Origin of the sequence: Sedimentitalea sediminis, assembly GCF_042687825.1 — a bacterium.
Lineage (GTDB): Bacteria > Pseudomonadota > Alphaproteobacteria > Rhodobacterales > Rhodobacteraceae > Sedimentitalea.
Genome location: NZ_JBHUQE010000009.1, coordinates 1 through 111,625 on the forward strand (window position 1 = coordinate 1; position 111,625 = coordinate 111,625).

Consider the following 111,625-nt stretch of genomic DNA (forward strand, 5'->3'; position numbering starts at 1 on the left):
GTCGTGAGCAAAATCATCGAGTAAAGCGAACCTTCGGGTTAGACGAGGGCCAGCGGATGAGCCGCTGGTCCTCCTATCAACTCCAAAGCCTTGAAAGGCTGACGAAATGCAAAGCCAAAACATTCGCATTCGGCTGAAAGCTTTCGATTACCGCGTGCTGGACGCCAGCACCCAGGAAATCGTCAACACAGCCAAGCGGACGGGCGCCAATGTACGTGGCCCGATCCCGCTGCCCAACAAGATCGAGAAGTTCACCGTTCTGCGGGGACCTCACGTTGACAAGAAATCCCGCGATCAGTTCGAAATCCGCACCCATAAGCGGCTTTTGGATATCGTCGATCCGACCCCCCAGACCGTGGACGCGCTGATGAAGCTCGACCTGGCTGCTGGTGTGGATGTCGAGATCAAGCTGCAGTCCTGATCGGAGGGTATGAACAGATGCGCTCTGGTATTATCGCAAAGAAAGTCGGCATGACCCGGCTGTTTTTGGAAGACGGCAAGCAGGTCCCGGTGACGGTTCTGCAGCTGGACAATCTGCAGGTCGTTTCGCAACGCACCGCCGAAAAGGATGGCTATACCGCCGTTCAGCTGGGTGCCGGTTCGGCCAAGGTCAAACGCACCAGCCAGGCCATGCGCGGACATTTCGCCGCCGCCAAGGTCGAGCCCAAACGCAAGGTCGCCGAGTTCCGCGTGAGCGAGGACAACCTGATCAGCGTTGGCGAGGAGATCTCGGCCGAACATTTCCTGGAAGGCCAGAAAGTCGACGTGTCGGGCACCTCGATCGGTAAGGGCTTTGCCGGTGCCATGAAACGGCACAACTTTGGCGGTCTGCGGGCCAGCCACGGTGTGTCGATCAGCCACCGTTCGCATGGCTCGACCGGCCAGTGTCAGGACCCGGGTAAGGTGTTCAAGGGCAAGAAGATGGCCGGCCACATGGGCGCCGCCCGCGTGACCACGCAGAACCTGGAAGTCGTCAAGACCGATGCCGATCGCGGCCTGGTGTTCATCAAGGGTGCCGTTCCAGGCTCCAAGGGTGGCTGGGTCACGGTCAAGGACGCGGTAAAGAAAAAGCTGCCCGACGGCGTGCCGTTCCCGGCCGGTCTGAAAACGGCGGCCAAAACCGAAGCACCTGCGGAAGAAGCTCCCGCGGAAGGTGGTGAAGCATGAAACTTGATGTGATCAAACTGGACGGCGCCAAGGCTGGCGACATCGAGCTGGATGCCGATCTGTTCGGGCTGGAGCCGCGCGCGGACATCCTGCACCGTGTGGTCCGCTGGCAGCGCAACAACGCGCAGGCCGGTACCCACAAGGTCAAGACCCGGTCCGAGGTCAGCTATTCGACCAAGAAGATCTATCGCCAGAAGGGCACCGGCGGCGCACGCCACGGCGCGCGCTCGGCACCGATCTTTCGGGGTGGCGGCGTCTACAAGGGGCCTGTTGTGCGCAGCCACGGCCACGAGCTGACCAAGAAGTTCCGCAAGCTGGGCCTGCGCCACGCGCTGTCGGCCAAGGCCAAGGCGGGGGAACTGGTCATCATCGACGAGGCCGCCGCTGAGGGCAAGACCGGCGCTCTGGCCAAGCAGGTCGCGAGCCTGGGCTGGAAACGCGCGCTGATCATCGATGGCGCCGCCGTCAACGAAGGCTTTGCCAAGGCCGCCCGCAACATCGAAGGTCTGGACATCCTGCCGACGATGGGCGCAAACGTATACGACATCCTCAAGCGTGACACCCTGGTGATCACCAAGGCGGGCGTCGAAGCACTGGAGGCTCGGTTGAAATGAGCGCGAAGGCAGAACATTACGACGTGATCCGCAAGCCGATCATCACCGAAAAGGCCACCATGGCGTCCGAGAACGGCGCGGTGGTGTTCGAAGTGGCGATGGACAGCAACAAGCCGCAGATCAAGGAAGCCGTCGAATCCCTGTTCGGCGTCAAGGTCAAGGCGGTCAACACCACGATCACCAAGGGCAAGGCGAAACGTTTCCGCGGCCAGCTGGGCAAGCGCAAAGACGTCAAAAAGGCCTATGTGACCCTGGAAGAGGGCAACACGATCGACGTGACCACCGGACTCTGATCCGCGTTAGGTACCGACATCAGGGAAACCCCGGCCTGGCAACAGACCGGGGTTTTTCATTTGCTCAAGCTGCGAATGCCGTTCAAAGCGGAATGTCGTCGTAATCCCGGGCGGTGCCCGCCGTTTTGGACATGATCCGGAACATGCGGTTCGCTTCCTCGGTATATTGCGCGATGGCCGTTTGGTAGAATTCCGTTTGCACCTGCAGCAATTCCATCGGGGTCTTGCAAGCCATCATGGCCTGCTGTGTTTCCAGGTCCTTCTGCAGCCGTTCCTTCACAAAACGGGCGCTTTCCGTCATGATGTCCTGCCATGTCTCGGCAGCCATAGGATTGACCGCCAACATCGCGCCGGTGAGTGCCGCTGTATCGGCGTCAGCCTTGTCGCGGCGTTGCTTGGATCGTGCCATAGGGTTGTGCCTTCCTGATTTTCTGTGGTCTGATGTCGGGATCGCGCATGCGACCCCCAAAGGAATCGTACCATCCGCATGACAGCCCGGCATTGATTTGGATCGTACCGAGTCGAAATTCGTCGTCCGCTGAGTCACGGCGGGCTGCCCGGAGGAAGATGGGACGGGCCGTCAGGGCGCGGTTGCGTGCCTGGATCAGGGGTGTGCCGCGCCTGCCGGGAACAGCGACGATGACACCGGCGCTTTCAACCTCTTCGCGGCGCCGTAAGCGGTCGGTCAACGGGTCCCCTTTTGGCAGGCTGCACGCGATGCTTTGGCAAGGGGCTGAATTATTGCACCCAGAACCGAGTTCTGCCCCGTCTGCCCGACAGTCGGAGGGAGTGGCGTCCAGTGGAGAGCCGTTGCGTAAATTTCGAAAAACATGTGTGAAAATGCCGATGGCTTGATGCCGGCCTCTGACGGCTTGTTCTGCCAGCCCGATGGCAGGCGCGGTCAGGAACTGGCTGTCGCTGGTCGTTATGTTAACCTGTCGCGAGGTCGTCTGCTATGGCAGGACGGTGGCATTGGTTCAGGTATGCTGGCCCACTTGACCCCATCTTTGCCTTCCCCTATCAACCCCTTCAACAAGGCCCCGGATTCGTCCGGGGCTTTGCTGTTGTTCGCAAGAACTCTCGAGTCGGGGACCTTCGGGGCCCTTTACCACTGGCACCTCATGCAGGTTTCACCGAAACCAGCGGCAGGGCCGCAAACATAGCGGGGCGCAAAGTCCCGCACTGCTAAACGGAAGACAGAAAGCATGGCACTCAAGTCGTACAAGCCGACGACGCCGGGCCAGCGTGGGCTGGTTCTGATCGACCGTTCGGAGCTTTGGAAAGGACGTCCGGTCAAATCTCTCACAGAGGGTTTGACCAAGCATGGCGGCCGGAACAACACCGGACGGATCACGATGCGCCGCAAGGGCGGCGGGGCGAAACGCCTCTATCGGATCGTCGATTTCAAACGGAACAAGATGGACGTGGCGGCGACGGTCGAACGGATCGAATACGACCCGAACCGGACCGCCTTTATTGCCCTGGTCAAATATGCCGATGGCGAGCAGGCCTATATCCTGGCGCCGCAGCGTCTGGCCGTCGGCGATCAGGTGATCGCCAGCGCCAAGGCCGACATCAAGCCCGGTAACGCGATGCCGTTCTCGGGCATGCCGATCGGTACCATCGTGCACAATATCGAGATGAAGCCCGGCAAGGGCGGCCAGATCGCGCGCGCGGCGGGCACCTATGCCCAGTTCGTCGGTCGCGATGGCGGCTATGCCCAGATCCGCCTGTCCTCGGGCGAACTGCGCCTGGTGCGTCAGGAATGCCTGGCGACTGTCGGTGCCGTGTCCAACCCGGACAACAGCAACCAGAATTTCGGCAAGGCCGGCCGCATGCGCCACAAGGGTGTTCGCCCCTCGGTGCGTGGTGTCGTGATGAACCCGATCGACCACCCGCATGGCGGTGGCGAAGGCCGCACCTCGGGTGGCCGTCACCCGGTGACCCCCTGGGGCAAGCCGACAAAGGGTGCCCGCACCCGGAACAAGAACAAAGCGTCCAGCAAGCTGATCGTCCGCTCGCGGCACGCCAAGAAGAAGGGACGCTGATAGATGTCTCGCTCTGTTTGGAAAGGTCCTTTTGTCGACGCCTATGTGTTGAAAAAGGCCGAGGCGGCCCGCGAAAGCGGTCGCAACGAAGTCATCAAGATCTGGTCGCGCCGCTCGACGATCCTGCCCCAGTTCGTGGGCCTGACGTTTGGCGTCTACAACGGCAAGAAACATATCCCCGTCAACGTCTCTGAGGACATGATCGGTCAGAAGTTCGGCGAATACAGCCCGACCCGCACCTATTATGGCCATGCCGCAGACAAAAAAGCGAAGCGGAAATAAGTCATGGGCAAGGAAAAGAACCCCCGCCGCGTGGCCGACAACGAAGCGATGGCAAAGCTGCGCATGCTTCGCACGTCCCCGCAGAAACTGAACCTGGTCGCGGCGATGATCCGCGGCAAGAAGGTCGAACGGGCGCTGACCGATCTGACCTTCAGCAACAAGCGGATCGCCGAGGACGTGAAGAAATGCCTTCAGTCCGCGATTGCCAATGCCGAAAACAACCACAACCTGGACGTCGATGAACTGATCGTCGCCGAGGCCTATGTCGGCAAGAACATGACGCTGAAGCGCGGACGCCCCCGGGCGCGCGGCCGGTTCGGCAAGATCATGAAGCCGTTCTCGGAACTGACCATCAAAGTGCGCCAAGTTGAGGAGCAAGCCTAATGGGTAACAAAGTCAATCCGATTGGCATGCGCCTGCAGGTGAACCGCACCTGGGACAGCCGCTGGTACGCCGACACCAAGGACTACGGGAACCTTCTGCTGGAAGACCTGAAAATCCGCGATTTCGTCAAGGACGAGTGCAAGCAGGCCGGCATCAGCCGGGTGATCATCGAACGCCCGCACAAAAAGTGCCGGGTGACGATCCACACGGCGCGGCCGGGGGTCATCATTGGCAAGAAAGGCGCGGATATCGAAACCCTGCGCAAGAAGATCGCCAACATGACCGACAGCGAGCTGCACCTGAACATCGTCGAGGTCCGCAAGCCGGAACTGGACGCGGCTCTGGTCGGCGAGTCCATCGCACAGCAGCTGGAACGCCGGGTGTCCTTCCGTCGCGCCATGAAGCGGGCGGTTCAGAATGCCATGCGCATGGGGGCCCTGGGTATCCGGGTCAACCTGGCGGGTCGTCTGGGCGGTGCCGAGATCGCTCGGACCGAATGGTATCGCGAAGGTCGGGTGCCGCTGCATACGCTGCGCGCCGACATCGATTACGCACACGTAGAAGCCAAGACGGCTTATGGCATCATCGGGATCAAGACCTGGATCTTCAAAGGTGAGATCATGGAGCATGACCCGGCCGCGCGTGACCGTAAAGCACAGGAACTCCAGGACGGTCCGGCACCTCGCGGTGCAGGCGGTCGTCGCTAAGGAGACGAAACAATGCTTCAACCAAAGCGTACAAAATTCCGCAAACAGCACAAGGGCCGCATCAAGGGCCTGGCTAAGGGCGGTTCCGATCTGAACTTTGGCACCTACGGTCTCAAGGCTCTGCAGCCCGAGCGCGTCACGGCCCGCCAGATCGAAGCGGCGCGTCGTGCGATGACCCGCCATATGAAACGTCAGGGCCGCGTCTGGATCCGGATCTTTCCGGACCTGCCGGTCACGTCCAAACCCACCGAAGTGCGGATGGGCAAGGGTAAGGGCTCGGTCGATTTCTGGGCCGCCAAGGTCAAGCCGGGCCGGGTGATGTTCGAGATCGACGGCGTCAATGACGACGTCGCCCGCGAGGCTCTGCGCCTGGCGGCGATGAAGCTGCCCATCAAGACCCGCATCGTGGTCCGCGAGGACTGGTGACACCGGTCTGTGACACCGACAATGCATTGCAAAGCCCTGCCGGAAACGGCGGGGCTTTTTCGTTTCAGGCATCCCTTGTTGCTGCAATAGGGGCGATCGTACTAGGCTGGATCGGGCAACGCCCGTGAATATGGATGGCCACAGGCAGGCAAAACCTCAACCCGGCGCAGACCAAACAACCGGCCCGCGCTCTGCAGTTCGGAGTCCAGACATGACATATCGCTTTCGCCTCGCTGCCCTTGTACTTTTTGCCTCTACACTGGCCGTTTCCGCCGAGGAAACCGGCCCTGTCACCGCCGTGATTTCACACCCGGTGGCGGATTATGAGACCTGGCGAAAAACCTATGACGCATGGGCGCCCATGCGCGAAGCGGCCGGCATGACCAGCGCGCGGGTGCTGCACGGGCCGGATGACCCCAACATGATCGTGCTGGTGCACGAATTCGCGTCGCTGGACCAGGCAAGGGCTTTGTTTGAGTCTGCCGAGTTGAAGGTGGCCATGAAGGATGCGGGCGTGTTGGCGCCCCCGACGATCACATTTGGTATTCCCGCAGACTGAAAGGCCGGAACAGCAGCTTGATTGGCGGGAAAAATGAAATGCCATCGCCATGTGTCCAAGGCTGTTGTATGTCCGCCCCATGTCTCAGATCGAATCCCTATTCGTCACCCGTCTTTACCGTGCGGCCCTGTCTGAACACGCACCGGCCATCGATGCGGCGGAGCTTGAAACCTCGTGTTATTCGATCGCCGAGGATGACGAGGCCGGGCAGGACTGGTGCGAGGAGAACGGCTATCCCGGCTATACCAGCTATGCTTCGCTGACCGATCTGCCCTGGCGGTTTCCGATCTTTACCGATCTGGTCAAGGTGCTGGACCAGCACGTCGCCGCCTTTGCCGCAGATCTGCAGTTCGATCTGGATGGCCGGGAATTGAAGCTCGAGGATATCTGGATCAACATCCTGCCCGAGGGCGGCATGCACGCCAGCCACATCCACCCGCATTCGGTGATCAGCGGCACGACCTATGTCTCGATGCCAGGCGGCGCCAGTGCGCTGAAGCTGGAGGACCCGCGTTCGGCCCGGATGATGGCGGCACCCACGCGGATCAAGGATGCCCGGCGCGAGTTGCAGCCATTCATCTATGTCAAGCCGGTGGTGGGCGAAGTTATGCTATGGGAAAGCTGGCTGCGCCACGAAGTGCCGATGAACATGGCCGAGGAGGAGCGGATTTCGGTGAGTTTTAACTACAAGTGGGAGTGAGGTCGCGATTCCTTTTGATCGAAAAGGTCGTCCATTCCCTCAGGGCGTTTCTTAGAGAGGTTTCGTCCCAACGTGAAGCAAGGATGTAACGTGCCCAGATAGGAAAGGCCGGCTTCGAAGTGAGCCCATCCGCCGTTCTTGTTACGTATAGTGTCGATACGTGCCCCACAGTGAGGGCATTTATTGCCGCTACCCGATTTTTTTCCAACTTCGTTGGGGCGCCAGTAGTGGCCTGCTGGAACATATACCAACTTGCCATTTCGGTAGTATGAGTAGCTTTTTCGTCTTTTCCACATCGCTTTCTACGTTTCAGAAGGGAAGGTTTTCAATCGCTTTATTACTAACAGCTTGCAACTACACCTTCAACGGAACCGATGGTCGGGTGTGAGAGAGGCGAACTTTCCCTTGCTCCCATCCTGAACCTCCCCTATAGAGCGGCATCCTGCGATGTCCTGCCTGTGGCGGGGGATTCGCATGTCTATCATTCATCCACCAGGTCAAGGGTGACCCTGCAGGGGGCCTTCTGGTGTTTTGAGAAAAGGAAAAAGGCGATGAACGCCCAGGAACTGCGCGACAAGACTCCGGACCAGCTCCGCGAGGAACTGGCCAATCTCAAGAAAGAGAGCTTTAACCTGCGTTTCCAGCAGGCCACCAGCCAGCTCGAGAACACCGCCGGCATCAAGGCAGCACGCCGCAATGCCGCCCGCGTCAAGACCATTTTGAACGAAAAGGCCGCTGCTGCGGCATCGGAGGAGTAATCCTATGCCCAAGCGTATCCTGCAAGGCACCGTGACCAGCGACGCCAACGAACAGACCGTGACCGTATCGGTGGAACGCCGTTTCACGCATCCGGTTCTGAAAAAGACCATCCGCAAGTCCAAGAAATACCGGGCTCACGATGAAAAGAACGCTTTCAAGGTCGGCGACTCTGTCCGCATCATCGAATGCGCGCCGAAATCGAAAACGAAACGCTGGGAGGTTCTGGAGGCCTAGGCCTGCAGACCTGACAGTCTAATCGAAACCCTGGGGCAGAATAGCAGTCCCCAAAGGTCGGGAGAAACCACATGATCCAGATGCAGACCAATCTGGATGTTGCTGACAACAGCGGCGCCCGCCGCGTTCAGTGCATCAAGGTCCTGGGTGGTTCCAAGCGTAAATACGCATCCGTGGGCGACATCATCGTCGTCTCGGTCAAGGAAGCCATTCCGCGCGGCCGCGTGAAAAAAGGCGACGTGCGCAAGGCCGTCGTCGTGCGCACCGCAAAAGAAGTTCGTCGCGAAGACGGCACCGCGATCCGGTTCGATCGCAACGCCGCCGTCATCCTGAACAACAACAACGAGCCGATCGGCACCCGTATCTTTGGGCCGGTCGTGCGCGAGTTGCGTGCCAAGAACTTCATGAAAATCATCTCGCTCGCTCCGGAGGTGCTGTAACCATGGCTGCCAAACTCCGCAAAGGCGACAAGGTCGTCGTATTGGCCGGCAAGGACAAGGGCAAGGAAGGCACGATCTCTTCCGTTGATCCCAAGGCCGGCAAGGCCGTTGTCGACGGCGTCAACATCGCCATCCGCGCCACCCGCCAGAGCCAGAACAGCCAGGGCGGCCGCATTCCCAAGGCGATGCCGATTCAGTTGAGCAACCTGGCCCTGCTGGACGCCAACGGCAAACCCACCCGCGTGGGTTTCAAGACCGAAGGCGACAAGAAAGTGCGCTTTGCCAAAACCACGGGGGACGTAATCGATGCTTGATACCGCGACCTATACCCCGCGCCTGAAAGCTGACTTTGCCGACCGCATCCGTGCGGCGATGAAGGAAGAATTCGGCTACAAAAACGACATGCAGATCCCGCGTCTGGACAAGATCGTCCTGAACATCGGCTGCGGTGCCGAAGCTGTCCGCGACAGCAAAAAGGCCAAGTCGGCGCAGGAAGACCTGACCACCATCGCCGGCCAGAAGGCCCTGACCACCCGTGCCAAGAAGTCGATCGCCGGCTTTCGGGTGCGCGAGGACATGCCGCTGGGCGCCAAGGTCACGCTGCGCGGCGACCGGATGTATGAATTCCTCGATCGTCTGATCACCATTGCCATGCCCCGCATCCGCGACTTTCGCGGCGTGTCGGGCAAATCGTTCGACGGCCGCGGCAACTATGCCATGGGCCTGAAGGAGCACATCGTGTTCCCCGAGATCGATTTCGACAAGGTCGACGAAACCTGGGGGATGGACATCATCATCGCCACCACAGCGAACACCGACGCTGAAGCCAAGGCGCTGTTGAAGCATTTCAACATGCCCTTCAATTCATAAGCGCGGGAAGGATTAGACATGGCTAAAAAAGCAATGATCGAACGCGAAAAGAAGCGGGAAGCGCTGGTGAAGAAATACGCCGCCAAGCGGGCCGCTCTGAAAGAAATCGCGAATGACGAAAGCAAGCCGATGGAAGAGCGTTTCAAGGCGCGCCTGAAGCTGGCGAAACTGCCGCGCAACAGTTCGGCCACCCGGTTGCACAACCGCTGCCAACTGACCGGCCGTCCGCACGCCTATTATCGCAAACTGAAAATTTCGCGGATCGCGCTGCGGGATCTCGGCTCTGCCGGCCAGATCCCCGGCATGGTGAAGTCGAGCTGGTAAGGGAGAGACAGATATGAACGATCCTATCGCAGACATGCTCACCCGGATCCGCAACTCGTCGCTGCGCGGCAAATCCACGGTCATGACCCCGGCTTCCAAGCTGCGGGCCTGGGTTCTGGATGTGCTGGCCGACGAAGGCTATATCCGCGGATACGAGAAAACCACCGGTGCCGACGGCCATCCGGCCATCGAGATCAGCCTGAAATACTTCGAAGGCGAACCCGTCATTCGCGAGCTCAAGCGGGTCTCCAAACCCGGTCGCCGCGTCTACATGGGCGTCAAGGATATTCCTTCGGTCCGTCAGGGCCTGGGCGTGTCGATTGTCTCCACCCCCAAGGGTGTGATGTCGGATGCAAGCGCACGCGCAGCCAATGTTGGCGGCGAAGTGCTTTGCACCGTATTCTAAGGAGGTCCTTCGATGTCTCGTATTGGTAAGAAACCGGTCGAACTGCCCAGCGGTGTCACAGCCACCGTGTCGGGCCAGACGATCGAAGTGAAGGGTCCCAAGGGCACCCGCAGCTTTGCGGCCACGGATGACGTGAACCTGAAAGTCGAGGACAATGTCGTCAGCATCACCCCGCGCGGCAGCTCCAAGCGGGCGCGCCAGCAATGGGGCATGTCCCGCACCATGGTCGCCAATCTGGTGACCGGTGTGACCCAGGGCTTCAAGAAAGAGCTTGAAATCCAGGGTGTCGGGTATCGTGCCACGATGCAGGGCAACACGCTGAAACTGAACCTGGGTCTGTCCCACGACGTCGATTACACCGCCCCCGAAGGGGTCACCGTAACCGCGCCGAAACAGACCGAAATCGTTGTGGAAGGCATTGACGAACAGCTGGTTGGTCAGGTTGCCGCGAACATCCGCGCATGGCGCAGGCCCGAGCCCTACAAGGGCAAAGGCATCCGCTATAAGGGCGAGTTCATCTTCCGCAAGGAAGGCAAGAAGAAGTAAGGACGAGAGATATGGCAAACAGCAAAAGAACCCTGTTTCTGAAGCGCCGCCTGCGCGTCCGGAACAAGCTGCGCAAGGTCAATGCCGGGCGTCCGCGCCTGTCTGTGCACCGCAGCAACAAGAATATCAGCGTGCAGCTGATCGACGATGTCAACGGCATCACCCTGGCCTCGGCTTCGACGCTGGAAAAGGATCTGGGTGTTGTCGGCAAGAACAACATCGACGCCGCCAGCAAGGTGGGTTCGGCTATCGCCGAACGCGCCAAGAAAGCCGGGATCGAAGAGGCTTACTTCGACCGGGGCGGGTTCCTGTATCACGGCAAGGTCAAGGCTCTGGCCGATGCAGCCCGCGAAGGCGGACTGAAAATCTAGGAACGTGCAGGCGGCTCTTTGGAGCCGCCTCGATGATCCGGGGGCGCCTGTGCGCTCACCAGGATTGTGACAATGGTGCATCGCACCGCAAGACAGGAGGCCTGCATGGCCAGAGACCAAAATCAAAGGGGCGGTCGCCGCAACCAGCGCGACGAGACCCCGGAATTCGCAGATCGCCTGGTTGCGATCAACCGCGTGTCCAAGACCGTCAAGGGCGGCAAGCGGTTCGGCTTTGCCGCGCTGGTCGTCGTCGGCGATCAAAAGGGTCGTGTCGGCTTTGGCAAGGGCAAGGCCAAGGAGGTCCCCGAGGCCATCCGCAAGGCCACCGAGCAAGCCAAGCGTCAGATGATCCGCGTGCAGCTGCGCGAAGGCCGCACCCTGCATCACGACATGGAAGGTCGTCATGGCGCTGGCAAGGTCGTTATGCGCACCGCGCCTGAAGGGACCGGGATCATCGCCGGTGGTCCGATGCGCGCCGTGTTCGAGATGCTGGGCGTCAAGGACGTGGTGTCCAAGTCGATCGGCAGCCAGAACCCCTATAACATGATCCGGGCCACCATGGACGGTCTGCGCAAAGAGCAGTCGCCCCGTTCGGTCGCGCAGCGTCGCGGCAAGAAAGTGGCCGACATCCTGCCCAAGCGTGACGAGGCCCCCGGGGCGTCGGCGCAAGTGGCCGAGGAGGCGTAAACAATGGCAAAAACCATCGTCGTCAAGCAGATCGGCAGCCCGATCCGCCGCCCCGCCAAGCAGCGTGCCACGCTGATCGGCCTGGGCCTGAACAAGATGCACAAGACCCGCGAGCTGGAGGATACCCCCAGCGTGCGCGGCATGGTCAACAGCATCCCGCATATGGTCGAGATCATCGAAGAGCGCGACTGAGCCTCAGTTTTTCGGACCAAAGTGACAGGCGCTCCGGAGAGATCCGGGGCGTTTTTCCGTTTCCTGCCGTCTCAATGAACTTTCGCGGACCGCCGTGGGCCTGCAGCGCTGGGTTGTCGCTGGCGCGTCCTCCCTGCTGCGCTTGCCCCTTTGGTCCGCCACAGTCTCAGCGATCCAGGCTTTCGAACCAATCGAGCACCATGGGGGACCAGCCTTTCGGCAGTCCGTGTTTGCCCCTGTGCAGGACCAGTTCAAGGCTGCCGTCCTCGCATTTCCATCGTTTGCGCCAGAGGTCGTCGGAAACCTCGTGCTTTGCCGGGTTGCTGGGACAGCCGTTTTCCCGTCGCCACAGCTGCAATCCCTGCCAGATATCGGCTTGTCTGATCGTGATCTGATACGCGGTGTTGTGTATCGCGCGGCCCTCCAGGGGCACCGTCGCATCGGCAAAGCCATGCACGTGCAAGATATGCGCGGGTCCGGTGCAATCCATGGGCATCGGCAGCCAGAACCCGCCAGCCGCCGGTGCATAGGCCCGGGCAAAATCGGGGGCGTGGCATGCCATGTCCCAAACCATCGACCCGCCCCGCGAAAAACCGGTCAGCAGCAAGCGTTCGGGATCGACATCAAAACGCGCGACGGCATCCGCCAGTACCGCGCGCAGGAAAATCTGGTCGCGCCGAGGGTATGTCAGCCATCCGTCGCGCACCGACCAGTCCCGGGGTTTGCCTTCGTCCCAGGGCATCCCGGTGGGGGCGATCAGGGCGTAGCCGCGCGTGGTGAACCGCTGGACGAATTCCTGCCGGCCGATGACCTTGGCGCCGCTGCCCCCATAACCATGCAGATGCATGACCACGGGTCCGCCTTGCCATCCATCCGGCACGGCAATGTGGTACTGCCCGTTCGCGACAATGCAGGGCTGCGTCTTGCCGCCACACTCCAGCGACAACGCCCGATCCGCCGGAACGAGCAGCGCCAGAAACAGCAAGAACCGCTGAAACATCGAGAGTGTCCCCTGGTTTTTTGCTTCGTCGCAAAGGTCGTGCGTACCGCTATCCTAGCATAGCTGCGATCCGGGCGGTGAATTTCTTTGCCGCAGGTCGGCATGCACGTGGGATCGGATCTGAACGGCCGGCCAAGGCTGTCGCAAGATCGCAACCTCTGCACAGTGGGGGAACGGGACCGCTGGATGTTCACTTTGCAGGACAGGATGGCGCCGACGTCACGCCTCGGCCAGCAGGGCCTCGACGTCCAGGGGCGCGTTCATCATCTGCAGGTTGCCCTCGGCGTCGCGGGGCCAGTCCTGAGGCGCGCGGTCGCGATAGAGTTCGACGCCGTTGCCATCGGGGTCACGCAGATAGACCGCCTCGCTGACGCCATGATCGGCGGCGCCGTCCAAGGCGAGGCCCGCCGTCAGCACGCGCTTGATTGCGGCGCCCAGGGCGGCACGGTCGGGAAACAGAAAGGCGGAATGGTACAGCCCCGTATGTCCGGGTGGCGGCGGCGTGCCGCCGGCGCTTTCCCAGGTGTTCAGCCCGATATGGTGGTGATATCCGCCGGCTCCCAGAAAGGCGGCGCCCTTACCATAGCGCTGGGTCACCTCGAACCCCAGAACACCGCTGTAAAAGGCGATGGCGCGGTCCAGATCAGAAACTTTCAGATGCACATGTCCGACACGGGTTCCACTTGGCAGAGCGGTGTCGGCAGAGGGGGCAGTGGTCATATCAGGGTCCTTTTCCTTTTGCCTGCACTATGGCGCTGAACCTCGTGCAGGCCAAGTTCCCCATGCGCGCAACATCTCTGCAGCGCCGCACAGACCGCACGCCCCCGTTCACGGCGATCGGATCAGGCGACCGGCGGCACCATGCCGATGATGTCATAGGTCTGCCGCAGGATCGGCGCGGTGATCGCGCGGGCGCGCTCGGCGCCCTGGGTCAGGATGCGGTCAATCTCGGTCGTATCGTCCATCAGCCGGGCCATCTCGGTGGTGATCGGTTCCATATGCGCCACCGCAAGATCGGCCAGGGCCGGTTTGAACGCGCCGAACTGCCGCCCGGCATATTCGGCGATAACCTGTTCGTCGGTCATGTTCGCCAGGGCAGCATAGATATTGACCAGATTGCGCGCCTCGGGGCGGTCGGCCAGTCCCTCGACACTGTCGGGCAACGGTTCGGGGTCGGTCTTGGCCTTGCGAATCTTCTTGGCGATGGTGTCGGCATCGTCGCTCATGTTGATCCGGCTCATGTCCGACGGGTCCGATTTGGACATCTTCTTGGACCCGTCGCGCAGGCTCATGACCCGCGTCGCCGTGCCCTCGATCACCGGCTCGGTGATCGGAAAGAAATCGACGCCATAATCGTGGTTGAACTTGGTGGCGATGTCGCGGGTCAGTTCCAGATGCTGTTTCTGATCCTCGCCCACCGGTACATGCGTGGCATGATAGATCAGGATATCCGCCGCCATCAGCGACGGATAGGCATACAGGCCCAGGCTGGCCTTTTCGGCGTTCTTGCCGGCCTTGTCCTTGAACTGGGTCATGCGGTTCATCCAGCCGACCCGGGCGACACAGTTCAACACCCAGGCAAGCTGCGCGTGCTCGGGCACCTGGCTCTGGTTGATCAGAATGGATTTTTCCGGGTCGATGCCGCTGGCGATGAACCCGGCGCACAATTCGCGGGTGCTGTGGCGCAGCGCCGCCGGGTCCTGCCAGACGGTGATCGCGTGCAGGTCGACCATGCAATAAACGGTTTCGCTGGTGCCCGTGTCCTGCATCTCGGCAAAGCGTTTCAGCGCGCCAAGATAGTTGCCCAGATGCAGGTCGCCCGATGGCTGGATGCCGGAGAACACCCGCGGTGTGAATGTGGTGTCGGACATCAAGGCAACTCCCGTCTGGAAAATTCGGTCCGCTTCGCTTACCCATGGGGCCAAGTGCCGTCAACAGGCGCCGACAACGAACCGCAAGGAGACCGGGCAGATGAGCGATCAAGGCAGCATTCCCGCGGTCAATCCGCTGCCGCCGGTGGTGGCGGCGCTGTTTCTGGTCATTCTGGCGATCGAAGTGATCTTTCAGCTGGGCACCCGTGGTCTGGCCGGCGGTCCGGCGGCGGTGGGCTGGCGACTGGACGCGATGCAGACCTATGCGTTTTCCGGCGAGATCTTTGACTGGATGCGCGAAAATCACCGCTGGCCCTTCGAACAGCTGTTCCGGTTCGTCAGCTATCCCTTTGTGCATGGCTCATTCACCCATGCCCTGTTCGTCGGGGTGTTTCTTCTGGCCATGGGCAAGATGGTGGCCGAAGTGTTCGGCAGCCTGGCCTTTCTCTTGATCTTTGTGCTGTCCGGTATCGGCGGCGCGCTGGCCTATGCCCTGCTGCTGGATGACCCAGCGCCCCTGATCGGCGGTTTTCCCCCGGTCTATGGGCTGATTGGGGCGTTTACCTATATGCTGTGGCGGTCGCTGTCGCGGGTCGGTGCAAACCAGGCCCGGGCGTTCACGCTGATCAGTTTCCTGATGGGGGCGCAGCTGGTTTTCGGCCTGCTGTTTGGCGTAAACAATGACTGGGTGGCCGATCTGGCCGGGTTCGCCAGCGGGTTCGGCCTGTCGTTCTTTGTCTCACCCGGCGGCTGGGCACGGCTGCGGCGGCGAATCCGTCACGACTGAACCGCCGCGCCGCGGCGTTGCTGCCGGGATCAGCCTTTCTTGATCGGGCAGGTGTTCAGCCCGAGCAGCTTGTAGGCCGGGCAGAAACCGGTCAGTCCGGTCGCCAGCGGGATCAGGCCCACCAGCCCCCACAGGGTTTTCGGTCCGACAAAGACCAGAGACAGCAGGACCAGTCCGGCGATGATGCGCAGGGCGCGATCCAGATTTCCTTCGTTGCGGGTCATGTGATTCTCACTCTCAAACATTCGTTTTTATTTATATTACGATAGCGGAATGCGAATGGAAAAGAGAAACAGCGTCGCAGATGCGGCATTCTGTTGCAACCCGCTGGTGTCCTGTGAACGTGGCGGCTTGGGTTTAGCGGCGCAGGGCGCCGCGAAACTCGGCAATGCGGAACGCGCCAATCAGGTGCCCGGCGCCGAAATAGGTCACGATGCCCAGGGTGACCAGCCCGGCCAGGGCCAGATACCGCCAGCCCGCCATCATCAGCGCGGGCGCCAGCAGTCCGGCCATCAGCCAGAGCACGCCGCCCATCACTGCGGCCGCGGCGCAGATGCGTCCCAGGCGGTGGTTAAATCGTGCGTCAAACTGCGCCACGCTGCCCATCGACCGTGTGCCGGCCCATAGCTGCGCCACCATCGCCCAGGCCGCGACCGTGGTGCCGATGGCGGCGCCGATATAGCCCAGCAGCCAGGCCATCGACACCGCCACCGCGATGTTGACCAGCATCGAGACGACCGCATAGCGGAACGGCGTGCGCGTGTCCTCGCGGGCAAAGTACAGTGGTTGCAGCACTTTTTGCAGCACAAAGGCCGGCAGACCCAGCCCATAGATCGCCACGGCGGCGGCGGTGGCGGCGCTGTCTGTGGCGTCAAAGGCGCCGCGCTGGAACAGCACCGAAATCAGCGGCAGCGGAATCACCATCAAAGCCACTGCCGACGGGATGGTCAGCGCCAGCGACACTTCGCCGGCGCGGCTGAGCGCATGGCGCGCGCCCGCGTCGTCCTGCGCTGCCAGGCGCCGGGACAGGTCGGGCAGCAGCACCACACCGACGGCTATGCCGACCACCCCCAGCGGCAGCTGGTAGAGGCGGTCGGCATAGCTGAGCCAGGCAATGGCACCATCAAAGAAACTGGCCACCTGACGACCGACCAGCAGATTGACCTGCACCACGCCCCCGGCCAGCATGGCGGGCAGGGCGATGATGGCCAGCCGTTTCAAATCCGGGGTCAGGTGCGGCCAATGGGGGCGGATCGCGAAACCGGCCCGCGCCGCTGCGCGCCACAGCAGCGCCAGCTGCGCCATCCCGGCGATCAGAACGCCCCAGACCAGCATCGTGCCGTGATGCAGCCCGTCAGGCGCAGCACCCGCGCCGGATGTGATGCCGACCCGGTCCTGCAGCAGCCCGCTTTCGGCCAGCATAAGAGTACCAATCAGAATGATGTTCAGCAGAACCGGCGCGGCGGCGGCGGCCGCGAACCGGCCGGTGGCGTTCAGCACGCCCGACAACAGCGCCGCCAGCGAGATGAACAGGATATAGGCAAAGGCGATGCGCCCGTATGAGACCGCCAGATCGAACCGCTGATCCCCGGCAAAGCCGCTGGCCATCGCCAGAACCAGCCAGGGCATGCAGACCAGGGCCAGCAGGGTAAATCCGATCAGCAGCGTCCCGAGCGCCGAGAACGCATCATTGGCGAAACCTTCGGCGTCATCGCCGTTTTGCAGCTTTTTCGAGAAAAGCGGGATGAATGCAGTGTTAAAGGCCCCCTCGGCAAAGAACCGGCGGAACATGTTGGGCAGGCTGAAGGCGATCAAAAATGCCTCGGCAACCGGGCCGGTGCCCAGCCATCCGGCGATCAGGATATCGCGGACAAAACCGAGAATCCGGCTGAGCAGGGTCCAGACTCCGACCGTCAGAAAGCCGGACATCAGTCGGATCGGCTTCATGATGGTGCCGAATGGGTTGGAACGGTCACGTGGGGCAGGGCCTTGTACTCGGGGATTTTCCCGAGCCTTAGCCGGTTCGCGGCGCCGGGAAAAGCCGCTTGCCAAACCCGGTCGCCCAGTGTGGCCCCGGGGCGATAGCCCGCCCGGGGCCGCAGCGCGTCAGGGCTTGCCGTCTTTGGCGCGCCGGGCGCCTGCGGTGATCGCCATGCGCAGCCGGGTTTCCAGAAACCGCTGCTTGGATTCGGCATAGTATTTCAGGCCGAACATGTCCTTGACGTAAAAGGTATCGACCACCTGTTCGCCATAGGTCGCGATCACCGCGTTGGCGATATAGACATTGGCCGAGGCCAGCGCATGCGCCAGATCATACAGCAGGCCGGGCCGGTCGCGGGTGTCGACCTCGATAATGGTGTAGATTTCCGAGCCGTCATTATCAAAGCTGATATGGGTCGGCACGTTGAACGCCATTTCCCGCTTCTTGATCTTGTCGCGCGATTTCAGGGCGTCGCGGGTAATGACCTCTCCCTTGAGGGTCTTGTGGATCATCTGCGTGAGGCGCGGCAGGCGGTCTGCCTCGTAAGGGTGGCCGTCGCTGTCCTGAATCCAGAACGCATCGGTGACATAGCCGTCCTTGGTGGTATAGCTGCGGGCATCCACCACATTGGCCCCGACCAGCGCCAGCGCCCCGGCCAGCCGGGCAAAGATGCCCGGGTGATCGGCCATCACGAAACAGGCGCGGGTGGCGTCGCGGTCCTCGTCCGGGTGCAGGTGAATCATCACCTCGCCGGGGTCATGCGCCTCTTCCAGAGCGCGCAGCATGCGGGCAAAATCGACATGTGCTGTCAGGTGCAGCCCCTGCCAATAGGGCGGGTAATGCCGCGCCGTCTCGGCCTTGAGAACCGCTTTGGGCCAGTCGGGCAGGGCCTCTCGCAGCGCCTTTTTCGCCTCGGTGCCGCGATTCTCGCGGTTCAGCACCTCCATGCCGTCATCCAGCGCGCGCCGGGTCTGGCGGTACAGCCCGCGCAACAGCGCGGCCTTCCAGTTGTTCCAGACATTCGGCCCGACGCCGCGAATGTCGCAGACCGTCAGCACCGTCAGCAGGTCCAGCCGCTTGACCGTCTGCACCGCCTTGGCGAAATCGCGCACTGTGCGCGGATCGGCGATGTCGCGTTTCTGTGCCATGTCCGACATCAGCAGGTGATAGCGCACCAGCCATTCGACGGTTTCGCTGTCGCTTTTGTTCAGGCCCAGCCGCGGCGCGACCCGGCGGGCGATCTGCGCCCCCAGAATCGAGTGATCCTCGGGCCGGCCCTTGCCGATGTCATGCAGCAACAGCGCGACATACAGAACCTTGCGGTTCACACCGCGTTCCAGGATGCCCGACGCGATCGGCAGTTCCTCGACCAGTTCGGCCTTTTCGATCTGGGCCAGGTTGGCGATGCACTGGATCGTGTGCTCGTCCACCGTATAGCTGTGATACATGTTGAACTGCATCATCGCCACGATGGGTTCGAATTCCGGTACAAAGGCCGCCAGAACCCCCAGTTCGTTCATGCGCCGCAGGGCGCGTTCCGGGTTGCCGTGTTTCAGCAGCAGGCCCAGAAAGATGCGCTGGGCCTCGCGGTCGTTGCGCATGCCGTCGTCGATCAGGTCCAGGTTGGCCGTGACCAGCCGCATTGCGTCCGGATGGATCAGCATGCCGGTGCGCAGACCTTCGTCAAACAGCCGCAGCAAGTTCAGCTTGTCGGCCAGAAAACTGTCGGGGTCCTTGACCCCGATGCGGTTATTGATGACGACAAATCCGGGTTTGACCTTGCGGCGGCGGCGAAAGATGCGCTCCAGCAGAGGTTCCGACTTCAGGTGATCCGCTTCCAGTTTGGTCAGAAAAATGCGGGTCAGATCGCCGACCGCGGTGGCTTGCCGGAAATAGTCCTGCATGAAGAACTCGACGCCGCGCCGGCCAGCCAGGTCCTTGTATCCCATGCGCTCGGCAATCTGGACCTGAGTATCAAAGGTCAGTTGTTCGGTGGCCCGGCCGGCAAGCAGGTGCAGATGCGCGCGCACCGCCCACAGAAAATCCTCGGCGGTGACGAAAGTGGCGAATTCCTCGGGTTGGAACACGCCCAGCGGCACCAGCTCGGCGGATTCATGCACCCCGTGGATATATTTGGCGATCCAGTACAGCGATTGCAGGTCGCGCAGCCCGCCCTTGCCCTCTTTGACATTGGGTTCGACCATATAGCGCTCACCCTGCTTGCGGTGGCGGTTTTCGCGCTCTTCCAGTTTGGCCTCGATGAAATCGTGCCCGGTGCCGGAAAACAGATCGCTTTTCAGACGCTGGTCCAGCTTTTCGGCCAATGGCGCATGACCGGCCAGAAACCGGTGTTCCAGCATCGCGGTGCGGATGGTGAAATCCTCTTGGCCCAGGCGGATGCAATCCTTGATGGTGCGGCTGGAATGGCCGACCTTCAGCTTGAGATCCCAGAGGATGTAGAGCATCGATTCGATGACGCTCTCGGCCCAGGCCGTGATCTTGTAGGGGGACAGGAACAACAGATCGACATCCGAATAGGGTGCCATCTCGCCGCGGCCATAGCCGCCCACGCCGATCACTGCGATATGTTCCGCCGCCGTCGGATTCGGGCGCGGATGCAGCGTGGTGCTGGCGACCTTGAGCGCCGCCATCACCAGTCCGTCTGTCAGAAAGGTATACGAGCGCGTCAGCGGGCGGGCGTCAAATGGCTGTTCAGCAAAAGCCGCGGCGATTGCCGCGCGCCCGGCCTTTTGTTGCGCCTGCAGGATCTGCACCAACGCACCGCGCAGCGCGGCGTTGTCGGGGGCGTTGTCGGCGGCCGCGGCGATTTGGGCATCTACCGCAGCGGCGTCAAAGATTTCGGTGTCCGCGCAGATCAGCGGACCGGAGGCGACGGGATGGAACCGGTCCGGCCGGTCTCGATCAGAATCCGGCGCCGGAGAAGCTTGTTGGTGCAGGGTCAATCACAACCACCTGTCTGTTCTGGATCGTGGCCACCGCCAACCCCCGTTCATTGGTACCATCGGCGCGCAGTCTGAAGATGCCGCCGACGCCCTGAAAACCGGCGCCCTGGGTCAGAGCCCCGCCGGTCAGCGCATCGGCCTTGCCCGCGCCGACCAGAGCGCCGATCGCGGCGATGCCGTCATAGGCCAGCCCTCCGATCGGATGCGGCGTTGCGCCATAGGCGGCGGAATAGCGGCTGTTGAACTGCTGCGTCTTGCCCGGGTCGGGCAAGGCGAACCAACCGCCCTGCACGCCCGGCAGTGCCAGCGTCTGGGACGGGATGTCCCAACGGGTCAGGCCGATATACTGCACGCTGGCCGGCGGCATGCCGGCCTCGGGCAGCAACTGGCTGAACAGCGGCAAAGCGCCGGCGGTGGTCGAGGTCAGAAAGATCGCATCGGCACCGGCGCCTTCGACCGTGCTGCGGACCTGGGGCACCGTGTCGATGACCGATTGCTGGGACAGGTCATAGGCAACCGTTCCGGCCACACGGGCACCGCTGCCGCGCACGGCCGCCTGAATCGCGTCGCGACCCAGCTGGCCGGCCAGATCGGTGCCATGCACGACCACGATACTGCTCTTGCCCTGGCGCGCGGCGTACTGCGCCAGCCGCTGCGCGGTATTGGCAAAGGTTGGCCCCAGCACAAAGACGTTGCCCCCGGCGATCGCGGTGTTGTTGGAAAAGGACAGCACGTTGATGTTCTGGCCGCGCACCGCCAGCCCGACCGCATTGGCGCTTTCGGCATAGACTGGTCCCAGGATGATTTGGGCGCCATCTTTGACCGCCTGGCTGGCCTGAGCCGCCGCCGTCGCGGCGTTGCCGCCGGTGTCATAGACTCGCAGGTCGATCTGCACGCCGCTGAGATCGCCGATCGCCAGGCGGGCGGCATTCTCCAGGTTCTGTGCCAGCAGCGCATCGCCGGATTGGGCCGAGCTGCGGGGCACCAGCAGCGCCACGGGAACCGGTTTGTCTGTGTTGATCGTTGGCCCGCCGCCGGGCAGAGTGTCGCAAGCCGTCAGGACCGCAGCGGTCAGCAGCGCGAGACAGAACAGGGCCACCTTGCGGGGCGGGTCGAAAACAGCAAACATGATACGGCAACTCCCTCTTTTCGGCGGCCTCGCAGTGCAGCCTTGTCGATCCGGGATAATAAACGTCAACAGGGGCGGGTCCAGCGTTGAATCACCAAAAGCTCAGATTGGCCCCCGGGCTGTATTTCGTCGCGACGCCGATCGGCACGGCCCGCGACATCACCCTGCGGGCGCTCGACGTGCTGGCCTCGGCGGACGTGATCGCCGCCGAGGACACCCGCAGCCTGCGCCACCTGATGGACATCCATGGGGTACCTCTGGCCGGTCGGCATGTGCTGGCCTATCACGATCACAGCGGTGGCAATGTGCGCGAACGCCTGCTGCAGGCGCTGGCGCAGGGCCAGTCGGTGGCCTATGCCTCGGAGGCAGGCATGCCGCTGATCGCCGATCCGGGATATGACCTGAGTCGCGCGGCCAGTGCGGCGGGGCATCTGGTCACCGCCGCGCCCGGCGCCTCGGCGGTGCTGACGGCGCTGACCCTGGGCGGGTTGCCAACGGATGCGTTCTTTTTCGCAGGCTTCCTGCCAAATGCCACGGCGGCGCGCCGGGCCCGGCTGGAGACACTGCGCGACGTGCCCGGCACGCTGGTCTTTTACGAATCGCCGAAACGGGTGGCGGCCAGCCTGGCGGACATGGCGGCGGTGCTGGGGGGCGACCGGCCGGCCGCCCTGTGCCGGGAACTGACCAAGAAATTCGAGGAGGTCCGGCGCAGCACGCTGGCGGAGCTGGCCGCGGACCTGCAGGCATCCGCAGTCAAGGGCGAGATCGTTCTGCTGGTGGATCGCGGCCATTCGCCTGCGGTTAACGAGTCCGACATAGACTCCGATCTCAGGACAGCGCTGCAGACGCATTCGGTGCGCGATGCCGCCGACCTGGTGTCGGGGATGCACGGCATCGCGCGGCGTAAGGTGTACCAGAGAGCTCTGAAACTGGCCAAGGGCTGACGCGGAGAGAGGGCAAGGATCATGGCAACCACCAGTGGCGGGCAGATGGCGCATCATTCCGGCGACGCCGCCGAACAGCGCATTGCCGAGGAGTATCTGCGGCGCGGCTATGTGGTAGACCGCCGGCGCTGGCGCGGCCCGGGCGGCGAAATCGACCTGATCGTGCGCCGGGCCGATCAGGTGGTCTTTGTCGAGGTCAAGAAAAGCCGCAGCATCGCCGGCGCCGCCGCCCGTGTCAGCCGCCGCCAGATGCAGCGCATCTGCGTTTCGGCGCAGCATTTTCTGGATGACGAACCCCGCGGCCAGTTGACCGAGGCTCGTTTCGACGTGGCGCTGATGGATGCCGCCGGAGGTTACGAAATCGTCGAAAACGCCTTTGGTCACGACTGATCGGCATTGATCCCGGCCCGGGCCTGCGCCATGTACGGGGGGCCGTGACAGGGGAAAACGCCATGAAGATCGCCTTTCAGATGGACCCGATCGGGGCCGTGGACATCAACGCGGACAGCTCGTTCCGCCTGGCCGAAGAGGCACAGGCGCGCGGCCATTCGCTGTTTTTCTACGGGCCGGATCAACTGGCCTATCAAGAGGGGCGGATCACGGCCCGCGGACATGACATGACAGTGCAGCGGGTGGCAGGGGACCCGGCAGTGCTGGGCGAGATGCGCGAGGTCGATCTGGGCGATTTCGATGTGGTCTGGCTGCGTCAGGACCCGCCTTTTGACATGCATTACATCACCTCGACCCATCTGCTGGACCGGCTGGCGCCGACAACCCTGGTGGTGAACGATCCGTTCTGGGTGCGCAACTATCCGGAAAAGCTGCTGGTGCTGGATTTTCCGGATCTGACGCCGCCGACCACGGTGGCGCGCGACCTGCAGACCATCAAGGCGTTCAAGGCGCGGCACGGCGACATCATATTGAAACCGCTCTATGGCAATGGCGGTGCCGGGGTGTTCCGGCTGGACGGCAATGACCGCAACCTGACCTCGCTGCACGAACTGTTCACCGGCTTTTCCCGCGAGCCGCTGATCGTGCAGAAATTCCTGCCCGATGTCAGCAATGGCGACAAGCGCATCATCCTGGTCGACGGCGAACCGGCGGGGGCGATCAACCGGGTGCCCGCCGAGGGCGAGACGCGATCCAACATGCATGTGGGCGGGCGGCCGGAAAAGATCGGTCTCAGCGACCGCGACCGCGAGATCTGCGCCCGTATCGGCCCGCTTTTGCGCGAAAAGGGCCAGGTCTTTGTCGGCATCGACGTGATCGGCGACTATCTGACCGAAATCAACGTGACCTCTCCGACCGGCATTCAGGAACTGGAACGCTTTGACGGCGTCAACATCGCCGAGCGCATCTGGCAGGCGATCGAGGCCCGGCGGGCCTGAAGGTCACGCTGCCGCGGTCAGGCGGAAACTCAGCGCCTCTGCCACATGCGGGCGGCGCACATCGTCACTGTGATCAAGATCGGCAATCGTGCGCGCCACCCGCAGCACCCGGTGATAGCCGCGCGCCGACAGCCCGAACCGCTCGGCGGCGCGGATCAGCAGGTCGCGGCCCTCGGCATCCGGCGTTGCGATCTCTTCCAGTTGCGCGCCTTCGGCATCGGCGTTCTGGCGCAGGCCGGGGGCGCCGCCGAACCGGTCGGACTGGACCTGTCGCGCCGTCGCGACGCGCCGGGCAACGGTGTCCGACGAATCGCCCGAGGCTGGCAGGTCGAGATCGGTAAAGGCCACCGGCGGCACCTCCAGACGCAGGTCGAACCGGTCCATCAGCGGGCCCGATATCCGCCCCATGTAATCCTCGCCACAGGCCGGCACCCGGGCGCAGGCGCGCGCCGGGTCGGTCAGATAGCCGCATTTGCACGGGTTGGCGGCGGCCACCAGCATGAACCGGCAGGGGTATTTCACATGCGCATTGGCGCGCGCGACCATCACTTCGCCGGTCTCGACCGGCTGGCGCAGGGTTTCCAAAACGGCGCGGCTGAATTCGGGGAACTCGTCCATGAACAGCACGCCGTTATGCGCCAGGCTGATTTCGCCGGGCCGGGCGTTGCGTCCGCCACCGACAATGGCGGCCATCGAGGCCGTATGATGCGGTTCTCGAAACGGGCGGCTGCGGTTGATCCCGCCTTCGTCCAGCAGACCGCACAGCGACTGGATCATCGAGGTTTCCAGCGCCTCGGGCGCCGTAAGGGGCGGCAGGATGCCGGGAATGCGCGCCGCCAGCATGGATTTCCCCGACCCCGGCGCGCCCACCAGCATCAGGTGGTGCCGCCCGGCGGCGGCGATCTCCAGCGCCCGTTTTGCGCGTTCCTGCCCCTTGACGTCGCGCAGGTCGCGATCGGGCGGCGGCGATTTCACCTCGCCGGGTTCGGCCGCCGCGATCGGGGCCTGTCCGGTGAAATGGCGCACCACCTCGGCCAGGCCGGGGGCGCCGATCACCTGCGCCGCCCCGACCCAGGCCGCTTCGGCGCCCGACGCCTGCGGGCAGAGCAGGCCGCGATCCTCCTGCGCGGCGGTCATCGCCGCGGGCAGGGCGCCCAGCACCGGCACCAGCGAGCCGTCCAGCGACAATTCGCCCAACGCGACGGTCCCTTCGGCGGCATCGGCGGGCACGATGTCCAGTGCCGCCAGCAGCGCCAGGGCGATGGGCAGGTCGAAATGGCTGCCTTCCTTGGGCAGATCGGCGGGCGAAAGGTTGATGGTGATGCGTTTGCTGGGCAGGGCGATGGCCATGGAACTGAGCGCGCTGCGGACCCGGTCGCGGGCCTCGGACACCGCCTTGTCGGGCAGCCCGACGATGGAAAAGGCCGGCAATCCGGGGGTAACCGCGCATTGCACCTCGACCAGGCGGGCATCGACCCCCTGAAACGCAACCGTATAGGACCGTGCAACCATCTGCCACCCCAACCCCGTAAACGACAGGTTAACCGCTATCGGATCCGTGGTTTAGAAACCGTTAACGCCCGGCATGCCCCACCGGGATCGCGTATGACCCGGCCGAGGGCATCTCAGGAACTGCCGGGCCAGGGCGCGGCCGGCAGGTCCAGGGCATAGGGTTCTGGATCATACGCGACAGCATGCGCGGCGCGGCTCCAGTCCTGCATGGCGGGATCGTTTACGAGGGCAGTGCAATATTGCCAGGCTTCGGCGCTGACCGGCAGGCCATAGCCGATGATCCGCGCCGCGACCGGCGTGAAAAACACCTCGGTCAGCGAATAGGCGCCAAAAAGCCAGGGTGTCGTGCTGCCCGACGTCCGGCGGGCATGCGCCCACAGGGTTTCAAGGCGCGCAAGATCGTCGCGCACGGCCGGTGATGGTGTAAAGCCTTTGTAGCATCGCTGCAGCTGCATCGGGCAATCGGTGCGCAGCGCGCCAAAGCCCGACGCCATCTCGGCGCAGAGGAAGCGCGCGGTGGCGCGCCGGGCGGCATCACCAGGCCAGAGGCCGGCCGTGGGATGACGTTCGGCCAGGGTCTCGGCGATGGCCAGGCTTTCGCCGATCACCGTGCCGTCGGGCAGCCGCACGGCCGGTACCAGCCGGGCCGGGGCCAGTGGGGCCATGTCGGCGGCCATCGTGCCGGTATACAGCCCGATCATATGCGTGCGGCAGGGGATTCCGAATTTTTCGAACATCAGCCAGCCACGCAGCGACCAGCTGGAATACATGCGGTCGCCGATAAAAAGATCATAGGTCATGCGCCAGACTAGGCAGGCCACGCGGTCCGGGTAAATCGACCATTTGTGCGGCCCCGCATCACGGTCGGTGATTGATGCGCGCCACCTGCCAGCCATGCGCATGATGGTGCAGTTCGGTCACCGACAGGTTGTCGATGCGATGGGCAAAGGCCTGGTTCGCACCCACACGCAGCGCCCGCTGCACCTGGCTGAGGATCACCCCGAAATGGGCAACGACGATCAGATCCCGCCCGGCATGGTCCGCGATCAGCGTATCTATGGCGCCGTCGACCCGGGCGCAGACCTGATGCCAGCTTTCGCCATTGGGCGGACGCACGTCGCCGGGATGCTCCCAATAGGCGCGGATGCGCTCGGGGTCTTCGGCCTCGATCTCGGCATGGTTGCGCAATTCCCAATCCCCGAAATGGATTTCACGCAGGGTCGCAAGATGCGGCAGGCGCCGGCGATCGCCTTGGATCGCGTCGGCGGTGGCAGAGGCGCGCGACAGGTCGGAAGACACGACCGTGGCCGGGCGCGGCAGATGTGCCGACAACCGCGCCAGCGCTTCCGTGTCGCTCAGATCCGCCGGCAGGTCGGACCAGCCGACCATGGTCTTGGCATGGGTGGGGCCATGGCGCACCAGATGCAGCCGGGTCACGGCAATTGCCCTTTCAGCGCCCGGGGCAGGCCGGCGACGACCTGCACGACCAGATCGGCCCGTGCCGCCAGCGCGATGTTCAGCCGGCCCTGGGCCTCGCGGAAATCGCGCGCGACGGCATTGTCGGGCACGATGCCCTGGCCGACCTCGTTGCTGACCACGATCACCTGTGCCGGGCAGTCGCGCAATGCCTGCAGCAGGGCCGCCTGTGCGCGGTCCAGATCGGCCTCGGCCAGCATCTGGTTGCTCAGCCACATGGTGGCGCAGTCCAGCAGGCAGACCTGATGCGCCGCAAGCGTCGCCAGCGCGGCGGGCAGGTTCAGCGGTGCCTCAAGCGTCATCCAGTCAGTGCCGCGCCGGCCGATGTGGCGGTCGATCTTGCGGCGCATCTCGGCATCAAGCGCCTGCGCCGTGGCCAGGTAGACGCGCGGCTTGCCGCAGTCGACGGCCAGGGCCTCGGCATAGTCCGACTTGCCCGAGGCGGCGCCACCGAGAACCAAGGTGATTCCAGGATGCACGTTTATGTTACCCTTGATTGATCCGATTTCCGATATCCTGCGTAACCGTCATGAAAGCGCAAGACAAGCGACGCATACCGGGCTGGATTATGGGGGAAACGGATGGCACTGGACGCACTCAACGACATGTCTCTGACACGCCGCGCGATGCGCGCCGAAATGCTGGATGCCGAAACCGAATTACGGCTGGCCTATGCCTGGCGCGATCAGCGTGACGAGGCGGCGCTGCACCGGCTGATCACGGCCTATATGCGGCTGGCGATCTCGATGGCTGCCAAGTTCCGGCGCTATGGTGCGCCGATGAACGATCTGATCCAAGAGGCCGGATTGGGACTGATGAAGGCGGCGGACAAGTTCGACCCGGACCGGGGCGTGCGGTTTTCAACCTATGCGGTCTGGTGGATCAAGGCGTCGATCCAGGAATATGTCATGCGCAACTGGTCGATGGTGCGAACCGGTTCGACCTCGGCCCAGAAATCGCTGTTCTTCAACATGCGCCGGGTCCAGGCGCGGCTCGAGCGCGAGGCCGCGGCGTCAGGCGAGCCGCTGGACGGCGAGCAACTGCGCCAACTGATCTCGACCGAGATCGGTGTGCCCTTGCGCGATGTCGAAATGATGGAAGGACGGCTGTCGGGCTCGGATTTCTCGTTGAACGCCAAGCAATCGACCGAGGACGAGGGGCGCGAATGGATCGACGCACTGGAGGATGACGGGCAGCAGGCCGCCGAACTGGTCGAACAGCGCCACGATACCCGTCAGTTGCGCGATTGGCTGCTGGCGGCGATGCAGGCGCTTAGCGAGCGGGAACGGTTCATCGTGCGCGAGCGGAAACTACGCGACCGGCCGCGCACGCTGGAAAGCCTGGGGGCCGAGCTGGGTCTGTCCAAAGAACGCGTCCGGCAACTGGAGGCGGCCGCCTTTCAGAAAATGCGCAAGCACCTTGAAACCCAGTCGCGCGAGGTGCAACACTTTCTTGCATGAATAGATTGATTGCTCTTGTTTGTGCCGGCTGCGCGCTTGTGGCCGCCCCCTTGCGGGCGACCGATCTGTCACCCGACCTTTTGGCACGCATGGCCGCAGCCGATGTGGTCATTCTGGGTGAGGTGCATGACAACCCCGACCACCACCGGATACAGGGCGACATTCTGACGAGCCTGCAGCCCAGGGCGGTGGTCTGGGAGATGCTGACCAGCGTCGAGGCGAGGCGGATCAAGGCAAAGCTGGTGCATGACCCGGAAAAGCTGGAACAGGTTCTGGAATGGGCGAAATCCGGCTGGCCGGCCTTTTCCATGTATCACCAGATTTTCGCCGCCGCCCCCGACGCCCGGATCTATGGCGGCGAAGTGCCCCGCGAGGCCGCCTTCACGGTGATCGAGGCCGGACCCGCGGTCGCCTTTGGCGCGGATGCGGCCCGCTATGGGCTGACCGTGCCTCTGCCCGAGGCTGAACAGGCCGACCGCGAGGCCTTGCAGCTTGCCGCGCATTGCGACGCCATTCCGGCCGACCGGCTGGCTGCCATGGTCGGCATCCAGCGTTTGCGGGACGCGGTGATGGCGCGCGAAGTCATTGCGGCCATGGCGGACACAGGGGGGCCGGTGGCGGTCATCACCGGCAATGGTCACGCCCGGCGCGATGGCGGCATTCCGGTCTATCTGGATCGGGTGCAGCCGGGTTTGCGGGTCTTCGTGCTGGGCCAATCCGAAGCGGGCGGGATCTCGGGCGTGTTCGATGCGGTTCTGGACAGTCCGGCCGTTCCGCGCGACGACCCCTGTGCCGCCTTCGCGGGCACGAACTGACAGGAAGCCGGCAATGCTGCGATAAGCTCTGGCAGATCGCCGCCGGTCCGCTTATGGTCGGGGCGGTCTGGATGAAGGATGTGCTAAATGCTGGCCTGCAAACGCATATTGCTGATCATTGGCGGCGGCATCGCGGCTTATAAATGCCTGGAACTGATCCGCAGGCTGCAGGATCGCGGCGCCACGGTGACTCCGGTTCTGACCGCCGCGGGGGCCGAGTTCGTGACACCGCTGGCGGTGTCCGGGTTGGCCGGGCAAAAGGTGTTTTGCGATCTTTTCGATCTGGGGGACGAGGCCGAGATGGGCCATATCCAGTTGTCGCGCAGCGCCGACCTGGTGGTTGTGGCGCCGGCCACGGCCGACCTGATGGCCAAGATGGCGGGCGGGCTGGCCAATGATCTGGCCTCGACGCTGCTGATGGCGACCGATACGCCGGTGCTGATCGCCCCGGCGATGAATGTGCGCATGTGGCAGCACGCGGCGACACAGCGCAATCTGGCGCAGTTGCGGGCGGATGGGATCAGGGTTGTCGGCCCCAACGAGGGCAGCATGGCCTGCGGCGAATTCGGACCCGGGCGCATGGCCGAACCGATGGAAATCCTGGCTGCGATCGAAACCGCGCTGTCGGATGGGCCGTTGCGCGGCCGGCGCGTGCTGGTCACTTCGGGGCCGACTCATGAACCGATCGATCCGGTGCGCTATATCGCCAACCGCTCGTCCGGTGCGCAGGGCACGGCCCTGGCACGCGCCCTGGCGGCGCTGGGCGCCGAGGTGGTGTTCGTCACCGGGCCTGCGGATGTGCCGCCGCCAGCGGGTGTACAGGTGGTCAGGGTCGAGACCGCGCAGCAGATGGCAGAGGCGGTGGACGCGGCCTTGCCGGTGGATGCCGGTGTCTTTGCCGCGGCGGTGGCCGATTGGCGGGTGGCCAGCGCCAGCGACCGCAAGCTGAAAAAGACAAAGGACGGTCTGCCGGCTTTGCAGTTCGCCGAAAACCCCGACATCCTGGCCGGCGTGGCGCAGCGCAAACAGGGCCGTCCGGAACTGGTGGTCGGGTTCGCCGCGGAAACCAACGACGTGCTGGAAAACGCCACCGCCAAACGGGCGCGCAAGGGCTGTGACTGGATCGTGGCCAACGATGTCAGCCCGGCGACCGGGATCATGGGCGGCAGCGAAAACGCCGTGGTGCTGATCACCGCCGAGGGGGCGGAAACCTGGCCACGCATGGACAAATCGGCGGTGGCGCAGCAGTTGGCGGCGCGCATTGCGGCGGCGTTGGCGCCCTGATTTTTATGCCTCCGGCGGGGATATTTGGAGCAAGAGGAAACAGCCGTGCAACAGGTCTCGATCAGGGTGACTTACGAGGAGGGGGCGGATCGCGCGGTGGCGCTGCCGGCCTATGAGACCGCCGGGGCGGCGGGGGCGGATCTGCGGGCCAACCTGCCGGATCGCGGCGTGATGATGCTGGCGCCGGGTTCGCGGGCGCTGGTGCCCACCGGGCTGCGCATTGCGATCCCTGATGGCTTTGAGGCGCAGATCCGGCCGCGCTCGGGGCTGGCACTGAAACATGGGATTACCCTGCCCAATGCGCCGGGGACCATCGACAGCGATTATCGTGGACCGCTGGGTGTCATCGTGATGAATGCCGGCGACGCGGATTTTGCCATTCGTCATGGCGACCGTATCGCGCAATTGGTGGTGGCCCCCGTGCTGCAGGCGCGGTTCGATCCGGTCGAGACCCTGGACAGCACCCAGCGTGGCGTCGGCGGGTTCGGCTCGACCGGGCAGGGCTGATGCTGCTGGTTCTGTTTCTTGCGGCATTGTTGTGGGGCTTTGGCGCGCTGCTGGGCGTTCCGCGCCGGTCCCGCCTGATCCTGGTCGGGCTGCTGTTTCTGGTGGTGTTGCTGGTCCAGCTGCTGTTGCCGGACGGCCACCCGATCCGTGACGCGACCGGGCAGTCGCCGGCGTTGTGGCTGATGCTGGGCGGGTTTGGCGCCATTGCCGCAGTGTATGGCCGGCTGGTCCTCGGGCTGCGCCGACGCGCCGATACACGACGCCCCGAAGCGACGATCGCGGCAAGACCATCCGGCGCTTTCAGCGAGACCGAACTGGACCGGTATGCCCGCCATATCGTGCTGCGCGAAATCGGCGGACCGGGGCAGAAACGCATGAAACAGGCTCGGGTCCTGGTGATCGGCGCCGGCGGGCTGGGGGCTCCGGCGCTGCAATACCTGGCCGCCGCCGGCATCGGCACCATCGGAGTCATCGACGACGATGTCGTCGAGAACGCGAACCTGCAGCGCCAGGTCATTCATCGCGACGCGGATATCGGCATGCCAAAGGTGTTTTCCGCGCAGCAGGCGATGCTGGCGCAGAACCCGGCCATCGAGGTGCGCCCCTACCAACGGCGCCTGAGCGCGGATATCGCTGCCGAGCTGTTTGCCGACTATGATCTGATCCTGGATGGCAGCGACAATTTCGACACGCGATATCTGTCCAATGCCACGGCCGTGGCGGCCGGAAAACCGTTGGTTTCGGGGGCACTGTCGCAATGGGAAGGGCAGCTGAGCGTGTTCGACCCGACCCATTCCGGTCCGTGCTATCAATGCATTTTCCCCGAACCACCCGCACCGGGGCTGGCGCCGTCCTGTGCCGAGGCCGGCGTGGTCGGCCCCTTGCCCGGTGTCATTGGCGCGATGATGGCGGTCGAGGCCGTCAAGCTGGCGACCGATGCGGGAACTGTTCTGCGCGGCCAGATGCTGATCTATGACGCTCTGTATGGCGAAACCCGGACAATCAGGTTGAAACCACGCGGCGATTGCCCGATCTGTGGCGGGGCCGGGTGCCGAACCGATGCATCTTTGGCCTGAACCGAAAAGGAAATCGCGATGGCAAACCCGATCCTGTCCGACTGGACGACTCCGTTTCAAATCGCCCCGTTTCCGGCCATATCGGACGATGATTTCGCCCCGGCGCTGGACACTGCCTTGGCGGCGCACCGGGCCGAGATCGACGCGATTGCAACCTGCCCGGAACCACCGAGCTTTGCCAATACGGTCGAGGCGCTGGAGGCGTCCGGGGCCGATCTGGACAAGGTGCTATCGGTGTTCTTTACGGTGGCCGGGGCTGACAGCAACCCGACACGACAGGCATTGCAGCGCGACTTCTCGCCCCGCCTGGCGGCGCATTATTCCGAAATTTCCGCCAACAAGGCGCTGTTTCGCCGGCTGGCCGCGCTGTGGGACAGCCGGGACGAGTTGACCCTGACCGAGGAACAGCAGCGGGTGCTGATGCTGACCCATCGCGGATTTGTCCGCGCCGGCGCCGCGCTGACCGGGGCGGCGGAAACCCGGATGAAGGCGGTCAAGGGCCGCCTTGCGACATTGGGCACAAAATTCACCCAGAACCTGCTGGCGGACGAGCGCGACTGGCATATGGCGCTGGCCGAGGACGACCTGCAGGGCCTGCCGCAATTCGTGATCGATGCCGCGCGCGCCGCCGGACGGGACAGGGGGGCCGAGGGGCCCGTGGTCACCCTGTCGCGCTCGCTGATCGTGCCGTTCCTGCAGTTTTCACCGCGCCGCGATCTGCGCGAACGGGCCTATCGGGCCTGGGCGACGCGCGGCGCCAATGGCGGAGAGACCGACAACCGGGCCATTGCCGCCGAGATCCTGAGCCTGCGGCAGGAACGGGCCGAGTTGCTGGGCTATGACTGTTTTGCCGTTTACAAGCTGGAAACCGAGATGGCGCGCACACCGGACAAGGTGCGCGATCTGCTGATGGCGGTCTGGGCACCAGCCAAGGCCCGAGCGCTGGCCGATGCCGAAATCCTGACGCGGATGATGCAGGCGGACGGGGTGAACGGGCCGCTGGAAGCCTGGGACTGGCGCTATTACGCGGAGAAACGGAGGCGCGCAGAGCACGATCTGGATGAGTCCGAACTGAAACCCTATCTGCAGCTGGAGCGGATGCTCGAGGCGGCTTTTGCCTGTGCTGGACGGCTGTTCGGTCTGAGCTTTGCGCCGCTGGACGTGCCGCTTTACCATGGTGATTGCCGGGCCTGGGAAGTCACCCGTGACGGCGCCCATGTGGCCGTGTTCATCGGCGATTATTTCGCCCGCGGCAGCAAGCGTTCGGGCGCCTGGTGTTCGGCGATGCGCAGCCAGGCGAAATTCCCGCAGGCGCAGACACCGGTGGTGATCAATGTCTGCAATTTCGCCAAGGGCGATCCGGCGCTGCTGTCTTATGACGACGCGCGCACGCTGTTTCACGAATTCGGCCATGCGCTGCATCACATGCTGTCCGACGTGACCTATGAAAGCATTTCCGGCACCTCGGTGGCGCGCGATTTCGTCGAACTGCCCAGCCAGCTTTTCGAACATTGGCTGGAAGTGCCCGAGGTGCTGGGCGCGTTCGCCACCCATGCCGAAACCGGCGCGCCGATGCCGGGCGCATTGCTGGACAAGGTGCTGAAGGCGGCGAATTTCGACATGGGATTCCAGACCGTGGAATATGTCGCTTCGGCGCTGGTGGACCTGGCCTTTCACCGGGGGGCGGCGCCGGCCGACCCGATGGCCCGTCAGGCCGAGATACTGGCCGAACTGGGGATGCCGCACGCCATCGGCATGCGGCACGCGACGCCGCATTTCGCACATGTCTTTGCCGGTGACGGGTATTCCAGCGGATATTACAGCTATATGTGGTCCGAGGTGATGGATGCGGATGCTTTTGCCGCGTTTCAGGAGGCCGGCGGAGCGTTTGACGCCGAACGCGCCCAGGCTCTGGAGGAGCATATCCTGTCCGCCGGCGGAAGCCGGGAACCGGATGTGCTGTACACCGCGTTCAGGGGCCGTCTTCCGGGGGTCGAGGCCCTGTTGAAAGGGCGGGGACTGGCGGCCGGTTAGATCGCGTGTGTCGATTGCCATGATCCGGCACGTCCGGCAGAAAGGGGTCCGATCATGACCGCCAGACCACAGGTTCGAGAAACGACGCCGCAGGATATCGCGGAAATTCTCAAGCTGTATCCGCAGGCTTTTCCGGACGAAGACTTGCGGCCCGTCGTTGCGGCACTTCTGGCCGAGCGCAGGGGCGTTCTGTCCCTGGCAGGGTTTGACGGCGACGACCTGATGGCGCATGTCCTGTTCAGCCGCTGCGCAACCGGGGATGGGAACATGGCGGGTGCGCTTCTCGGTCCCCTGGCCGTGGCGCCGGTTCATCAGCGGCAAGGCATCGGGTCGGCGCTTGTCCGCGCCGGCTTTGGGCATCTGGAAAAGGCGGGTGTCCGTCAGGTCTTTGTGCTGGGCGATCCGTCCTATTATGCACGCTTTGGATTTTCGCGCGAAGCGCGGGTGACCGCACCCTATCCAATGCCCGAGGAATGGGCGGGGGCGTGGCAATCGGTTGTCCTGGCCGGGTGCGCGCCGTTGGAGGAGGGGTCGCTTCGCTTGCCGACGCCCTGGATGGAGCCGGCCCTGTGGTCGCCCTGAACAGGCGCCTGCGGTTTTAATACCCCAGTGTGCGATCCACCAGGTGCAGCAGCGGTTCGCCCGCCTCGCCCCGCCGGATGTTTTCGGCGATGACCTGGCTGGCCGTGCTTTCCCGCGTTGCCGAGGCGATATGCGGGGTTACGGTGACGCGGGGATGCGCCCAATAGGGGTGATCCGCCGGCAGCGGCTCGGTGCGGAACACATCCAGCGTGGCGTGACCGACCTGACCGCTGTCCAGTGCGGCCAGCAGGGCGGTGTCATCGATCAGGGCACCGCGCCCCGGGTTGATCACCACCGCGCCACGCGGCAACAGAGCCAGCGTGTCGGCGTTGATGATGCCGCGTGTGATCGGCGTGTCCGGCAGCAGCAGGATCAGGATGCCGGCCCGGGCCAGCGCCGGTTCCAGCCCGTCGGCGCCATGATGGGTGGTCACGGCGGCCAGGTGCCGGGGGCTGCGGCTCCAGCCGGCGACGGCAAAGCCCAGATGCGCCAGTGTCGTGGCACAGGCCTGTCCCAACTTGCCCAGCCCCAGCACGGTCACCGGCCGGTCCTGTGCCAGCGGCGGGACATCGGGGCGCCACACACCGTCCTGTCCCAGAATATGCGCATCCAGGCCCAGATGGTGGCGCAGCACGTGGCCCGTCACCCATTCCACCATGCCCTGGGTCAGCCCGTCATCGACCATGCGGGTCAGGGGCACGCGCAGTGTCGGGTTGCCCACCACATCCTCGATCCCGGCCCACAGGCTCAGCACCGCCCTAAGCCGCCGGTAGGGGGTGAAATCCTGCACCGTGCTGTTGGGGGCGTAGACGATGTAATCCACCTGCTCGGGCGGAAAATCGGTGCGCAGGTCAAACCGCAGACCGGTGGCGTGCAACGCCTCTGGCAACACCTCGCGATAGCTCTGCCAGCTTTCCGGACGGGCGGCGAACAGGATGTTCACGGTCATCGGATCAATAGCCCTGCTGACGCGGGCGGTGGATATGCGCGCTGTGCACCAGACCAAAGGCGAGCAGCAGCACCAGCATTGCCGAACCGCCATAGCTGACCATCGGCAGGGGCACGCCCACCACCGGCGCCAGCCCCATCACCATCGACATGTTGACCGCGAAGAACAGGAAAAAGTTGATCGCCACACCCAGCGTCACCAGCGAAGAAAACCGGTCGCGGGTGGCCAGCGCCGTGGCGACGCAAAAGACGATGATCAGCGTATAGAGCGACAACAGGGAAAAGCCGCCGACGAACCCGAATTCCTCGGCCAGGGTGGTAAAGATGAAATCGGTGTGTTTCTCGGGCAGAAAGTTCAGCCGCGACTGGGTGCCCTGCATAAACCCGCGCCCGGTCCAGCCGCCCGACCCCAGCGCGATCTTGGACTGGGTGATGTGATAGCCCGCCCCCAGGGGATCGCTGGACGGGTCCAGAAACGTGTCGATGCGGCGATACTGATAATCTTTCAGCAACTGCCAGTCGGTGCCCCGGCTCTGGAAAACCGCCGTGATCAGGCCGATCCCCGCAGCGATCACGGCGGCGAAATAGGCCCAGTGCACACCGGCCACGAACATCAGCCCGCCGCCCGCCGTGATCAGCAGGATCGACGTGCCCAGATCGGGCTGGCGCAGCACCAGAAAGGTCGGAAACAGGATCATCACGACCGGGATCAGCACCCAGAACGGATGCGAGTTGCGCTTGGCCGGCAGCCAGTCGTAATAGGCCGCCAGCAGCATCACCAGGGTGATCTTCATCAATTCGCTGGGCTGCAGCCGCATGAACCCCAGGTCGATCCAGCGCTGCGCCCCCATGCCGACGGTGCCCATCACCTCGACCAGGATCAGCAGCACCACCGCCAGCGCATAGGCCACAACGGCCATGTTGCGCCAGAACCAGATCGGCACCATCGCCACCACCGTCATCGCCACCAGCCCCAGAACGAAACGCTTGATCTGCGGTTCTGCCCAGGGGGTGAACGAGCCGCCGGCCACGGAGTAGAGCATCAGGAACCCGACGCTGGAGACGCTGATCAGCAACAGCGTCAGCGGCCAGTTCATGTGCAGCAGCTTGCGGAAGCCCGCTGGCGTCGATTTGACGTTATGTTCAAGATAGCTCATGCGCGGTCGCTCTTGGGGGCGGCCAGATCCGGGTATTCCCGGTGCAGCCGTTCCTGCTGGGCCTCGATCTTGCCGCGGTCGCCCTTTGGATAGGCGGTCAGCGGCGGCGTGCCTTCGTAGAGCGCCTGCAGCATCACGTCGCGCGCGATCGGCGCCGCCGCGGTCGAACCGCCGCCGCCATGTTCGACCACGACCGACACGGCGTATTTCGGATTGTCATAGGGCGCGAAGCAGACGAACAGCGCGTGGTCCCGGCGTTCCCAGGGCAGGTCGCGGTTATGGATCACCCCGGCGGCGCGCTCGGCCTTGGTGATGTTGCGCACCTGACTGGTGCCGGTCTTGCCGGCCATGCGAAAGCCGTCTTCGATGATACGGCTGCGATAGGCGGTGCCGCGCCGGTTGTTGCTGACGTCATACATGCCGCGGCGGACCTGCCGCAGATGGTTCTCGTTCAGGCCCAGGCTCTCGCCGGCGCCGCTGGGCTGTTCCACCCCGTTGATCGATTTCACCAGGCGCGGGGTGACTGCCCGGCCGGTGGCGATGCGCGCCGACATCACCGCCAGCTGCAGCGGCGAGGCCAGCATATAGCCCTGACCGATGGACGAGTTGGCGGTGTCGCCGACGCGCCAGACATCGTTGTGCACCCGTTCCTTCCAGGCCCGGTTCGGCGCCAGGCCCTCGGCGACCGCCGACATCGGCAAATCGTGGCGCACGCCCAGCCCGAGGCGTTTCGCCATCTCCGAAATCCGGTCGATGCCGACCTTGATCGCCACGTCATAGTAGTAGACGTCACAGCTGCGCTTGAGCGAGGCGTTCAGATCGACATGGCCATGGCCGCCGCGTTTCCAGCAGTGAAAGCGCCGACCCGAAACCTCCAGATATCCGGGGCACCAGACCGTGTCGCCGGCGCTGATCAGTCCGGCTTCGAGCGCGGCCAGCCCGGTCACCATCTTGAAGGTCGAGCCGGGCGGATAGGTGCCCTGGACCGTCTTGTTGGCCAGCGGGCGATAGGGGTCGTTGGTCAGCCCGCGGTAATCGGCGACCGAGATGCCGCGTACGAACAGGTTGGGGTCGAAACTGGGGGACGAGCAGATCGCCCGCAAGTCGCCCGTCTGGCAGTCGATCACCACTGCGGCGGCACTTTCGCGGCCCAGACGCGCCTGCACATAGCCTTGCAGATCGGCGTCGACCGACAATTGCAGATCGGCGCCTGACTGGCCCTCGCGCCGATCCAGTTCGCGCATGACGCGCCCGGTGGCATTGACCTCGACCCGCTTGGCGCCGGCCTTGCCGCGCAGCACGTCCTCGCGTTTCGCCTCCAGCCCGACCTTGCCGATCTGGAACCGGGGGATCCGCAGCACCGGCTCGGGGTCGGTGATCTGGCTGAGATCGTAATCGCTGACCGGGCCGACATAGCCGACCACATGCGCCAGATCGGCGCGGCGCGGATAGACCCGGGTCAGGCCGACCTCGGGGGTGATGCCCGGCAGGGCCGGGGCGTTGACCGCAACCTTGCTGATCTCGTCCCAGGTGACCCGGTCGGCCAGGGTGATCGGCAGAAAGGGCGGGCTGCGGCGCATTTCGGTCATCGCCCGGTTCAGGTCTTCTTCGTCCAGTTCGACCAGCCGCGACAGGTCGGCGATCACCTTGTCCACGTCGCCGGCATCCTCGCGGACGATGACGATGCGGTAGCTGGGCGAATTGCGGGCCACGATCTTGCCGTTGCGGTCGAACAGCTCGCCCCGCGCTGGTGGGATCAGGCGGATATTGATGCGGTTTTCTTCGGCCAGCAGGCGGAACTGGTCGGCCTGATCGACCTGCATGTACCGCATCCGCATCCCCAGCGCCCCGGCAAAGGCCAGCTGCGCGCCACCCAGCAGCAAGGTGCGCCGGCGCATCAGGCGATGGGAGGCATCCAGCTCCTTCGGGCTGCGTCTCATCCGCGGGCCCCCATGACATCAGCATCCCCGGGCGCCGGACGGCGCACGCCCATGACCGATTGGGTGACAAAGACCACCAGCGGATAGACCGCGATGGTCAGGATCATCTGGATCACGTTCAGTATGACCGGCGCCTGATCAACCAGGGTGAGGTTCAGAATAAGACGGTACAACAGCGTCATTGCCAGGATGACAAAGCTCACGGAAATCCATTCGCCGACAAAGCTGGCCTCGCTCAGCCCGGCGGTGCGGTTCTTGAGGTATTCACTGCCCAGCACGGCAAGCAGCGCCAGCAGGCCCGGCGGGCGCAGGAACAGCAGATCGGCCATCAGCATCACGGCGGCCAGGCTGAGGGCCGGCACAAAGTCGGGGCGGCGCATGATCCAGGCAAAGGCAAAGGCGATCAGCAGATCGGGCGGCGCCCAATTGCGCGGCACGGTTTCCAGCGGGATCAGGTGAAAGAACATGATCAGCAGCGCCAGCGCCAGAAACCACAGGCGCATGGCCCAGATATGCGGCAGCGAGAACTTATCCATCCGCGCCTCCGGCCGGCAGGGAGGGGCCGATCAACCGGTCCCGGGCGACCAGGCCGCCCGGATCGTCGATGGCTTCGGCGCCGTGATGGCGCATCACGCGCAGGTATTCCAGCCGCGCGTAATCCGCCGCCAGACGCACCCGAAGCCGGCCCGAGGGGTCCGCGGCGACCTGACCGATCAGCAGGCCGGCGGGAAACACGCCGCCATCGCCCGAGCTGACCACCCGGTCGCCGGGGCGCACAAGGTCCGGGTTCTCCAGAAAATCCACGATCGGCGCGGCCGAGTTGTCGCCTGCCACCAGGGCCGACTGACCCGATGGCTGGATCAGCGCCGGTACCGAGCTGGCCGGGTCTGTCAGCAGGATCACCCGCGCGGTGGTCTGGCCGGTGCCCGAGATGCGCCCCACCAGGCCGATTCCGTCCATGGCCGCCCAGCCGTCGACGATGCCGTCGCGTGCGCCCACATTCAGCAGCACCGACTGCCGGAACGGCGAACCGGAGTCCGCCATCACCACGCCGGTGACATAGGTCAGGCGCGGGTCCAGGCGCACATGGTTCAGGTCCAGCAGCCGGGCGTTTTCCTGTTCCAGCTGCAGCGCCGCCTCTTTCCAGGCCTGCATCTGGCGCAGTTCGCTGCGTAATTCGCGGTTCTGCTGGGCCAGCCGCTGATAGCTCTGGAAATCGCGGATCAGGTTTATCGTGCCGGTGACCGGGGCCATGGCCCAGCTCATGCCGGGCACCACCTTGTCGACGATCTGGGCGCGAAACCGTTCGACCCGCGGGCTGTCGATGCGCCAGATCAGGAACATCGCCAGCAGGCACAGACAGATCACCCCCAGCAGCAGGCGCCGCAAGGGGGCGGCGTATTCATCGCGCTGTGATCGGTCCTTGGCCAATGGTTACCCTTTTGACACACCGGTGGCAGCGGTTCTGGATGCCGCGCAGGGTGCGCGTCTTAACTGTCGTAGTCAATCGCGTGGCGCAGTTGTTTTTCGTATTCCAACGCCTTGCCGGTGCCCAGGGCGACGCAGTTCAGCGATTCGTCCGCAATCGACACGGCCAGGCCGGTCTGCTCGCGCAGGGCCAGATCGAGATCCCCCAGCAGCGCCCCGCCGCCGGTCAGCATGACGCCGCGATCGACGATGTCGGCCGCCAGGTCCGGCGGCGTGGTTTCCAGCGCGGTCATCACCGCTTCGCAGATCTGCTGTACCGGTTCGGCCAGCGCCTCGGCAACCTGGGCCTGGCTGATCTCCAGTTCCTTGGGCACGCCGTTCAACAGATCGCGGCCGCGAATCTGCATCGAGGCGCCGCGCCCGTCATCGGGCATGCGGGCGCTGCCGATGCTGGTCTTGATGCGCTCGGCGGTGCTTTCGCCGATCAGCAGGTTCTGCTGCCGGCGCAGATACGAGATGATCGCCTCGTCCATGCGGTCGCCACCGACGCGGATCGAGCGGGCATAGACGATGTCGCCCAGGCTGAGTACGGCGACTTCGGTGGTGCCGCCGCCGATATCCACGACCATGTTGCCGGTCGGATCGGTGATCGGCATGCCGGCGCCGATGGCGGCGGCGATGGGCTCGGCGATCAACCCGGCCTTGCGCGCACCGGCGGACAGCACCGACTGGCGGATCGCGCGTTTTTCCACCGGCGTCGCACCATGGGGCACACAGACGATGATCTTGGGCTTAGAAAAGGTCGAGCGTTTATGCACCTTGCGGATAAAGTGCTTGATCATCTCTTCAGCGGTGTCGAAATCGGCGATGACGCCCTCGCGCATCGGCCGGATCGCTTCGATCGACCCGGGCGTGCGGCCCAGCATCAGCTTGGCGTCCTCGCCCACGGCCAGCACTTTTTTCACGCCGTCCTTGACGTGATAGGCGACCACCGACGGTTCGCTCAGGATGATCCCGCGTCCCTTGACATAGACCAGCGTATTGGCCGTGCCGAGATCGATCGCCATGTCCGATGCAAAGATACCGCCTAGATTTCCGAAGATCGACATGTGAGGGGTCCTGTAGATACTGCCATTGGCCCGCGACTCGTAGCAGAGGCAGGCCGGGCATGTTATATGCTTGGGCAGGCATGGGTGAAAGGTCCGATTGCGCCCGGGTCAGCGCAATTTCGCCGGGCTGTTGCGGCGCTTCCCCACCACTGCCCGTCGCCCGGTTCATGCCGCGAATGTGATGTCCGGGCACCGCAGCGCCCGGCAAGCTTGGGTGTAGAGCCGGCAAGTTTCGCTTTGGTGCCGGCCGCAATGGCCATAGACTGTGGAATGACCGCCAACCGCGCCCGGTCATGCGGGCCATGGTGGATACCACGATGACCGGCCGTCCTGACACGGTCGACCGAAACGGGAGGAAACGATGAGATCTGCAGTGATCGGCGCCCTTGCGGCGCTGGCGGTGGTATGTGCCGCAACCGTGTCGGCGGCTCCGCTCAAGCTGAAACCGGCCAATCCGCAGCCCAGCGGGGTCAAAAGCGGGCTGAACGTGAGCTACAAGGTGGAACAGCAAAAGATAAAGTCGTTGCAGGACGCGCGGGCGTTTATCAAGCGAAATCCCAAGCGCGGCAAGCCGCTGGCGGGGCTGGACTACCGGGACACCAACGAGGGCGATCCGGTCCTGACATCGAATGCGTCCTATTACGTGATCGCCAACATCACCGGCTATATCCGGTTCGACGCGCCCGGCGTCTATGACATCGAGTTCTACACGAATGACGGTCTGGACGCCCGGATCGGCGGTCAGAGGGTCGGATATTTCGATGGGCGCCAGCCCTGCGAAGGCACAGTGGTGACCCAGGCCCAGGTGCCGGCGGCGGGCTGGTACGACTTCAAGGCGCTCTATTACCAGAATCTCGGAACGTCCTGCCTGATGATGAAGATGGGACCCGCAGGCCAGAAACGAAAATGGGTGTCCAACAGCGCCTTTGGCCGCTGAGGACGGACGGCACGGTAGCCATCGCAGGCGACCGCGCCGGCCGTATTGGTCTAACGCAGGGTCGGGGCCAGCAGGTACATGGCCTGCAGCGCTGCGCCGGGCTGGGCGCCCGCCATCGCTTCGCCGAAAATCTGCTGCATCCGGCCGCTGGCATAGAGATCCGACAGGGCGGCATCGACCAGCAGCCGCAGATCGGCATCGCCCCGCGCCAGGGCCAGCCCCTGTTTCTCGATGGTCAGAATTTCGCTGGACATCTGCAGATCGGCGGCCTTGCCGCTGCTGACCAGCAGGTTCGCCAGAATCGACTGATCGGCGAAATAGGCGTCGATCTCTTTATTTTCCAGCGCGGCAAGGGCGGCGTCATGGCCGGCAAAGGTGACGATTTCGGCCTCTAGACCGGCCTCTTTCAACGAGGTGGTCAGCGCCTCCTGGGTGGTGGTCGCGCCGCGCACCCCCAGCTTTTGCCCGCCCATCTCGGCAAAGCTGTTCGAGGCGCCCTTGCTTTGCAGAATGGCGGTGCCGTCGACATAGATCGGATCGGAAAAATCGACCGTCTGGCGTCGGGTCAGGGTGATCGTGGCCGCACCGCACAACAGGTCGATCTCGCCGCTGGCCACCTTGTCAAACCGATCCGATGCGTCCACAGGCACGAAATTGACCTGCAGGTTTTCCATCTTGAACCGGTTGGCGATGGCCTGTGCGACATGCACGCAGATCAGCGGAGAATAGCCGGCCGGGTCGCCGGCTTCGGTCTGATAGGACAGGGGGGCGGCGTCCACGCGATAGCCGAAATTGACCTGACCGCTTTCCTGGATGCGTTCCAGGGTCTGCGCCCCGGCCGGTGTGGCAACCAGCGTGGCGGCGATCAGGGCGTGAAAAATGGGGCGGAAGGTCAGGTTTCGCATGGATGGCTTCTCCTCTGGGTTAGGACGCAACCTAACCGCTGGGACACGCAGCACAATCACAATCGCGAGCGAACTCAATCCGGGGTCGAACTTCCCCCGTGACCATTGCGGATGTCCGTGCCGACATACCTGCCCGGTATCTTATGCGGGGTCAGGTCGTGGCCGGGTCCGCACGGGCCTCGTAAAGCGGGCGATCAGCCCAAGGGGGCGCCCCGACGCCGGCGACGCGCCGCAATCGGCGCGCCGTGATTTTCGTTTCCGCGCTGGGCGGGATCAGGAGTCGAGCTTGACCTTTTCCGGCTCGGCCGGTTCGGAACCCGGCAGGGGGTTGTGTTCCAGCCATTCATTGGTGCCGGGATAGGCGTGCAGGTAGTACGAATTCTCGGTGTCGATCTTGGCCGCAAAGATCCGGTCAGTATCCTCAAGAAAGCTGCGCATGTGTTCCAGCAGGGTCTTGGGGCTGGAGGTTCCGACATTGACCAGGCAGGCATTGTTCATGATCCGGTGCGCCCGCATCTTGGTCAGGTCCTCGACAAAGGCCGTATAGTGGTCATAGCCGTCCTCGTGGTTCAAATCAAAAGTCACAAAAAAAATGGCCATCCGGTTTCCCTCTCGAACTGTCGGCAACAAAAAACGATCCCGCAGACTATGCACAAATCGCGGCCATCGGCAATGAGTGGGCGTTTTGCCGGCCTTCAGGACAATGCGCGGGCGACAATCGGCCCGCCGCCGCATCATCGTCGCCGGCACCGCGTCAATCGCCCGCCGCAAAACGGGGGCGGGCGATGACGGTGGTCATGGCCTGCAAAGGGCAGGGGGTCAGCTGACGTCCTTATAGCTGATCTCGCGGGTGTCGCTGCCGGGCGCGGTCTTTTCGCGCCGCACGATCAGGCGGTTCAGCGCGTTGATATAGGCCCGGGCGCTGGCGACCACTGTGTCGGTATCGGCGGACTGGCCGGTGACGATGCGCCCGTCTTCCTCCATCCGCACCGAAACCGTCGCCTGGGCATCGGTGCCCTCGGTGACGGCATGCACCTGATAGAGCTGCAGCACCGCATGATGCGGAAACAGCGCCTTGACCGCGTTGAACGTGGCATCGACCGGACCATCGCCGGTCTGGGTCGTCGCCTGTTCGACGCCGTCGATCTGCATGACCAGATCGGCGGTCTGCGGTCCCTCGGTGCCACAGACGACGCGCAGCGACTTGAACTTGAGCCGGTCGTTTTCGGGGTCTTCGCCGACCCGCATCAGCGCGATCAGGTCGTCGTCATAGACCTCTTTCTTGCGGTCGGCGAGTTCCTTGAACCGCACGAACACGTCCTTGAGCTGGTTGTCGCCCAGTTCGAACCCGAGATCGGACAGCTTGGCGCGCAGCGCGGCGCGGCCGGAATGTTTGCCCATCACCAGGTTGGTGTCGGACAGGCCGACATCCGAGGGGCGCATGATCTCGAAATTCTCGGGATTCTTCAGCATGCCATCCTGATGGATGCCGCTTTCATGGGCAAAGGCGTTCTTGCCCACGATCGCCTTGTTGAACTGCACCGGAAAGCCGCTCACCGTGGCGACGCGGCGGCTGATATTCATGATCTTGGTGCTGTCGATACCGGTGCGCCAGGGCATGATGTCGTGGCGCACTTTCAGGGCCATCACCACCTCTTCCAGCGCGGTGTTGCCGGCGCGTTCGCCCAGGCCGTTGATGGTGCATTCAATCTGACGCGCACCGCCCGCCACCGCCGCCAGGCTGTTGGCCGTGGCCATGCCCAGGTCGTTGTGGCAATGGGTGGCGAAAACCACCTCGTCCGCACCCGGTACGGTTTCGATCAGACGCCTGATCAGGTCGGCGGATTCCGCCGGGGCGGTGTAGCCCACCGTGTCGGGAATGTTGATCGTCGTGGCACCGGCCTTGATCGCAATCTCGATGACCCGGCACAGATAGTCCCATTCGGTGCGGGTGGCATCCATCGGCGACCACTGGATATTGTCGCACAGGTTGCGCGCATGGGTCACGGTGTCGTGGATGCGCTCGGCCATCTCGTCCATGGTCAGGTCGGGAATGGCGCGGTGCAGCGGCGACGTGCCGATAAAGGTGTGGATGCGCGGTTTGCGGGCCTGTTTCACCGCCTCCCAGCAGCGTTCGATATCGCCGATATTGGCCCGCGCAAGGCCGCAGATCACGGCGTTCTGCGCATTGGCCGCGATTTCGGATACCGCCCTGAAATCGCCCTCCGAGGCGATGGGAAAGCCGGCTTCGATGATGTCCACGCCCATCTCGTCCAGCAATCCGGCGATCTCCAGCTTTTCCTCATGGGTCATGGTGGCGCCGGGGCTCTGTTCGCCGTCGCGCAGCGTGGTGTCGAAGATCAATACGCGATCTTTGTCGGGAATCTGTGTCATGTCGGGTTCTTTCATATCTGTCCTATTGCCGATGGCGCGCGGGCTGCATCCTCTGAGCGGGCGCGCCGCATGGCACGCTCAGAGGCGCAATAGGATCAGTAGGCCGCACACGGACGCCCCGCCGGTGGCGGGGATCATCGGGATATGAACGGGCTTGGTCATGGCGAAAGGTTATATCGGGACATACCGAAATGGAAAGACCGAATTTCCGCAGGTCCTGCGCGCACGCCCAGGTCTGACGGCGGGCTTGATCCCGGACCCGGGTCCGCTAGGTGGCTGCCGATGAGACAGGCATTGATCATCGGCCGCACCGGCGGTATCGGCGGCGCCGTGGCTGACCGGCTGACGCAGGATGGCTGGCATGTGACGGGCCTGTCGCGGCGGCAGGATGGGCTGGACCTGACCAATCCGGACAGTGTGGATCTGGCGCTGCGGGCGTTGGACACCCGGTTCGACCTGATCCTGGTCGCCACCGGCGCGCTGGCAATTGCCGGTGCCGAACCCGAGAAAAGTCTGGCGGCACTGACCGCCCCGGCGATGCTGGATCAGTTTGCGCTGAATGCGGTGGGACCGGCGCTGATTCTGCGTCATGCCGGACGGTTGCTGATACGCGATCGCCGCAGCGTCTTTGCGGCGCTGTCGGCGCGCGTGGGGTCGATCGGCGACAACCGTCTGGGCGGCTGGATCAGCTATCGCGCGGCCAAGGCGGCCCTGAATCAGGTGATCCGCACGGCGGCGATCGAACTGGCGCGCAGCCACGCACAGGCGGTCTGTGTGGCGCTGCATCCGGGCACGGTCGCAACGCCTATGACCCGCGACTATCTGGGGCGCCATGCTGCGGTTCCGGCGCCCGAGGCGGCCAGGAACCTGCTGCGGGTGATTGACAGGCTGGACCGGCGGCATTCGGGCGGCTTTTTCGACTGGGCCGGCAAACCGGTACCGTGGTGATCGGCCCGACGCCGGATTCTACGGGCGCGTCCGAGGCTTTTCAGCCGCCGTCAGCCGTATCCGAGGTGTTCAGCGCGCCGTTGTCCCAGGTGCCGGTTTCCTGCTGGCCGGTGGCATAGCGCATGGTGCCGGGGCCCTGGCGTTTGCCATTGCGAAAACGGCCCTCATAGACATCGCCATTGGCATAGGTGGCGACCCCCTCGCCGCTGATCTCGCCGTTTTCCCACTGGCCCGAGAATTTGAACCCGTTGGCCATCACGATTTCGCCCTGACCGTGGCGCTGATTGGCCTGAAAGTCGCCGGTATAGACCGAGCCGTCGGCATAGGTCGCCTTGCCCTGACCCTGGCGCTGGCCGTTTTCCCACGCGCCCTCATAGCGATAGCCGTCGCTATAGGTCATGACTCCCTGGCCGTGGTTGAGCGCGTTCTTGAACGTCCCCTTGTAGACGACCCCGTTGGGGTAATGCGCGGTGCCCTCGCCTTCGATCACCCCGGCCACCCACTCGCCTTCATAGGTCGATCCGTCGGGATAGGTGATCTTGCCCATGCCATCGGCCAGATCGGCCTTCAGGCTGCCGACATAGACCGATCCGTCGGGATAGGTGACCTGACCCTCACCCTGGATCTGGCCGGCCTGCCACTCGCCGGCATAGACATAGCCATCCGCGCCGGTAAAAGTGCCGGTGCCGTTGCGCAGATCCTCGGAAAAGCTGCCCTCATAGACATCGCCGTCGGCATAATCCACCCGGCCCTTGCCCTGGCGCCGGCCGCCGACGAACTGGCCGGTATAGACGTCGCCATTGGGCTGGATCAGCGTGCCGGTGCCGTCGAACTGATCGTTCTTCCAGTCGCCTTCATAGACCAGCCCGTCCGGCAGGGTCAGCTTGCCCTGACCACTGCGCTTGCCGGCCTTGAGGCTGCCCTCGTAGATGGCGCCGTCGGCATAGCGGATGACGCCTTGGCCGTCTTTTGCACCATCCGCCCAGTCACCGCGATATTCATAGCCGTCCGGCGTCTGCAACTGGCCCTTGCCGTGATGCCGGGCCTGGTGAAATCCGCCCTCGTACCGGGTGCCGTCGGCATGCACCGCAATGCCCTGACCGTCGATTGCGCCGTCTTTCCATTCACCTTCATAGGTGCCGCCATCGGCAAAGGTGATCTTGCCGACGCCATGCGGCTTGCCGCGGGCGAAATCGCCCTCGTAGATCGAGCCGTTGGGGAACCGGGCAATGCCCTTGCCGCGAATCTCGCCATCGACCCAATCGCCGGAATATTCATAGCCGTTGGGCAGGGTGTAGGTGCCGGTGCCGTGCTGCAGTCCGCCCCGGAACGTGCCCTGATAGACTCCGCCGACATCGTCCTGGATGGTCTGGACGGCGTCCTGCTGTGCCCGCGCCGGGGCCGGGACGACAAGGCTGATCGCTGCCGCCAGAACGGCGGCCGAGGCGGGCGCCAGCGCCGCAGACAGGCGATATCGGCAGGTGGCGGGTCGGTTGGTCGTGAAATCGGTCATGGTCGCTTTTGGTGCCCCGCAATTGTCCGCTGTGTGCCTGATTTGGCGAAAAACTAGGCCAGCGCGTGCTGCGGCACAACGTCTTTTGACCGTGTTCCCTTTTCCTTGCGCCGCGATCTGATAAATGGCGGGGGAACAGGTATTGGCACGAGGGCAGGATGGCGGACCGATTTCGCGTGACACTGGCACAGTTGAACCCGGTGGTCGGGGATCTTGCGGGCAATGCCGCACAGGCCCGCGACGCATGGCGGCAGGGGCGCGCGGCGGGGGCCGATCTGGTGGCGCTGCCCGAGATGTTCATCACCGGCTACAATGCCCAGGACCTGGTGATGAAACCGGCCTTTCACGTTGCCGCAATTCAGGAACTGCACGCATTGGCGGCCGATTGTGCCGACGGTCCGGCGCTGGCCATCGGCGGGCCCTGGGTCGAGGGCACACAGCTTTACAACGCCTATCTGGTGATGCAGGGCGGCCAGATCACCAGCACCGTGTTAAAACGCCATCTGCCCAACGAAACCGTGTTTGACGAAAAGCGCATCTTTGACGCGGGTCCGCTGGGCGGCCCCTATGCGGTCGGTGATGTGCGCATCGGCAGCCCGATCTGCGAGGATGCCTGGCACGAGGACGTGGCCGAGACCCTGGCCGAAACCGGAGCCGATTTCCTGCTGGTGCCCAACGGTTCGCCCTATTACCGCGACAAGTTCGAGACCCGGCTCAATCACATGGTCGCCCGCGTCGTCGATACCGGGTTGCCGCTGATCTATCTGAACATGGTCGGCGGTCAGGACGACCAGGTGTTCGATGGCGGCACCTTTGCGCTGAACCCCGGCGGTGAACTGGCGTTGCAGATGCCGTTTTTCGAGGACGCGATCACCCATCTGGATCTGCGGCGCAATGATGCGGGCTGGTGCATCGTGCCGGGGCCGGAATGCAGCCACCCGGATGCCTATGAACAGGATTACCGGGCGATGGTGGTGGCGCTGCGCGACTATATGGGCAAATCCGGGTTCAAAAAGGTTCTGCTGGGCCTGTCCGGCGGTGTCGACAGCGCGCTGGTCGCGGCCATCGCCGTGGATGCGCTGGGGGCCGGGAACGTGCGCTGCGTGATGCTGCCGTCGGAATATACCAGCGCCGAAAGCCTGGCCGATGCCGAGGCGGTCGCGACCGCGCTGGGCTGCCGCTATGACTATCTGCCGATCGGGCCGGGGCGCGCTGCGATCACCGAGACGCTGGCGCCGCTGTTTCAGGGCATGCCGGCCGATCTGACCGAAGAGAACCTGCAGTCGCGCCTGCGCGGGCTGCTGCTGATGGCCCTGTCCAACAAGTTCGGCGAGATGCTCTTGACCACCGGCAACAAGTCCGAGGTCGCCGTCGGCTATGCCACGATTTATGGCGACATGGCGGGGGGCTATAACCCGATCAAGGATCTGTACAAGACCCGGGTCTTTGAAACCTGCCGTTGGCGCAACGCCAACCATCGCGACTGGATGAGGGGACCGGCGGGGCAGGTGATCCGCCCGAACGTGATCGACAAACCCCCGACAGCGGAATTGCGCGAGGACCAAAAGGACAGCGACAGCCTGCCCGACTATCCGGACCTGGACGCGATGCTGGAAATTCTGGTGGACCGCAACGGCTCGATCGCCGATTGCGTCGCCGCCGGGTTTGATCGGGCCACGGCGAAAAAGGTCGAACACCTGATCTATATCAGCGAATACAAGCGCTTTCAGTCCGCCCCCGGCGTGCGCCTGACCAAAGGCGCGTTCTGGCTGGACCGGCGCTATCCCATCGTCAACCGCTGGCGCGATCCCGGCTGATACCCCGGTTCCGGTTCGGCTTGGGCGCTGCGCGTTCGCGTCTCGGTTCGTCCACTGGACGGCCCGTCGGGTTGCGCCCGGTTCGGAGGGGCGCCGCCCGTTCGCGTCTCAAGCGCTCTCCCAGAGCGTTTGCCGGGCGCTGCCCGGGCCGACGCTCACTCCCACCAGCGGTCGACGGCGGCGATCTGCGCATCGCTCCAGCCAAAGTGATGGGCGAATTCGTGGATGGTGACATGGGTGATCAGATCGTCCAGGTCGACATCGCCGCGCGCCCGCCATTCCGCCAGGATCGGTTCGCGGAACAGCCAGACGGTGTCGGGCACCAGCGGCTGATCCCAGACCGATTTCTCGGTCATCGGAACACCTTCGTACAGCCCGGTCAGGTCCAGCGGACGGGCCAGCCCCAGATTGCGCAGCATCTCGTGATCGGGCCAGTCGGCCACGCGCAGCGTCACCGCCCGTGCCGGGCCGCGAAACCCCTCGGGCAGACCGGCGACGGTGGCCCGCGCCACCGTCAGGAAATGATCGAGCGAAATATCCTGCGCCATGTCCTGCATATGCATCGGATCGGGCACCGGAAAAAGGGGCCGCGCGGGCAAATTTTCGCCAGCGCGGCCCGGTGGCCGTCAGTGTCGTGGCGATGGCGCGAAATGACCGGTCCGGGCCGATGCCCGCTGTGCTAGGCTGTGGCCATGGCAAAGAACAAGACACAGAACAAAACGCGGGCCACCGAGGCGGATGTCGGGGCTTTTCTGGCGGCCATCGAACCGGCGCAAAAGGCGCAGGACGCGCGGCAACTGGACCAGTTGTTTCGCCAGGTGACCGGGTTCCGTCCGGCCATGTGGGGGCCGTCGATCATCGGTTATGGCCGCTATCACTATGTCTATGACAGCGGTCGTCAGGGGGATTTCCTGGCCACCGGTTTTGCCCCGCGCAAGGCGGCCTTTTCCATCTATATCATGCCGGGCTACGCCGATTTCGGCGCGATCCTGCAGCGTCTGGGCAAGCACCGCATCGGCAAGTCCTGTCTTTATGTGAACAAGCTGGCGGATATCGACCTGCCGGTTCTGGCCGAATTGATCCGGGCCGGCCTGGACGATCTGAACCGCCGCTGGCCGGTCCAGCCGGCCTGAACGACCCCGGACGGTTCCGACTGGCCCCCGCTTGGCCCCCGTTTGGCCCCCGTTTGGCCCTGTGCCATCGCTGGACAATGGCGCGGCCCTGTGACAACAGATCGCGCAACAGGAGACGCCCATGACCACCACCCGCTTTGCCCCTTCGCCCACCGGTTACATCCATATCGGCAACCTGCGCACGGCGCTGATGAACTATCTGATCGCCCGCAAGGCCGGCGGCACGTTCATCCTGCGGATCGACGACACCGATCCGGAACGGTCAAAAGAGGAATATGTCGATGCGATCAAACGCGATCTGGACTGGCTGGGCCTGCACTGGGACCGGGTCGAGCGTCAGTCGACGCGGCTGGACCGCTATGCCGCCGCTGCCGACCGCCTGCGCGAGATCGGCCGGTTCTACGAGGCGTTCGAAACCCCCACCGAACTGGACCTGAAACGCAAGAAACAGCTGAACATGGGCAAGCCACCGGTCTATGACCGCGCCGCTCTGGCGCTGAGCGAGGCCGAAAAGGACGCGCTGCGCGCCGAGCGGGGCAGCGGCGTGTGGCGGTTCAAGCTGGATCACGAGCGGATCGAATGGACCGACGGCATTCTGGGCGACATCTCGATCGATGCCGCCAGCGTGTCCGATCCGGTGCTGATCAAGGCGGATGGCCAGGTGCTCTATACCATTGCCTCGGTTGTCGATGACACCGAGATGGGGGTGACCGACGTGGTGCGCGGTTCGGACCACGTGACCAACACCGCGACCCAGATCCAGATCATCAATGCGCTTGGCGGAACGGTACCGCGTTTCGCGCATCACTCGCTGCTGACCGGTCCCCAGGGCGAGGCCCTGAGCAAGCGGCTGGGCACGCTGGCGCTGCGCGATCTGCGCGAGCGCGGTGTACAGCCAATGGCGCTGCTCAGCCTGATGGCGCGGCTTGGATCGTCCGATCCGGTCGAGCTGCGCAGCGACATGGCCGAACTGATCGAAGGCTTCGACATCACCCGCTTCGGCAGCGCCCCGACCAAGTTCGACGTCGAAGACCTGTTCCCGCTGACCGCGCATTATCTGCAGGGTCTGCCGCTGGCGGCCGTGCGCGACCACGTGGCGGCCCTGGGCGTGCCCGAGGACATTGCCGAGGATTTCTGGCTGATGGCGCGCGACAATATCACCACGCTGGACGATCTGCAGGATTGGTGGCAGCTGTGCCGCGACGGGGCCACGCCGATGGTGGCCGACGAGGACCGCGAATTCATTGATCAGGCGATGGCGCTGCTGCCCGAGGGGCCGTTTGACAGCACCACATGGGGCGCGTGGACCAGCGCGGTCAAGGCCGCGACAGGGCGCAAGGGCAAGGGACTGTTCATGCCGCTGCGCAAGGCCGTGACCGGGCGCGAGCGCGGCCCCGAAATGGCAGCCCTGATGCCGTTGCTGCAGGTGGTGCGCGCGCGCGGCTAGGCCTGGCGCGGACCCGGTGGATCAGGGCGGTGCGTCCGGCAGGATGCGCACGCCCAGCCCGGCGAGATGATCGTCGACAAGGCCGGTTTCCCGGCGCGTCAGTTGCTGATGGCGCGGATAGCGCGGTGCTGCGCGGTCATTCAGGACCGGGGTATCCCAGCCTCGGGTCGTGGCAAAGAAATTCGCGACCCCGCAATTGCCGAATTCGCGCAGATAGCCCTGTACCACCACGTCGATATAGCTGAGCAGCACCGGATGCGCGGCCGAGGGTCTGGTATGGCGCTCTGCCGGGACGACATAGACCGCCACGTCGATTTCCGCAGTGACGCCGTGGCGGACGGCCTCATTGGCGGACAGCCGGTCATAGGCCCATTCGCGCTGATCCAGCGCCTGCCAGTCGCCGCCCGGGACATGCGCGACCATGCCGTCGATGGTAACCCCAGGGGCCGGTACTGCGGTCAGAAAGGCCAATGGGCGCAGATCGGTATGACGCCAGGCCCGGCACCAGCCCGACAATTGCGCCGGTCGCGGATCGCCGAAATCATGCGTCGCGCGATTCACCAGGCTGCCATAGCCAAAGAAATAGGGTGCCGAGGTCATCTGGTCATGCACTGCTGCGATTGATGTATATCAAACCGCTTTTTGCGGCGATGTGCAACAAACTCAACCTGCGGGAATGCGAGGAACGATCCGGTGCGAATCACCAAGCGAACGAATATCGCGGTCAGGCTGCTGATGTATTGCGCGGCGAACACCGACCGGCTGGTCACAAAAGCCGAGATCGCGGAATGCTGCAACATCTCGGAAAACCATCTGGCCCAGGTCATCAACCAGCTCAGCCAACTGGAATATCTGCGCACCCAACGCGGGCGCAATGGCGGCATGTCGCTGGCCCGCAGCGCAGCCGATATCCGCATCGGCGACGTATTCCGCGATGTCGAGGGCAACCTGCCGATCGCCGAGTGTTTCGCGGATGCCGACAACACCTGTCCGCTGGTCCGGGCCTGCCGGCTGCGGGTGGCGCTGACCCAGGCGGCGCAGGCGTTTTATGCCTCGTTGGACGAACTGTCGCTGGACTCGCTGGTGTGCAACAATACCGAACTGATCCGGCTGTTGCAGCCGGTCAGCTGCGCGCGCTGATCATTCGCGCCCGCGCAGCACCTGCGCCGGGCGCGCCGCCAGCGGCCGCCAGGCGAATGCCAGCCCGGCCAACAGGGTTGCCAGCACGCCGCCGAACACGATGCCCAGGGCCGAAGACCAGATCACAGCGAAATCCGTGTCCAGCACGAACCGGCTGACCGCCCAGCCGCCGGCAATGCCCGCCGCCAGCGCCACCGCCCCGGCCGCGGCCCCCAGCAGCGCGGCGCGCAATGCCAGGCTGGTCAGGATTCGGCGGCGCGAGGCGCCCAGCGTCTTGAGAACCGCCGCCTCGTAGGTGCGCGCCTGCTCGCCGGCGGCGGCGGCGCCGATCAGCACCAGGAACCCGGTCAACAGCGTCGCCCCGGCACCATACGAGGTGGCGCTGGCCAGCCCGGCCAGCAGATCCGAGACCCGGTCGATGGCATCGCGCACCCGGATGGCGGTGATGTTGGGATACATGTCTGCCAGATCGCGCAAAATCCGGCTTTCGGCGGCATCCTCGGCATAGACCGTCGAGATGAAACTGTGCGGCGCGCCGGACAGGGCGGCGGGGTTCATCGTCATGACAAAACCCAGACCCCCGGTCGAGAAATCGACTTCGCGGAAACTGGCGATGGTGGCGGTAATGTCGCGGCCCAGGATGTTGACGGTCAGGGTGTCACCCAGCGCCAGCCCCAGTTCGGCGGCCTCTTCGGCGGCAAAGCTGATCAGGGGCGGGCCGGCATAGTTCCGGGGCCACCAGCTGCCGGCGGTCAGGCGGGTGGCGCTGGGCATGGTCTCGGCATAGGTCAGGCCGCGATCGCCCCGCACCACCCAATGATCGCCGGCGACGTCCCGGGCCGGTTTGCCGTTGATGCGGGTCACCACGCCGCGCAGCATCGGCGCGCTTTCCAGCCGGCTGACGGCGGGGTCCGTGGTCAGGCGTTCAGTAAAGCCCGCGATCTGATCTTTTTGGATATCGACAAAGAAATAGGACGGCGCGACCTCTGGCAGATCGCCCGAGATCGCGTTGCGCAGATTGCCGTCGATCTGCCCGACGGCAGCCAGCACCGACAGACCCAGCCCCAGCGACAGAACCACCGAGGTGGCGCCTTCGCGCGGATCGGAAATGGCGGCCAGCGCCCAGCGAAATGCTGGCCGGCCCCGGGCGGCCACGCCGCCGCGGCGCGCCACGGCGCGGATCGCCAGCGCCGAGACCGACAGCAGCAGCAGCGACAAAGTCAGCCCGCCGGTGGTCCACAGGGTCAGCCCCGCGGTGCCGCTGAACCAGGCCGCCAGACCGACCAGCGCGGCAAGCCCGGCCAGGATCGCCACCAGATAGCGCAGCGGCGGCAGCAGCCGGGCGCTGGACAGCGCATCGCGAAACAGCGTCGCGGCCCGGACCTCCTCGGTGCGGGCCAGCGGCCACAGGGTAAAGATCAGCGCCGTCAACAGACCATAGATCGCCGCTTCGGCCAGCGGTGCGGGATAGACCGCGAACAGGGCCGGGATCGGCAGCTGCGTCTCGATCAGGGGGCCCAGCAACACCGGCACCAGCGCCCCAAGGCACAGGCCCAGAGCGATGCCCAGAACGGACAGGATGCCGATTTGCAGGAAATAGGTCTGAAACACCGTCGCCCGGTCCGCGCCCAGAGTACGGAGGGTGGCGATAACGCCGGTCTTTTCGGCCAGATAAGCGCGCACCGCCGCCGATACGCCGATGCCGCCCACCGCCAGCCCCGACAGACCGACCAGTACCAGGAACGAGCCCAGCTGCGCGATGAACCGGGCCACGTTCGGGGCGCCGTTACGGGCATCGGTCCAGCGCAGCCCGGCGCTTTCGTACCGGGCGCGGGCCTCGGCGGCCAGTCGCGGCAGATCGGTGCCCGGCGGCAGATCCAGGCGATACTTGCTGGCATAAAGCGAGCCGGGCGCCAGCAGGCCCGACGCGCCCAGGCTGTCGCTGGCGACCAGGGTGCGCGGCCCCAGCCCATAGCCGTCGGCGGCGCCGTCCGGTTCATGTACCAGGGTGGCCATCAGAACGAATTCCTGTGTGCCCAGCCGAAAGCGTTGCCCCGGGGACAGGCCCAGCCGTCCCACCAACTCCGGCGCCATCACCGCACCGGGCCGACCGTCGCGCCCGGCCAGCGCCTGTTCCAGGCCGATCTCGGGGTCCAGACGCGGCGTCCCGATCAGCGGATAGGCGTCATCGACCGCCTTGACCTGGGTCAGGGCGCGGTCGGTTTCGCCCTCGCGCTCGACCACCGCCATCGAGCGAAAATCCAGGATCTCCGAGACCCGATCGGCCTTTTCGGACATCCATCGGCGTTCTTCCAGGGTGGCGTGGCGGTAGGTGAACCGCATTTCCGCGTCCCCCCCCAACAGCGCCGCACCCTCTTGCGCCAACCCGGCCTCGATGCCCGATCGCACCGAACCGACCGTGGCGATCGCCGCGACTCCCAGGGTCAGGCAGGCCAGAAAGATGCGGAACCCGTGCAACCCGCCGCGCAGTTCGCGGCGGGCAAAGCGGGCGGCCAGACGCAGGCTCATTCCGCCGCCTTGCGCGCCGCGTCCGGATCGATCCGGCCATCGCGCAGCCGGATCACCCGGTCGCAACGGGCGGCCAGTTCATGCGAATGGGTCACCAGCACCAGAGTCGCGCCATGCCGGTCGCGCAGCCCGAACAGCAGCTCGATGATGGCTGCGCCATTGCTCTGGTCCAGATTGCCGGTGGGTTCGTCCGCCAGCAGGATCTGCGGCCGCGGCGCCGAGGCGCGGGCCAGCGCCACGCGTTGCTGTTCGCCGCCCGACATCTGCGCCGGGTAGTGGTTGGCCCGATGCGCCAGCCCGACGGTCTCCAGTTCGGCGGCGGCGCGGTCAAAGGCGTCGCGCGCACCGGCCAGTTCCAGCGGCGTCGCGACATTCTCCAGCGCGGTCATCGTCGGGATCAGGTGAAAGGACTGGAACACCACCCCCATGTGATCGCGGCGGAAACGCGCCAGCGCGTCCTCGTCCATGGCCGTCAGATCGTGACCCAGCGCGGTGATGTCGCCGCTGCTGACCTGTTCCAGCCCGCCCATCAGCATCAGCAGCGAGGATTTGCCCGATCCCGAGGGGCCGACCAGGCCCAGCGTCTCGCCGCGTTGCACATCCAGGGTGATGGAATGCAGGATATCGACAGGGCCGGCATTGCCATTCAGCGACAAACAAGCATCTTTGAGGGAAAGGATGGGGTCGGTCATGGGCCCTGCAATTGTTAGGTATTTCAAATGGCATATGGAGCATTGACGGCGATGCGCAAGGTGATGGCGGCAATTGCCTTTTCTTTTTGCGGTCTGGCCGCCGCCGCCGAACCGGTGACCATTGCCGCGTTGGGGGACAGTCTGACGCAAGGCTACGGATTGGTCCAGCAGGACGGGTTCGTACCACAATTGCAGGCCTGGCTGCGCAGCAACGGCGCGGATGTGGTGGTGATCAATGCCGGCGTGTCGGGCGATACCACCGCGGGGGGCGCCGCCCGTGTCGATTGGACCCTGACCCCGGAAGTGGACGCGATGATCGTCGCGCTGGGCGGCAACGATCTGTTGCGCGGCATCGAACCGGCGGTCAGCCGTGGTCATCTCGAGACCATTCTGCGCGCCACCCAGACCGCCGGGGTCGAGGTGCTGTTGGTCGGCATGCGCGCGCCGGGCAATTACGGTCCCGACTACAAGGCGGCGTTTGATGCGATCTATCCCGAGCTGTCGGCGGCTTATGACACGCTTTACGCCGAGAGTTTCTTTGCCGGTCTGGGCGGCGACACGGCAGAGGCGGTGCAGATGCGCGCCTTTATGCAGCCCGACGGCATTCACCCGAATGCCGAGGGGGTCAAGCGCATCGTCGCGGCGCTGGGGCCAGAGGTGTTGCGGCTGGTGGACCGCGCCAGACGCTCCGATTAGGCCATGTCGGGCCTGCGGGTCTTTCCGGCGGAACCCTCTGTGCTCCTGTCCGCCCGGCTGGCGGTCTCGGTCGCGGCCAACGCGGATGAACGCCCGCGTCGCGACATCACCCGACCGGGGCAGGGGGCAGTGCCGGACGCGCCGGGGCACGACCCCGGCCACGCGCATCAGGGCCTGCGGCCCGCCAATGCCCGAGACCACCGTCAGCGCCCGACCGGATACGCTGTCTGAATAATCGCCTCGGTTCGGACAGGCACCCCCTTGCCGGTCGATAGCCGCCGTCGAGAAACCGGCAAGGCGCGGTGCAATGCGCGCAGACCCGCAGACCGGCTGTTGGTGGAGAGGACCTGCAGGGCACCGGTTCGCAAGACGGCGGTTCCGAGGCCTGCGCCAGGCGGTCAGTCCAGGTCTTCCAGACGGCGCAGATCGGCCTGAGAATAGAAATCGCGGATCATGCCGTCATCGCCGGCGCGAAAGTTGTGGTCCTGCGGCAGACAGTTCAATCCGCAGATCTGGATCGCCACCCGCGCGATACTGTCGACATACCAAAGGCGCCCGCCCGGGGTCGATATATAGCCGTCGACACCTTCGCGGGCGTCGCTGTCGATGTCCAGCGAAGTGGGAAATTCGGCCGGTACATCGGGATCATAGGCCCCATGGGTGTGCAGCGAGGCCACCAGCGCCAGCCCGTTGTCGGTCATCCAGGGCGTACAGCCGTCATGACCGCCGCGCTGCATTTCTGTAAAGCCGATTTGACCATCCTGGGTGTATCCGAGATAGCCGCAATATTCCCGGTTCGTGGCAAAGGACAGGTGCTGGGCCCGTGCCAGCCATTCCTGCGCGGCGGCGATCTCGTCTTCGGGTGGTCGTGCGACCGAAGGCTGGGCAAACACCAGCGACAGAGCGGTCAGAGCATAGACGAGGATCATGCCCGCACCCCGTCAGAGGGAAGCCGACCAGACGCGCGCAGTGGCCCGGATCACAGAACGGTCACCACAGTGCCGATCGGTACCCGTTCATACAGGTCGGTCACATGCTCGTTCAACATCCGGATACAGCCGTTGGACACGGAATGACCGATGCTTTCGGGCTGGGTGGTGCCGTGGATGCGGAAATAGGTGTCGATGCCGTTCTGGAACAGATACAATGCCCGGGCGCCCAGCGGATTGTCCGGCCCACCCGGCTGAACATAGTCGTTGTCGATGAATTTCGAGTAGGCCCGGGGATCGCGCTCGATCATTTCCTGGGTCGGGCGCCAGGTCGGCCATTCCTTTTTGACGTCGATGGTGGCGGTGCCGGTGAATTCCAGACCCGCCTTTCCCACGCCGACGCCGTAGCGCATCGCCTTGCGCGGCTCGACCACGAAATACAGATAATAGGAACGCGGCAGGATCAGCATCTGGCCCGGCAGGAACTGTTTCTTGATCCGCACCATTTGCGGAGTCGGGTCGAATTCTACCCTTTTGGCGGCGGCCGCGCGGGGCAGCACAAGGGCCGCGGCAGAGGCTGCAAGGAATTTTCGGCGTGCAATCATGACCGGTCTCGTCTGTAAAATGGAACTGTTGCGGCCATTTTTGGCCGTTGTTGCGCGTGGGTCAATGGGATCGGGACAATCCGAGCGTCTTCTCAGGCCATTGTGACCGGTACGGCACCGTGGCGCTCTGGACGGTGCCGGGCCTACAGCTTGAACCCCAGCCGGGCGGCCAGCCAGATCATCGCCAGATACAGCGCGACGGTCAGCAGACAGCCCAGGGTCAATGCGCTCCAGAACGACCAGCCGCGATTCAGCAGGCCCGGTATCAGCAGGAACATCGGCAGCGACGGCAGTACGTACCAGAAGGTCGCTGCCGCGTGATGCGCCATGTTGGCCGCGTCCGGTTTGTCGTGCCACAGCCAGATCATGCCCATGACCGAGATCAGCGGCAACGAGGCGATCAGGGCGCCCAGCCCCGGTTGACGTTTCGCGACTTCGGACACCAGCGCGATGATGATCCCCGATAACAGGGCCTTGGTGATGAGATACCACATGCGGGAAATCTGCCGGTTTCGGGGCAGCAATGCAATTTCATCTGCTCCGGAAAACCCGCCTAGGTCCGGGCAAAGAAAAAGGCGGGCACCAAGCCCGCCTTTGATGTCTTGTCGAATCGTGTCCCGATCAGGGGGCGATCCGAAATCCCGGCCTCAGGCCAGAGCCAGATTGGCGGCGCTTTCGCGTCCGTCACGACCCGACTCGATGTCGAAGGTGACTTTCTGGTTGTCGGCCAGGCCGGTCAGGCCGGCGCGCTCGACGGCCGAAATGTGGACAAAGACGTCCTTGCTGCCGCCATCGGGTGCGATAAAGCCGTAGCCTTTGGTAGAGTTGAACCATTTCACGGTGCCAGTGGCCATGTCCGTGGTCTCCTATAGTATTTGCTGTCCGCGGAATTGCGACAGCCCGGCGCGGTTGGTCTGGATCGAAGACTGACCGCCGAAAAAGGAGACAGTGGGTCGACAAAGAATAACGTTAGCGGTGACCGATATGGCAGCTTGCCCCGAGTCTGGCAAGAAAAAATGCGCACATGATTGCGGTTGACGACAAAGGGCTGGCCGGTACCGGCAGGGCGGGCGGCGCGTCTAGTTCTGATAGTATTCGCGATACCAGAGCACGAATTCCCGCAGCCCGTCGCGCAGGTCGGTCCGAGGCGCATAGCCCGTCAACTGGCGCAGCAGATCGGCATTGGCCCAGGTCGCGGGCACGTCGCCTTTTTGCATGCTCATATAGTTGCGCTGGGCCTTCAGGTTCAGGCTGTCTTCGATAGCTTCGATAAAGTCCAGCAGGCGCACCTTGTCGGAATTGCCGATATTGACGATGCGAAACGGCGCCACCGGCGACAGGCTGTCGCCCTCGGCGATATCGGCGGCGCTGTCCGGGCGTTCGGGCACCACGTCGATCAGCAGGCGGATGCCGCGCACCAGATCGCCGACATAGGTGAAATCGCGATACATGTCGCCGTGGTTGTAGACGTCGATGGGCTCGCCGTTCAGGATCGCCTTGGTGAATTTGAAATAGGCCAGATCGGGACGCCCCCAGGGGCCATAGACGGTGAAAAAGCGGAACATGGTGGTCGGCAGGTTCCACAGATGGGCATAGGCATGGCCCATGCTTTCATTGGCCTTCTTGGTGGCGGCATAGATGGTCAGTTGGCCATCTGCCTTGTCCGTCTCGGCAAAGGGCATGTCCGCGTTGGCGCCATAGATCGACGAGGTCGAGGCCATCAGCAGGTGGCGGACCTGCAATTGCCGCGCCACTTCCATGATGTTGAAGGTGCCGATCACGTTGCTGTCCAGATACGAGCGCGGATTTTCCAGCGAATACCGAACACCGGCCTGACCGGCCAGGTGTACGATCACATCGGGCTGAAAGCTCCCGGCGACATGCTGCACGGCTTCGTTGTCTTCCAGCATCGCCTCGGTGGCGGTAAAGCCCGGCGTCTGCAGCAGCAACTGATGGCGCCGGCGCTTGAGGGTGACATCGTAATAATCCGTCATCCCGTCAAAACCATGCACCACATAACCCTCGTCCAGCAGCAGTCGGGCGAGGTGAAAGCCGATAAAGCCGGCGGTGCCGGTGATCAGGACCTTGGCCCCGGGTTGCGTCCTGTCCATCTTGAGATTGCCTTTGTGCGAAAACAGCGGTCAGCCTGACCCGGTTGTCGTAAAAAAACAACCACTGATTGCATTGTTGTGGGAATTAGCAGCCTAAGCCGGGGACCCGGCCCGCGCCGGGTCGCGCTGTGGCAAGGACCAGAGCGGGGCCAAAGCGGGCCGGTGTGAGGACCGGGCGGGCAGGGCGCCGAACGCCCCGCCCGCGCCCAGTCAATCAGTTGATCACCGAGAACTCGATGCGGCGGTTGCGCGCCTTGTTCTGAGCGGTACTGTTATCCACCAGCGGGCGGGCCTCGCCATAGCCGACGGTGACCATTCGCGCCGAGGAAATCCCCTTGGATTGCAGATACGAGGCCACAGAGGCGGCGCGGCGTTCGCTGAGACGTTTATTCGCCACGTCGCTGCCGTCGGAATCCGTATGGCCGCCAATCTCGATATTCAGGTCGGGGCAGCGGTTGACGATGTCATAGAGGTTGTCCAGCAGCGGCCGGCTCTTGGCATCCAGACGGGCGCTGCCGGCAGAGAAATAGATGTTGCCGGTGCGTGACAGGATCTCGAACCGGCCGACGCAGGCTTCGCGATCCAGGTTGCCCTTGGTTTCCAGCGCGGCCGAGCCGGGCGCGACCACATTGGTCAGCATTGTTGCATCCGGCGGAGTGCCCGGGCTGGACCGGTCAAAGACGAAATCGAAACTGACCACACCCAGCGGCGCGATGTCCACATTCGCCGCCTCTTGCAGCTTGGTGCGCCCGTCCTCGAGATTGTGCTCGGCCAGGGTGACCGCGATCGGCGTGGTCGCCGAGATCGTCACCCGGTCGTTGCTGATCAGGGTGATGGCGACTTCGGCGGTCTTGGTGATTGACACGCCATGCAACACTAGCGTGTATTCCACATTCACCATCTTGCGGCGGGTCACGTGCAGGTCGGTCAGTTGCGCCGGGTCCAGCTGGACGGTGATCGTGGCCTCGGGATGCAGGAAGGTTTCAAAGAACAGGAACCGCATCCGCACGTTGCGCAGATCGACCTTGGTGTCGACCGAATCCATCAGGACGCGAATCTGCGCCTTGCCGTCCGGGGTGATCAAACCGCTGATCGTCGCGAATTTGTTGGTCTCGGCGACGTTGCCTTTCTTGATCGACATGAACCGCAATTCCGACGCCTCGGAATCCAGAACCCAGCCGTTTTCGAACGGGTCTGCACTCTGGGCCAGGGCAACGGAAACGGCGGCCAGCAGGATCCAGAATCCCAGGAAAGCCGGAAAAAGCGCACGGCGCGCATATTGCAGCATCATGTCAGTCCTTATTTTGGTCGGCAAAAACGATTTGTACACAGTTGGATGGCACCATCCCAGAACTGTAACAGGAAACTTGCACCCTTGAAGAAGAAAAGCGATAGTTGCATTGAAAATGCGCCATACATGCTGCACTCACGGAACATGTGACACCGCGCGATCGCTTGGCAATGCCCCGGTACGCCGACATGGCGCCGGTACGCAGGAACAGAAATACAGGAACAGCCCGTGCGCATTGCAATAAGATTCTGCTGCCTTCTGATGATGATTGCGGCCACATCGGTCTCCGCCGGAGATCGGCTGGCGCTGGTGGTCGGCAACTCGGCCTATGGCACCGTCTCGCCGTTGGACAATCCGACACAGGATGCACAGTTGATCGCCGAGACGCTGGAGAAACTGGATTTCAAGGTCACCCTGCTGCTGGACGGCTCGCAGATCGACATGAAACGCGGCATCTCGCAATTCGGCCGCGACCTGCGCAAGGCCGGGCCGGACGCGACCGGCCTGTTCTACTATGCCGGGCATGGTGTGCAGTCTTTCGGAACCAACTATCTGCTGCCGGTTGACGTGGCGCTGAACGACGCTGCCGATCTGGACCTGGTCGCGGTCGAGGCGCAATCGGTGCTGCGACAGATGTTTTCGGCGCGCAACAAGACAAATATCGTCATCCTGGATGCCTGCCGGAACAACCCGTTCACCGACATTCACGGCTTTAACGATAATGGCCTGGCGGAAATGCAGGCGCCGACCGGTACCTTTTTGGCCTATGCGACGGCACCTGGCGGCGTGGCGCTGGACGGGCTGGGCAGCAACAGCCCCTTTACCCAGGCGATGGCGGCCACCATGTCGACACCGGGTCTGCGGATCGAGCAGGTGTTGAAGAAGGTGCGCGTCGAGGTGATCAGACAAACCAACGGCAAGCAGACGCCCTGGGATTCCTCGTCGCTGACCAGCGATTTCGTCTTTGCCGAAGAAGAGCCGATGAGTGCCGAGGAATTGCAGGAGCTGCAATTGTGGAATTCGGTCCAGGCCTCGGGCGATCCGGTGCAGATCATGTTGTTTCTGCGCAGCTATGGCGCGGGCCAGTATGCCGAGGATGCGCGCAAGCTGCTGTCGGTGTTGATGGCCAAGGAACTGTCCGACCCGGCGCCGCCGAAACCCGCCCCAGTGGCCAAGGGCCCGTCACAGCGCGAACAAAGCTTGTTCGAAACGGCACAGGCCGAGGCCAGCATCGGCGGCTATGAATCCTATCTGCAGGCCTTTCCCGACGGGGTCTTCGCCGAATTCGCCACGCAGGAACTGGCCGCTTTGCGCAAGAAATCCGGCCATGATCCGATCGGCGAGGGCGTCAGCGCCGCCCCGGCGAAACCGGCGCCGGAACCGGCCCGCCGCCCGGCCTCGACGGATATCACCTTCAAGTCGCCGCTGGAGTCGGAACTGCCGGCCGTGTCCGGCCGCTCGATCGCCGATCTGATCGCCAGTTCGCCGCTTTATCCACCGGTCGAAGGGCTGCCCGAGGCCTATTGGAAGGACAAGACCTGTTCCAATTGCCATCAGTGGACTCAGGACCGGCTGTGCACCCAGGCCAATGCCTATCTCAGCCTGAACATGCAGCGGTCGCTGGACAAGAAACACCCCTATGGCGGGGCGCTCAAACGTCACCTCAAGACCTGGGCCGCCGGCGGCTGCAAATGATTGTCTGCGCGCACGGGTGCGGTCACGGACCGGGGGTCAGCGCTCGGCGGTGGTGACAAAGAAATACACCCACTCGCCCCTGAAATCCGGTGTTCGGGCGCGCGTTTCGGATACGCGGTCGCGCAACCAGTCCAGATAGGCCGCCGCCGGTTCGACCAGCGGACGCAGCCCGTCATAGAGCGGAACCGAAGCGGCAAAGGCCACCGCAATCTCCTGCCCGTAGGGAGGACCGATCAGGATTTGCAGACCGGCCTCGCCGGGTTCGCGCGCGCCGACCCGAAAGGCCCTGTCCGCCCCGACTTTTTGCAACGGCACCTGATCGTTGGGAGCCAGGTGCAGGACGTTGCCGCCGGCGTCGAAATAGTCGACATAGACAAAGGCGTCGTAATCCGGGGCCGTCAGGTCAAAGAACAGACGGTCGTCGCGGACGAACTCCAGAACCCGCGCATGCGTGTCGGTGCCAATCAGCAGCGGGTTGGTGATCTGATCGGTGGATTGCGGCAGGCCGATATCGGCAATCCCGCCCAGGGCGTTGCATTGCGGCCGCGGCAGGATCAGCATGCGGTCTGACACCTGGATGTCGGACCCCATCCGGGCCTGCAGCGCCGCCAGGACCGGCGCGCGCAGACCGTCCTGCGGCACGTGGCCGTTGACCTGCAGCGTGGCGCTGTCCGGATCGAACTGCACCTGCAGCCGGGCACAGGGGACCTGGGCCAGCAGGGCTGACACACCGTCGCGCAACTGGCCGCCGGTTCGGTCCGCATCGGCCGGGCGCACGAAACTCTGAAAGGCCGCCAGCGAGACCGGATCGACATCGCCATCCTCTGCGCCGGCAAAGGCCAGCGCCGCGGTCAACCGTTCGGGGGCCTGCGCCGCCGCGCGCGCGGGTGCCGGATCGCTTGATGCGGACGGTACAGGCACGCTGGCGGGCCGGGACGGTTCCATGCGGGCTGCGGGCTGCGGTGGCACGGACGAGACCGACGCGGTGGCCGGAGCGCGCGGCGGCGCGATATCGGCGCGCGGCCTCAGCTGCATCGCCGGCGTACGTTCGGGCGGCACCCTGATCACGGGCTGCCCGATGCCGGCCTGTGCGGGCAATCGCGCAGCTGCGATATCGGCCACGATGGCTTGCGGCGGCCCTGCGGGGGCTGGCGGCAACATTTGCGCGGCGGCATCGGTGTTTCTCAGCGGCGCGGCCCTGGGCGCCGGCACCTCGGCGATCCGGGAATGCCGCACCGCGCCGGCCGATACCGCGTTGGGTTCGGCTTTGGCGGCGGCCGCCGCCGGGGCCGGGGGCCGCCGCTCTGGTGCCTGGCTCCGTTCCAGCCTGAGGGCCTGAACGTCCAGCCTGCTAGCGGGCATCTGCTGTTGCTCTACCGGGGTCGGGCGCAGGGTTGCCACGAGAATCGCCAGCATCGCCGCATGTACCAGCACCGCACCCGCCGCGGCAGCGGCCCATTCCGTCGCCCGGGCGGTCATGGCGGGGCCGACAGAGGCGCCGGCGTGACGACCAGTACCACGTCCCGCACCCCCAGTGCCTCGGCCTGACCGACCAGCGGCAGCACGTGGCGCAACTCGGCATCGCGATGGGCGTTGATGCGCAGACGCAGCGCCTCGTCCCGGCGCAGCGCCTGCGTCAGAGCGACCTCCAGATCGGCCCGCGTCAACCCGGCGCCATCCAGCGCCAGCCGGCCATCCCGCGCCACCGACAGGGTGGCGCCGCCTGCGGGCATGTCGCGACCGCTGAGCGCAACGGGTGGCGCCACGTCAAAGGGCGCGGTCGCATCCATGCGGCCGATCAGCATGAAAAACACCAGCAGAAAGAACACCACATCGATCAGCGCGATGATGGTTTCCGAATGCGTGGCGCGGGCGGGACGGTTCAACCTCATGGCCGCGCCTCCAGCCGGATCACCCGCAAACGGGAGGCCCCGGCGCGCGTGGCGACATCCATCACCGCGACCAGCGCCTGTGTCGAGGCCGCGCCCGAGGGCAGAACCAACACCTGGGTCAGGGGATCATTCAACAGACGCGAGGCCAGCAGGTTGGTCAGTTCGCGAGCGTCGTGCGGCCGTCCCCGGACGACCGGAACCCCATCTGCCGACAGTCGGATCAGCACGGTGCCGGTGGCGACGGGTGCGGGCGCGGAGGTCTGATCGCCCTGCCGGGCGGCAGGGATCATGTCGAGGTTCAGATAGGTCGACGTGACCATGAAGAACACCAGAAGAATCAGCATGACGTCGATCATCGGCACCAGCGAGATCAGCGGTCCGGATCGCGTCGGGCGCCTGAGAGTCACGCTGTGGGCCATGCGGCCGGTCCTCCCGTCTGTCAGACCTCTGGATAGGCCTCGGCCAGCATCAGCTGGCCGATTGCGCTTTCGATCATCTGGGTCGCGCTTTCGACGCGCGCCGACAACAGACCCGCGCCCACCGCCGCCGGAATTGCCACCAGCAGTCCCGCGGCCGTGGTCAGAAGCGCCTGCCAGATGCCGCCGGCCAGAACCGAGGCATTGGCGGCGCCGGCCGCCATTTCCAATTCCTGAAACGACAGGATCATGCCCAGAACCGTGCCCAGCAGGCCCAGCAACGGCGAGATCATGGCGATCAGTTCCAACAGCCGGATCGCGCCGTGCATCCGCGCCGCTTCCTCGTTGCCCCGCCGGGTCAGTTCCGCCTCAAGCGCCGGTCCCTTCATGCCGCGCGCCAGCGCCTGCATGGCATAGGCGGTGACCCGATCGGCCGGCGATCTGCCCCGCGCGACGGTGTCCTTGGCGGCGTGCTTGTCGCCCTCGGCCCATAGCCGGAACGCCGTGCCGCGCGCCGCGGCACCTGATCGGCAATGCCACAATTGCAGAACCTTCATCAGGATCAGAACCCAGGACATCAGCGACAGCACCGCCAGCACCGCGATGATCGGTCCGCCTGCTCCCAATGCCGCGAACGTGGTGGGCATCCCTATTTGACCAGTGCCGCGTTGGTCCGGCTGTTCAGGTCGAGGATGGGGAAACAGTCGGCTTCCTCGGCGTTCTGCGGCCGGCACGAGGTCAGTTCGTGCAACAGGATTTCGGAAATGGCCGCGCAGGTCGTGTCGGGTATCTCGAACAGTTTCAGCGTCGTCCGGGCCACGGGCAGCGGTGCCGCGTCAATCGACAGCAACCGGTCGATCACCCCGTTGTCGTCCAGGATCGCCAGGGACATCTCGAACCCCTGGAACGTGGTGTCGGTCTGGTTGCGGAACAGAAAGAAGGCGCGGCAACCGCCGGTCTCGATCTCTTCGAACTTGTTCAACTCGACGGTCAGACGTCCCGGTTCGGCCCGCACCGGCGCGCAGCTCAGCGCCAATGCGGCGGCGGTGATCAGGGTCTTTGAAGCTGACATGGCGTTCTCCGGATGCGGGGTGGGGTCAGGCCAGCGCCGAGCTGACCTTGTTCAGCGAATCCAGCGCCGATCCGCGAATATTGGTCTTGATAAACCCGTTGTCATCCACCGCCTTGAAGAACTCGGTGTCCAGAACCCCCTTGTAGGTGTCGATGATCCGCTGCGCATCGGATTTCAGCTTGTTGCGGCTGTCGGCATCCGGGGCTTCGTTCATCTTTTGCAGGGTGTTTTCCAGATCCTTGTCGATCTCTTCTATATATTCGAACAGCACGCCGGATTTCGACGGCACGTCTTCCAGCCCTTCGACATTGGCGGTGACCTTGTCGATCTCGGCTTTCAGCCGCTCGATATCCTTGCGCATACCCATCCGGGTTTCGATCCAGGCGACGCGCAGCGCCACCAGCCCCTCCTGCACGGAGTCCGCGGCCTCTTGGGCGGCGGCGGTGGTCTCGGCCTCGGATGCCTGTTTCAACAGCTGGGCCGTTTTGCCCGCGGCATGCAGCGCTCCGGCGAAATTGCCGGCCTTGGCATAGTCCTTGGCGGCGTCAAAGTTCATGTTGATCGCCGCCAGGTCGCCGCGCTTGTCCTGCATCGCCTTGTCCACGGCGGGTTGCAGCCGGGCCTGCGCGGCCTGCCATTTTGCGGCGTCCGGGTCGGTCGCGGGCGCCGCTTCCGTGGTCGCCATCACCTTGTTCACCGCCGCTTCGATCTTGCCCAGCATGGTTTCCGCCGCCTCGTGGTTGCGGTCCTTGATTTGCTGGGCGGCCGAGGCCAGCGCGGTCATCAGCTTGTCGCGCGCCGGGGCGGCCAGTTCGGCAATTGCTTCTTTCAGCGAGGCCGCGCGCGCCGCCAGGGCGCGCAGGTCGGGCGCGTCGGCAGCGGTTTCCGCCGGGGCGGCGCTGGCGGCAGCACTCAGTTTCGCCACCGCGTTTTCCAGTGCCGTGATGGTCTGGTCTGCCTGTTCCAGGGCAGCGGATTTGACCTGTCCGATCGCTGCCGCCATCACCTGTTTCAGCTTGTCGGCGGCGGCTCCCTCGGCGGCAAGAATGGCCGGTTGCAGCGCCTTGAGCCGGGCCGCCAGCGCGGCGGCATCTCCGGCCCCGTCGCCACCGGTTTCGGTATCGGCGGGGGCGGGCGCCTCTGCTTCACCATCGGCTTCGGGGGCGGCAGCGGCCGGTTCCGCCGCCGGTTCCGCGCCGGCAGCAGCCGGCGCCTCGGCATCCTCCATCGTGGGATCGGGCGGCAGATCCTCGACATCGCTGTCCAGGGTGTTGCCGTCGGCATCCAGGATCACGACATTGACCAGGGTTTTCTGGGATTTGAGGTATTTCTTCAGCACCTTGGCCATCTGCGGAACGGTGCGTCCGCAGGTCATCTCCATGGTGCGGCCCTTAACCTCGAACGTGCCAAAGGCCACCTTGGGGCTGCTGCCCTCCTGCCGGGCCAGTTTGCCCAGCATTTCCGGGCTCTTTCGCCGGTCGATCAGCAGGGTGTGTTCGTTCTTGGCGCCAGGGCAGAAACCAAAGGAAAGGGCCCGCTTCTTTCCCAGCTTTACCAGCTTCTTCAGTTCGGCGCCTTCGACTTTCAAATCTGCCATCGGTTCGAAGTCTCCGTTTCTGTGGAAATTCAATTGACTTTGAGAAGACGATAAGGCTGACTTGGGGTCAAGAAATTGTTTGCGCTGTGTGAACTGCATTACAGCGCGGCCTGCAAAGAACGGGTTCAAGTGTGTGTGCGGCTGTTAGCGGGCCGTTTCGAAGGGAGACACGATGGATCCGGAAGTACTACTGAAACCCAAGGGTGACGATGCTCCAAGTGGTGAGAACCTGGAGTACGAGCCGACCTTTACCGAGATGGAACTGGCCGCCCAGCCCGTCGAGGAGCAGCAGGTCGGGGACTCGACAACCCAGGGGCAGGATCCCGATTACAGCGAAGTCGTGGAAAAGGCACTGGCAGTGCTCGAGCAGAGCCATGATGTGCGCGCCGGCGTGTTTCTGGCCGATGCGATCCTGCACACCGAGGGACTGACCGGATTTGCCGATGCCACCGCGGTTCTGCGCGGCCATGTGGAACAATTCTGGGACACATGCCACCCCGAACTGGACGAAGATGACGACAATGACCCCACCATGCGGGTCAACGCGATCCAGGGCCTGTGCGGCCAGCCCGGCGGTCTGGCGGGGGCGGCGCCGGTCTATCGTTCGGTCTATCGCGCGGCGCTGACCGACAGTCGCGGGTTTGGCCGGTTCTCGATGCGCGACATCGACGTGTCCGAGGGGCAGGTGACCCTGCCCGAGGGCGAGACCGGCCCGGATACCGCGACGATTTCCGCGGCCTTTCAGGACACCGACCCCGAGACGCTGAGCGCCACGCTGACAGCCGTGCGTGCGGCGACCGAAAACGTGCGCGCCATCGCCGCCGTGTTCGATGAAAAGACACCGGGGCAGGGCCCCGAACTGGAGGCGCTGATCAAGCTGCTGGACCGGATCGCGCAGCGGCTGGCTGACTATGCCGGGGCCCCGGCCGGGGACGATGCCGCCGAGGATGCCGCGGCGGCCGATGCGGACGCGCCTGGGGCTGCGGCACCGGTTGGCGGTGCGGCGCCGGCCGCGGCGCGCGGCGAGATCACCTCGCGCACGGATGTGTCCAACGCGTTGGATCGGATCGTCGGGTATTACCGGCAACACGAACCGTCCAGCCCGATCCCGATCCTGCTGGAACGGGCAAAGCGGCTGGTCAATGCCGATTTCCTGACCATCATGCAGGACATCGCCCCTGGCGAGGTCGAGAATGTCAGGATGCTGGGCGGCGTCGACAAGGAATGACCAGGGCGCGCCCGTCGGGCGCCGGTACTGGAACGGTGAAACAGGGATACCAAGGAGCACTCAATGGCGGATAGTTCACAGAAATTCATTGCGCGGAACCGCGCCCCAAGGGTTCAGATCGAATATGACGTGGAACTCTATGGCGCCGAGAAAAAGGTTCAGCTGCCCTTTGTGATGGGCGTGATGAGCGACCTGGCCGGTAAGTCCGAGGTGCCGCAGCCGGCGGTGGCGGACCGCAAGTTTCTGGAAATCGACGTGGACAATTTCGATGACCGGATGAAGTCGATGCAGCCCCGTGCCGCCTTTACCGTGCCCAACACCCTGACCGGCGAAGGCAATCTGGCGGTGGATATCACCTTTGAAAGCATGGACGATTTCAGCCCGGCTGCGATCGCCGCCAAGGTGGAACCGCTGCGCGAGCTGCTCGAGGCGCGCACCCAGTTGTCGAACCTGATGACCTACATGGACGGCAAGACCGGCGCCGAGGATCTGATCAGCAAGATCATCACCGACCCGACCCTGCTGAAAACGCTGGCGGCGCAGCCGGCGCCCAAAGCCGACAGCGACGAAGAATAGGAGAGACACATGGCTGAAGAACAAGCCCAGGCAGAAGCCGGCGGCGAAGCCACGGCGTTTGGATCGTCGGAATTCGCCGACCTGCTGCAAAAGGAATTCCGCCCCAAATCCGACCAGGCCAAGACCGCCGTCGAAAGCGCGGTCAAGACCCTGGCGGAACAGGCGTTGGCCAATACCGCGCTGATCTCGGACGACGCGCTGCGCTCGATCGAAAGCATCGTGGCCGAGCTGGACAAAAAGCTGACCGAGCAGGTCAACCTGGTCCTGCACCACGAAGAGTTCCAGCAGATGGAAAGCGCCTGGCGCGGTCTGCATTACCTGGTGAACAACACCGAAACGGATGAGATGCTGAAAATCCGGGTGATGAACATCAGCAAGAAGGACATGCACAAGACCCTGCGCAAGTTCAAGGGCACCGCCTGGGACCAGTCGCCGATCTTCAAGAAGATCTACGAAGAGGAATTCGGCCAGTTTGGCGGCGAACCCTATGGCACGCTAGTCGCGGATTACCATTTCGACCACAGCCCGCCGGACGTGGAACTGCTGGGCGAGATGTCCAAGATCGCCGCCGCCGCACATGCGCCGCTGATCACCGGTGCGCAGCCAACGCTGTTCCAGATGGACAGCTGGAGCGAATTGGCCAATCCGCGCGATCTGACCAAGATCTTCCAGACCCCGGAATACGCCTCGTGGCGGTCCCTGCGCGAAAGCGAAGACAGCAAGTATGTCGGTCTGGCGATGCCGCGGTTCCTGGGCCGTCTGCCCTATGGGTCGAAAACCGATCCGGTCGAGGCCTTTGCGTTCGAAGAGGACACCGAAGGTGCCGACAGCAGCAAATACGGCTGGGTCAACGCCGCCTATGGCATGGCCGTCAACATCAACCGGTCGTTCAAGATGTATGGCTGGTGCTCGCGCATCCGCGGTGTCGAAAGCGGCGGTGCGCTGGAAAACCTGCCCAGTCATACCTTTCCGACCGACGATGGCGGTGTCGACCAGAAATGCCCGACCGAGATCGCGATCAGCGACCGGCGCGAGGCGGAACTGGCCAAGAACGGCATGATGCCCCTGATCCATCGCAAGAACTCGGATCTGGCGGCGTTCATTGGCGCACAGTCGCTGCACAAGCCGGCCGAATATGACGATCCGGACGCCACCGCCAACGCCAATCTGGCGGCAAGGCTGCCGTATCTGTTCGCCACCTGCCGGTTCGCGCATTACATGAAATGCATGGTCCGCGACAAGATCGGCTCGTTCAAGAGCCGGCAGGCCATGGAGACCTGGCTGCAGGGCTGGATCAACAACTATGTCGATCAAAACGCAGATGTTTCTTCGGAATCGGTCAAGGCGCGCAAACCACTCGCCGCCGCAGAGGTCGTTGTCGAAGAAGTAGAGGGCAACCCCGGCTATTATTCGTCGAAATTCTTCCTGCGCCCTCACTACCAGTTGGAGGGACTGACCGTGTCCCTGCGTCTGGTATCCAAATTGCCTTCGGAAAAAGGAGCGTAATTCAGGCTCTCAGAAGGCACTCCTCCCCCAAGAAAAGGCGCGTTGCGCCACACTGTGAAAGGATAACCAATGGAAAACGCATTTATTCAGATCACCGATGCACCGGGCGAAAGTCTGGACAGCGCTCACCCGGAATGGATTCCGCTCAAGTCGGTCTCGTTCAATGTCGAGCGGACGCTGGACATGGCCGACCTGGGCACCACCCAGCGTGGCTATGCCAATGCCAACTTCGGCAAGATCGCGGTGACCAGCGAACTCAGCCTGGCCTCGCCCAAGCTGATGCTGTCGGTGGCCAACGGCACCGTGCGCACCAAGACCGAGATTCACCTGTGCCGGTCCGGCGCCGGGGATACCGGCATGGAGCCGTATCTCAAGTTCACGCTGCACCATTCGGTGATCGACAAATACGAAGTGTCCGGCGGCGAAGAGCAGATCCCGGAAGAGAACTGGGAACTGGCCTATCGTTCGATCGAGGTCGAATATCTGGCCGCTGACCCCGAGACCGGCGCGCTGGGCGACAAGACGTCCGACTTCAGCTGGAACATCATGAAGAATGAAATGGGCACCTGACCCGTTCCCCGTCCATGCCCGGGCCTTTCGGTCCGGGCATGGGCATTTTCAATGACCTGGAATTGACAATATGACCCCCGAAGAACTTCTGAAATCAGGCGATCCGGATGCCGCGCTGGCGGCCCTGCAGGACAAGGTGCGCGCCGATCCGGCCAATCCAAAACTGCGGATTTTCCTGTTTCAGCTATTGTGCGTCCTGGGGGACTGGAAACGCGCTATCACCCAGCTCAAGCTGAGCGCCGAGATGGACGAGGCCGCGACGATGATGGCCAAGACCTATCGCGAGGCGATCATCTGCGAGGTGTTCCGCGAAAAGGTGTTTGCCGGCGAAAAGGAACCTCTGATCTTTGGCGAGCCCGAGGAATGGCTGGCGCTGCTGATCGAGGCGCAAAAGGTTCTGGCCGGTGGCAACGCGGCCAAGGCGGCAGAGCTGCGCGCCCGCGCCTTTGACGCGGCCCCCGCCTGTGCCGGTGAAATCAACGGCCAGCCATTCGCCTGGGTCGCGGATGCGGATATGCGTCTGGGGCCGGTGCTGGAAATCATCGTCAACGGGCGGTATTTCTGGCTGCCTTTCAGTTCGATCGGCACGCTGACGATGGAGGATCCGACCGATCTGCGCGACGCGGTCTGGACCGCGGCGACGCTGGGCCTGAAGAATGGCGGCTCGGTCGCGGCCCTGATCCCGACCCGCTATGCGGGCACCACGGCAGGTGACGATCCGGCGGCCAAGCTGGCCCGTGCCACCACCTGGTCCGATGCCGGCGACGAAACCTTTGTCGGCTGCGGTCAGCGGCTGCTGACCACCGACCAGACCGATATCGCGCTGATGGATGTGCGCAGCCTGACCATGGAGGGCGCTGCCGCAGCGGAGGGCGTGGCCGGCGATGGCTGACAAGACACTAGCCGAGCGCCTGCAACCGTCGCTGCTGGACCGGCTGACCGACGAAGAGCCCGGCAATCTCAAGGAAACGCGCGACGCCCGTGTGATCGACATTTCGCGCCTGCGCGACATCATCCAGCGCGACCTGTCCTGGCTGCTGAATACCCAGAACATCGAGAACAGCATCGATGCCAAGGCGATGCCCAACGTGGCGCGTTCGGTGCTGAACTATGGTCTGCGCGAGGTGTCCGGCGAATTCTCGACCCAGGCCCGTGCCGAACAGATCCGCCGGTCGATCGAAAAGGCTATCGCGATCCACGAGCCGCGCATCATCAAGGGCACGGTGGACGTGACCCTCAGCCCCGACGAAGAGGGCGGCGAGATGACCGTGGCGCTGATCATCCGCGCCGACATGTGGGCACAACCGCTGCCGTTGGAACTGTACCTGCGCAGTCAGGTCGACGTGACGACCGGCGAAGTCTCGGTGGAAAGGAGCCGCTGAACGTCATGGATACGCGGCTGATGAAACATTATGAAAGCGAGCTGATCTATCTGCGCGACATGGGCGCCGAGTTCGCGCAGGCCTATCCCAAGATTGCCGCGCGGCTGGGCATGGAGGGGGTCGAGGTACTGGACCCCTATGTCGAGCGACTGCTCGAAGGCGTTGCCTTTCTGTCCGCCCGGGTGCAGCTGGAACTGGAACTGCAATATCCGAACTTCACCAGCAACCTGCTGGAAATCATCTATCCGCATTATCTGGCGCCGACCCCGTCGATGATGATTGCGTCCTTTGAACCGGATATCACCAATTCGGGCGTCAAGAGCGGCTATGTGCTGCCCCGCCATACCTCGCTGCGCAGCCGGCGGATGGAGGGCGAGCAGACGCCTTGCGAATTCCGCACCTCGGCGGACCTGACGCTGTGGCCGGTCGAGGTCGTCGAGGCCGAATATATCGACGGGCGCGGCGAACTGGTGGCGGCGGGCGTGGCCGGCCAGCACGAGGCCCGCGCCGGCATCCGTCTGCGCCTGCGGCGCTCGGATGACGAACCCATGGCCGATCTGTCGCTGGACAAGCTGTCTGTGTATCTGGACAGTCGCGGCGGCAACAGTTGGGCGTTGCTGGAACTGCTGTGCACCCAGGTCAGCGGCTTGTGCGGACGTTCGACGGACCGGCGGGCCGACTGGGCGCAGCCCCTGGCGGACGGTGCCGTGCTGCATCGGGGTTTTGAACAGGACGAAGCCCTGCTGCCGCCGCAGCGCCGCGCCTTTGACGGATATCGGCTGTTGCAGGAATATTTCGCCATGCCGGAACGGTTCCTGTTCGTCGAGTTGCAGGGTCTGCGACCGGCGCTGGCGCGGGCAAAGGGCCCGGATGTGGATATCTATATCCTACTCAAGGAAAACCGCAGTGAGGTGGCACCGATGGTGGTGCCCGAAGCCTTTACGCTGAACGCGGTGCCGGCAATCAACCTGTTTCCCAAACGCTGCGACCGGGTGCATGTGACCGCCCGCGATACGGAACAGCATATCGTGCCCAGCCGTACCGCCGGAATGGATTTCGAGATCTACGAACTGCAGAACGTCGTGGGGATCAGCGGCGCCGGGGCTGACGACGTGGTGTTCCGTCCATTCTATTCGACCACCGATTTTACCGCCGCCGGGGAAACCCACCCGGCCTATTACACAGTTAACCGCCGCATGCGGCAACGTTCGGAAAAGGAACGGCTGCGCGGCGTGCGCACCTCCTATCTGGGGTCCGAGGTCTATGTCACGCTGGTGGATCGGGCCCAGACACCCTATGCGGCGGGGCTGGATCAACTGGCGGTGCAGGCGCTGTGTTCCAACCGGGATTTGCCGATGCTGCTGGCCACCGGCGATGCCGATGTGTTTCGCATGCCCGAGGGCGGGCCGGTCAAGTCGATCCGGCTGCCGGTATCCCCGACGCGGCCGCATCCGACGCTGGCCCAGGGCGACACCGCCTGGCGGCTGATCAGTCATCTCAGCCTGAACTATCTGTCGATCGCCGGGTCCGGGCGGGGCGACTCCGCCGAGGCGCTGCGCGAACTGGTGGGGCTCTATGCCCCGCTGGGCGACCGGGTCACGGAAAAGCAGCTCGAAGGGATCGTGTCGGTCGCAACCCGCCCCATCGTGCGCCGGATGAGCGACGAAGTGCTGTCCACCGCCGTGCGCGGCGTCGAGATCACGGTGGGCTTTGACGAAAGCTTTTTCGAGGGCACCAGCGTCTATGTTCTGGGCGCCGTGTTCGAACGCTTTTTCCGTCGGTACGCGACGATCAACAGCTTTACGGAAACCGTTCTGAAAACACAGAAACGCGGAGAAATTGCCAGATGGCGACCCGAGGCCGGTCTGGGCCGGATGATTTGAGCCATTTCGAAAGGCTGACAGAGAGTCCTGAAAAACATCATGTTTTTCAGGCGCTTCGCGTCATCGAAGCGGCCTATGCCGAGGCCCCGCGCCTGGGCGAAAGCCGCCGACCGCGCGAGGACAAGGTGCGTTTGGGGCAAGAGGCGGAACTGGCTTTTCCGACCTCGACCATCGCGCAGTTCAAACTGGGCATCGGCGGGCGTCCGGCGCGGCTGATCAACCGGTTCTTCGGTTTGTTCGGCCCCAACGGACCCTTGCCGCTGCACATGACCGAATATGTCCGGGACCGGGCGCGCAATCATCGCGACACCACCATCGTCGCCTTTGCCGACATGCTCACGCACCGGATGATGAGCCTGCTTTACCGCGCCTGGAGCACCGGCCAGCCGGCGCCCAGTTTCGACCGCAGCGACGATCCGATGGCGCGCAAGGTGGCGGCGCTGGCGGGCTATCACGGCGACAAGCTGCGCGACCGCGACGCGATGCCGGATCTGGCCAAGCTGCATTTCGCCGGGCATCTGGCGCAATCTGCCCGAAACCCCGAGGGGCTGGTATCGATCCTGTCGGCGTTTTTCAGCGTGCCGGTGCGCCTGCAGCAATTCGTCGGCAGCTGGCTCGATCTCGAGCCGGACGATCAATGGCAACTGGGCAGCCGCGCCGCGCTGGGGCACAGCACCAGCATCGGCCAGCGGGTCTGGACCCGCGGCGCCAAGTTCCGCCTGCGCATCGGCCCCCTGACGCTGGCCGACTACGAACGCCTGCTGCCCGGCGGCGAGTCGCTGGCGCGGCTGCAATCCATCGTGCGCAACTACGCCGGCGACAGTCTGGACTGGGACGTCAATCTGGTTCTGGCCGGGGACGAGGTTCCCAGCGCCACCCTGGGGGGGACGACCCGGCTGGGGCATACCAGCTGGATCCGGGCGCGCACCGGTCCGCGGGGCGACATCGCCGATGCCGGTGATCTTTATCTCTATCCCGACGCGTGGCCGGCACAGGACGGCCCGGGATGGCAAAAATGACAAGGAAGGACATTACATGAGCGAGATCAGCCGCGTAGCGCTATTCGGAAAGCTGAACAAGCTTGGATATCAGGCGGTGGAAAGCGCCACGGTGTTCTGCAAGATGCGGGGAAACCCCTATGTCGAGGTGGTGCACTGGATGCATCAGATCCTGCAGGGGCAGGACAGCGATCTGCACCGCATCGTCGATCACTATGATCTTGATCCCGGCAAGATCGCCGCCGAGATGACCCGCGCGCTGGATGCGCTGCCGCGTGGGGCCAGCACGATCAGCGACCTCTCCGATCACCTGATGGATGCGATGGAGCGCGGCTGGGTCTGGGGCTCGTTGCTGTTCAGTTCCAACCAGGTGCGCACCGGTCATCTGCTGCTGGGCATGCTGAAAACCCCGGCCCTGCGCAACATCCTGTCATCCATGTCGCCCGAGCTGGCGCGCATCGGCGCCGATGATCTGGCGGACAATTTCGCGGTCGCCACGGACGGGTCGCCCGAAGAGACGCTGCGGCCCCAGGACGGCAGCCAGACCGGCGGCGGCGCCAGCCCGGGCGAAGCCTCTGACGCGATGGCACCCGGCGCGATGGGGCAGGGCGAGGCGCTGGAACAGTTCTGCACCGACCTGACCGAGCAGGCGCGCAAGGGCGAGATTGACCCGATCGTCGGCCGCGACGAGGAAATCCGGCAGATCGTCGATGTGCTGATGCGGCGGCGCCAGAACAACCCGATCCTGACCGGCGAGGCCGGCGTCGGCAAGACGGCGGTGGTCGAGGGATTCGCCCTGCGCATCGCCCGCGGCGACGTGCCGCCGGCGTTGCAGAACGTGCGGCTGCTGATCCTGGACGTCGGATTGTTGCAGGCCGGGGCCAGCATGAAAGGCGAATTCGAGAACCGGCTGAAGCAGGTGATCGAGGAGGTGCAGGCCAGCGCCACCCCGATCGTGATGTTCGTCGATGAAACCCATACGCTGGTCGGCGCCGGCGGCGCTGCCGGAACCGGTGATGCGGCCAACCTGCTGAAACCGGCGCTGGCGCGCGGCACCCTGCGCACTATCGGCGCCACCACCTGGGCGGAATACAAGAAATACATCGAAAAGGATCCGGCCCTGACGCGGCGTTTCCAGGTGGTGCAGGTGGACGAGCCGGATGTGCCCAAGGCGATCCTGATGATGCGTGGCATCGCCTCGATGCTTGAGAAACACCACAGGGTTCAGGTGCTGGACGAGGGGATCGAGGCCGCCGTGTCCCTGTCGGCGCGTTACATCCCGGCGCGTCAGTTGCCCGACAAGTCGGTCAGCCTGCTGGACACCGCCTGCGCCCGGGTCGCCGTCAGCCAGCACGCGGTGCCGGCCGAGGTCGATGACAGCCGCCGCAGGATCGAGGCGCTGAAGACGGAACTCGAAATCATCGGGCGGGATGAAACGGCAGGCTATGATGTGGGTGACCGGCGCGAAGCGGTTTCGGCCGCGAAAGATACCGAAGAGCAACGCCTGGAGGGGCTGACCGCGCGTTGGGATGCCGAAAAAGCGGTGGTCGAAGCCATTCTGGAATTGCGTGCAAAGCTGCGTGAAGGTGGCGCCCCGGTAGATCAACCCCCGGCAGAGGGCGAGGCCGAAGCCAGCCCTCTGAGCGAAGCGGATCGGGCCGATCTGATGGCGGAACTGAAAGCAAAGAATGCGGAATTGATCGAAGTGCAGGGCGAAAGCCCGCTGATTTTGCCGATCGTTGATCATCAGGCGGTGGCCTCGGTCGTCGGCGACTGGACCGGCATTCCGGTGGGCCGCATGGTCAAGGACGAGATCGACACGATCCTGCATCTCGAGGACCATCTGGCCAAGCGCGTGATCGGTCAGGACCACGCGATGAAGATGATCGCCAAGCGTATCCAGACCAGCCGGGCCGGTCTGGACAACCCGTCCAAACCCATCGGTGTCTTTCTGCTGGCCGGCACCAGCGGCGTCGGCAAGACCGAAACCGCGCTGGCCCTGGCCGAGGTGCTGTATGGCGGCGAACAGAATGTCATCACCATCAACATGAGCGAATACCAGGAGGCCCATACCGTCAGCAGTCTGAAAGGTGCACCGCCGGGCTATGTCGGATATGGCGAAGGCGGCGTGCTGACCGAGGCGGTGCGGCGCAAGCCCTATTCGGTGGTGCTGCTGGACGAGGTCGAAAAGGCGCATCCGGACGTGCACGAGATCTTTTTTCAGGTTTTTGACAAGGGCGTGATGGAGGATGGCGAAGGCCGGGTGATCGATTTCAAGAACACCCTGATCCTGCTGACCTCCAATGCCGGGAGCGACCTGATCATGGACATGTGCAGCGACCCCGAACTGCTGCCCGAACCCGAGGGCATCGCCAAGGCGCTGCGCGATCCCTTGCTGAAGATCTTTCCCGCTGCGTTGTTGGGGCGTCTGGTGACGATCCCCTATTATCCGCTCAGCCCGCACATGATCGCCGAGATCACCAAGCTGCAACTGGGCCGGATCCAGAAACGGGTGGAAACGTCGCACGGGGTGCCGTTCGAATTTACCGACGCGGTGGTCGACACGATCGTCGAGCGCTGTCAGGAACTGGAAAGCGGCGGCCGGATGATCGACGCTATCGTGACCAACACGATGCTACCCGAGATCTCGGCTGAATTCCTGCGCCGGATGATGCAGGGCGAAGACGTTAGCAAGGTTGCCATCGATTCCGACGGCAAGACCTTTAGCTACGCCTTTGACTGAACTCGGACGGGACACGGACAACCAAGGAGAAACGGACGTGCAGACGACCCCGGAAATACAACAACCGACCCTGCGGGAAAAGGCGCTGGAGTTTGTTGAACGTGACAGTGTCAAGAACGCGATCTTGGGTGTGATCATCTTCAACGCCATCACCTTGGGCATGTCTACATCTGGAAACATCAACGATGTCATCGGTCCGGGCCTCAAGATCATCGATCAGGTCGTGTTGATGATTTTCGTGGCCGAACTGGCGATCAAGTTCTTTGCCTATGGCGTGCGGGGCTTTTTCGCCAACCCTTGGAACATCTTCGATTTCATCGTCGTCGGGTTGGGTCTGTTGCCGGACAAGGGCGGCCTGTCAGCGCTGCGCGGCTTGCGCGTCATCCGGGCGATGCGCCTGCTGTCGGTGATCCCGCAGATGCGCGCGGTGGTGCAGGCCCTACTGGATGCGCTGCCGGGCATGGGCGCGGTGATCATCATGATCTCGATCGTGTTCTATGTCTTCGGGGTGATGGCGACGCTGATGTACGGGCCGGATTTCAACGAATGGTTCGGCACCCTGGGCCGCAGTCTCTATTCGCTGTTCCAGATCATGACGCTGGAAAGCTGGTCCATGGGCATCGTGCGCCCGGTAATGGAGGTGCATCCCTATGCCTGGGCGTTCTTTGTGCCCTTTATCATCATCACCGCCTTTTCGGTGCTGAACCTGTTCATCGGTCTGCTGGTGAACACCATGCAGGCTGCCGTGGAAGAGGAGAACGAGGCCGAGTTCGAAAACCTGCGCGAACTGGTCAAAAGCGAGACCGACATCGTCGATGCTCATGTCACCGAGATGCTGGCCGAGATCCGCGCCCTGCGGGCCGAGATCGCGGAATTAAAGCGGGGTGAAAAATGACGAACAGCTCGCAGAAATTCATCGCTCGAAACCGCGCTCCGCGGGTGCAGATCGAGTATGATGTCGAGCTGTACGGATCGCAGAAAAAGGTCCAGCTGCCCTTTGTCATGGGGGTCATGTCCGATCTCGCGGGCAAATCCACAGTGCCGCAGCCGACGATCGAGAACCGCAAGTTTCTGGAGATCGACGTGGACAATTTCGATGAACGTATGCGGGCGATGCAGCCCCGCGCCGCGTTCAGCGTGCCCAACACTCTGACCGGCGAGGGCAATTTGCAGGTCGATCTGACTTTTGAAAAGATGGACGATTTTTCGCCGCAGGCGATTGCCGCCAAGATCGAACCCCTGCGCGCCCTGCTGACGGCGCGCACCCAGTTGTCCAACCTGGCGACCTATATGGACGGCAAGGCCGGCGCCGAGGCGCTGATAGAGCGCATCCTTGCCGACCCGACCTTGCTGGAAGCACTGTCCGATCCGACCAGTGCCGACGCCGATGCCACGAATGCCGCCCTGAACTCGCTGCGTACCGCGGCGACCGACGTGCCCGAGCCTGCCGACAGCACCGACGCCACTCTGGACGCCCTGCGATCCAAAGAGGGGATCGAGGCGCCCAAGGCCAAAGACGCCACCGCCGCCGCTCTGAATGCCCTGCGGGCCGCAGAGATGGCCGAACCCACGACCGAGGACACCACCGCCGCCGCGTTGGACGCCCTGCGATCCAAAGAGGTGATCGAGGCGCCCAAGGCCAAAGACGCCACCGCCGCCGCCCTGAATGCCCTGCGGGCCGCAGAGATTGCCGAACCCACGACCGAGGACACCACCGCCGCCGCGCTGGACGCCCTGCGATCCAAAGAGGGGATCGAGGCGCCCAAGGCCAAAGACGCCACCGCCGCCGCTCTGAATGCCCTGCGGGCCGCAGAGATGGCCGAACCCACGACCGAGGACACCACCGCCGCCGCGTTGGACGCCCTGCGATCCAAAGAGGTGACCGAACCCCAAGTCGAAGACACGACCGGGGCCGCTCTGGAGGCCTTGAAAAGCGCGCCGATCCAGCATGAAACGCCGACAGAAGACGATAGCGACAATGCTCTGGATGCGTTGCGGGCCCTGGGCGTGACGGATACGGAAACGCTGGATGACAGCGCCGCCGCGCTGGACGCTTTGCGCGCCCGTCATTCAGACGCGCCCGAAGCAGACGATACTGCCAGTGCGGCTCTGGAAGCGTTGCGTGGGCAGGACACGGCCGTGCCCGAGCCCGTTGATACTGCGGATGCGGCGCTGGAGGCGTTGCGCAGGACCGAAATTGCGGACCCCGACCCCGACGATGGCGCCGATGCGGCGTTGGATGCATTGCGGGGGGCTGAGGTCGAGCCTGCAGATCCCCGGGCCGATGGCGCCGCGGCGCTGGACAGCCTGCGCCAGGCGGATGCCTCTGAACCCGAAGAAACGGGCGCGGCCGACACGGCACTTGAGACGCTGAGAGCAGCACCGGTGGTGGAAACCGACACCGACGATGGCGCCGACATAGCGCTGGACGCCCTGCGCGACACCGAGGTTGCGGAACCCGAGGCCGATGACAGTGGCGCGGCGCTGGACGCCCTGCGCGACATCGAGGTTGCGGAACCCGAGGCCGATGACAGTGGCGCGGCGCTGGATACCTTGCGCGACATCGAGGTTGCGGAACCCGAGGCCGATGACAGCGGCGCGGCGCTGGATACTTTGCGCAATGCAGCGCCGGAACCGGCCAATGCCGGGAAGAGGCCGGATGACGAACCTGTTGGGGTCGATACCCCGGCAACACACAACCCCTCGGATGCGTCGCCCGACGCACCCGCCGAAGACGCAGCGTTTCCGGACGATCTGGAGGAGCCGGCGAGCAATATCACCGCGCCGCCCGACCCGACCCAGCCTCCGATCATGGACAAGCCGCCGACACCCGTTGAGCTGGACGCACTTGAACCCGAACCGGAATCCGCCCCGGCGAGCGATCTGGACGACCTCCTGAGCGACCTGGGGTCGGCAGCCGCAGCGCCGCAGGCATCCGAAGCCGTTCCAGAACCGGGATCCACACCGGCCAGCGGTCTTGAAGACCTGTTGGGCGATACCGGTGCAGACGTCATCGTGCCGGACCCGACCCCCGAACCGCAACCCGCGCCCGGCGGCGAGCTTGACGATCTGCTGAGCGATATTGAAACGAATGCCGCTGAACCGGTCGCCTCGGCCCCGGCCCCCGAACCGCCACCCGCGCCCGGCGGCGAGCTTGACGATCTGCTGAGCGATATTGAAACGAATGCCGCTGAACCGGTCGCCTCGGCCCCGGCCCCCGAACCGCCACCCGCGCCCGGCGGCGAGCTTGACGATCTGCTGAGCGATATTGAAACGAATGCCGCTGAACCGGTCGCCTCGGCCCCGGCCCCCGAACCGCCACCCGCGCCCGGCGGCGAGCTTGACGATCTGCTGGGCGATATTGAAACGGATGCCGCTGAACCGGTCGCCTCGGACCCGGCCCCCGAACCGCAACCCGCGCCCGGCGGCGATCTTGACGATCTGCTGGGCGATATCGAACCGGATGCCGCTGAACCGGTCGCCTCGGACCCGGCCCCTGAACCGCAACCCGCGCCCGAAGGCGATCTTGACGATCTGCTGGGCGATATCGAACCGGATGCCGCTGAACCGGTCGCCTCGGACCCGGCCCCTGAACCGCAACCCGCGCCCGAAGGCGATCTTGACGATCTGCTGGGCGATATCGAACCGGATGCCGCTGAACCGGTCGCCTCGGACCCGGCCCCCGAACCGCAACCCGCGCCCGGAGGCGAGCTGGACGATCTGCTGGGCGATTTGGGCTCGGCACCGGCGGACCCCGAAACGCCGCCAATTCCGGAACCGATTGCCGAAACCGCGCATGTTGGTGACCTGGACGACCTTCTGGGCGATATCGAAACGGATGCCGCGGAACCGGGCGCATCGGACCGGACATCTGCCTTGCAACCTGCCCCGGCAAGTGACTTGGACGACCTGCTGGGCGATATCGAACCGGATGCCGCTGAACCGGTCGCCTCGGACCCGGCCCCCGAACCGCAACCCGCGCCCGGAGGCGAGCTGGACGATCTGCTGGGCGATATCGAAACGGATGCCGCAGAACCGGACGCATCGGACCGGACATCTGAATTGCAACCTGCCCCGGCAAGTGACTTGGACGACCTGCTGGGCGATCTGGGGGCGGACGCCGCCGAGGCTGACGCACCGGACCCCGAACCGGCCGCGCCAGAGGCTGCCCCGGCGGGCGATCCGGACGATCTGCCAGGCGATCTCGGGGCAGCGGCAGACTCGGCTTCCGCAGCCTCAGCCGAGTCGGGTCAGCACAGTGCGTCGGCCCCCGAACGGCCGCCTGAACCGGAATTCGCCTTTGGTACAATGGCCGCCGATCGGCCGGATGCGCAACGGTTGAACCGCAAGCGGTTCCGCCTGGCGCTGATGGGCGATTTTTCTGGCCGGGCGTCGCGCGGGCTGATCGAAACGGGCGATGCGCTGGCGGCGCGTCCGGCGATCCTGCTGGATCCGGATACGGTCGAAGAGGTGATTTCGGGCTTTGCCACAACCCTGGTTCTGCCGATCGGCAGGGATGGTGCGGGGGTCGAAGTCAAGCTGACCGAACTGGACGACCTGCACCCGGACGAGCTGTACGAAAACGTCGCTCTTTTCGCGGAACTGGTGGGGCTGCGCAGTCAGCTGGCCAGCGGCGCCACCGCCGAGAATGCGGCCCAGCGCCTGCGCGCCTGGGGCGAGGCGCATGGCACGCCGGTGACTCCGACGCATCGCAAATCCGCGGGCAATGCGGTGCCGGCCGACCGGCGGCTCAGCGATTTTCAGCGGCTGATCGGCGATACCGGGGCCAGCCTGACGCAACCCTCGCCGCTGGACGATCTGATGGCGCGCATCGTCGGGCCGCATATCCGGGCGGTGCCGGATGCCGACGCGTTGGCGATGCAGGCGGCGGTGGATCAGGCCCTTTCCGCTGCGATGCGTCTGGTGCTGCATCACCCGGAATTCCAGTCTGTCGAGGCGCAATGGCGTTCGATCGACCTGATTGCCCGCAGCATCGAAACCGACGACACGCTCGAGGTGATGCTGTATGATATCTCGGCCGAAGAGATCGCCGCGGACCTGGCCAGCGCCGAGGATCTGGCGCAAAGCGGCTTTGCCCGCCTGTTGACCGAGGCGCCGCTGGACGAGGAGACCGGTCGCGGCGGCTATTCGGCGTTAATCGGCTTATACACCTTTGAGGAAACGCCGCCGCATGCCGAACTGCTGGGCCGGATCGGCCGTGTTGCGGCACATGTGGATGCGCCGTTTCTGGCGGCCCTGTCGCCGGCCTTTATGGACATCGCCAAAGCGGACCGGCACCCGCTGGTCGCGACGGCCTGGGACACGCTGCGGGCGATGCCCGAGGCCGGGCATCTGGGCTTGGCGTCGCCACGGTTCCTGCTGCGGCGCCCCTATGGCGCGAAATCCGAGCCGATCTACGCGTTCGATTTCGAGGAATTCACCATGTCGGCCGGTCTGGGGGGCATGCTGTGGGCCAACCCGGTGGTGCTGGTGGCGATCCTGCTGGCGAAATCCTATCGCGAGAATGGTGCCAGCATGGGCTTGGGCTCGATCATGTCCCTGGGCGACATGCCCTATCATGTGGTCACCGACCGGCATGGCGATCAGGTGGCCTTGCCCTGCACCGAACGCAACCTGACGCTGGACAAGGTGGAGAAGGTCATGGCGCGCGGCGTCATGCCGGTGGTGTCGATCAAGGGGCGCGACGAGATCCGGCTGGCCTCGTTCCAGTCGCTGGCCGGGGGCGACATTCTCGGACCCTGGTCGGATGTACCGCCGCCGCCACCCTCGCCCCCGAAACCCGAGCCCCCGAAACCCGAGCCTGTGGTGGCCCAGGAACCAGCGGCGTCGCCAACGGATGGCGCCGAGGACGATCTGGGGCTGGACGATCTGCTGGCGGGGTTCAGCGACAGCCCACCGGCCCCCGATGGCGATGGCGGCAGCGATGATATCGATGCCGACCTGGCCGCATTGTTGGAGGATTTATAGTGATGATTACCGTTGATTTGAGACCGCCCCGCCGCTGCAGTCCCAGCCGTATTGAAAGGACAGCCGATGCCTGATTACAAACCCTACCCGGATGCGCGCAGCTGGTTGTCGGGCGAGTTTTCCTGGCCCGAATCGGCCGGGGAATACGGTCCGAACCTTTATCGGGCGGTCATCCACGAAGGCTTGAGCAAGCTGACCGAGATGAGTGTGCTGATCCGCAGCTGGTCAGAGGACGCCAATATCGGCGACATCGTCGGGCGCAACCTGCGGGTGCACCTGAAAACTGAAAGCGAAAGCGAACGGGTGTTTTCCGGCGTCTGCATCTCGGCTGAAAAAATCGGATATTTCGAGGGCAATTATTATTACCTCGCCGAAGTCCGGCCCTGGTTCTGGCTGTTGACCCGCACCCAGGATTGCCGGGTATTTCAGGAAAAGACGGTGGTCGAGATCATCACCGAAGTCGTCGGGGATTCCGGGTTTTCCGACTATCTGGACGAACTGACCGGAACCTACAGCGCCCGTACATATTGTGTGCAATACCGCGAAAGCGATTACGACTTTCTGTGCCGCCTGATGGAAGAGGAAGGCATCTATTTCTATTTCAAGAACGATCTGGATTCGACCGGCGTCGAAAAGCTGGTCCTGTGTGACTCGATCAGCGGGCATTCCGATGTGCCGGGTCACGCCACGATTGACTATCATGCGCGCCAGATCGAGCGCGGCGCGGAAACCTCGCGCCAAGACCATATCGCCGAATGGACCGCGCTGGAAAACCTGACCCGCGGCAAGGTCACCCTGAACGATTTCGACTTCAAGCTGCAGAATGCCGATCTGAAATTCGAAAATGCGATTCCGCTGGGGGAACATAGCTACACGGACTACGAGGTCTATGACTATCTCGGCCACCATCGCTATCCCGGTGTTTTCAACGATGACAAGGCGCTGGGCGAGAAATACGCCGCCGTCCGTATGGAGGCGGAAGCGGCGCGGTTCGAACAGTTTCGCGGGGCCGGTAACGTGCGGGCCCTGGCCGTCGGTCAGACCTTTGCCCTGGAGCAGCACCCGGACGATGCGCAGAACTCCAATTACCTGATCACCGGGGCCGAGCATTTCGTGCAGGATCAGAATTTCCTGCAAAAGGACGACGAGACCAAGCAAAAGTCCCGCAAGGATGCGCTGAACCGCCATGGCGTCAACGAATTCATCCTGAAGGAGATGAGCCGGCGCGAACGCGCCAGCCGCCGCGATCTGCAGATGATGGCCCGCGACTTTCCCGAGGCCATGGCTGGCGATGCCTATGCCTGCACCTTTCGCGCCATCCCCAAGGTCACGCAGTACCGCGCGCCGCTGAAAACCCCGTGGCCGAAAATCTCGGGGCCGCATACCGCCACCGTGGTCGGCGAGGCCGGCGAAGAGATCTATACCGACGAATTCGGTCGCATCAAGGTGCAGTTCCACTGGGATCGGTTGGGCGAAAAGAACGAGAATTCATCGTGCTGGGTGCGGGTGATGACGCCCTGGTCGGGCACCGATTACGGCATGGTGGCCATTCCCCGCATCGGACAAGAGGCGGTGATCCAGTTCGAAGAGGGCGATCCGGACCGGCCGATCTGTACCGGGATGATCTATAACGCGTGGCAGAAGGCGCCGTATGACTATCCGAACGACAAGACCCAACTGGGCATCCGCACCAAGTCGACCAAGGAAGGCGGCGCGGAAGACTACAACGAGCTGATGTTCGAGGATCTGAAAGGCGAGGAACTGATGCGCGTTCAGGCGCAGAAGGACCATCAGATGCTGGTCAAGAACAAGTCCGTGGTCACCATCGGCCAGGGCGAGGTCGATGCCGGAGACCATGACGATGAAGGCAGCCTGAGCGAGGTGATCCGCAACAACGTCACCCGCACGATCCAGGAGGGCAACCACTATCACACGATTGCCCAGGGCGACGAGGAATTCAAGATCGAGACCGGCAGCCAGACCATCGAGATCGCCACCGACAAAACCCAGACGATCACCGAGAACTATTCGACGACGGTTGAAAACGGTGATCACGACACCGCGGTGTCGTCGGGCAACATGTCGGTGGGCGTCGATGCGGGCAAGATCGAGATCGAGGCGGCCCAGAGCATCGAGCTGAAAGTGGGCGGATCGTCGATCAAGATCGAACCGGCCAAGATCACCATCAAGAGCACGATGATCGACATCAAGGGTGACGCCAAGGTCGATGTAAACGGCGCGATGACCAATGTGAAAGCCAGCGGGATACTTGTTCTCAAGGGCTCTCTGACAAAGATCAACTAGGTGACATGATGAACCCGCGTTTCAAAGATCTCGTGAAAATTCCCAAGGATCCTGCGGTGAAACAGCTGTCGCAGGCCAATGTCGTGCTGCGCACGCCGCTTGACTCGCCCGCCAGCGCTTCGCCCGAACAGGTGCTCGAGGAACTCGAACAGAAACAGGCCTGGCTGGACATCCTGTCGCTGCTGTCGGTGTTGCTGCCGCCGCGCGAGCGGGTCTGGTGGGCCTGTCTGGCGGCGCGCGACTATATCGGGCCGAAATCCGATAAGGATCCGCCGTCGCTGGTGCGTTCCGAGGAATGGGTGTTCAATCCCGACGAGGACCACCGCGAGGCCGCGCGCGCGACCCTGGATCATGCTTATGTCGACGACGAAACCGTGCATTGCGCGACCGCGGTTCTTTATGCCGACGGCACGCTGGGACCCGGCGATCTGGCCCAGCATCCGGCGCCGGCAGGGGCGGCCGAGGCCTCGGTCTTTGCCATGAATGTGGTAGCGCTGGGGGAACTATCTGATAGGTTTGACGAACATATCCAGGTGCTGATCGACCGCGCGCTGGACATCGCCCGGGGCGGCAGCGGCCGGGTGTCGGCGACAGAACCGGAACAGGAGGCAAGCACATGACCAAACCCCAGGCCCGGATCACCGACAATGTTCTGTGCGCGATGTTCGCGCCCTCGCCGGCCGGACCGGTGCCCGGCACCTCGATGATCATTCCGCCCTGTGCGCCCACTGTGCTGGTGGGCAATCTGCCGGCGGCGCGGATTGGGGATATGCACCCCTCGGGCCTTGGGCCGCATCCCAATGTGATGGGCTCGGCCACCGTGATCATCTCGAACATGCCGGCGTCGCGGATCGGCGACAGCACGGGCTGCGGCGGGGCGATCCTCAAGGGCGAATTCACTGTGCTGACCGGAGGTTAAGCGCCGCGATGCCGGTCACGATCAAATTTCAGTCCTCGGGCACGGTTCCGGGCAATGCGCGCCCCATGCAGATGCAGGGCGGCAGCCTGACCATCGGGCGCGGTCCGGCCAACGATCTGGTGCTGCCCGACCCGGATCGGCAATTGTCCAAGAGCCATTGTGTGATCGAGGACCACAACGGCAATGTGGTGATCGTCGATCTGTCGACCAACGGCACCTTTCTGAACTATTCCAAGATCCCGCTGGGGCGGGTGCCGACGCCGCTGAACAATGGCGACGTGCTGGCGCTGGGGTCCTATGAGTTGGTCGTCGAAATCCGCGACGAACTGGCGGATCCCGGTGACCTGATCGCCGGTCCGGCGGCGCAAGGTCCGGCCTCGCATGGCGATGCCGCAAACGCGCCGGACCCGATGGCGCTGCTGGACGATGCCGGACCCGGCGGCGACTTTCTGGATGACCTTCTGGGGGCCGAGGAAACCCCCACCGGGCCATCGCAGTTGAACCCGGTGGACCCGATCGACGAATTGTTGCCGCCATTGGGCGAGGACGAAGACCCATTCTTTCAGAAACCCAGCGACGGGCGCGAGGGCGACGGCGCCAGCCGGCCGATGCACAACCCGTCCGCACAGGACAGTTTTTCGCCTCAGGCCACCGGCGCGAACCTGATCCCCGACGATTGGGATGACGATCTGCTGGGCGGCAATGGCACCGCGGACACGGCCGCCCCGGCATCCGAACTGCCCAAGACCGTGCTGCCGGCACCACCGCCAAAGGGGACCCCGCCACACGCCACGCAGCCCTCGGATCCGCAACAATCCGCGCGCCGGACACCGCCGGTTCTGCCCGGCGAGGCCACCGGCCCGATCGATCCGGATGCACCGTTGGATACAGATGCGGCGCGGGCCTTTCTGCGCGCCGTGGGGGCCGAAGAGGTCTCGGTCGCCGAGGCCGACATGGTGACGACGATGGCGCGGATGGGCCGGGTGATGAAAACGCTGGTCACCGGTCTGCGCGAAATTCTGATGACGCGCACGTCGATCAAGAGCGAGTTTCGCATCGAACAGACGATGATCAGCGCTGGCGGAAACAATCCGCTGAAATTCTCGATCAGCCCGGAACAGGCCATCGAGGCGATGGTCAAGCCCGGGGCGCGCGGCTATCTCAGCGCCGAAACCGCCGCCGAGCAGGCACTGGACGACATCAAGGCGCACGAGATCGCCATGGTCACCGGCATGGAGGCGGCGCTGAAGGGTGTGCTGGCCCGGCTGGACCCGCAGGAACTGGCCGGCAAGATCGAGACCAGCGGCGGTCTGGGCAGCCTGCTCAAGGGCAAAAAGGCGCGCTATTGGGAAGTCTACGAGAAGATGTATGCCGACATATCCGACCAGGCCGAGAACGATTTCCACGACCTGTTCAGCCGCGAATTTGCACGGGCCTACAAGGCGCAGCTGAATCAGCTGAAAGACCGGTCCGAATAAAAGGGAGAGATCATTGTCCTGGGACAGCAAGGTGCTTTGGACGGAGGGGCTGTTTCTGCAGCCGCACCATTTCCAGCAATCAGACCGGTATACCGAGGCCCTGGTCACCGGGCTGGCCCGGCGGGTACGCCCCTATGCCTGGGGCGTCAGCGCGCTGGACATCGATGACGAGGTGCTCAAGGTCGGGCAGTTCGCGCTGAAATCCTGTACCGGGCTGACCCAGGACGGTACCGTGTTCCGGGTGCCGATGGCCGATGACCACCCGCCGGCGCTGGAAGTGCCCGAGACCATCAAGGACTGCGTCGTCTATCTGACCGTACCGCAGCGCCGGCAGGGCGCTGTCGAGGTCGATCTGAGCGGCGCAGAGATGTCGGCCAGCCGGCTGCGACCGGGCGAAATAGAAGTCACCGACACGATGGGCCAGCAAAAGAAACCGGTGATGCTGGGCATCGGCAAGATGCGCCTGCAATTCGCGCTGGCGGTGGACGACCTGGCCGACCGGCTGGCGATTCCGGTGGCGCGCATCATCGAGGTGCGCCCGGACAAGGAGATCATCCTGGATCAGGCGTTCATTCCCAGCTGTCTGGACGTGCGCGCCGCGCAACCGCTGGACGGGTTCGTGCGCGAGCTTGAGGGGCTGCTGTCGCACCGGATGCAGGCGCTGGCCGGGCGTCTGTCCGAGGGCGGTGCCGCCAAGGGCGTGGCCGAGGTGTCGGATTTTCTGCTGCTGACGGTAATCAACCGGATGATCCCGGTGATCCGCCACATGACCGCCATCGAAAACCTGCATCCCGAGGATCTCTATCGCTCCTGCGTCGGGTTGGCCGGGGAATTGTCGGTGTTCATGACTGCCGAAAAGACCCCGCCGGATTTCCCGGCTTACCGGCATGACGACCTGGCGCATTGCTTTGCGCCGGTCATCCGCACGCTGCGGCAATATCTCAGCTCGGTGCTGGAACAGACGGCGATCCCGATCAAGCTGGAGGAACGCAAATACGGCATCAGCGTCGGCGTCATTGCCGACCGCAAGCTGCTGGGCAATGCCGGTTTCGTGCTGGCGGTCGATGCCGACATTCCGGCCGAGGACGTACGCCGGCATTTCGCCGGTCAGGCCAAGATCGGCCCGGTCGAGGAAATCCGCCAACTGGTCAATTCGGCCCTGCCGGGGATCACCCTGCGCCCGATGCCGGTGGCGCCGCGCCAGATCCCCTATCACGCGGGTGTGGTCTATTTCGAATTGGATTCCGCCAGCCCCTATTGGGCCAAGATGACGACCTCCGGCGGGATCGCGGTGCATGTGTCCGGGCAATATCCGGGCCTGAAAATGGAGCTTTGGGCGATCCGGAACAGCTGAGCGCCGGATAAACCCAGGAATTTGGTGAAACCATGTCAGACGAAGACCCGTTTGCAGAACCCGACGACACCGACAAGACGGTGATCCGCCCCAATCCGGGCGGTCGCCGCACCGGGGCGCAGCCGACACCCGCCGCGGCGCCGGCGGCGGCAACGCCAGAACCGGCACAGCCGCCGGTGGATGCCTTTGGGGTGCCCGCATCGGCCGCCCCGGCGCCGCCGCCGCGCGCCAGTGCGGCCGCACCGGCCCCCAGCCTGACCGGCATGAACCAGCTGATCGCTTGTGCCAGCATCCTGTTCTCGCTGATCAGCCGCATCCGCAACCGCGCCCAGCACATGGATCCGGACAAGCTGCGCCAAAGCGTGGTGGCCGAGGTCCGCGCCTTTGAGAACCGCGCCCTGCAGGCCGGAATTTCGGCGCAGAATGTCAAGGTCGCGCGCTATGCGCTTTGCGCGACGCTGGATGATGTGGTGCTGAATACCCCCTGGGGCGGACAATCCAGCTGGGGTCTGCAATCCATGGTCGGCACCTTCCACCGCGAAACCGTCGGTGGCGACCGGTTCTATGACCTGCTGGCGCGGCTGGAAAAAGAACCGGGCCAAAACATCGACATGCTGGAATTCCTTTACATGTGCATGTCGCTGGGATTCGAGGGCCGCCTGCGGGTCGAGCAGGGCGGATCGGAAAAGCATCTGCAGATCCGCGGCGCCCTGGCGCGGATCATCCGCGCCCAGCGGGGGCCGCTGGAACGCGATCTGTCGCCGCATTGGCCGGGGCTGGACAAACCCTTTAAGCCGCGTTCGGTCTGGCGTGTCGTCTGGATCGCCATCGGCGTCACCGCAGGCCTGCTGGCGCTGCAGTTCGTCGGCCTGTCCTGGGCCCTGTCCACGTCCACCGAACGGGTGGTCGGCCAGTTGTCGGTGATCGACAGCGGCCCGGTGGCGGAACTGCAGCGCCGCGCGCCGCCGCCACCGCCACCGCCTCTGGCGCCCACCGCCGAGCAACAGTTGAAAAAGGTCGAAGGGTTTCTGCAGCCCGAGATCGACGACGGCATCGTCGAGGTCTTTCAGAAAGGCAACACCCTGATCGTGCGGATCAAGGGCACCGGCATGTTCGGGTCCGGCTCGGACGAGCTGTCGCGGAGCTTTCGCGCGCCGGTGGACCGGGTGGCCAAGGCGCTGAACGACGAGCCCGGCCCGGTGATCATTGCCGGACATTCCGATAATGTGCCGATCCGCTCGTCGCGGTTCCCGTCGAATATGGCGCTGTCCCTGGCGCGCGCGAAATCGGTGATGACGCGCATGGCGCGGGCGCTGGACGATCCCGCGCGCCTGTCCGCCGAGGGGCGCGCCGACAAGGAACCGATCGCCGATAACGGCACGCGGCAGGGCCGCGCCAAGAACCGCCGGATCGAGGTCTTGCTGGTGCGGGAGGACGGCACATGATCCGCAGAACCCTGAAATTCCTGTTCGGCTCGATCTATACGATCCTGTTCATCGTCGCGGCGATCCTGTCGGCCTGCATCTGGTTCTTCGCGCCCTTCATCGGCGGCGAGACGTGGCGGCCCTTTGACAGCATGTTCAGCCGGCTTGTAACCATCGGCTGCGTCTGGGCGTTCTTCCTGTTGCTGATGGGGTTCATCTTCTGGCGCCGCCGCCGCAAGGCCAAGGCGATGGCCGAGGATATCGCCGAGACGGTGGATACCGGCGCCGATGACGCGATGAGCGAGGAGCTGGGCGAACTCAAGGCCAAGTTCAAGACCGCGATCTCGGAACTGCGCAAGTCCAAGAACGGCCGGCGGCACCTGAGCGAATTGCCCTGGTACGTGATGATCGGCCCGCCGGGGGCCGGCAAGACCACCGCCATCGTGAATTCCGGCCTGCAGTTTCCGCTGGCGGATCAGACCGGCAAGGCCGCGGTCGGCGGTGTCGGCGGCACCCGCAACTGCGATTGGTGGTTCACCAATGACGCGGTGCTGATCGACACGGCCGGGCGCTATACCACGCAGGAAAGCGATGCCGAGGCCGATAATGCCGCCTGGCTGGGCTTTCTCGGGCTGCTCAAGAAATACCGCAAGCGCCAGCCGATCAACGGGGCGATGATCGCGATCAGCCTCAGCGACCTGTCGCTGCAGGACGAGGTCACCCAGAAAAGCCACGCCCAGGCGGTGCGCCGGCGCCTGAACGAGCTGCGGCAGAATCTGGGCGTGCGTTTCCCGGTCTATGTGCTGTTCACCAAGGCCGACCTGATCGCCGGGTTTTCCGAGTTTCACGACAATCTCGGCAAGGAGGACCGCGAACAGGTCTGGGGCTTTACCCTGCCAATGGAAAAGGCGCGCGGCGAAGCCTCGCCCATGGCCGCCTTTGATGACGAATTCGGGGTGCTGTTGGGGCAGCTCAACGCGCAGTCGCTGGAACGCATGCAGGCCGAGACCGATCATCAGCGCCGGGCGCTGATCGCCGGTTTTCCCAGCCAGGTCGCCTCGATGCGCCGGGTGGCCCGGGATTTCCTGACCGAAGTGTTTCAGGACAACCGGTTCGAAAACCGCCACATGCTGCGCGGGGTCTATTTCACCTCGGGCACGCAAGAGGGCACACCGATCGACCGGCTGATGCTGAACATGGCCCAGACCTTTGGCATCGGCCGGCAGGCCATCGGCAGCGGGCAGGGCACCGGGCGGTCGTTCTTTCTGACCCGGCTGTTTCGGCAGGTGGTGTTCCCCGAGGCCGGGCTTGTATCTTCGGATGACAAGGTCGAACGCCGCTATCGCTGGGCCAAACGGGTGGCCATCGCCGCGACGATCCTTATCGCCCTGACCACCGGCAGCCTGTGGGTGCGCAGCTATCTGGGCAATGCCGAAATCCTCGCCCAGACCGAGGCACAGGTGCAGGCCTATCAGACCGCCGCTGCCGCCCTGCCGCCCAGCCCGGTGGGCGACACCGACCTGCCGCCGGTGGTGGCGGCGCTGAACACGCTGCGCGATCTGCCGGGCAACCCTGTCCTGACCGATCCCGAGCCGGAACAGCGGGTGCGCTATGGCCTGTATCAGGGCGAGGTGATCGGCACCCAGGCGGCCCAGACCTATCGCGCGGCGCTGAACCGGCGCCTGTTGCCGCGCCTGCTGCTGCGGCTTGAAGAGCAGATTTCGGCCAACATGAACAACCCCGAGCTGCTGTATGAGGCGTTGAAGATCTATCTGATGCTGGGGCTGCAGGGGCCGATGAATGCCGAACTGGTCAAGGAATGGATGCAGATCGACTGGTCGCTGGCCTATGCCGGACCGGCCCGGACCGAGCTGCGCGAGGATCTGGCCAGCCATCTGGACGCGCTGCTTTCCCAGCCGATGGAAGAGATCGCGCTGAACGGCCCGCTGGTCGATCAGGTGCAGGGTCTGCTGTCGGAAATGCCGCTGGCCCAGCGGGTCTATAACGGCATCATCAACAGCCCGCAGGCCGCCGCCTTGCCGAAATGGCGGATCACCGAGGCCGGCGGCCCGGCGGTGCGCCGGGTTCTGGTGCGCTCGTCCGGCAAGGCGCTGAACGAAGGCGTCGAGGGGATCTTTACCTATAACGGCTTCAACAACGTGTTTCTGAACGAAGCCGTCGGCGTCGCCGCCCGGGTGGCGCGGGAAAGCTGGGTGCTGGGCCCGCGCGGCGAAGCGGAACAGACCGATGCGGCGCTGCTGGCGCTCAGCCGGGATGTGCTGGATCTCTACTACAACGACTTCATCGCGCGCTACGATTCCATCCTGGGCGATATCGACATCGTGCCGATGGAAAGCCTGTCGCATGCGGTCGAGGTGACCAACGTGCTGTCCGGGCCGACCTCGCCCATCGTCAACATCCTGACCGAGATCTCCAAAGAGACCCGCCTGACCGAGGAACGTTCGATCGTCGATACCAGCGAACTGACCACCGGCGCTGCGGCGGTGGCGGCGATCGAGTCGCGCTCGACCCTCAGCGCGCAGGCCCAGATCATGCTGAGCGCGCTGTCGCGGGCGGCCGCCGCCAATACCGGCGAGCCGCCGAAACCGCCCGGTGCCTATGTCGAAGAACGCTTTCAGTGGCTGCACCAGCTGGTCGAACGGCCCGAGGGCCAGCCCTCGCAGCTGGACATGCTGATGGCGGTCCTGACGGATGTCTATCAGCAGCTCAACAAGATGTCCTTTTCCGGGGTCAGCGGCGGTGCCGAGGGCGGCGCGGCGATCCTGCAGTTCCAGCAGGCGGCCAGCCGCATCGACGGCCCGGTCCAGCGCTGGGCGTCGCAGATCACCACCGGCTCATCCGGTATCACGGCGGATGGCACCCGGGCCTCGATCAATGCCAGTTGGCAGGCCAGCGTGCTGCCCTTTTGCGACAAGGCGCTGAGCAACCGCTATCCGTTCAACCGCCGCGCCCGCGCCGATGTGGCGATGCAGGATTTCGCCAGGCTGTTCGCGCCGCAGGGGCTGATCGACAGCTTTTTCAACGAGCATCTGCTGAAATTCGTCGATACCCGCACCCGGCCCTGGACCTGGAAACGGATCAATGATGTCGATCTGGGGATCTCGCAGGCGGTGCTGGTCCAGATGCAATACGCTGCCGAGATCCGCGATGCGTTCTTTGCCGCCGGCCCGACACCCGCGGTGCAGTTCCAGATCACCCCCGAGGCGCTGGACCCAAAGGCCAAGTCGGTCACGCTGGAGATCGACGGCCAGCAGGTCGGCTTTGCCCATCGCGGCGGCCAGCCCAACCCGGTGGCGGTGACCTGGCCCGGCTCGGTCGGGCTGGCGCGGGTGATGTTCCAGCCCGACAAGAAGAACATCGAAAGCGTGCTGTCGCGGGACGGGCCGTGGGGCTGGTTCCGGCTGCTGGATGCGGCCGAGGTGCGCCGCACCAACGTGTCCGACCGCAAGCGGGTGATCTTTAATGTCGGCGGGCGGATCGCCATTTTCCAACTGCAATCCGGGTCGGTGATCAACCCGTTTGCCCTGCCGGCGCTGGCCAAGTTCAGCTGCCCGAAGTCGATGTGATGGCAGAGGGGTTCGGTGCATTTGGCAAGATGCCGTCGGTTGGCGATTTCTTCCGGCTGAATCCGCCTGCCGGGTTCGTTTCGGTCTGGGACGAATGGGTTCAACGCGCCATGCTGTTGGCGCAATCGGCGCTGGGGCCGGACTGGGACGCGTATTACATGTCGGCGCCGATCTGGCGGTTCAGTCTCAGCGCCGGGCTGGCCGGCCCGCACAAGGTGATGGGGGTGGCGATGCCTTCGGTGGACCGCGTCGGGCGGCGCTTTCCGCTGACCCTGATGGCGGCGGTGCCCGCGCCGGGCCCGGCCCCGCTGGACCATTTCTGTCAGGACCCGCTGTTTGAACGGCTCGAAGACCTGGCGCTGGACGCGCTCGAGGACGGCATGACCCGTGATCTGCTGGCCCAGCGGCTGGCTGAAATCCCGGCACCGCAATCCCGCCCCGTCGCCCGCGTGCGCAAGAGCGGCGCTCACAGCCTGACCCTGAGTGATGCCGCCGGCTCGGTCTTGCCGGACCTGGCCGCCGGACTGTTGGCGGAACGCCACCGCCACCCCAGCCTGTGGCGTGCGGTGATCGACCAGTCCCAACGCCTGCTGGTCTGTGAGGGGCTGCCCGAGGGGTCCGCTATGCAGGGCTTGTTCCATCTCGACGCACCGATCTGGGCCGAGGCAGAGCCGGCATGAGCAACGGGTTCCGCGATATACGCTATAACGCCAAGTCCCATGTGGGTCTCAAGCGCAAGGTCAACGAAGACGCAGTGCTGGCCCTGCCGGATCAGGATATCTGGGTGGTGTCTGACGGCATGGGCGGGCATGACGCGGGAGACTACGCCAGCCGGCTGATTGCTGACACGATCGCGATGATCCCGCCGGGTCTGGACCCGACGGAACGGATGCATGCCCTGCGGGACGCGATCCAATCGGCGCACCGGATCATCCAGAGAGAGGCCGAGGCCCGCGGCCGCGGGGTGATCGGCGCTACTGTCGTGGCGCTGATGCTGGCCAACGGGCATTTCGTCGGGCTGTGGGCCGGCGACAGCCGCATCTACCGGCTGCGCGGCGGGCGGATCGAGATGCTGACCACCGATCACTCGGCGGTGGCCGAACTGGTGATCGCCGGACAACTCAGCTGGGACGAGGCGGAACAGCACCCGCAGTCCAACGCGATCACCCGTGCCGTCGGGGTCGGCGACACGCTGGATCTGGACAAGGTGCGCGGCGAGGTGCAACCCGGTGACCGGTTTCTGCTGTGTTCGGACGGGCTGACCAAATACGCGACCTTTGCCATGCTGGAAACCACGCTGGCGGATTTTCCGATCGAAACCGTGTCTGATCGATTGATCCAGATCGCCCTGACCGGCGGCGGGGCCGACAATATCACGGTCATCGTTCTGGACGTGGTCTGACGCGGCTCAGGGTTTCGCGGTCACCAGAATGCGGCTGTCCAGCGACTGGATACTACCGTGATCGGCCTCGAAATTCTCCTGCAGGGCGCGGGCATAGCCGACCGCGGATTCCGTCGTCGGACGCAGGCCGTCAAACAGCGGCTGTGCCGAATGCAGCACGATGATCTTGCTTTTGCCCAAGGTGCTGTCATCGACCCGAAAGGCCAGCCGGCCGTTGCTGGCGGCCTCTTGCAGGTCATAGGCGACGCGCACCGTGACCGCGCCGGACCGGCCCTGGCGCAGCGCCGCCACGGAATTGTCCTGCCGGTTGAGATTGGGCAGCAGATGGAACACGTCGCCCGACACGTCCAGGATCGACACCGTCAGATAGCCCTCGGTGACATTGGCGGGCAGCACGATGTCGATCACCGGGTTCTCGCCGACAAAGAACCGCCCCGACGGGTTCGGTTCATCGCGGTCGCCGACGATAAAGGACACGTCGATGCCGCCCGGCGGGGCGCTGGGCAGATGGCTTTCGATCAGGCAAAGCGTCGGATTCAGAACCTCGACATCCAGCACCACGTTGCGCTCTCCGGCCAGAGCGCGCAGGGCGTCAAACAGCCCGATCCGGGTGGCGGTTTCGGCCACGCGCCCGGTCACCACTACGTCGGTTTCGGGGCCATAGCCGACCGGACCGGCGCCGGGCAGAGTCAGTGGCCCGCAATCGGCCATCTCGTCCAGCACGGGGGTCAGCGTTTCCGCGCTCAGAAAGACCGGGTCCAGCCGGATATCGGCAGCACCGGTCAGGGCACCGGGCAGCCCGTTGGCAAAGGCCGCGGACAGGCGGTCATGCAGGGCTGCATCCGAGGTGACGCCGCTCAACTGAGCCGCGTTGCCGTTGATCACCAGTCGCCACTGGTCCAGCGGCTGGACCCGGTCCAGCAGGGCCATGACATCGGTCGGCCAGGTGTCGGCCAGATCGCCCGAGGCCAGCGTCAGGTCGGCTTGACCCGATTGCTGCGTCATCAGCCGGGTCAGGGCGGTCCGGGATGTATCGTCCGGAACATAGCCGACGGCGCGGGCGGGGCCCTCGGCGGGTTTCTCGACAACCAGCGAGAACGGGTCGGCCACCGGATAACCGGAGCCGCCGAACATGCCGGACAGATAGGCGCCGACCCCGCCCAGGCCCAGCGCCAAAACGGCCAGCACCGCGAACAGCCCGCTGCGGGATTTCCCCCCGGGCGCCGGAGGGGCCGCCGACCGGGACGTTTTTGCAAGCGATGCGGCCTTTTCCGGCGCGGGCGTGCGCGGCGGCGGTACGATCACCGTAGCATCGGGGTCGTCGACATCGCCATCGACATCGGGCGCGCGCAGAAATTCCAGCACCGCGTCGGCCGATTGCAGCCGATCTGCCGGCAGCGGCGCGGTCATCCGGTCGATCAGCGTCTTCAGCGGTTCGGGCACGCCGGTTGTGTCCAGCGGCTCGCTTTTCTTTTGCACCACTTCCATCGGGTTGCGGCCGATATCGGGCGAGGCGCCGCGATAATTGGCCAGCAGCAGCGCCCCCAGCGAATAGATGTCGGACCGCGCATCGGTCTGCCCGTTCAGTTGCTCGGGCGCGGCATAGGCATATTTTCCGGCGAATTCGTTGCCGACGATGGTTTCGGCGCCGGGATTGGTATCCTTGGCGATGCCGAAATCGATGATCACCGCCTGCGCCGGGTCGCCGCCGCGCAGGATGATATTGTCCGGCGACAGGTCGCGATGCACGATGTTGCGGCGATGCGCCGCCGCCAGCCCCTCGGCGACGCGGCGGCAGACGATCAGCAGATCCTCGGCCGGCATCGGCCCCTGTTTCAGCTTCTTGTCCAGACCGGGGCCTTCGACATAATCCATCAGCAGATAGACAAGCCCGTCCTGGGTGCGGTGGTTTTCGGAATAGCGCACGACCGCGTCGTGCCGGACCTCGCGGATTTCCTCTTCGCGGGTCAGCAGGACCAGATAATCGTCATTGCCGGAGAATTCGGATTTCAGCACTTTCAGCGCCACCAGCCGCCCCGATATCTCGCTGCGGGCGCGATAGACATCCGACGTGCCGCCCCGGCCCAGCAGGGCTTCGATCCGATAGGTGTTGTTCAGCAGTTCGCCGGGCTGAAAGGCGTCGCCGGGGCGCGGGTCGATCATGCCGCGCCCCTGGTGCTGCTCACGCTGTCCAAGTCACCCAGCCGTCTTAACCCAGCGCCTGGAACTCGACGCGCCGGTTCACGTCGGCCCGCGGGTCGGCGGTATCGAACGGTGCGCTTTCGCCCATGCCGATCGCTTCCAGCCGGTTCTCGGCAATGCCGCAATCGGACACCAGGTGATGCTTGACCTCTTGCGCGCGCAGCAGTGACAGGCGCTCGTTATAGGCGGCCGAACCGGAACTGTCCGTATGCCCGACGATCTGAAAGACCGAGACATCCACCGATTTCATGACCTGACACAGGGTGGTCAGTTTCGGTTTCTGGTCCTGGCGCAGCGCGGCGCTGTCGAAATCGAACGCGATCTGGATGTTGACCTGATCCTCGGGCGAGACGGCGGTATATTCCTTGGCTGCGGCGGGGGTCACGCTGGTGGTGGAACTGGCGCCGTCCTGCTGCGCCGCCGGAACGATGACCAGGCCGCGCGTCTTTTGCTTTTTGAACGCGTCGGCGATCTCTTCGGCGGTCATTCCGCTGGCATCCTGCGCCGGCGCGACCGAGGGGGCAGCAAAGCCAAGTCCGGCGACCAGGGAGGTGGCAATAAATTTGGAGAGACGAACCATTCTACGTCCTTTGCTGTCGGTTTGAATGACGTTACCGGTCAAGCTTATACCACGTATGGGCGTGTCACAACGATTTTGCAGGTTCCAAATCGCCTGAATTTTCTGTCTTTCTTCCGGGGTTTGAGGCAGAAATGGCTTTACTCATGCCGGACAAGCAGTCTGAATTGACGGATATCCAAGGAGGACCCATGCGTCTACTACCCGCAATCCTGATCGCCGTGGCGCTGGTTCTGGTGCCGGTTCTCTGGGTCGGGCTGACCTATCTGCTGTCCGAAGAGGATTTTCAGGGATCGGCGGTGGATTCCGGTGCCCGCATCGAGATCGAGATGTTGCGCCAGCAGGTCGAGGATCTGCAGGGACGGATGAAATCGATGGAGGGCGAGATCGCGGGGCTTTCTGCGGGCATTGGGCGACAAAGCACGCTGGTGCCCAACATGGATGACGAGGACGCGATCCTGCGCGGCACCGGGCCGAACGAGATCATCGACGCCTATGCGCAGGTGGTTCTGATCGCGGACCGGCTCAACGTGAACCGGGGCTTGCAGGTGGCGGGGCCGCGCTATCTGGAGCAAAAACTGGGCCGACCACGCGACGCGCTGAGCGATACCTGCGAGCCGATGACCAACGAAAACCTAAAGGGTAAACTGGTGCTGGAACGGGTCGGCCCGATCCGGGTGCGCATGCTCAAACCGGCGGCGGACAGCCTGCGCCGGGTGTTCGAGAATGTTCGCCGCGCCGATCCCGATCTCTATGCGCGGATCAACACTTCGGGGTCGCTCTGTGTGCGCCGCATCCGCGGCACCACCAACAGCCTGTCAACCCACAGCTACGGTCTGGCGCTGGACCTCAACATTGACGGGCATCTGGACAATTTCACCGATGGCAAGACCCAGCTGGGCCTGACTATTCTGGCGGATTTCTTTCATGCCGAAGGCTGGGTCTGGGGCGCCGGATTCCGCCGCGAGGACAGCATGCATTTCGAGGTCAGCCGCCGCCAGCTGGACGAATGGCTGGCGCAGGGATTGCTGTAGCCGGGTACCCGGCCCGTCTCCGCCTCGTCGCATTTTTCAGCGCGGCGGGCAGCCCGGAGCCTGTCATTCCAACTGGATGATGACGCAGGTGAAATCGTCCGAACTGGTCACCCGGGTATGATGGCCTTTTCCGTGCTTGTCCTCCATATGCCAGACATCGCCCGGGCCGACATCGCGAAATTCGCCGTTACTCGCAGTCACCCTGACCGACCCGGACAGGCAGACCAGCTTTTGCGCCACCGGCGTCGGGTGGATCGGCTCGTCCCATCCGGCGCGCAGTCTGAGAAACATCGTCCGGGTCGCCGGTTCGGGTTCCGAAACCTCGATATCCTGCGCCGGTGGGGCGAAACTGCGGGTCTGGACGCGGACCTGGACATCGTGCCAGCGACTTTCGCCGTCGGCATCCGCAGTGAGTTTGACATAATTCACGATACGTGCCTCCTACTGCGCCGCGCGATGCAAGCGTGCAGCGGAACTGGGCTTGTGGCACTACGGCCAGCGCGACAATTCATTCACCGGCAGGGGCTACTCCGTGAGCCCATAGGCCAGGCGAATGGCCTTTTGCGTGCCGGGGCCGAACTCGCCATCGATGGCGCCGGCGTAGAACTCGTATTTCTTGAGCTGTGATTGCAGGGCGCGGCGGGTCTGGCGGCTGAACATCGCCGGCCGGGTGGTCAGCAGATCCAGAACGTCGGAACTGCCCGAGCGCAGGGCGGCATAGAGATAGCGGGCGGCATCGCCTGGCCCTTTGCTGTCGATCAGCCCGTCATCAATCAGCGCGGCAAAGTTGAACTGGGCCTGCGGATGGCGCAGGTCGGCGGCGCGCTCGAACAGCTCCAGCGCTTTCAGCGGATCCGGCGTCAGGCCCAGCCCGCCCTGATAATAGAGAAAGCCCAGATCGTTGATCGCATCGGCATAGTCCTGCCCGGCGGCGGACTGGTACAGTTCCAGCGCCCGCGCCGGGTCGGGCGGCACGCCGGTGCCGCGCTCATAGATCTTGGCCAGTTCAAACTGCGCCTCGGGCGAGCCAGCCGCCGAAGCGCGTTCCAGAAAGGACACCGCCTCGGTCGGGTCAAAACGCCCCTCGCTGGGGTTGAGGCGGATATAGGCCAGCCCCAGCATCGAACGGGTGTCGCCCAGATCGGCCAGCGCCAGCAATTGCTCTTCCTGATCCGGGCGGATCGCCGCCCAGGCCGCCTGGCCGATGCTGCCCGAAATGTCGATCTGACCGTCCGCGGCGCCGGCCAGATAGAAAGGAATGCCGGTCAACGAGCCATAGGTATGCGGCTCTTGAAGGTTCTTGGTCTCTTGCAGCACCATGTCGCGCACCTGGCGGAACATCAGGCTGATTTCCAGCCCCGGCTTGACCATCTTGTCCATCAGGGCGCGGGCATAGGGGCTGTTCTGACCGGTGCCGTCCAGCGCCACCTGGCCGTCCCGGGCGGCAAAGGCCACCAGCGTGCCGCGATCCGGTTTCGCCGCCGCCAGCCCGCCGCCGCCGCGCGTCGATTGTGGTCCGACGCGGCCATTGCCGGCCAGCGACTGGGTCAGGTCGATCGTGTCCCCTAGCGGGTTGTCGCGGCAGCTGTCCAGGATCACGATGCGCATCTTGCGCGCCCGCTCGACCGTGGCCAGCAACTGTTTCAGCGAGATCGACTGGCGCTGCACATCCAGATTATTGCGAATTTCGGCATCGACCGGGATCAGGAAATTCTCGCCCTGCACCTCGACCCCGTGACCGGCGAAATAGATCAGCGCCAGATCGGCGGTTTCCGAGCGAAAGGCGAAATCCTTGAGCAGTTGGCGCAGCTGATCGCCGGTGGCGTCCAGCGACAGGGTGACGTCGAACCCGATCCCCTTGAGCGTGTCGGCGATGGCGCGGGCATCATTGCGGGTGTTTTCCAGCGGTTCGATAGTGCGATAGGCGCCCAGACCCAGCACCAGGGCCACCCGGTCGGTGGCCGCTGCGGCACTGGCCGCGATCAGGCAAAAGACCCATGTTGCGATGATCCGTATCGCCATTGCCATCTGTTATCCTGTTGAAACGATTGCGTCCGCGCCGCGCAGTCTATCGCAGAAACCGCAAAAGAACAGGTCAGATATTCGTGACCCCGGACGCAGGTGCGGCAGGCGGCACAGGCGGCGTTGTCAGGACCGGCCTGCCTCTTGCATGCGGTCCGACGCCGGTGGCGCGTGAAACCGCACCGGTGGTCCGATGGCCCGGCGGCAGGACGCCGCCGGGCCGGGACAGGATTATCTCCAGAACACGTCGCTGAACACGCGGCGTGCGATCTGGTCGCGCCGCAGGCCGATCTGTTGCAGCTGCGCATCGCTCAGCGCCTGCAGGGCCTTGACCTGCCGTAGACGCGCGTTGGACCTGCCAAGCGCAGTCAACGCTGTACCGATTGCCGCAAAGGCGCGGGCGATCGGATTGGATGTCGGGCCAAAGGCCGGGTGATCCGTCGCATAGTGTGCCATAAGAAACCATTCCAGTTCTGTTACGATCCTCTCCCCACGGCGGCAGGTAGCGATCGGCGCAGCCGTCTGTTAGGGATATTTCTGCATATGCGTCATGCACTGGATGCATGGCTGGCTGTCCGTTATCTGTAGCGGATCGTGGGTATCTCTGGCCGTATCGGCGCGCAGAGCGCTGAAATTCGGGGCCAAACTGGGGAAGCGACGGCCGCAGTGATCGGCGCGGCATCACAGAAAGCGGGAAAGGACCGAAGGATTGAAACGAAATACATGTCGATTTGTCGGGGTTTTACGCCGGCAATCGGAACCAATGAACCGGTCCGTGCCCTATTGCGGAGCAGACCGGGACCCAGGCGCGGGCAGGCAAGGCCGGGCAGGCCGCTTGGTCGGGGGCGTCGCGATCTCGCCCATTCAGGTATGCGGTGACGGCATGGCCGCACCGGTACACGTTCCTCCCCGCCCGCGCCGGAACCGGTTGCCGATGGGGGGCGAAACTTGACCCCGCCCAGCGACAGCCCGCCAGTCGCGCCCAGCAGCGGCGCGCAACGGCTGATCGGCTATGACATCGACCTGTCCGGCGGCGACGGGCGCGCACGCGTGGTGCTGCAGGTCGACGACCGCCACGTAAACCGCATCGGGTGCCTGCATGGCGGCATCATCGCCATGATGCTGGACGCCGCCGCCGGTTTTTCGGCGGCGCTGGTGCGGGGACCGGAACTGGCCCCGCTGGTTACCGTGGCCCTGAACACGCAATACATCGCCGCCGCCACCGGAGGGCGGGTGGTGGCCACCGGCCGGGTCAAGCAGGCCGGCGGTTCGATTTGCTATGCCGATGCCGAACTGCGCGATGCGGACGGCCGGTTGCTGGCCACCGCGGACGGGGTGTTCAAATATCTGCGCCGGGGCTGAGTGTGGCCGCCCCGGCGGGACCGCTCAGGCGTAAAGCCCTTCGGCGGCGGCGCGGATGGCGCGGATGTTGGTGCCATAGACCTCGGGCTGGCCGACCGAGCCGCCCTTGAACACCGCCGAGCCCGCCACCAGCACATCCGCGCCGGCCTGCGCCACCAGTGGCGCGGTGACCGGATCGACGCCGCCATCGATCTCGATATGGATCGGGCGTTCGCCGATCATGTCCCGCAGCGCGTGGATCTTGGCCGTCATGTCGATGAATTTCTGACCGCCAAACCCCGGGTTCACGGTCATCACGCAGACCAGATCAATCATGTCCAGCAACTCGGCCACAGCGCCGGCGGGCGTGCCCGGGTTCAGCGCGATGCCGGCCTTGGCGCCGGCGCTGCGGATCGCCTGCAGGGTGCGGTGCACATGCGGGCCGGCTTCGGCATGGGCGGTGATCACGTCGGCCCCGGCCCGGGCGAAATCGCCGATATAGGGATCGACGGGCGCGATCATCAGATGCACGTCCATCACCCCCTTGATATGCGGACGGATCGCGGCACAGGTGGCCGGGCCAAAGGTGATGTTGGGCACGAAATGCCCGTCCATCACATCGACATGGACCCAATCGGCCCCCTGGGCTTCGATGGCCTGGCATTCGGCGCCGAAATTGGCGAAATCGGCGGACAGGATGGACGGGGCGATCTTGATCTTGCGGTCAAACGTCATGGGGCACCTTCGGTTCGTGTCTTTTGCAATATAGGCGGGCAGGGGGCGCCGCAACAGAGGCTGCGGCGCGGCATCAGGCGCGGTAGAACAGATAGCGGTCCGGCGCGATGCTGTCAGGGCCGGCGATGGGCTGGAAACCGACCAGCGGCTGGCCCGACACGATCAGCCCGCCGGGCTGCATCACTTGCGCGATCAAGGGGCTCAGCCGGGCCGCCTCGGCGACGTCGTCGGCCTTGATCCCCATGCCGAAATCGTAATGCGCCAGCGCGATCCTGGCGCCTTCATCGTGCAGCCGGTTCAGCATCGGTTCGGCCTCGCCCTGCAGGAAATCGCGCGCCGGCGGGGTGCACGAGGGGTGACATTGCAGCACCCGGTCGACCACCCAGATGCGGCGATCCGGCAGGATCTCGCGCAGATGGTCATAGGTGCGCCCGTTGCCCAGCCCCAGATCCAGCACGTCGCCCGCCTGTCCGGCGACCTGTTGGGCGGCCCAGTTCAGCCCGTCGCGCTGCGCGGTAAAGCGGCGCAGCATCGAATCAAGTCGGCTCATTCGTCTCTCTCCTGTCATCCGTGGCAGCCCAGGGGCGCACCGGTCCGGTGCGCAGCCGGGTCAGCAACTGTTCGGTGAATTTCCAGATTGCGTCGTCATGAACCAGATGATGGGTCAGGACGCCATAGGGTTCGGCATTGTCGGCCTCGCCCGTACGGCGCGCGGCCAGCTGGCGCACCAGCTGCGCGATCAGCATGTCCGGGTCGGCCAGCGAGCGGCCCGCACGCCAGGCGATCGGGTCCAGATGGGTATTGATCCGGGCCAGTCCCGGTGCCGCGAACGGCGCGTCGCGCGGCGTGAACGTGGACAGCATCCGGTATCCCGCACCGGCCAGTTCGGCCGGCAGGCCGGGTGCGATGCGGTTCCAGGGCGGCACGAACATCGGCACCATGCGCGGTCCGAACAGCCGCCGCAGGCGTTGCAGCCCCGCCGCCGCCTCGGCGCTCATCGCCGTCAGGGATCGATGGGCGCCGAATTCGGCATTCTTTGCGCCGTCCGGCGCGTGGCTGACATGCGCCCAGCCATGCACGACCGGGATCGTGTGCGGCGCCAACGCCGCTGCCAGCGTCGGTTCGGCGCGCGCCGGGATCACCGCCAGATGCAACGGCAGGTCCAGCTGCGTCGCCATGTCCTGCAGCCGCTCCAGCGCCGGGCCGGGGGCGACAGCGTCATCGTCGCGCCACCACAGGGGCAGTGTCAGGCCGGATGCCGCCCAGCGGTCCAGTTCCGCGTCCAGTTGCGACCAATCCACCGTCATGCGCGGGCGTCCAGCATGTCTTGGGCCAGTGCCACGGTCCGCGCCGCGCCGTCAAAGCACAATTGCGGCCCGTGGCGCGCGGGGGCGGTCAGCACCTGCCGCACCGCCGCGCACAGCCGGTCCGGCGTCAGATCGGCGGTGCGCAGGGTGGTGATGCCGGGCAGGTGCGACAGGGCCTCTGCGCGCAGGGTCTGTTCCACTTCGCGGCCGTCGTCAAAGGGCACGAAGACCGCCCGCGCGCCGGCCTGCAGCACGTCCAGCGCGGTGTTATAGCCGCACAGGCTGACCGAGGCGGCGACATGGGTCAGCATCTGCCGGAAATCCGGCCGTGCCGGCTCCAGTATCGCCGGCCCGTCGCCTTTTAGCGCGGCGATCCGTTGCGTCGCATCCGCGCCGCCGAACAGCAGCCGCCAGCGGTGTTCGGGCATCTGCCGCGCCGCCGCGCAGGCGCAGGCGAACAGCGCGTCGCCCACCGATCCGCCGCCGGCGCTGACCAGTATCTCGTCTTCGCCGGCGTGCTGCGGGTGCGGCCCCGCCGGGGCAGGGGCGACATAGCCGGTATAGCGCAGGCGCGCGGCCAGTGCCGGGCTGACCGGCCAACTGGCCTGCAACCGGGTGCTTTGGGCATCCGAATGCACCAGCACCGCATCGTAGTGGCGCGCGATGATTTCGTCGGTCGCCTCGGCCTTGGCGGGTTTGGAGGGCGGCGCCAGGATGTCGCGCACCGAAGACAGAACCAGCGGGGGCCGTGGCAGATCGCGGGCGCGCTCCAGCAGCGCCTGGAACTCGGCTGTCAGCACGCGCCGGCCAAAGGGGAACAGCTCGGTGATCAGCACATTCGGGGCGAATTCGGTCACCGCGCGGATCAGATCGTCCTGCCGCTGCTGCAGCAGGGCCGCGCCGGCCTCTGCGCCGGTTTCGTCCAGCAATCGCGTGAAATTCACCCCATCCGAGCGCAGCGGTGGCAATTGCCAAAGGCGCACCTGGCCGATCTGCAGCTCGGGCAGGGGCAGACCGCCGCTGACCAGCAGCGCCGGGTGCCCGGCATCGCAAAAGGCCCGTGCCAGATTGAGCGCCCGGCGCAAATGGCCGGTGCCCAGCAGATGCGTGACCACGATCATCGCTCTCATGCGCGCGGTTCCAGGCGCAGGGGGTCGGGGTCGGCGTCCAGCCGGGCCCCGTCGAGCGTCAGCAGATACAACCGGTTGCGCTTGATGCGAAACGGCGCGGGACCGTGGAAATCCCAGCCATGGGCGCGCGCCAGCAGCACCCGCATGATGCCGATGTGACAGACCGCCACCGCGTCCCGGGTCAGCGCCGCCAGCCAGGGGCGCAGGCGGGTTTCCAACTCGGCCGGGCTTTCGCCGCCGGGCGCGCGATAATCCCAACCCCAGTCCTCGATGTGACGAAACCCCGAGGCCGGGTCGGTCACCAGATCGGCGCCGCGCAGACCCTCCCAGTCGCCCCAGTGCATCTCGGTCAGGGCCGGCGCGGTGCGGGGAGGGCGCCCGGCGACGATGCGGGCGGTTTCGGCGGCGCGCTGCAGCGGGCTGGACCACAGGTCGGCCCCGTCCCAGGGCGGCGGCAGACGGAACCCGGCCAGGTCCGCGCGGGCACCGTCATCCAGCGGGATATCGCTGCGGCCCTGGATGCGGCCGGCGCGATTCCAGGCGGTATGCCCGTGGCGCAGCAGGGCCAGCCGGATCATGCGCGCGCCTCCAGCAGCGGCGACACGGCAGACCAGAACGTCGCGCGGGCGCGGTCGGCCAGGTGGTTTTCGCTGATCGCCTGTCGCGCCGCCATGCCCAGACGGCGACGCAGGGCGGCATCGCCCAGCAGCGCGTCGATGCGCCGCGCCAGCGCGGCGGGTCCCGCCTGGGGCGCGGGATAATCGCCCGGTGCCAGCACATCGCGCACGCCGGGGCGATCCTGCGCCACCACCGGCAAACCGGCGGCCTGCGCCTCGAGATAGACCATGCCGAACCCTTCGTTCACGCCGGGCCAGAAAAACAGGGCCGCCGCCTCATAGGCGCGTGCCATGGCCTGCGCATCGAGCTGGCCCAGAAACCGCACGCGGTCGCCAAAGGGCGCCATCAGTTCGGCCACTTGCAGGCGGGCCGGGCCGTCCCCGGCGATATGCAGCCGCCAGCCGCTGTCCCCCAGATGCGCCAGTGTTTCGGCGATCAGCGCATAGCTGGCCAGCTTGTCGCCTGCCCGCATCATGCCCGCCGCCAGCATCGGCCGGTCCGGCGCGGCGCAATCGGCGGGGGCCGGCAGTGTCTGCCGGGGCAGAAAGGGCGGCAGGTTGACCAGCCGCTGGCCCGGTGGCGCATGGCGCTTCAGGGTGATCAGGTCATGCGCGGTGAGATAGAACACCAGACTGGCGGCGTCGGTGGCGGCCTCGGCGCGGGCCGCGAACGCGGCCCAGGGTCCGGTCAGGCGTTTTCTGGCGCGGCTCGCCTCGATCTGCACATAGGGCAGGTTCAGCGCGGCACAGACCGCCGGCCCCAACAGGTCGGGGGCCTTGTAGTAGTTGTGATAGGTGACCCACAGCGCCGGCCGCCGCCGGGCAAGCGCGCCGATCAGCCTGTCGATTTCGGTGCGGGCCTGGGCGCATAGCGCGGTCTGGCGCGCCGCATCGCCGGCCTTGTCATGCACCTGAAATTCGGACACCAGATCGACGCTGGCGGCGTCGCCGCCAATGGCCGCCCGCAGCGCCCGGCCAAAGGCCCGGTCGCCTGAAGGTACCGGATGTGTCGGCGGTTTCATCGGCGCGTAAAAGGCCACGCGCCTCATCGCTCGGAACCGTCCCGCATGAGGTCGGTCAGGCGCCCGGACAGGCGCGCGATCCCCGGCGACATGGTGAATTCGGTACGCAGCCGGTCCAGTGCGGCCTCGGCCATCGCTGCGGCACGCTGCGGATCGGCGGCCAGCTCCGCAATGGCGGATGCCAGCGCAGCGGGCGTGTCCTCGACCAGCGTGCCATGGGTGCCGTGGGCGATGAATTCCGGGATCGCGGACACCGCCGTGGACAGGATCGGCAGGCGCTGGCTGGCCGCCTCCATCAGCACGTTGGGCAGCCCGTCCCGGTCGCCGTCACCGGCAATGCGGCTGGGCAGCACGAACAGGTCCGCGCCGCGCATCGCCGCGATCACCTCGGGCTGGTCGCAGGCGCCGCGCCAGGTGATGCGATCACTTATCCCGGCATCGCTCGCCTGCCGCGCCAGCGGCGCCTGCAGCGCGCCGCCGCCGATATGGGTCCAGTGCCAGTCCAGCGTGGCAGGCAGTTGCGCCAAGGCCGCGATCAGCCGGTCAAAACCCTTTTTCTCGACCAGCCGGCCCACCGATACCAACCGCAGCGGGTCGCCGGGTTGGCGCGATGCACGCCGGGGCGGATCGGGAAAGCGCGACAGGTCCAGCCCGTGATAGATCAGGTCGATGCGCCCGGGATCGGCCGCCAGGCTGCGCAGTTGGGCCGCGCCATAGGCGGTGCAGGTGGCGCCAAAGGTCGCGCCGCTGCCATCCGCCGAGAGTTTTTCCGCGATCTCCCAGTCCGGCGAGGTCCAGATGTCCTTGGCGTGGGCGGAAAACGCCCAGGGCAGATCGCGCATGATCGCCGCATAGCGCGCGACCGAAGCCGGGGTATGCAGGAAATGGGCATAGATGCCGCGCGTGTCGGCGGGCAGCTCGGCGGCCAGCACGCAGGCCTGGCCAAAACGGCGGATGCGGTTCCTGTCGCGGTCTCGCGCCAGATCGGCGCGCCAGATGTCATAGGCGCGCCCATAACCGGGTAGGCGCCGCGCCACCGCGCGCGCATGCCAGATGCGGGCCGGCTCGTCGTGCAGGTATTCCGGCAGATAGCGCACCTGCGCCTTTAGCCGGTCATGCAGCGGATGGGTCTTGGCG

The 111,625-nt window shown here is 64.6% G+C and carries 114 protein-coding genes (1 of these 114 cut by a window edge); 64 read left to right on the forward strand and 50 right to left on the reverse strand.

The annotated features are described in order from the left end of the window. Nucleotides 1-106: 106 nt before the first annotated feature. From rpsJ to ACFMPD_RS09180, 4 genes are read left to right on the forward strand one after another with little or no spacing between them, the layout of a single operon-like run. A complete protein-coding gene (gene rpsJ, locus ACFMPD_RS09165) occupies nt 107-421 on the forward strand; it encodes a 30S ribosomal protein S10 (RefSeq protein ID WP_008756422.1) in 315 nt (104 codons plus the stop codon). 17 nt (nt 422-438) lie between these two features. Beyond that, nucleotides 439-1,167, forward strand: a complete 729-nt coding sequence (gene rplC / locus ACFMPD_RS09170; protein WP_380993501.1) for a 50S ribosomal protein L3 — start codon at nt 439-441, stop codon at nt 1,165-1,167. Continuing rightward, entirely contained in the window at nt 1,164-1,781 is a 618-nt protein-coding gene (gene rplD, locus ACFMPD_RS09175) for a 50S ribosomal protein L4 (protein ID WP_380993502.1), read from the forward strand. Before rplC ends, rplD begins: the two co-directional genes overlap by 4 nt. Beyond that, on the forward strand, nt 1,778-2,074 hold the full coding sequence (locus tag ACFMPD_RS09180) for a 50S ribosomal protein L23 (RefSeq protein WP_380993503.1): 297 nt from the start codon (nt 1,778-1,780) through the stop codon (nt 2,072-2,074). Before rplD ends, ACFMPD_RS09180 begins: the two co-directional genes overlap by 4 nt. A gap of 82 nt (nt 2,075-2,156) precedes the next feature. On the opposite strand, the gene ACFMPD_RS09185 is transcribed toward ACFMPD_RS09180, so the two are convergent. Further along, nucleotides 2,157-2,621, reverse strand: coding sequence for a phasin family protein (locus tag ACFMPD_RS09185; protein ID WP_380993504.1), 465 nt, complete (start codon nt 2,619-2,621; stop codon nt 2,157-2,159). Between the two features lie 658 nt (nt 2,622-3,279). Between ACFMPD_RS09185 and rplB the strand changes: the two genes are divergently transcribed. The 18 genes from rplB to rpmD all read left to right on the forward strand — a co-directional run bounded on the left by rplB (nt 3,280) and on the right by rpmD (nt 12,009). After that, nucleotides 3,280-4,122, forward strand: a complete 843-nt coding sequence (gene rplB, locus ACFMPD_RS09190; RefSeq protein ID WP_380993505.1) for a 50S ribosomal protein L2 — start codon at nt 3,280-3,282, stop codon at nt 4,120-4,122. Between the two features lie 3 nt (nt 4,123-4,125). Next, the gene (gene rpsS / locus ACFMPD_RS09195; protein WP_106609258.1) at nt 4,126-4,404 is read left to right on the forward strand and encodes a 30S ribosomal protein S19; all 279 of its coding nucleotides are present in this window, start codon (nt 4,126-4,128) and stop codon (nt 4,402-4,404) included. 3 nt (nt 4,405-4,407) lie between these two features. Further along, nucleotides 4,408-4,788 (forward strand): 50S ribosomal protein L22, encoded by a 381-nt coding sequence (gene rplV, locus ACFMPD_RS09200; RefSeq protein WP_380993506.1) that lies wholly within the window; start codon nt 4,408-4,410, stop codon nt 4,786-4,788. Continuing rightward, nucleotides 4,788-5,495, forward strand: coding sequence for a 30S ribosomal protein S3 (rpsC, locus tag ACFMPD_RS09205; RefSeq protein WP_380993507.1), 708 nt, complete (start codon nt 4,788-4,790; stop codon nt 5,493-5,495). The genes rplV and rpsC overlap by 1 nt, the downstream gene beginning before the upstream one ends. A gap of 12 nt (nt 5,496-5,507) precedes the next feature. Then, the gene (rplP, locus tag ACFMPD_RS09210; RefSeq protein WP_380993508.1) at nt 5,508-5,921 is read left to right on the forward strand and encodes a 50S ribosomal protein L16; all 414 of its coding nucleotides are present in this window, start codon (nt 5,508-5,510) and stop codon (nt 5,919-5,921) included. Nucleotides 5,922-6,132: 211 nt separating this feature from the next. Further along, the gene (locus ACFMPD_RS09215; protein ID WP_380993509.1) at nt 6,133-6,480 is read left to right on the forward strand and encodes a DUF1330 domain-containing protein; all 348 of its coding nucleotides are present in this window, start codon (nt 6,133-6,135) and stop codon (nt 6,478-6,480) included. Nucleotides 6,481-6,559: 79 nt separating this feature from the next. Continuing rightward, the gene (locus tag ACFMPD_RS09220; protein ID WP_380993510.1) at nt 6,560-7,180 is read left to right on the forward strand and encodes a 2OG-Fe(II) oxygenase family protein; all 621 of its coding nucleotides are present in this window, start codon (nt 6,560-6,562) and stop codon (nt 7,178-7,180) included. 551 nt (nt 7,181-7,731) lie between these two features. Continuing rightward, nucleotides 7,732-7,938, forward strand: a complete 207-nt coding sequence (rpmC, locus tag ACFMPD_RS09225; RefSeq protein ID WP_380993511.1) for a 50S ribosomal protein L29 — start codon at nt 7,732-7,734, stop codon at nt 7,936-7,938. A gap of 4 nt (nt 7,939-7,942) precedes the next feature. After that, nucleotides 7,943-8,173, forward strand: a complete 231-nt coding sequence (gene rpsQ / locus ACFMPD_RS09230) for a 30S ribosomal protein S17 (protein ID WP_010437084.1) — start codon at nt 7,943-7,945, stop codon at nt 8,171-8,173. Between the two features lie 71 nt (nt 8,174-8,244). Further along, nucleotides 8,245-8,613 carry a 50S ribosomal protein L14 gene (gene rplN / locus ACFMPD_RS09235; RefSeq protein WP_011567679.1) on the forward strand — a complete coding sequence of 123 codons (369 nt, stop codon included), beginning with the start codon at nt 8,245-8,247 and terminating at the stop codon, nt 8,611-8,613. Nucleotides 8,614-8,615: 2 nt separating this feature from the next. Continuing rightward, nucleotides 8,616-8,927, forward strand: coding sequence for a 50S ribosomal protein L24 (gene rplX, locus ACFMPD_RS09240; protein ID WP_380993512.1), 312 nt, complete (start codon nt 8,616-8,618; stop codon nt 8,925-8,927). Beyond that, nucleotides 8,920-9,483, forward strand: coding sequence for a 50S ribosomal protein L5 (gene rplE / locus ACFMPD_RS09245; RefSeq protein ID WP_380993513.1), 564 nt, complete (start codon nt 8,920-8,922; stop codon nt 9,481-9,483). The genes rplX and rplE overlap by 8 nt, the downstream gene beginning before the upstream one ends. Nucleotides 9,484-9,501: 18 nt before the next feature. Beyond that, nucleotides 9,502-9,807, forward strand: coding sequence for a 30S ribosomal protein S14 (gene rpsN / locus ACFMPD_RS09250; RefSeq protein ID WP_199024039.1), 306 nt, complete (start codon nt 9,502-9,504; stop codon nt 9,805-9,807). Nucleotides 9,808-9,820: 13 nt separating this feature from the next. Continuing rightward, nucleotides 9,821-10,213 carry a 30S ribosomal protein S8 gene (gene rpsH / locus ACFMPD_RS09255; protein WP_380993514.1) on the forward strand — a complete coding sequence of 131 codons (393 nt, stop codon included), beginning with the start codon at nt 9,821-9,823 and terminating at the stop codon, nt 10,211-10,213. Between the two features lie 12 nt (nt 10,214-10,225). Continuing rightward, nucleotides 10,226-10,759, forward strand: coding sequence for a 50S ribosomal protein L6 (gene rplF, locus ACFMPD_RS09260; protein WP_380993515.1), 534 nt, complete (start codon nt 10,226-10,228; stop codon nt 10,757-10,759). 11 nt (nt 10,760-10,770) lie between these two features. Beyond that, nucleotides 10,771-11,130, forward strand: a complete 360-nt coding sequence (gene rplR, locus ACFMPD_RS09265; protein ID WP_380993516.1) for a 50S ribosomal protein L18 — start codon at nt 10,771-10,773, stop codon at nt 11,128-11,130. Nucleotides 11,131-11,235: 105 nt separating this feature from the next. Further along, nucleotides 11,236-11,817 (forward strand): 30S ribosomal protein S5, encoded by a 582-nt coding sequence (rpsE, locus tag ACFMPD_RS09270; RefSeq protein WP_380993517.1) that lies wholly within the window; start codon nt 11,236-11,238, stop codon nt 11,815-11,817. Nucleotides 11,818-11,820: 3 nt separating this feature from the next. Further along, the gene (gene rpmD, locus ACFMPD_RS09275) at nt 11,821-12,009 is read left to right on the forward strand and encodes a 50S ribosomal protein L30 (RefSeq protein ID WP_316773311.1); all 189 of its coding nucleotides are present in this window, start codon (nt 11,821-11,823) and stop codon (nt 12,007-12,009) included. A 166-nt stretch (nt 12,010-12,175) separates the two neighbouring features. Here rpmD and ACFMPD_RS09280 read toward each other — a convergent pair whose 3' ends face one another. From ACFMPD_RS09280 to trpS, 3 genes are all read right to left on the reverse strand, one after another. Continuing rightward, nucleotides 12,176-13,009 carry a CE1 family esterase gene (locus tag ACFMPD_RS09280; protein WP_380993518.1) on the reverse strand — a complete coding sequence of 278 codons (834 nt, stop codon included), beginning with the start codon at nt 13,007-13,009 and terminating at the stop codon, nt 12,176-12,178. 219 nt (nt 13,010-13,228) lie between these two features. Next, nucleotides 13,229-13,729, reverse strand: coding sequence for a VOC family protein (locus tag ACFMPD_RS09285; RefSeq protein WP_380993519.1), 501 nt, complete (start codon nt 13,727-13,729; stop codon nt 13,229-13,231). A 122-nt stretch (nt 13,730-13,851) separates the two neighbouring features. Further along, nucleotides 13,852-14,880 (reverse strand): tryptophan--tRNA ligase, encoded by a 1,029-nt coding sequence (trpS, locus tag ACFMPD_RS09290; protein ID WP_380993520.1) that lies wholly within the window; start codon nt 14,878-14,880, stop codon nt 13,852-13,854. Nucleotides 14,881-14,980: 100 nt separating this feature from the next. Between trpS and ACFMPD_RS09295 the strand changes: the two genes are divergently transcribed. Then, nucleotides 14,981-15,667, forward strand: coding sequence for a rhomboid family intramembrane serine protease (locus ACFMPD_RS09295; protein WP_380993521.1), 687 nt, complete (start codon nt 14,981-14,983; stop codon nt 15,665-15,667). Nucleotides 15,668-15,696: 29 nt separating this feature from the next. Here the strand turns inward: ACFMPD_RS09295 and ACFMPD_RS09300 are convergent, their stop codons facing one another. The 4 genes from ACFMPD_RS09300 to ACFMPD_RS09315 form a co-directional block, all read right to left on the reverse strand. Then, nucleotides 15,697-15,891, reverse strand: coding sequence for a YgaP family membrane protein (locus ACFMPD_RS09300; protein ID WP_380993522.1), 195 nt, complete (start codon nt 15,889-15,891; stop codon nt 15,697-15,699). A 133-nt stretch (nt 15,892-16,024) separates the two neighbouring features. Continuing rightward, nucleotides 16,025-17,614 (reverse strand): murein biosynthesis integral membrane protein MurJ, encoded by a 1,590-nt coding sequence (murJ, locus tag ACFMPD_RS09305; RefSeq protein ID WP_380993523.1) that lies wholly within the window; start codon nt 17,612-17,614, stop codon nt 16,025-16,027. 159 nt (nt 17,615-17,773) lie between these two features. Beyond that, nucleotides 17,774-20,611, reverse strand: a complete 2,838-nt coding sequence (locus ACFMPD_RS09310) for a [protein-PII] uridylyltransferase (RefSeq protein ID WP_380993524.1) — start codon at nt 20,609-20,611, stop codon at nt 17,774-17,776. Then, nucleotides 20,571-21,740 (reverse strand): penicillin-binding protein activator, encoded by a 1,170-nt coding sequence (locus ACFMPD_RS09315; protein WP_380993525.1) that lies wholly within the window; start codon nt 21,738-21,740, stop codon nt 20,571-20,573. The genes ACFMPD_RS09310 and ACFMPD_RS09315 overlap by 41 nt, the downstream gene beginning before the upstream one ends. 86 nt (nt 21,741-21,826) lie before the next feature. On the opposite strand from ACFMPD_RS09315, the gene rsmI reads away from it, so the two are divergent. The 3 genes from rsmI to gshB all read left to right on the forward strand — a co-directional run bounded on the left by rsmI (nt 21,827) and on the right by gshB (nt 24,072). Further along, complete coding sequence (gene rsmI, locus ACFMPD_RS09320; RefSeq protein ID WP_380993526.1) at nt 21,827-22,684, forward strand: 16S rRNA (cytidine(1402)-2'-O)-methyltransferase; 858 nt, start codon at nt 21,827-21,829, stop codon at nt 22,682-22,684. Nucleotides 22,685-22,705: 21 nt separating this feature from the next. After that, nucleotides 22,706-23,074 (forward strand): YraN family protein, encoded by a 369-nt coding sequence (locus tag ACFMPD_RS09325; protein WP_380993527.1) that lies wholly within the window; start codon nt 22,706-22,708, stop codon nt 23,072-23,074. A gap of 62 nt (nt 23,075-23,136) precedes the next feature. Further along, the gene (gshB, locus tag ACFMPD_RS09330) at nt 23,137-24,072 is read left to right on the forward strand and encodes a glutathione synthase (protein WP_380993528.1); all 936 of its coding nucleotides are present in this window, start codon (nt 23,137-23,139) and stop codon (nt 24,070-24,072) included. A 3-nt stretch (nt 24,073-24,075) separates the two neighbouring features. Here gshB and ACFMPD_RS09335 read toward each other — a convergent pair whose 3' ends face one another. From ACFMPD_RS09335 to cobU, 4 genes are all read right to left on the reverse strand, one after another. After that, a complete protein-coding gene (locus ACFMPD_RS09335; protein WP_380993529.1) occupies nt 24,076-25,584 on the reverse strand; it encodes a YifB family Mg chelatase-like AAA ATPase in 1,509 nt (502 codons plus the stop codon). A gap of 113 nt (nt 25,585-25,697) precedes the next feature. Continuing rightward, nucleotides 25,698-26,384 carry a glutathione S-transferase gene (locus ACFMPD_RS09340; protein ID WP_380993530.1) on the reverse strand — a complete coding sequence of 229 codons (687 nt, stop codon included), beginning with the start codon at nt 26,382-26,384 and terminating at the stop codon, nt 25,698-25,700. 58 nt (nt 26,385-26,442) lie between these two features. Beyond that, nucleotides 26,443-27,021, reverse strand: a complete 579-nt coding sequence (locus tag ACFMPD_RS09345) for a histidine phosphatase family protein (RefSeq protein ID WP_380993531.1) — start codon at nt 27,019-27,021, stop codon at nt 26,443-26,445. Next, nucleotides 27,018-27,539 carry a bifunctional adenosylcobinamide kinase/adenosylcobinamide-phosphate guanylyltransferase gene (cobU, locus tag ACFMPD_RS09350; RefSeq protein ID WP_380993532.1) on the reverse strand — a complete coding sequence of 174 codons (522 nt, stop codon included), beginning with the start codon at nt 27,537-27,539 and terminating at the stop codon, nt 27,018-27,020. The genes ACFMPD_RS09345 and cobU overlap by 4 nt, the downstream gene beginning before the upstream one ends. Nucleotides 27,540-27,641: 102 nt before the next feature. On the opposite strand from cobU, the gene ACFMPD_RS09355 reads away from it, so the two are divergent. From ACFMPD_RS09355 to ACFMPD_RS09385, 7 genes are all read left to right on the forward strand, one after another. Next, nucleotides 27,642-28,520, forward strand: coding sequence for an RNA polymerase factor sigma-32 (locus ACFMPD_RS09355; RefSeq protein WP_380993533.1), 879 nt, complete (start codon nt 27,642-27,644; stop codon nt 28,518-28,520). Continuing rightward, complete coding sequence (locus tag ACFMPD_RS09360; RefSeq protein WP_380993534.1) at nt 28,517-29,335, forward strand: ChaN family lipoprotein; 819 nt, start codon at nt 28,517-28,519, stop codon at nt 29,333-29,335. The genes ACFMPD_RS09355 and ACFMPD_RS09360 overlap by 4 nt, the downstream gene beginning before the upstream one ends. A gap of 87 nt (nt 29,336-29,422) precedes the next feature. Beyond that, on the forward strand, nt 29,423-30,619 hold the full coding sequence (gene coaBC / locus ACFMPD_RS09365) for a bifunctional phosphopantothenoylcysteine decarboxylase/phosphopantothenate--cysteine ligase CoaBC (protein ID WP_380993535.1): 1,197 nt from the start codon (nt 29,423-29,425) through the stop codon (nt 30,617-30,619). 45 nt (nt 30,620-30,664) lie between these two features. Next, complete coding sequence (gene dut, locus ACFMPD_RS09370) at nt 30,665-31,126, forward strand: dUTP diphosphatase (RefSeq protein WP_380993536.1); 462 nt, start codon at nt 30,665-30,667, stop codon at nt 31,124-31,126. After that, nucleotides 31,126-32,202: a HesA/MoeB/ThiF family protein gene (locus ACFMPD_RS09375; RefSeq protein ID WP_380993538.1), complete on the forward strand. Its 1,077-nt coding sequence runs from the start codon at nt 31,126-31,128 to the stop codon at nt 32,200-32,202. Before dut ends, ACFMPD_RS09375 begins: the two co-directional genes overlap by 1 nt. A gap of 18 nt (nt 32,203-32,220) precedes the next feature. Next, the gene (locus ACFMPD_RS09380) at nt 32,221-34,236 is read left to right on the forward strand and encodes a M3 family metallopeptidase (RefSeq protein WP_380993540.1); all 2,016 of its coding nucleotides are present in this window, start codon (nt 32,221-32,223) and stop codon (nt 34,234-34,236) included. Nucleotides 34,237-34,290: 54 nt separating this feature from the next. Continuing rightward, nucleotides 34,291-34,818 (forward strand): GNAT family N-acetyltransferase, encoded by a 528-nt coding sequence (locus ACFMPD_RS09385; RefSeq protein ID WP_380993541.1) that lies wholly within the window; start codon nt 34,291-34,293, stop codon nt 34,816-34,818. Nucleotides 34,819-34,834: 16 nt separating this feature from the next. Here ACFMPD_RS09385 and ACFMPD_RS09390 read toward each other — a convergent pair whose 3' ends face one another. From ACFMPD_RS09390 to ACFMPD_RS09415, 6 genes are read right to left on the reverse strand one after another with little or no spacing between them, the layout of a single operon-like run. After that, a complete protein-coding gene (locus ACFMPD_RS09390; RefSeq protein WP_380993543.1) occupies nt 34,835-35,767 on the reverse strand; it encodes a 2-hydroxyacid dehydrogenase in 933 nt (310 codons plus the stop codon). A gap of 4 nt (nt 35,768-35,771) precedes the next feature. Continuing rightward, nucleotides 35,772-36,923, reverse strand: a complete 1,152-nt coding sequence (rodA, locus tag ACFMPD_RS09395; protein ID WP_380993544.1) for a rod shape-determining protein RodA — start codon at nt 36,921-36,923, stop codon at nt 35,772-35,774. Continuing rightward, nucleotides 36,920-38,863 carry a penicillin-binding protein 2 gene (gene mrdA / locus ACFMPD_RS09400; protein ID WP_380993545.1) on the reverse strand — a complete coding sequence of 648 codons (1,944 nt, stop codon included), beginning with the start codon at nt 38,861-38,863 and terminating at the stop codon, nt 36,920-36,922. The genes rodA and mrdA overlap by 4 nt, the downstream gene beginning before the upstream one ends. Next, a complete protein-coding gene (locus ACFMPD_RS09405) occupies nt 38,860-39,399 on the reverse strand; it encodes a rod shape-determining protein MreD (RefSeq protein ID WP_380993546.1) in 540 nt (179 codons plus the stop codon). The genes mrdA and ACFMPD_RS09405 overlap by 4 nt, the downstream gene beginning before the upstream one ends. Further along, complete coding sequence (gene mreC, locus ACFMPD_RS09410; protein ID WP_380993547.1) at nt 39,392-40,294, reverse strand: rod shape-determining protein MreC; 903 nt, start codon at nt 40,292-40,294, stop codon at nt 39,392-39,394. Before mreC ends, ACFMPD_RS09405 begins: the two co-directional genes overlap by 8 nt. A gap of 59 nt (nt 40,295-40,353) precedes the next feature. Next, a complete protein-coding gene (locus ACFMPD_RS09415) occupies nt 40,354-41,400 on the reverse strand; it encodes a rod shape-determining protein (protein ID WP_380993549.1) in 1,047 nt (348 codons plus the stop codon). A 361-nt stretch (nt 41,401-41,761) separates the two neighbouring features. Here ACFMPD_RS09415 and ACFMPD_RS09420 point away from each other — a divergent pair, with 361 nt between their 5' ends. Continuing rightward, on the forward strand, nt 41,762-42,337 hold the full coding sequence (locus ACFMPD_RS09420; protein WP_380993550.1) for a hypothetical protein: 576 nt from the start codon (nt 41,762-41,764) through the stop codon (nt 42,335-42,337). 50 nt (nt 42,338-42,387) lie between these two features. On the opposite strand, the gene ACFMPD_RS09425 is transcribed toward ACFMPD_RS09420, so the two are convergent. The 3 genes from ACFMPD_RS09425 to ACFMPD_RS09435 all read right to left on the reverse strand — a co-directional run bounded on the left by ACFMPD_RS09425 (nt 42,388) and on the right by ACFMPD_RS09435 (nt 45,636). Continuing rightward, complete coding sequence (locus ACFMPD_RS09425) at nt 42,388-43,242, reverse strand: amino acid ABC transporter substrate-binding protein (protein WP_380993552.1); 855 nt, start codon at nt 43,240-43,242, stop codon at nt 42,388-42,390. A 273-nt stretch (nt 43,243-43,515) separates the two neighbouring features. Further along, on the reverse strand, nt 43,516-43,842 hold the full coding sequence (locus tag ACFMPD_RS09430; protein WP_380993554.1) for a hypothetical protein: 327 nt from the start codon (nt 43,840-43,842) through the stop codon (nt 43,516-43,518). Nucleotides 43,843-44,061: 219 nt separating this feature from the next. Further along, nucleotides 44,062-45,636 (reverse strand): 2-isopropylmalate synthase, encoded by a 1,575-nt coding sequence (locus tag ACFMPD_RS09435; protein ID WP_380993555.1) that lies wholly within the window; start codon nt 45,634-45,636, stop codon nt 44,062-44,064. A gap of 282 nt (nt 45,637-45,918) precedes the next feature. Between ACFMPD_RS09435 and ACFMPD_RS09440 the strand changes: the two genes are divergently transcribed. Then, the gene (locus ACFMPD_RS09440) at nt 45,919-46,584 is read left to right on the forward strand and encodes an SDR family NAD(P)-dependent oxidoreductase (RefSeq protein WP_380993556.1); all 666 of its coding nucleotides are present in this window, start codon (nt 45,919-45,921) and stop codon (nt 46,582-46,584) included. Nucleotides 46,585-46,624: 40 nt separating this feature from the next. Here ACFMPD_RS09440 and ACFMPD_RS09445 read toward each other — a convergent pair whose 3' ends face one another. Continuing rightward, the gene (locus ACFMPD_RS09445) at nt 46,625-48,097 is read right to left on the reverse strand and encodes an MORN repeat-containing protein (RefSeq protein ID WP_380993558.1); all 1,473 of its coding nucleotides are present in this window, start codon (nt 48,095-48,097) and stop codon (nt 46,625-46,627) included. 158 nt (nt 48,098-48,255) lie between these two features. Between ACFMPD_RS09445 and ACFMPD_RS09450 the strand changes: the two genes are divergently transcribed. Continuing rightward, nucleotides 48,256-49,914 carry an NAD+ synthase gene (locus ACFMPD_RS09450; RefSeq protein WP_380993559.1) on the forward strand — a complete coding sequence of 553 codons (1,659 nt, stop codon included), beginning with the start codon at nt 48,256-48,258 and terminating at the stop codon, nt 49,912-49,914. 155 nt (nt 49,915-50,069) lie between these two features. Here ACFMPD_RS09450 and ACFMPD_RS09455 read toward each other — a convergent pair whose 3' ends face one another. Beyond that, nucleotides 50,070-50,477, reverse strand: a complete 408-nt coding sequence (locus ACFMPD_RS09455) for a metallopeptidase family protein (protein ID WP_380993561.1) — start codon at nt 50,475-50,477, stop codon at nt 50,070-50,072. 129 nt (nt 50,478-50,606) lie between these two features. Here ACFMPD_RS09455 and ACFMPD_RS09460 point away from each other — a divergent pair, with 129 nt between their 5' ends. After that, on the forward strand, nt 50,607-51,047 hold the full coding sequence (locus tag ACFMPD_RS09460; protein WP_380993563.1) for a DUF1801 domain-containing protein: 441 nt from the start codon (nt 50,607-50,609) through the stop codon (nt 51,045-51,047). Nucleotides 51,048-51,168: 121 nt separating this feature from the next. Next, nucleotides 51,169-52,494: a glutamate--tRNA ligase gene (gene gltX / locus ACFMPD_RS09465; RefSeq protein WP_380993565.1), complete on the forward strand. Its 1,326-nt coding sequence runs from the start codon at nt 51,169-51,171 to the stop codon at nt 52,492-52,494. A 21-nt stretch (nt 52,495-52,515) separates the two neighbouring features. On the opposite strand, the gene ACFMPD_RS09470 is transcribed toward gltX, so the two are convergent. Beyond that, nucleotides 52,516-53,094 (reverse strand): gamma-glutamylcyclotransferase, encoded by a 579-nt coding sequence (locus ACFMPD_RS09470; protein WP_380993566.1) that lies wholly within the window; start codon nt 53,092-53,094, stop codon nt 52,516-52,518. Between the two features lie 93 nt (nt 53,095-53,187). On the opposite strand from ACFMPD_RS09470, the gene ACFMPD_RS09475 reads away from it, so the two are divergent. Next, nucleotides 53,188-53,634: an RrF2 family transcriptional regulator gene (locus tag ACFMPD_RS09475; protein ID WP_380993567.1), complete on the forward strand. Its 447-nt coding sequence runs from the start codon at nt 53,188-53,190 to the stop codon at nt 53,632-53,634. On the opposite strand, the gene ACFMPD_RS09480 is transcribed toward ACFMPD_RS09475, so the two are convergent. Continuing rightward, nucleotides 53,635-56,163: an ABC transporter permease gene (locus ACFMPD_RS09480; protein ID WP_380993569.1), complete on the reverse strand. Its 2,529-nt coding sequence runs from the start codon at nt 56,161-56,163 to the stop codon at nt 53,635-53,637. Continuing rightward, complete coding sequence (locus ACFMPD_RS09485) at nt 56,160-56,855, reverse strand: ABC transporter ATP-binding protein (protein WP_380993571.1); 696 nt, start codon at nt 56,853-56,855, stop codon at nt 56,160-56,162. Before ACFMPD_RS09485 ends, ACFMPD_RS09480 begins: the two co-directional genes overlap by 4 nt. 27 nt (nt 56,856-56,882) lie before the next feature. Here ACFMPD_RS09485 and ACFMPD_RS09490 point away from each other — a divergent pair, with 27 nt between their 5' ends. Both ACFMPD_RS09490 and ACFMPD_RS09495 read left to right on the forward strand, forming a co-directional pair. After that, the gene (locus ACFMPD_RS09490) at nt 56,883-57,551 is read left to right on the forward strand and encodes an arylesterase (RefSeq protein WP_380993573.1); all 669 of its coding nucleotides are present in this window, start codon (nt 56,883-56,885) and stop codon (nt 57,549-57,551) included. Between the two features lie 39 nt (nt 57,552-57,590). Next, nucleotides 57,591-57,782: a hypothetical protein gene (locus tag ACFMPD_RS09495; protein ID WP_380993575.1), complete on the forward strand. Its 192-nt coding sequence runs from the start codon at nt 57,591-57,593 to the stop codon at nt 57,780-57,782. A 167-nt stretch (nt 57,783-57,949) separates the two neighbouring features. Here ACFMPD_RS09495 and ACFMPD_RS09500 read toward each other — a convergent pair whose 3' ends face one another. The 6 genes from ACFMPD_RS09500 to ACFMPD_RS09525 form a co-directional block, all read right to left on the reverse strand. After that, entirely contained in the window at nt 57,950-58,480 is a 531-nt protein-coding gene (locus tag ACFMPD_RS09500) for a DUF4329 domain-containing protein (protein WP_380993577.1), read from the reverse strand. A 50-nt stretch (nt 58,481-58,530) separates the two neighbouring features. Beyond that, entirely contained in the window at nt 58,531-59,085 is a 555-nt protein-coding gene (locus ACFMPD_RS09505; protein WP_380993579.1) for a L,D-transpeptidase, read from the reverse strand. 143 nt (nt 59,086-59,228) lie between these two features. Continuing rightward, nucleotides 59,229-59,579, reverse strand: coding sequence for a DUF3147 family protein (locus ACFMPD_RS09510; RefSeq protein ID WP_380993580.1), 351 nt, complete (start codon nt 59,577-59,579; stop codon nt 59,229-59,231). A gap of 153 nt (nt 59,580-59,732) precedes the next feature. Next, nucleotides 59,733-59,939 carry a cold-shock protein gene (locus tag ACFMPD_RS09515; RefSeq protein ID WP_380993581.1) on the reverse strand — a complete coding sequence of 69 codons (207 nt, stop codon included), beginning with the start codon at nt 59,937-59,939 and terminating at the stop codon, nt 59,733-59,735. A 225-nt stretch (nt 59,940-60,164) separates the two neighbouring features. Then, nucleotides 60,165-61,196, reverse strand: a complete 1,032-nt coding sequence (locus tag ACFMPD_RS09520; protein ID WP_380993582.1) for an NAD-dependent epimerase/dehydratase family protein — start codon at nt 61,194-61,196, stop codon at nt 60,165-60,167. A 214-nt stretch (nt 61,197-61,410) separates the two neighbouring features. Beyond that, the gene (locus ACFMPD_RS09525) at nt 61,411-62,484 is read right to left on the reverse strand and encodes an OmpA family protein (protein WP_380993584.1); all 1,074 of its coding nucleotides are present in this window, start codon (nt 62,482-62,484) and stop codon (nt 61,411-61,413) included. A gap of 267 nt (nt 62,485-62,751) precedes the next feature. Between ACFMPD_RS09525 and ACFMPD_RS09530 the strand changes: the two genes are divergently transcribed. Then, nucleotides 62,752-64,182 (forward strand): caspase family protein, encoded by a 1,431-nt coding sequence (locus ACFMPD_RS09530; protein WP_380993586.1) that lies wholly within the window; start codon nt 62,752-62,754, stop codon nt 64,180-64,182. 36 nt (nt 64,183-64,218) lie between these two features. Here the strand turns inward: ACFMPD_RS09530 and ACFMPD_RS09535 are convergent, their stop codons facing one another. The 6 genes from ACFMPD_RS09535 to ACFMPD_RS09560 are packed head-to-tail and all read right to left on the reverse strand — an operon-like array spanning nt 64,219 to nt 69,159. After that, complete coding sequence (locus ACFMPD_RS09535; RefSeq protein ID WP_380993587.1) at nt 64,219-65,661, reverse strand: hypothetical protein; 1,443 nt, start codon at nt 65,659-65,661, stop codon at nt 64,219-64,221. Next, on the reverse strand, nt 65,658-66,074 hold the full coding sequence (locus ACFMPD_RS09540; protein WP_380993588.1) for an ExbD/TolR family protein: 417 nt from the start codon (nt 66,072-66,074) through the stop codon (nt 65,658-65,660). The genes ACFMPD_RS09535 and ACFMPD_RS09540 overlap by 4 nt, the downstream gene beginning before the upstream one ends. Further along, complete coding sequence (locus tag ACFMPD_RS09545) at nt 66,071-66,493, reverse strand: ExbD/TolR family protein (protein WP_380993589.1); 423 nt, start codon at nt 66,491-66,493, stop codon at nt 66,071-66,073. The genes ACFMPD_RS09540 and ACFMPD_RS09545 overlap by 4 nt, the downstream gene beginning before the upstream one ends. A gap of 20 nt (nt 66,494-66,513) precedes the next feature. Further along, a complete protein-coding gene (locus tag ACFMPD_RS09550; RefSeq protein WP_380993591.1) occupies nt 66,514-67,137 on the reverse strand; it encodes a MotA/TolQ/ExbB proton channel family protein in 624 nt (207 codons plus the stop codon). A 2-nt stretch (nt 67,138-67,139) separates the two neighbouring features. Beyond that, nucleotides 67,140-67,562 (reverse strand): hypothetical protein, encoded by a 423-nt coding sequence (locus ACFMPD_RS09555; RefSeq protein ID WP_380993592.1) that lies wholly within the window; start codon nt 67,560-67,562, stop codon nt 67,140-67,142. A 25-nt stretch (nt 67,563-67,587) separates the two neighbouring features. Then, nucleotides 67,588-69,159: a hypothetical protein gene (locus ACFMPD_RS09560; RefSeq protein ID WP_380993593.1), complete on the reverse strand. Its 1,572-nt coding sequence runs from the start codon at nt 69,157-69,159 to the stop codon at nt 67,588-67,590. Between the two features lie 172 nt (nt 69,160-69,331). On the opposite strand from ACFMPD_RS09560, the gene tssA reads away from it, so the two are divergent. The 20 genes from tssA (at nt 69,332) to ACFMPD_RS09665 (ending at nt 98,501) form a co-directional block, all read left to right on the forward strand. Continuing rightward, nucleotides 69,332-70,387 carry a type VI secretion system protein TssA gene (gene tssA / locus ACFMPD_RS09565; RefSeq protein WP_380993595.1) on the forward strand — a complete coding sequence of 352 codons (1,056 nt, stop codon included), beginning with the start codon at nt 69,332-69,334 and terminating at the stop codon, nt 70,385-70,387. A 63-nt stretch (nt 70,388-70,450) separates the two neighbouring features. After that, a complete protein-coding gene (gene tssB / locus ACFMPD_RS09570; RefSeq protein ID WP_380993597.1) occupies nt 70,451-70,963 on the forward strand; it encodes a type VI secretion system contractile sheath small subunit in 513 nt (170 codons plus the stop codon). A gap of 9 nt (nt 70,964-70,972) precedes the next feature. Beyond that, nucleotides 70,973-72,469, forward strand: coding sequence for a type VI secretion system contractile sheath large subunit (gene tssC / locus ACFMPD_RS09575; RefSeq protein ID WP_380993599.1), 1,497 nt, complete (start codon nt 70,973-70,975; stop codon nt 72,467-72,469). 69 nt (nt 72,470-72,538) lie between these two features. Continuing rightward, nucleotides 72,539-73,039 carry an Hcp family type VI secretion system effector gene (locus ACFMPD_RS09580; protein ID WP_380993600.1) on the forward strand — a complete coding sequence of 167 codons (501 nt, stop codon included), beginning with the start codon at nt 72,539-72,541 and terminating at the stop codon, nt 73,037-73,039. A gap of 70 nt (nt 73,040-73,109) precedes the next feature. Further along, on the forward strand, nt 73,110-73,931 hold the full coding sequence (locus ACFMPD_RS09585) for a type VI secretion system accessory protein TagJ (protein WP_380993602.1): 822 nt from the start codon (nt 73,110-73,112) through the stop codon (nt 73,929-73,931). After that, nucleotides 73,924-74,421, forward strand: a complete 498-nt coding sequence (tssE, locus tag ACFMPD_RS09590) for a type VI secretion system baseplate subunit TssE (RefSeq protein WP_380993604.1) — start codon at nt 73,924-73,926, stop codon at nt 74,419-74,421. The genes ACFMPD_RS09585 and tssE overlap by 8 nt, the downstream gene beginning before the upstream one ends. A 5-nt stretch (nt 74,422-74,426) precedes the next feature. Beyond that, nucleotides 74,427-76,304, forward strand: a complete 1,878-nt coding sequence (gene tssF, locus ACFMPD_RS09595) for a type VI secretion system baseplate subunit TssF (protein WP_380993605.1) — start codon at nt 74,427-74,429, stop codon at nt 76,302-76,304. Next, nucleotides 76,268-77,323, forward strand: a complete 1,056-nt coding sequence (tssG, locus tag ACFMPD_RS09600) for a type VI secretion system baseplate subunit TssG (protein WP_380993606.1) — start codon at nt 76,268-76,270, stop codon at nt 77,321-77,323. The genes tssF and tssG overlap by 37 nt, the downstream gene beginning before the upstream one ends. Before the next feature lie 16 nt (nt 77,324-77,339). Beyond that, on the forward strand, nt 77,340-80,045 hold the full coding sequence (tssH, locus tag ACFMPD_RS09605; RefSeq protein ID WP_380993608.1) for a type VI secretion system ATPase TssH: 2,706 nt from the start codon (nt 77,340-77,342) through the stop codon (nt 80,043-80,045). 37 nt (nt 80,046-80,082) lie between these two features. Then, nucleotides 80,083-80,940 (forward strand): ion transporter, encoded by an 858-nt coding sequence (locus ACFMPD_RS09610; RefSeq protein WP_380993610.1) that lies wholly within the window; start codon nt 80,083-80,085, stop codon nt 80,938-80,940. Next, on the forward strand, nt 80,937-86,033 hold the full coding sequence (gene tssB / locus ACFMPD_RS09620; RefSeq protein WP_476463234.1) for a type VI secretion system contractile sheath small subunit: 5,097 nt from the start codon (nt 80,937-80,939) through the stop codon (nt 86,031-86,033). The genes ACFMPD_RS09610 and tssB (ACFMPD_RS09620) overlap by 4 nt, the downstream gene beginning before the upstream one ends. Nucleotides 86,034-86,099: 66 nt before the next feature. After that, nucleotides 86,100-88,337 (forward strand): type VI secretion system Vgr family protein, encoded by a 2,238-nt coding sequence (locus ACFMPD_RS09625; protein WP_380993612.1) that lies wholly within the window; start codon nt 86,100-86,102, stop codon nt 88,335-88,337. Nucleotides 88,338-88,393: 56 nt separating this feature from the next. Then, entirely contained in the window at nt 88,394-88,957 is a 564-nt protein-coding gene (locus tag ACFMPD_RS09630) for a DUF6931 family protein (protein WP_380993613.1), read from the forward strand. Then, complete coding sequence (locus ACFMPD_RS09635; RefSeq protein WP_380993614.1) at nt 88,954-89,256, forward strand: PAAR domain-containing protein; 303 nt, start codon at nt 88,954-88,956, stop codon at nt 89,254-89,256. Before ACFMPD_RS09630 ends, ACFMPD_RS09635 begins: the two co-directional genes overlap by 4 nt. A gap of 8 nt (nt 89,257-89,264) precedes the next feature. Next, a complete protein-coding gene (gene tagH, locus ACFMPD_RS09640) occupies nt 89,265-90,734 on the forward strand; it encodes a type VI secretion system-associated FHA domain protein TagH (RefSeq protein ID WP_380993616.1) in 1,470 nt (489 codons plus the stop codon). A gap of 13 nt (nt 90,735-90,747) precedes the next feature. Next, nucleotides 90,748-92,088 (forward strand): type VI secretion system baseplate subunit TssK, encoded by a 1,341-nt coding sequence (gene tssK / locus ACFMPD_RS09645; protein ID WP_380993617.1) that lies wholly within the window; start codon nt 90,748-90,750, stop codon nt 92,086-92,088. A 32-nt stretch (nt 92,089-92,120) separates the two neighbouring features. Next, entirely contained in the window at nt 92,121-93,533 is a 1,413-nt protein-coding gene (gene tssL / locus ACFMPD_RS09650) for a type VI secretion system protein TssL, long form (protein WP_380993619.1), read from the forward strand. Beyond that, nucleotides 93,530-97,099: a type VI secretion system membrane subunit TssM gene (tssM, locus tag ACFMPD_RS09655; protein ID WP_380993621.1), complete on the forward strand. Its 3,570-nt coding sequence runs from the start codon at nt 93,530-93,532 to the stop codon at nt 97,097-97,099. Before tssL ends, tssM begins: the two co-directional genes overlap by 4 nt. After that, entirely contained in the window at nt 97,099-97,779 is a 681-nt protein-coding gene (tagF, locus tag ACFMPD_RS09660) for a type VI secretion system-associated protein TagF (RefSeq protein ID WP_380993623.1), read from the forward strand. Before tssM ends, tagF begins: the two co-directional genes overlap by 1 nt. After that, complete coding sequence (locus ACFMPD_RS09665; RefSeq protein ID WP_380993625.1) at nt 97,776-98,501, forward strand: PP2C family protein-serine/threonine phosphatase; 726 nt, start codon at nt 97,776-97,778, stop codon at nt 98,499-98,501. The genes tagF and ACFMPD_RS09665 overlap by 4 nt, the downstream gene beginning before the upstream one ends. 6 nt (nt 98,502-98,507) lie before the next feature. Here ACFMPD_RS09665 and ACFMPD_RS09670 read toward each other — a convergent pair whose 3' ends face one another. Together ACFMPD_RS09670 and ACFMPD_RS09675 are read right to left on the reverse strand one after the other, a co-directional pair. Beyond that, nucleotides 98,508-100,664, reverse strand: coding sequence for a protein kinase domain-containing protein (locus ACFMPD_RS09670; RefSeq protein WP_380993627.1), 2,157 nt, complete (start codon nt 100,662-100,664; stop codon nt 98,508-98,510). Between the two features lie 46 nt (nt 100,665-100,710). Further along, nucleotides 100,711-101,283 (reverse strand): OmpA family protein, encoded by a 573-nt coding sequence (locus ACFMPD_RS09675; protein WP_380993629.1) that lies wholly within the window; start codon nt 101,281-101,283, stop codon nt 100,711-100,713. A gap of 188 nt (nt 101,284-101,471) precedes the next feature. On the opposite strand from ACFMPD_RS09675, the gene ACFMPD_RS09680 reads away from it, so the two are divergent. Further along, entirely contained in the window at nt 101,472-102,314 is an 843-nt protein-coding gene (locus ACFMPD_RS09680; RefSeq protein ID WP_380993630.1) for a M15 family metallopeptidase, read from the forward strand. Nucleotides 102,315-102,377: 63 nt separating this feature from the next. On the opposite strand, the gene ACFMPD_RS09685 is transcribed toward ACFMPD_RS09680, so the two are convergent. The 3 genes from ACFMPD_RS09685 to ACFMPD_RS09695 form a co-directional block, all read right to left on the reverse strand. Beyond that, entirely contained in the window at nt 102,378-102,743 is a 366-nt protein-coding gene (locus ACFMPD_RS09685) for a cupin domain-containing protein (RefSeq protein ID WP_380993631.1), read from the reverse strand. A 96-nt stretch (nt 102,744-102,839) separates the two neighbouring features. Beyond that, nucleotides 102,840-104,342, reverse strand: coding sequence for a caspase family protein (locus ACFMPD_RS09690; RefSeq protein WP_380993632.1), 1,503 nt, complete (start codon nt 104,340-104,342; stop codon nt 102,840-102,842). A gap of 225 nt (nt 104,343-104,567) precedes the next feature. Then, nucleotides 104,568-104,792, reverse strand: a complete 225-nt coding sequence (locus tag ACFMPD_RS09695; protein WP_380993633.1) for a DUF1127 domain-containing protein — start codon at nt 104,790-104,792, stop codon at nt 104,568-104,570. A gap of 492 nt (nt 104,793-105,284) precedes the next feature. On the opposite strand from ACFMPD_RS09695, the gene ACFMPD_RS09700 reads away from it, so the two are divergent. Further along, nucleotides 105,285-105,698 carry a PaaI family thioesterase gene (locus ACFMPD_RS09700; protein WP_380993634.1) on the forward strand — a complete coding sequence of 138 codons (414 nt, stop codon included), beginning with the start codon at nt 105,285-105,287 and terminating at the stop codon, nt 105,696-105,698. 24 nt (nt 105,699-105,722) lie between these two features. Here the strand turns inward: ACFMPD_RS09700 and rpe are convergent, their stop codons facing one another. The 7 genes from rpe to ACFMPD_RS09735 all read right to left on the reverse strand — a co-directional run. Next, nucleotides 105,723-106,412, reverse strand: a complete 690-nt coding sequence (gene rpe, locus ACFMPD_RS09705) for a ribulose-phosphate 3-epimerase (RefSeq protein WP_380993636.1) — start codon at nt 106,410-106,412, stop codon at nt 105,723-105,725. Between the two features lie 73 nt (nt 106,413-106,485). Next, a complete protein-coding gene (locus ACFMPD_RS09710; protein ID WP_380993637.1) occupies nt 106,486-106,962 on the reverse strand; it encodes a class I SAM-dependent methyltransferase in 477 nt (158 codons plus the stop codon). After that, nucleotides 106,949-107,719 carry a polysaccharide deacetylase family protein gene (locus ACFMPD_RS09715; RefSeq protein ID WP_380993639.1) on the reverse strand — a complete coding sequence of 257 codons (771 nt, stop codon included), beginning with the start codon at nt 107,717-107,719 and terminating at the stop codon, nt 106,949-106,951. Before ACFMPD_RS09715 ends, ACFMPD_RS09710 begins: the two co-directional genes overlap by 14 nt. Further along, nucleotides 107,716-108,849, reverse strand: coding sequence for a glycosyltransferase family protein (locus ACFMPD_RS09720; protein ID WP_380993640.1), 1,134 nt, complete (start codon nt 108,847-108,849; stop codon nt 107,716-107,718). The genes ACFMPD_RS09715 and ACFMPD_RS09720 overlap by 4 nt, the downstream gene beginning before the upstream one ends. Then, nucleotides 108,846-109,427, reverse strand: a complete 582-nt coding sequence (locus ACFMPD_RS09725) for a histidine phosphatase family protein (protein ID WP_380993642.1) — start codon at nt 109,425-109,427, stop codon at nt 108,846-108,848. Before ACFMPD_RS09725 ends, ACFMPD_RS09720 begins: the two co-directional genes overlap by 4 nt. Then, nucleotides 109,424-110,488 (reverse strand): glycosyltransferase family 4 protein, encoded by a 1,065-nt coding sequence (locus ACFMPD_RS09730; RefSeq protein WP_380993643.1) that lies wholly within the window; start codon nt 110,486-110,488, stop codon nt 109,424-109,426. The genes ACFMPD_RS09725 and ACFMPD_RS09730 overlap by 4 nt, the downstream gene beginning before the upstream one ends. A 23-nt stretch (nt 110,489-110,511) precedes the next feature. After that, nucleotides 110,512-111,625 carry the 3' portion of a glycosyltransferase family 4 protein gene (locus ACFMPD_RS09735; RefSeq protein WP_380993645.1) on the reverse strand. Its footprint extends 131 nt past the window's final position, so only the last 1,114 of its 1,245 coding nucleotides appear in the window; its start codon lies off the right edge, out of view — the gene reads right to left on this strand; it ends in the stop codon at nt 110,512-110,514.

Bases quoted from the DNA above. Each gene is read 5' to 3' on its own strand.
- rpsJ (WP_008756422.1), top strand. From the start codon at position 107: ATGCAAAGCCAAAACATTCGCATTCGGCTGAAAGCTTTCGATTACCGC.
- rplC (WP_380993501.1), top strand. From the start codon at position 439: ATGCGCTCTGGTATTATCGCAAAGAAAGTCGGCATGACCCGGCTGTTT.
- rplD (WP_380993502.1), top strand. From the start codon at position 1,164: ATGAAACTTGATGTGATCAAACTGGACGGCGCCAAGGCTGGCGACATC.
- ACFMPD_RS09180 (WP_380993503.1), top strand. From the start codon at position 1,778: ATGAGCGCGAAGGCAGAACATTACGACGTGATCCGCAAGCCGATCATC.
- rplB (WP_380993505.1), top strand. From the start codon at position 3,280: ATGGCACTCAAGTCGTACAAGCCGACGACGCCGGGCCAGCGTGGGCTG.
- rpsS (WP_106609258.1), top strand. From the start codon at position 4,126: ATGTCTCGCTCTGTTTGGAAAGGTCCTTTTGTCGACGCCTATGTGTTG.
- rplV (WP_380993506.1), top strand. From the start codon at position 4,408: ATGGGCAAGGAAAAGAACCCCCGCCGCGTGGCCGACAACGAAGCGATG.
- rpsC (WP_380993507.1), top strand. From the start codon at position 4,788: ATGGGTAACAAAGTCAATCCGATTGGCATGCGCCTGCAGGTGAACCGC.
- rplP (WP_380993508.1), top strand. From the start codon at position 5,508: ATGCTTCAACCAAAGCGTACAAAATTCCGCAAACAGCACAAGGGCCGC.
- ACFMPD_RS09215 (WP_380993509.1), top strand. From the start codon at position 6,133: ATGACATATCGCTTTCGCCTCGCTGCCCTTGTACTTTTTGCCTCTACA.
- ACFMPD_RS09220 (WP_380993510.1), top strand. From the start codon at position 6,560: ATGTCTCAGATCGAATCCCTATTCGTCACCCGTCTTTACCGTGCGGCC.
- rpmC (WP_380993511.1), top strand. From the start codon at position 7,732: ATGAACGCCCAGGAACTGCGCGACAAGACTCCGGACCAGCTCCGCGAG.
- rpsQ (WP_010437084.1), top strand. From the start codon at position 7,943: ATGCCCAAGCGTATCCTGCAAGGCACCGTGACCAGCGACGCCAACGAA.
- rplN (WP_011567679.1), top strand. From the start codon at position 8,245: ATGATCCAGATGCAGACCAATCTGGATGTTGCTGACAACAGCGGCGCC.
- rplX (WP_380993512.1), top strand. From the start codon at position 8,616: ATGGCTGCCAAACTCCGCAAAGGCGACAAGGTCGTCGTATTGGCCGGC.
- rplE (WP_380993513.1), top strand. From the start codon at position 8,920: ATGCTTGATACCGCGACCTATACCCCGCGCCTGAAAGCTGACTTTGCC.
- rpsN (WP_199024039.1), top strand. From the start codon at position 9,502: ATGGCTAAAAAAGCAATGATCGAACGCGAAAAGAAGCGGGAAGCGCTG.
- rpsH (WP_380993514.1), top strand. From the start codon at position 9,821: ATGAACGATCCTATCGCAGACATGCTCACCCGGATCCGCAACTCGTCG.
- rplF (WP_380993515.1), top strand. From the start codon at position 10,226: ATGTCTCGTATTGGTAAGAAACCGGTCGAACTGCCCAGCGGTGTCACA.
- rplR (WP_380993516.1), top strand. From the start codon at position 10,771: ATGGCAAACAGCAAAAGAACCCTGTTTCTGAAGCGCCGCCTGCGCGTC.
- rpsE (WP_380993517.1), top strand. From the start codon at position 11,236: ATGGCCAGAGACCAAAATCAAAGGGGCGGTCGCCGCAACCAGCGCGAC.
- rpmD (WP_316773311.1), top strand. From the start codon at position 11,821: ATGGCAAAAACCATCGTCGTCAAGCAGATCGGCAGCCCGATCCGCCGC.
- ACFMPD_RS09280 (WP_380993518.1), bottom strand. From the start codon at position 13,009: ATGTTTCAGCGGTTCTTGCTGTTTCTGGCGCTGCTCGTTCCGGCGGAT.
- ACFMPD_RS09285 (WP_380993519.1), bottom strand. From the start codon at position 13,729: ATGACCACTGCCCCCTCTGCCGACACCGCTCTGCCAAGTGGAACCCGT.
- trpS (WP_380993520.1), bottom strand. From the start codon at position 14,880: ATGTCCGACACCACATTCACACCGCGGGTGTTCTCCGGCATCCAGCCA.
- ACFMPD_RS09295 (WP_380993521.1), top strand. From the start codon at position 14,981: ATGAGCGATCAAGGCAGCATTCCCGCGGTCAATCCGCTGCCGCCGGTG.
- ACFMPD_RS09300 (WP_380993522.1), bottom strand. From the start codon at position 15,891: ATGACCCGCAACGAAGGAAATCTGGATCGCGCCCTGCGCATCATCGCC.
- murJ (WP_380993523.1), bottom strand. From the start codon at position 17,614: ATGAAGCCGATCCGACTGATGTCCGGCTTTCTGACGGTCGGAGTCTGG.
- ACFMPD_RS09315 (WP_380993525.1), bottom strand. From the start codon at position 21,740: ATGTTTGCTGTTTTCGACCCGCCCCGCAAGGTGGCCCTGTTCTGTCTC.
- ACFMPD_RS09325 (WP_380993527.1), top strand. From the start codon at position 22,706: ATGGCAACCACCAGTGGCGGGCAGATGGCGCATCATTCCGGCGACGCC.
- gshB (WP_380993528.1), top strand. From the start codon at position 23,137: ATGAAGATCGCCTTTCAGATGGACCCGATCGGGGCCGTGGACATCAAC.
- ACFMPD_RS09335 (WP_380993529.1), bottom strand. From the start codon at position 25,584: ATGGTTGCACGGTCCTATACGGTTGCGTTTCAGGGGGTCGATGCCCGC.
- ACFMPD_RS09340 (WP_380993530.1), bottom strand. From the start codon at position 26,384: ATGACCTATGATCTTTTTATCGGCGACCGCATGTATTCCAGCTGGTCG.
- ACFMPD_RS09355 (WP_380993533.1), top strand. From the start codon at position 27,642: ATGGCACTGGACGCACTCAACGACATGTCTCTGACACGCCGCGCGATG.
- ACFMPD_RS09360 (WP_380993534.1), top strand. From the start codon at position 28,517: ATGAATAGATTGATTGCTCTTGTTTGTGCCGGCTGCGCGCTTGTGGCC.
- coaBC (WP_380993535.1), top strand. From the start codon at position 29,423: ATGCTGGCCTGCAAACGCATATTGCTGATCATTGGCGGCGGCATCGCG.
- ACFMPD_RS09375 (WP_380993538.1), top strand. From the start codon at position 31,126: ATGCTGCTGGTTCTGTTTCTTGCGGCATTGTTGTGGGGCTTTGGCGCG.
- ACFMPD_RS09380 (WP_380993540.1), top strand. From the start codon at position 32,221: ATGGCAAACCCGATCCTGTCCGACTGGACGACTCCGTTTCAAATCGCC.
- ACFMPD_RS09385 (WP_380993541.1), top strand. From the start codon at position 34,291: ATGACCGCCAGACCACAGGTTCGAGAAACGACGCCGCAGGATATCGCG.
- ACFMPD_RS09390 (WP_380993543.1), bottom strand. From the start codon at position 35,767: ATGACCGTGAACATCCTGTTCGCCGCCCGTCCGGAAAGCTGGCAGAGC.
- rodA (WP_380993544.1), bottom strand. From the start codon at position 36,923: ATGAGCTATCTTGAACATAACGTCAAATCGACGCCAGCGGGCTTCCGC.
- mrdA (WP_380993545.1), bottom strand. From the start codon at position 38,863: ATGAGACGCAGCCCGAAGGAGCTGGATGCCTCCCATCGCCTGATGCGC.
- ACFMPD_RS09405 (WP_380993546.1), bottom strand. From the start codon at position 39,399: ATGGATAAGTTCTCGCTGCCGCATATCTGGGCCATGCGCCTGTGGTTT.
- ACFMPD_RS09415 (WP_380993549.1), bottom strand. From the start codon at position 41,400: ATGTCGATCTTCGGAAATCTAGGCGGTATCTTTGCATCGGACATGGCG.
- ACFMPD_RS09420 (WP_380993550.1), top strand. From the start codon at position 41,762: ATGAGATCTGCAGTGATCGGCGCCCTTGCGGCGCTGGCGGTGGTATGT.
- ACFMPD_RS09425 (WP_380993552.1), bottom strand. From the start codon at position 43,242: ATGCGAAACCTGACCTTCCGCCCCATTTTTCACGCCCTGATCGCCGCC.
- ACFMPD_RS09430 (WP_380993554.1), bottom strand. From the start codon at position 43,842: ATGGCCATTTTTTTTGTGACTTTTGATTTGAACCACGAGGACGGCTAT.
- ACFMPD_RS09435 (WP_380993555.1), bottom strand. From the start codon at position 45,636: ATGACACAGATTCCCGACAAAGATCGCGTATTGATCTTCGACACCACG.
- ACFMPD_RS09440 (WP_380993556.1), top strand. From the start codon at position 45,919: ATGAGACAGGCATTGATCATCGGCCGCACCGGCGGTATCGGCGGCGCC.
- ACFMPD_RS09445 (WP_380993558.1), bottom strand. From the start codon at position 48,097: ATGACCGATTTCACGACCAACCGACCCGCCACCTGCCGATATCGCCTG.
- ACFMPD_RS09450 (WP_380993559.1), top strand. From the start codon at position 48,256: ATGGCGGACCGATTTCGCGTGACACTGGCACAGTTGAACCCGGTGGTC.
- ACFMPD_RS09455 (WP_380993561.1), bottom strand. From the start codon at position 50,477: ATGCATATGCAGGACATGGCGCAGGATATTTCGCTCGATCATTTCCTG.
- ACFMPD_RS09460 (WP_380993563.1), top strand. From the start codon at position 50,607: ATGGCAAAGAACAAGACACAGAACAAAACGCGGGCCACCGAGGCGGAT.
- gltX (WP_380993565.1), top strand. From the start codon at position 51,169: ATGACCACCACCCGCTTTGCCCCTTCGCCCACCGGTTACATCCATATC.
- ACFMPD_RS09470 (WP_380993566.1), bottom strand. From the start codon at position 53,094: ATGACCTCGGCACCCTATTTCTTTGGCTATGGCAGCCTGGTGAATCGC.
- ACFMPD_RS09480 (WP_380993569.1), bottom strand. From the start codon at position 56,163: ATGAGCCTGCGTCTGGCCGCCCGCTTTGCCCGCCGCGAACTGCGCGGC.
- ACFMPD_RS09485 (WP_380993571.1), bottom strand. From the start codon at position 56,855: ATGACCGACCCCATCCTTTCCCTCAAAGATGCTTGTTTGTCGCTGAAT.
- ACFMPD_RS09490 (WP_380993573.1), top strand. From the start codon at position 56,883: ATGGCATATGGAGCATTGACGGCGATGCGCAAGGTGATGGCGGCAATT.
- ACFMPD_RS09500 (WP_380993577.1), bottom strand. From the start codon at position 58,480: ATGATCCTCGTCTATGCTCTGACCGCTCTGTCGCTGGTGTTTGCCCAG.
- ACFMPD_RS09505 (WP_380993579.1), bottom strand. From the start codon at position 59,085: ATGATTGCACGCCGAAAATTCCTTGCAGCCTCTGCCGCGGCCCTTGTG.
- ACFMPD_RS09510 (WP_380993580.1), bottom strand. From the start codon at position 59,579: ATGTGGTATCTCATCACCAAGGCCCTGTTATCGGGGATCATCATCGCG.
- ACFMPD_RS09515 (WP_380993581.1), bottom strand. From the start codon at position 59,939: ATGGCCACTGGCACCGTGAAATGGTTCAACTCTACCAAAGGCTACGGC.
- ACFMPD_RS09520 (WP_380993582.1), bottom strand. From the start codon at position 61,196: ATGGACAGGACGCAACCCGGGGCCAAGGTCCTGATCACCGGCACCGCC.
- ACFMPD_RS09525 (WP_380993584.1), bottom strand. From the start codon at position 62,484: ATGCTGCAATATGCGCGCCGTGCGCTTTTTCCGGCTTTCCTGGGATTC.
- ACFMPD_RS09530 (WP_380993586.1), top strand. From the start codon at position 62,752: ATGATTGCGGCCACATCGGTCTCCGCCGGAGATCGGCTGGCGCTGGTG.
- ACFMPD_RS09535 (WP_380993587.1), bottom strand. From the start codon at position 65,661: ATGACCGCCCGGGCGACGGAATGGGCCGCTGCCGCGGCGGGTGCGGTG.
- ACFMPD_RS09540 (WP_380993588.1), bottom strand. From the start codon at position 66,074: ATGAGGTTGAACCGTCCCGCCCGCGCCACGCATTCGGAAACCATCATC.
- ACFMPD_RS09545 (WP_380993589.1), bottom strand. From the start codon at position 66,493: ATGGCCCACAGCGTGACTCTCAGGCGCCCGACGCGATCCGGACCGCTG.
- ACFMPD_RS09550 (WP_380993591.1), bottom strand. From the start codon at position 67,137: ATGCCCACCACGTTCGCGGCATTGGGAGCAGGCGGACCGATCATCGCG.
- ACFMPD_RS09555 (WP_380993592.1), bottom strand. From the start codon at position 67,562: ATGTCAGCTTCAAAGACCCTGATCACCGCCGCCGCATTGGCGCTGAGC.
- ACFMPD_RS09560 (WP_380993593.1), bottom strand. From the start codon at position 69,159: ATGGCAGATTTGAAAGTCGAAGGCGCCGAACTGAAGAAGCTGGTAAAG.
- tssA (WP_380993595.1), top strand. From the start codon at position 69,332: ATGGATCCGGAAGTACTACTGAAACCCAAGGGTGACGATGCTCCAAGT.
- tssB (WP_380993597.1), top strand. From the start codon at position 70,451: ATGGCGGATAGTTCACAGAAATTCATTGCGCGGAACCGCGCCCCAAGG.
- tssC (WP_380993599.1), top strand. From the start codon at position 70,973: ATGGCTGAAGAACAAGCCCAGGCAGAAGCCGGCGGCGAAGCCACGGCG.
- ACFMPD_RS09580 (WP_380993600.1), top strand. From the start codon at position 72,539: ATGGAAAACGCATTTATTCAGATCACCGATGCACCGGGCGAAAGTCTG.
- ACFMPD_RS09585 (WP_380993602.1), top strand. From the start codon at position 73,110: ATGACCCCCGAAGAACTTCTGAAATCAGGCGATCCGGATGCCGCGCTG.
- tssE (WP_380993604.1), top strand. From the start codon at position 73,924: ATGGCTGACAAGACACTAGCCGAGCGCCTGCAACCGTCGCTGCTGGAC.
- tssF (WP_380993605.1), top strand. From the start codon at position 74,427: ATGGATACGCGGCTGATGAAACATTATGAAAGCGAGCTGATCTATCTG.
- tssG (WP_380993606.1), top strand. From the start codon at position 76,268: ATGGCGACCCGAGGCCGGTCTGGGCCGGATGATTTGAGCCATTTCGAA.
- tssH (WP_380993608.1), top strand. From the start codon at position 77,340: ATGAGCGAGATCAGCCGCGTAGCGCTATTCGGAAAGCTGAACAAGCTT.
- tssB (WP_476463234.1), top strand. From the start codon at position 80,937: ATGACGAACAGCTCGCAGAAATTCATCGCTCGAAACCGCGCTCCGCGG.
- ACFMPD_RS09625 (WP_380993612.1), top strand. From the start codon at position 86,100: ATGCCTGATTACAAACCCTACCCGGATGCGCGCAGCTGGTTGTCGGGC.
- ACFMPD_RS09635 (WP_380993614.1), top strand. From the start codon at position 88,954: ATGACCAAACCCCAGGCCCGGATCACCGACAATGTTCTGTGCGCGATG.
- tagH (WP_380993616.1), top strand. From the start codon at position 89,265: ATGCCGGTCACGATCAAATTTCAGTCCTCGGGCACGGTTCCGGGCAAT.
- tssL (WP_380993619.1), top strand. From the start codon at position 92,121: ATGTCAGACGAAGACCCGTTTGCAGAACCCGACGACACCGACAAGACG.
- tssM (WP_380993621.1), top strand. From the start codon at position 93,530: ATGATCCGCAGAACCCTGAAATTCCTGTTCGGCTCGATCTATACGATC.
- tagF (WP_380993623.1), top strand. From the start codon at position 97,099: ATGGCAGAGGGGTTCGGTGCATTTGGCAAGATGCCGTCGGTTGGCGAT.
- ACFMPD_RS09665 (WP_380993625.1), top strand. From the start codon at position 97,776: ATGAGCAACGGGTTCCGCGATATACGCTATAACGCCAAGTCCCATGTG.
- ACFMPD_RS09670 (WP_380993627.1), bottom strand. From the start codon at position 100,664: ATGATCGACCCGCGCCCCGGCGACGCCTTTCAGCCCGGCGAACTGCTG.
- ACFMPD_RS09675 (WP_380993629.1), bottom strand. From the start codon at position 101,283: ATGGTTCGTCTCTCCAAATTTATTGCCACCTCCCTGGTCGCCGGACTT.
- ACFMPD_RS09680 (WP_380993630.1), top strand. From the start codon at position 101,472: ATGCGTCTACTACCCGCAATCCTGATCGCCGTGGCGCTGGTTCTGGTG.
- ACFMPD_RS09690 (WP_380993632.1), bottom strand. From the start codon at position 104,342: ATGGCAATGGCGATACGGATCATCGCAACATGGGTCTTTTGCCTGATC.
- ACFMPD_RS09695 (WP_380993633.1), bottom strand. From the start codon at position 104,792: ATGGCACACTATGCGACGGATCACCCGGCCTTTGGCCCGACATCCAAT.
- rpe (WP_380993636.1), bottom strand. From the start codon at position 106,412: ATGACGTTTGACCGCAAGATCAAGATCGCCCCGTCCATCCTGTCCGCC.
- ACFMPD_RS09710 (WP_380993637.1), bottom strand. From the start codon at position 106,962: ATGAGCCGACTTGATTCGATGCTGCGCCGCTTTACCGCGCAGCGCGAC.
- ACFMPD_RS09715 (WP_380993639.1), bottom strand. From the start codon at position 107,719: ATGACGGTGGATTGGTCGCAACTGGACGCGGAACTGGACCGCTGGGCG.
- ACFMPD_RS09720 (WP_380993640.1), bottom strand. From the start codon at position 108,849: ATGAGAGCGATGATCGTGGTCACGCATCTGCTGGGCACCGGCCATTTG.
- ACFMPD_RS09725 (WP_380993642.1), bottom strand. From the start codon at position 109,427: ATGATCCGGCTGGCCCTGCTGCGCCACGGGCATACCGCCTGGAATCGC.
- ACFMPD_RS09730 (WP_380993643.1), bottom strand. From the start codon at position 110,488: ATGAAACCGCCGACACATCCGGTACCTTCAGGCGACCGGGCCTTTGGC.